This window comes from Streptomyces sp. JLYT201 (genome assembly GCF_059448825.1).
On sequence record NZ_CM182551.1, the window covers coordinates 8234479 to 8349821 of the forward strand.

The following is a 115343-nucleotide window of genomic DNA, read 5'->3' on the forward strand; positions in this document are numbered from 1 at the left end:
CGACGCGGGCTGCGTGGCCGCGCAGGCCGCCCGCCGCCTCAGCCTGAGCGTGCGCGCCCTCACCTACCGCCTGGAGCGCATCCACCGCCTCACCGGCACCAACCCCGCCGACCCGATGCACCGCTACACCCTCCAGACAGCGGTGATCGGAGCACGCCTCCTCGGCTGGCCCGCGCGGGAGTTCTGACCCGGGGGGCTCAGCGCGGCGCGGGGCCGAGCCGCGGGATCTCGATCGCGGGGCACCGGTCCATCACGATGTCGACGCCGGCCGCGCGCGTCCGCTCGTACGCCGCCTCGTCGACGACGCCGAGCTGGAACCAGACCGCATCGGCGCCGATGCCCACCGCCTCGTCGGCGACGGCCCCGGCGAGCTCGCTGTTCACGAAGACGTCCACGACGTCCACTTCGAAGGGGATCGCGTCCAGGGACGGGTACCCCTTCTCCCCGTGCACCGTCTCCGCCTTCGGATGCACCGGCACGATCCGCTTGCCGAACCGCTGCAGCACCTCCGCGACGCCGTACGCCGCCCGCTCCTGGTTGGACGAGAGCCCCACGACCGCCCAGGTGTCCCCGAGCTGGGTGAGGATCTTGCGGACGGTGGCGGGGTCGCCGTACATGGGGGCCTCCTGGGCGATGGTCGGTCTGACTGCCGCAACCACGTCGGGGGCGCGGTGATTCCTGAACGCCGTCTGCCCGAAGGACGCGGATGCGTCCTTCGGGCAGACGGCGTCGGTGCCGGGCGGCGGCGCTCTCAGACGTTGACGCCGAAGTCCGAGGCGATGCCGCGCAGGCCGGAGGCGTAGCCCTGGCCGACGGCGCGGAACTTCCATTCGGTGCCGTGGCGGTAGAGCTCGCCGAAGACCATGGCGGTCTCGGTGGAGGCGTCCTCGGAGAGGTCGTAGCGGGCGATCTCCTGGTTGTCGGCCTGGTTGACGACGCGGATGAAGGCGTTGCGGACCTGGCCGAAGCTCTGGCCGCGGTTCTCGGCGTCGTGGATGGAGACCGGGAAGACGATCTTGGTGATGTCGGCCGGGACGGTGGCCAGGTTGACCTTGACGGCCTCGTCGTCGCCCTCGCCCTCGCCGGTGAGGTTGTCACCGGTGTGCTCGACGGAGCCGTCGGGGCTCGTGAGGTTGTTGTAGAAGACGAAGTGCTGGTCGGAGACGACCTTGCCCGAGGCGTCGCAGAGCAGCGCGCTGGCGTCGAGGTCGTAGTCCGTGCCGGTCGTGGTCCGCACGTCCCAGCCGAGGCCGACCAGTACGGCGGTGAGGCCGGGCGCCTCCTTGCTCAGCGAGACGTTGCCGCCCTTGGCGAGGGAAACTCCCACGGTGTCCTCCTGTGGTCCTCTGCGGAGATGGTCCTTGTTGGAAAACCGGCCCCGTCCGTGACCGGACCGGGAATTAGAATCTACATGACTGTAGAAGTTGCTGCGGCGGCCGTACCGGCGCCCAGGAGGCCTCCTGCCCACTGCGGCCGTTACGATGTGGCGCTCCCCCGGTGACGTGCCCGACAGGGCGTGCCGCGTGCGGAGCGCCGACGGCGGGCCGAGCGCGCGCCGTCGTCACGACGGCAGGCGAGGACACGGCATGGAGCGGCAGGACGGCGACGGGCGGGAGCACCGCCCGCGCAGGCGGGGCCAGGGCGAGCTGGAGGCCCAGGTGCTCGCGGCGCTGCACGAGGCGCCGGGCCCGGTCGGCGCGGTCTGGGTGCAGGAACGTGTCGGCGGCGACCTCGCGTACACCACGGTGATGACGATTCTCACCCGGCTCCTCGCCAAGGGCGTCGTGAGCAGGGAGCGCGCGGGCCGCTCCTTCCGCTGGCGGTCCACCGCCGACGAGGCGGGCCTCGCCGCGCTGCGCATGCGCAAGGTGCTCGACAGCGAGCGCGACCGCGGGGCCGTGCTCGCCAGCTTCGTGACCACCCTGTCCGCCGCCGACGAACGCCTGCTGCGCGAACTGCTCGGCGACACCGGCGACATCTCTGATACCGGCGACATCTCTGATACCGGCGACACCGCTGATACCGGCGGCATCGGCGACATCGGCGGCGCGGCGGCGGAGGGCTGACCGTACGCATGGGGCTCTTCGTCTATCTGCCGCTGGTCCTGCCGCTCACCGCCTGGCCGGTCGCCCGGCTCGCCGCGCAGCACCTGCACCCGCGCACCGCGACCCGGCTGCTCGCGCCCCTCGCCGCCGTGATGGCCCTGTGCAGCACCCTGTGCCTGGCCCTGCTCATGGTCGTCGGCACCGCCCAGCTGCCCGGCAATCCGCTGCCCGACGCCTGGTCCGACCCCGAGGTCCGTGCCGCCCTGCCGTACGACGAGGTCGCGGGCGCGGCCGCGATCCCGGCGCTGCTCGCCGTGTGCGCGACGGTGGGCCGCACGGTGTGGCGGCACCTCGCGGTGCGCCGCCGGGCCGCGCGGGCCGTCGCGGGCCTCAAGGGCACTTCGGTGGCGGTCCTCGGTGACGCCGCCGACGGCGCGGCCTACGCGTACGCACTGCCCGGACCGCCCGGCCGTTCCGGATCCGGCCGCGTCGTCGTCACGCGCGCCCTCCTCGACCGGCTCGGTCCCGCCGAGCGGCGGGCCCTGTTCGCGCACGAGCGGGCCCATCTCGCCGCGCGCCACCACCGGTTCCTGCTGGTGACGCAGCTGGCCGCGCGGGCCAACCCGTTCCTGGTGCCGCTGCGCACGGCCACCGCCTACACGGTCGAGCGGTGGGCCGACGAGGAGGCGGCCCGGGTGGTGCGGGACCGGCGCGCGGTCGCGCGGGCCATCGGCAAGGCCGCCCTGCTGGCGGGCCGCGCCCCCGCGCCGGGCCTCGCGGGTCTCGCCGCGGCGGGTCCGGTGCCGCGCCGGGTGGCCGCGCTGCTCGCGCCCGCCCCGGCCGCGCGCACCCGCCCCTCGCTGTTCACGGGGGTGGGGCTCGCCCTGTGGTGCGCGGCGGGCGGCACCGCCGTCTCCGCGATGTCGTCGGCGAACGCGGCGGTCACGATGGTGCTCGTGCTGCGGGCGGCGACGCCCCTGTGAGGTGCGCCGCCGCCCGCGGTGCCATCGGCGCCCCGTGGGGCGTCCGTCAGAGGTCGAACTCGTGCGGCGGCAGGTCGAGGGCGTAGCACGCCTCGCGCACGACGGCCTGCTCGTCCTTGTCGAAGTCGCCGTCGGCGCCGCCGATGACGATGCCGATCTGCACCACGGCACGCGCCTCGGCGGGCTTCTTCTTGGCCTTGGCGACCTCCTGCAACACGCTGACCTTGCCGAAGTCGAAGTCGGTCGTGAGCTTGTTCACGTACTCGTCGAAGCGGCGGCGCAGGTCGTCCGCCGGGAAGTTCTGGAGCACGTCGTTCGACGCGATGAGCTGGGCCACGCGCTGGCGTTCGGCCTGGTCGACGGTGCCGTCGGCGGCCGCGACCAGGGCGCACATCGCCATGCTCGCGTCGCGGAAGGAGCCGCTCTTGAGGTCGTTCTTCTTCGCGAGCAGCTGGGCCTGCATCGTCGAGGCGGATTCCTTGAAGCGGTCCCACAGGGCCATGGAAAGTCTCCATCGGGTTGGTGCTCGTGAGCGGGCGTCAGCCGGTGCCGACGCGGCCCGCTCGTTTCTACAACGATGTAGAAACTAACACCAGGGCGGGAAAGTTCCGCAAGGACGGGGGAGGACGTACACGAGAGATGTGCATGAGGGACGTACGCGAGGAACGTCCGCCGACCTGGTCGGCGGACGCGCCCACGCGTACGCAGTGGCCGTACCACCACGGAAGGGGAACCCCCGATGACGTCGACGACCCCGGGGCCGCGTGAGCAGCCCGGCGGGCGGCCGCAGTTCACGGCGCGGGACCTGCTGGCCCGCGCGGCGGCGGAACTCCTGCCCGCGCCGGACGCCAACCCGTTCGTGCCGCTCGTCGCCGACGGCACGGCGGAGCGGGGCGCCGTGGCCGCGCTCGCCCTGGAACAGCGCCAGGTCATTCCGGCCGACCGCCGTTCCTTCCTGCACCTGGCGGACCGCTCGGCGCGGGCGGGGCTGCCCGCGGGCGCCGCGTTCTTCGCCTCCCTCGCCGAGGGCGAACGCCTCGCGGCCGACCGGCTCGGCCCGCTGCTCGCCGCCTGCCGGGTGAGCGCGGAGGAGGAGTGCGCGTACGCACCGAGGGCGGGCTGCCAGGCCTACCCCGCGTACGTGGCCTGGCTGGCCCTCAACGGCGAACCGGCCGACGTGGTGCTCGCCCTGACCGCCAACTTCGCCGCGTGGGGCGGCTACTGCGCGACGCTCGCGGCCGCGCTGCGCACGCGCTACGGCTTCTCCGACGAGGCCTGCGCGTTCTTCGACTTCTTCGCCGCGCCGGCCCCCGACCTCGACCGCGAGGCCCTGGCCGCGCTGGAGGAAGGCGTGGCCGGGGGCGGCGTCACCCCCGGGACGGCACTGCGGCAGGGGCGGCTGCTCCAGGAGTACGAGGGGATGTTCTGGGCGAGCCTCGCCGGGCGGGCGGGGGACGAACGGCCGTGACCCGGCCGCCCGGCGCGCGGCTCACTCCGGGCGCAGCACGATGGCCGTCGCGATGATCCCGTCCCGCATGGTCCACAGGCCGTCGAGCCCGGTCAGCTCGGAGCCCGCGACCAGCGGGCCCTCGATCAGGATCTTGGCGGAGAAGGTGCCGTCGGCACGGATGGTCAGGTGCGCGTCCTCGAAGCCGAGCCAGCGCCGGGCCAGCGGGAACCACGTCTTGTAGACGGACTCCTTGGCGCTGAACAGGAGCCGGTCCCAGGGCACGGACGGCTGCTCGGCGGCGAGCGCGGCCAGCGCGGCGCGCTCCGCCTCGTCGCTGACCAGGTCGAGCACGCCCGGGTCCGAGAGCCGCTCGGCGGGCTCCGCGTCGATGCCGAGCGAGGTCACCGCGGCGGCTTCGGCGACGACCGCCGCGCGGTAGCCCGCGCAGTGCGTCATGGTGCCGACCACGCCGTCCGGCCACACCGGCTCGCCCTTCTCGCCGCGCGGAATGGGCCCGGGCGGCACGCCGATGCGGGCGAGCGCGGTGCGGGCGCAGTGCCGCGCGGTGGTGAACTCCCGCCGCCGCTTGTCCACGGCCTTCGCCACGTGCACGGCCTCTTCGGGGTACAGGACCGCCTCGGCCGGGTCCTCGCGCGTCTCGCAGACGGCGACGGGCAGTCCGGCCAGGAGCGCGCCCAGTATGCGGGTTCCGCCGGGGGCCTCGGCCGCCGCGTTCGAAGGTGAGTTCACGGCGGATCACTCTACCGGGGGGCCCGCGTCCCCGACAGGGCCGCGCGGCCCGTCCGCGCCGGGCTGGTCACCGTATAGGTCACATATAGCGACCGAACCGACGCTCGACTCATTCGAACGAATGAGGGGGGCTTCACGTGGAGTCGGACCAGGGGGCCGGGCGTCAGGCCGGGCAGCAGGGCAAGGGCCAAGAAGCACGCGTCGCGCTGGTGACCGGGGGCTCCCGGGGCATCGGGCGCGCGGTGGCGACCCGGCTCGCGCGGGACGGCTTCGACGTTGCGCTGTGCTACCGCTCGGACCGGGCGGCGGCCGACGTCGTGGCCAAGGAGGTCGAGGCCGCGGGCCGCCGCGCCCTGACCCGGCAGGTCGACGTCGCCGACGGGGCCGCGGTGCGCGAGCTCGTCGCCGAGACCGAGGGGGAACTGGGGCCGCTGCACGCCGTGGTGGCCTCCGCGGGCATCACCCGGGACCGGCCGCTCGGCCTCATGACCGACGACGAGTGGGACGGGGTCGTCCGCACCAACCTCGACGGCACCTACCACCTGCTGCGGTCCGTGGTGCGGCCCCTGATGGGACGGCGCGGCGGCTCCATCGTCACGCTGTCGTCGGTGTCGGGCGTCGCGGGCAACTCGGGACAGGCCAACTACGCCGCCTCCAAGGCCGGGATCATCGGCCTGACCCTGTCGCTCGCCAAGGAGGCGGGCCGCTACGGAGTGCGCGCCAACGTGGTGGCGCCCGGCTTCATCGACACCGACATGGTCGCGGGCCTCCCCGACAAGGCGGTGCAGGGCGCCCTCACCGCCATCCCGCTGCGCCGCTTCGGCCGCGCCGAGGAAGTCGCCTCGCTCGTCTCGTACTTGGTGTCCGACGAGGCGTCGTACGTCACCGGGCAGGTGCTGCGCATCGACGGAGGCATGGCCCTGTGACCGCGTCCGACGATCCGGGCCTGTGGTTCCACCGCGCACCCGGGCCGCCGCGGACGCCGCGCCTGCGCCTGGTCTGCTTCCCGCACGCGGGCGGCACCGCACGGCTCTTCGACGGCTGGCGGCACCGCCTGCCCACCGCCGTCGAGGTCGTCGCCGTGCGCTACCCGGGACGGCAGGAGCGGCTCGACGAGCCGTGCGTGGAGTCCATGCCCGAACTCGCCGACCGGATCACCGGCGCCCTCGCCGGGTACGACGACGTGCCGCTCGCCCTGTTCGGGCACAGCATGGGCGCGAGCGTCGCCTACGAGGTCGCGCGGCGCCTCGAAGCGGGCGCGGGCCCCGCCCCCGTCCACCTCATGGTGTCCGCGCGGGCCGCCCCAGGGCACGGCGGGCGCACCACGCTGCACCGCGCGGCCGACGAGGTCCTGCTCGCCGCCGTGCGCCGCCTCGGCACCCTCGGCGGCGTCGACCCGTTCGCCGAGCCCGAGCTGCGCGAGCTGCTGCTGCCCGTGCTGCGCAGCGACTACCGGCTCGTCGAGACGTACGCGCCCGCCGCCGGGGCCGCCCCGCTGCACGCGCCCATCACCGCCTACCTGGGCGACCGCGACCCGGGGTGCTCGGGCGACCGGGTGCGCGCCTGGGAGGGGTTCACCACCGGTGACTTCGCGCTCCGGGCGTTCTCAGGAGACCACTTCTACCTCGCCCCCAGGGAGGCGGAGCTGACCTCGGACATCGCCGAGCGGCTCGCGCCCGCCCCGGTGGCAACCGCGAGAGGAACGACAGCGACATGACGCGATCCCAGACCTGGGCCCCGCACGAGGTGCGGGCCGCCGCCGGCGGCGGCGCCGACGAGCTGCTCACCCGCATCGACGAGCTCGACGGCGGCCTGGACGCCGCCCTCGTGCGCGAACGCGCCCTGGTGTTCCGGGGGTTCGAGGTCGGCACCGACGAACTCGACCGGGTCCTCGACCGGCTGCTGCCGCACCGCCTCGCCTACGTGCACGGCAACTCGCCGCGCACCAAGGTCGGCGGCAACGTCTACACGTCCACCGAGTACCCGCCCGAGTTCACCATCTCCATGCACAACGAGATGAGCTACGCGCACGTGTGGCCCGCCCGGCTCGCCTTCTACTGCGCGATCCAGCCCGGCGGGGGCGGCGCCACCCCCGTCCTGGACGCCGCCCGGTGGCTGGCGGCCCTCGATCCGGAGGTGCGCGAGGCCTTCGCGGGCGGCGTGCGCTACATCCAGAACCTGCACGACGGCTACGGCCTCGGCAAGAGCTGGCAGGACACCTTCGAGACCGCCGAGCGCGGCGTCGTGGAGGAGTTCCTGAAGGGCTCGGGCGCCGAGTGGGACTGGCAGCGCGACGGCTCCCTGCGCGTGGAGTCCGTGCGGCCCGCCACCACCCGGCACCCGGTCACCGGCGCCGAGGTGTGGTTCAACCAGGCCGACCAGTGGCACCCGGCGGGGCTCGGCGACGAGACGGCCGCCGAGCTCGCCGCGATCCTGCCCGAGGACCAGCTGCCCCAGATGGTCACCTTCGCCGACGGCGGCCGCATCCCGGGCGAGTACGTCACCCAGATCCGCGACCGCGGCCTGGCGGCCGCCGTCGACGTCGACTGGTACCAGGGCGACCTGCTGCTCATCGACAACGTCCTGCTGGCGCACGGCCGCCGCCCGTTCACCGGCGACCGGCGCGTCCTCGTCGCCATGTCGGACTGACGGCGCCGGGCCGCGGAGAGCGAGAGAGCGAGACAGCCATGAGCCACCAGGTCGAAGAGGTGCCCGCGGGCTGGGCCGGCGCCGGCACCCTGCCCGGGCTGCACCGGCCCGAGGTCCCCGGGACCCGGGTACAGGACTACATCCACGCCCGTCGGACGGCGCTGCGCGCCCAGCTCACCGAGCGCGGCGCCCTGCTCCTGCGCGGCTTCGACGTCGGGGGCGTCGACGGGTTCGACGGGACGGTGCGCGCCTTCTCCGGCACGCCGCCGCTGGCCTACGCCGAGCGGTCGTCACCCCGCAGCACCATCAAGGGCCAGGTGTACACCTCGACCGACTACCCGCCGGACGAGGAGATCTTCCTGCACAACGAGAACTCCTACCAGGCGGTGTGGCCGCGCACCCTGTACTTCTACTGCGTCGAGCCGCCCACCACGCAGGGCGCGACCCCGCTGGCCGACACCCGGCAGGTGCTGCGCTCCCTCGACCCGGAGGTCCGCGAGGAGTTCCAGCGGCGCGGCTGGCAGGTCGTGCGCAACTTCCACCCGGGCTTCGGCGTGCCCTGGCAGGAGGCCTTCAACACCACCGACAGGGCGGCCGTCACGGCGTACTGCGCCGAGCGCGACATCACCGCCGAGTGGCGTCCCGGGGGCGGCCTGCGCACCACCGCGGTGCGGCACGCCGTGCACCGCCACCCCGTGACCGGGGAGCAGGTGTGGTTCAACCACGCCACGTTCTTCAACCTCACCACCCTCGCCAAGGACGTGAGCGCGGGGCTGCGGGCCATCTTCGACGACCCGGACCTGCCGACCCACACCTACTACGGCGACGGCGGCGCGATCCCCGACGCCGTCACCGACCAGCTGCGCGCCGCCTACCGGGCCGCGACGGTCCGCTTCGACTGGCAGCGCGACGACGTGCTGATCGTCGACAACATGCTCACCGCGCACGCGCGTGAGCCCTTCACCGGCCCCCGGCGCATCGCCGTCGCCATGGCCGAGCCTTCGGACACCTGAGCGCCCCGAGCGCCGAGGACACTTCAGAGAAGTCGAGGAAGACATGCCCCTGGCAGACCTGTTGCAAGACGAGCGCACCTACGGCTCGCGCATCACGGGCATCGCCGCCTACCGGCCCGCCCGGCAGCTCACCAACGAGGACCTGGCGCCGCTCACGACGGTGTCCCCCGAGTGGATCGAGCAGCGCACGGGCATCAAGACCCGCCACCACGCGGGAGAGGGCGAGGGCCTGGTCGCCATGTCCGTGGCGGCCGGGGAGAAGGCGCTCGTGCACGCCGACGTCGACCCCGCCGAGGTGGACCTCACCATCGTCGCGACCGCCACCCGCAAGCGCCGCATGCCCGGCATCGCCCCGGAGGTGGCCAGCCGCATCGGCCTGCCCAACTCCGGCGCGTACGACCTGAACGCGGTCTGCGCGGGCTTCACCTACTCCCTCGCGATGGCGTCCAACGCGGTCCGGCTCGGTGAGGCCCGGACCGTCCTGGTCGTCGGCGCCGAACGCACCAGCGACTGGATCGACCCCCAGGACCCGGACACCTTCGTCATCTTCGGCGACGGTGCCGGTGCCGCCGTCGTCTCCCGCTCCACCGAGGTGGGCGTCGGACCCGCCGTGTGGGGCAGCGACGGCGCCCGGCACAAGGTGCTCGGCATCACGGAGAAGGCCGACGGCCGCGAGTACGTCCAGATGAACGGGCCGCTGGTCTACAAGTGGTCGACCGCCACCATGCCGGACGTCGCCCACCGCGCCTGCGCGGCCGCGGGCATCACCATCGACGACGTCGACTGGTTCGTGCCCCACCAGGCCAACAACCGCATCATCAGGACCCTCACCCACGAACTGGGGCTGCCGCCGGAGCGCGTCGTCAACGACGTCGTCGTCACCGGCAACACCTCGGCCGCGTCCGTACCGCTGGCCCTCAGCAGCCTCTACGACAGCGGCCGCAGCACCCCCGGCGACATCGTGCTGCTGCTCGGCTTCGGCGCCGGGCTCACCTACGCGGGCCAGATCGTGCGCATGCCGTAACGCTTCGCTGGGTTTGCCGCGCTGTGGTGCCGTCGATCGGCTGCGGGCCTCGTCGTGGCTGGTCGCGCCGTTCCCCGCGCCCCTTCGGGGCACTCCCGTGCCGCAGCGCACTTCATCCGTCACCTTCCATCCACGTCCCCAACCGCACACAGAAAGAGGTCACACCATGGCCAGAGACGCACTCACCGCCGACGTCGTCCGCCTCGTTCAGGACACCGCCTTCGACCTGGACGGCGAGGTCACCGCCGAATCCAGCTTCGAGGAGCTCGGCATGGACTCGCTCACCCGCGTCGACCTGCTCGCCGCCGTAGAGAAGACCTACCAGCTCTCGGTGCCCGACGACACCGTGGCGACGCTGCTGCGCGTGCGCGACGTCGTCGACTTCCTCGTCGAGGCCAAGGCAGGGGTCTGACGCATGGACCGCACCGACCCCTTGGCCGGGACGCTGCCCCTGTCGGTGGGGCAGGAGGGGCTGTGGCTGCTGCACACGCTGCACCCCGAGTCCACCACCTACAACCTCGCGGGCGGCGGGCGGATCACGCCCGCCCCCGACCTGGCGGCCCTGGACCGGGCCTGGCGGGCCCTGCTCACCCGGCACCCGATGCTGCGCTCGCGCTACACCGAGGTCGCGGGCCGGCCCCGGCGCGTCGTCGACGCCCCGGAGGAGGCCGCGCAGATCGCGGTCGTCGAGGTGCCGGACGCCGACGAGGAGGAGCTGCGCCGCCGCGTCAACGCCGAGGTGCGCGCGCCCTTCAGGCTCCAGGACGAGGGGGCGGTGCGGGCCACGCTGCTGCTGCGCCGCACGGACGCGCTGCTGGTCGTCGTCACGCACCACATCGCGACCGACGCCATCTCGCAGTGGCTGCTGTGGCGCGACCTGTTCGCCGCCTACGAGGCGGAGATCGCCGGGCGTGCCCCCGACTGGCAGCCCATCACCCACGACTACGACGAGTTCGTGGGCCGGGAGCGCACCCTCCTCGACTCGCCGCGCGGCACCGGGCAGGGAGAGTTCTGGCGCGCCGAGTGCGAGGGCTCCACCCCCGCCGAGCTGCCCACCGACCGGCCGCGCCCCGCGGTGTCCTCGCACACCGGGGCCAGCCTGGTGCGCCGGCTGCCCGACGCGCTCGCTCAGGCGGTGTCCGAGGCCGCCGCCGAGCGCCACGTGTCGCCGTTCGCCCTGATGGTGGGCGCCTTCCAGGCCATGCTGCACCGCTGCACGGGCCAGAGCGACTTCCTCATCGCCTGCCCGGCCTCCACCCGGCGCGCGGCGGCCGCCGACATCATCGGCTACTTCGTCAACCCGGTCCTGATCCGCGCCCGGTTCGACCGCGAGACCACCTTGCGCGAAGCCGTGGACGCGGCGGCGGACCGCGTCCGGCAGGCCACCGCGCGCGTCTCCTACCCGTTCCCGCTGGTCGCACAGGGCGCCTCCGGGCCGCTGTTCCGCATCTCCGTCACCATGGTCGCCACCGACCGGTTCGGACACGGCATGGACGGCCTGGTCGCGGGCGAGAAGGTGGCCCTCGCCGGACACGAGCTCGCCTACGTCGAGATCCCGCACCTGGAGGGCCAGTGCGACCTGGCCCTGGAGATCACCCGCGACGCGCACGGCCTCACCGTGGCCCTGCGCTACGACACCGACCTGTTCGAAGAGGCCACCGCCCAGCGGCTGTTCGACCAGTTCCAGCGGTGCGTCACGGCCACCGTCGAGGCGCCCGACACCCGGGTCGCCCGGGTGCCGCTCACCGACGACACCGAGCGGGACCTGCTGCTCGCGCTGAGCGGCGGGCAGGCGTGAGCGCCCGCACCGCGGTCCACGACAGCATCCTCGACGCCGTCGGCGGCACCCCGCTGGTGGAACTCGGCGGGCTCCTGCCGAGCTTCGGCTCCCGCGTCTTCGCCAAGCTGGAGTCGGCCAACCCCGGCGGCAGCGTCAAGGACCGCTCGGCGCTCTCCATGCTCCTGGGCAAGATCCGGGCCGGGGAGCTGCTGCCCGGCCGGTCCACCGTGGTGGAGTCGAGCTCCGGCAACCTCGCGATCGGCATCGCGCAGATCTGCCGCTACTACGGCATCGACTTCACGTGCGTCGTCGACCCGCGCACCACCCGGCAGAACCTGGCGATCCTGCGCGCCTACGAGGTCACCGTCGACATGGTCACCGAGCCCGACCCGGAGACCGGCGCCTATCTGCCGAGCCGGCTCGCGCGGGTGCGCGAGCTGGTGGCGACGACACCCGGCGCGTACTGGCCCAACCAGTACCGCAACCCGCTCAACCCGCGCGCCCACGTGCGCACCATGCGGGAGATCGACGAGGCGCTCGACGGCAGGGTCGACTACCTCTTCTGCTCCACCGGCACCGGCGGCACCCTGCGCGGCTGCGCCCAGTACATCCGCGACCGCGGCCTGAACACGACGGTCGTGGGCGTCGACGCGCTCGGCAGCGTGCTGTTCGGCGGGCCGCCCGGGCCGCGCCTGCTGCCCGGCCACGGCGCCGCCGTGCGCCCCGAACTCTTCGACCCGAGCGCCGCCGACGAGGTGGTCCTCGTCTCCGACCTGGAGTGCGTCGTGGGCTGCCGGACCCTGACGCTGCGCGAGGCCATCCTCGCGGGCGGCTCGTCGGGCGCCGTCACCGCGGCGCTCGGCAAGCTCGCGGACCGCATCCCCCCGGGCAGCACCTGCGTGCTGGTCTTCCCGGACCGCGGCGACCGCTACCTCGACACGATCTACGACGACGACTGGGTGCGACGCCACTTCGGCGACATCGAGCACCTGTGGAAGGAACAGGGACACACCATGGCGGTCGCAGCATGCTGATCCTCGGACACGGCGCGGTGGAGGGGCTGCTCGCCGGGCGCGAGCGGGAGCTCATCGACCTGGTCGCCGCCGCGTACACCGCGCACGACGAAGGCCGCACCAGCCTTCCGCACTCGGTGTTCCTGCGCTTCCCCGACCGGCCGAAGGACCGCATCATCGGGCTGCCCGGCTACCTCGGCGCGAGCGCGCCGACGGACGGCGACGAGGGCCAGGAAGCCGTCGCGGGCATGAAGTGGATCGCTTCCTTCCCCGACAACGTCGCCTCGGGCCTCCAGCGCGCCAGCGCCGCGATCCTGCTCAACTCCCTGAAGAACGGCCACCCCGAGGCCCTGATCGAGGCCTCGGTGATCTCCGCCCGGCGCACCGCGGCCTCCGCGGCGCTCGGCGCCCGGCTGCTCCTGGGCGAGCGCAGGCCCACCGGCGTCACCCTCATCGGCTGCGGCGTCATCAACCGCGAGGTCCTGCGCTTCCTCGCCGCCGACCGGCCCGAACTGACGGACCTCACCCTGTACGACAGCGACCCCGAGCGGGCCCGCTGCTTCGCCCGGGACAACGCGCGGCTGCTGCCCGACGTCAAGGTCCGCCGGCGCGACCGGCTCGACGACGCCCTCGCCGACCACGACCTGGTGTCCTTCGCCACGACCGCGGCGACCCCGCACACCGGCCTCGCCGCCTGCCCGCCGTCGGCCGCCGTGCTGCACGTGTCGCTGCGGGACCTGACCGTGCCCGCGATCCTCGGCGCGCACAACGTCGTCGACGACGTCGACCACGTCTGCCGCGAGCGCACCTCCATCCACCTGGCCGAACAGGAAACCGGCGGACGGGACTTCATCGAGGCCGGCGTCGGCGAGCTGCTGCGCGGACGGGCCACCCTGAGCCCCGCCCCGGGCAGGCCCCTGGTGTTCTCGCCGTTCGGCCTCGGCGTCCTGGACCTGGCCCTGGCCCGCTTCGTCCACGACAAGGCGCGCCGCTGCGGCATCGGCACCGTCGTCAGCGACTTCCTGCCGACGCCGGCCCTCTGACACCGCGGCTCGACACTCTTACGGAGAAACAGACATGACCGTCCCGCTCCATCAGCTCATCGCCGCCCAGGCCGCGTCGACGCCGCGGGCCGTCGCGGTCGAGGACGACCTCGGCTCCCTCACCTACGAACAGCTCGACCGGCGGGCGGGCGACGTCGCGCGGCTGCTCGTGGCGCGCGGCGTCGCACCCGAGGCGCGCGTCGCCGTGTGTCTGCCCCGCGGGCGCGACCTGCTCGCGGCGCTGCTCGGCGTGTGGCGGGCCGGCGCGGCGTACGTGCCCCTCGACGCGGGGCACCCGGCGGAGCGGAACACCTGGGTGACCCGGGACAGTGGGGCGGCCCTCGCCCTGACCACGCGGGCCTCGGCCGGGCTCTTCGAAGCCGCCCTGGCCGGGCGCGTCGCCGCCCTGGACGAGGAGGGCGCCTTCGACGGGCTCCCCCAGGAGGACGTGGCGGTCGAGGTCTCCGCCGAGCACGCCGCGTACCTCACCTACACCTCGGGGTCCACCGGCCGCCCCAAGGGCGTCGTCATCCAGCACGGCGGCATCGCCAACCGCGTGGCCTGGTCGCTCTCCCACCAGGGTCTCTCCGCGGGGGACCGGGTGCTCCAGAAGACCGTGATCACCTTCGACGCGGCGGCCTGGGAGCTGTTCGCGCCGCTCGCCGCGGGCGGCACCGTCGTGATGGCTCCCGCGGGCGCCGAGTCCGACCCGGCGCTGCTCGCCCGCACCGTCGCCGAGCGGCGCGTCACCGTCCTGCAGGGCGTGCCGTCGGTCCTGCGGATGGCCGTCCAGGAGCCCGCCTGGGCCGACTGCGGTGCGCTGCGCCTGGTCGCCTCCGCGGGCGAGCCGCTGGACGCCGCGCTGTGCCGCCGCCTCGCCGAGCCCTCCGGCGCCCAGGTGTGGAACACGTACGGGCCCACCGAGTGCTCCATCGACGTCAGCGGCCAGCTCTTCGACCCGGAGCGGCACACCGACGCCGTGCCGATCGGCCGCCCCCTCGACGGGATGCGGGCCTACGTCCTCGACGAGGAGTTCGCGCCGGTGCCGATCGGCGTCGTCGGCGAGCTGTACGCGGCGGGCGTGGGCGTCGCCCGCGGCTACGCGGGCAACCCCGCGGGGACCGCCGAACGGTTCGTGCCCGACCCGCACGGCCCGGCCGGCAGCCGCATGTACCGCACGGGCGACCTCGCCCGCTGGCGCTCCGACGGCGCCCTCGACTTCCTCGGCCGCGCCGACCACCAGGTGAAGGTCAACGGCGTACGCATCGAGCCCGCCGAGGTCGAGGCCGCGCTGACCGCCCACCAGGACGTGCGCGGCGCCGTCGTCGCGGCCCGCGAGACCCCCGGCGGGAAGCGGCTCGTCGCCTACCTCACCACCGGCCGCCGCGTGCCGCGCGACGAGCTGCGCCGCTCCCTGCGGGGCCGGCTGCCCGAGGCGATGATCCCCTCGCTGTTCGTCACCCTCGACGCCTTCCCGCTCACCACGAGCGGCAAGGTCGACCGCGCGGCCCTGCCGGACCCGGTCGACGACCAGGGCGCCCGGGGCACGTACACCGCGCCGCGCACGCCCGCCGAGAGGCTCGTCGCCCAGGTCTGGGAGGAGCTGCTCCAGATCGAACGGGTCGGCGCCCACGACGACTTCTTCGCCCTCGGCGGCTCCTCGCTCGTCCTGACCCGCCTCGCCGACGCGCTGCGCACCGCCTCGGGCGGCGACGTACAGCTGCGCGGCCTGTTCGGCGCCTCCACCGTCGAGGCGCAGGCGCGCCTCCTCGAAGAGGCGCGGCCCGCCGTGCCGCCGGTGACGCCCGTCCCGCGCACGGAGCCGCTGCCCCTGTCCTTCGGCCAGCACCGGCTGTGGTTCCTCGACCGCATGCACCCGGGCAGCCCCGAGTGGGTGGCGCCCATGTTCCTGCGGCTGCCCACGGGCACGACCACGGCCGCCGTGCAGGGGGCCCTGGACGCGCTGGAGGCCCGGCACGAGTCGCTGCGCACCCGCTACGTGCTGCGCGGCGAGGAGCCCCGGCAGGCCGTCGTGCCCGCCGCCCCCGTGGAACTGCGGGTCGAGCACGCCGGTGAGGACGAGCTGGAGAGGCTCTTCGGAGAGCAGTTCGGCCGCGGCTTCGACCTGGGCGAAGGGCCCCTGTGGCGGGCGCTGCTCGTCCACGTGCCGAAGGGTGGCCCCGTGCTGCTCGTCACCACCCACCACATCGCCACCGACGGCTGGTCGACGGTCCTCCTGGAGCGCGAGCTGCGGGAGCTGTGCGCCGCCCGCTCCGAGGGCCGCGCCCCGGACCTCGCCGAGCCGTCCGTCCAGTACGCCGACTACGCCGCCTGGCAGTCCGAGCGCGCCGACGACCCGGCCCTCGACCGCGAACTGGAGTACTGGAAGGAGCAGTTGGCGGACCTCACGGAACTCCAGCTGCCCACGGACCGGCCCCGGCCCGCCCGGCGCGACGCCCACGGCGCGGGGGTCCGCTTCACCATCCCCGCCGGGCTCGCCGACACCCTCACCGGCGTCGGCCGCCGCCACGGCGCCACCCCGTACGTCACCTTCCTCGCGGCCTTCGCCGGGCTCCTCGCCCGCTACTCCGGGCAGGACGACATCGGCGTCGGCAGCCCGGTCACGGGCCGCACCCGCCCCGAGACGCAGGACACGGTCGGCTTCTTCCTCAACTCCCTGGTCCTGCGCTGCGACACGAGCGGCGACCCCGCGTTCACCGAGCTGCTCGACCGCGTGCGCACCACGACGCTCGCCGGGTTCGCCCACCAGGAGCTGCCGTTCGAGCGCCTCGTGGACGAGCTCCAGCCGGTGCGCGACCTCTCCCGCACCCCGCTGTACCAGGTGGCCTTCGACCTCCAGGACGAGGGCGCCACCGCCGTCGCCACCGACGACGTCCTGATGGACGCCTTCCAGGGCGCCTGGCGCGTCGCCAAGACGGACCTGACGCTGTTCATGTGGTGCCAGGCGGACGGCTCCCTCGTCGGCGCCTTCGAGTACGCGACGGCCCTCTTCGACCAGCCGACCGCGGCCCGCATGGCCGAGCACTACGTCCGCCTCCTGGAAGGCGTGGCCTCCCACCCCGAGCTGCCCCTGTCGGCCCTCGACATCTCCTCCGTCCAGGAACGCCGCCTGCTGCGCGCGTGGGGCGGCTCGGAGTCGGCGGCGTTGGTGTCGGGTGTGTCGGTGCCGGAGTTGGTGGCGCGGCAGGTGGTCCGGGCCCCGGATTCTGTGGCCGTCGAGTGTGGTGAACAGCGGCTCTCGTATGCGGAGTTGGATGTGGCGGCGAATCGTCTGGCTCATCGTCTGCGTGCTGATGGTGTGGGTGTGGGTTCGTCGGTGGCGGTGCTGCTGGATCGTTCGGTTGAGCTGATGGTGGCGTTGTTGGGTGTGTGGCGTGCGGGTGCGGGTTACGTACCGATGGATCCGGTGCTTCCTTCGGAGCGGATTGCGGCGATGGTGGTGGATGGCAAGGTGTCGGCCGCTGTGACGTCGGTCGAGTACGCGGACCGTTTCGTCGATGTGCCGGTGGTGCTGACGGCTGAGGATCTGTCGGCGTATCCGGTGCGGGCACCCGAAGTTGCGGTTGATCTGGATGCTGTGGCGTACACGGTGTTCACGTCGGGTTCGACGGGTCGGCCCAAGGGTGTGGAGGTCACGCACCGGGGCTTGGCGAATCATGTGGAGTGGGCGGAGCGGGAGCTGGCGGCTGCTGGTTCGGGTGGTGCGCCGGTGTTCTCGTCGGTGGCCTTCGATTTGGTGGTGCCGAATGTGTGGGCGCCGTTGGTGGCCGGTCAGCGGGTGTGGCTGTATGGCGGTGAGCTGACGGAGCTGGGTGATGCGCTGGTGGCGGCGGGTCCGTTCGCGTTCATCAAGCTGACGCCTGGTCATCTGGAAGTGCTGGATGGTCAGTTGGGTGATGCTGAGATCCAGTCGCTCGTTTCCCGTGTGGTGGTGGCCGGTGAGGCGCTTCCGGGGCAGTTGGTGGAGCGCTGGCGGCAGTTGCTCGGTGACGGGCAGGTCATCAATGAGTACGGGCCGACCGAGGCGACGGTGGGGACGTGTGTGTTCCCGCTGGAGGAGGAGTTCACGGGAGTCGTGCCCATCGGACGGCCCCTTCCCAACATGGTGATGCGGGTGCTTGATGGGGGGATGCGTCCGGTTCCGGTCGGGGTCGTGGGGGAGCTGTTCGTCGGCGGGACGGGTGTCGCGCGCGGTTACGCGGGACGCCCCGGGCTGACCGCCGAGCGGTTCCTGCCCGACCCGTACGGGGGCTCGGGCGAGCGCCTGTACCGGACCGGCGACCTGGTCCGGTGGCGGGCCGACGGGGCGGTCGAGTTCGTCGGCCGCATCGACGACCAGGTCAAGGTGCGGGGCTACCGCATCGAGCTGGGCGAGATCCGTGCCGCGCTGGTCGCGCAGGCGTCGGTGTCCGACGCCGCCGTCGTCGTCTCCGACGAGCAGCAGCTGATCGCGTACGTCGTCGGCGACAGCGACGGGCTCGCCGAGTCCCTCGCCGAGGCACTGCCGCCGTACATGGTGCCGTCGGTGTTCGTGGAGCTGGACGCGATCCCGCTCACGGCCAACGGCAAGGCCGACCGCAGGGCCCTGCCCGACCCCGGCGCGACGGTCACCGACACCTATGTCGCCCCGCGCTCCGAGGTCGAGGCGCGCATCGCCGAGGTGTGGAGCCAGATCCTCCTCGTGGACAAGATCGGCGCCGACGACAACTTCTTCGAGCGCGGCGGCCACTCGATCCTCGCGGTCCGGCTGATCTCGCGGCTTCAGGACGAGTTCGACCTCGACCTGCCCGTCCGGGTCGCCTTCGAGCGGCCCACCGTCGCCGGGCTCGCCCAGGAGATCGAGGACCGCGTACGCGCCGAGATCGAGGCGATCCTCGCGCCCACCGCCGACGACGACGGCGAAACCCGCACCGGCACGCCCACCGACCAGGCCTGAGACAGGGGGAGAACCACCATGCAGCAGCACGCTCGACAACGCCTCAACGGGGCCCGGGCGGAGGCCACGGGAACACCGGACGGCGCCACCCGCCATCTGATCTCCGTGTGCGACCTCAGTGACGACGACCTGCGCGCCCTGGTCGCCCGCGGCGCCGAGTTCGCGGCGGGCGTCCGCGAGGAGACCCTCGCCGGGGCGATCGTCGGGATCTACTTCCGGCGCACCTCCACGCGCACCCGCACCGCCTTCACCACCGGCGCCCTGCGTCTCGGCGCCAGGACGGTGACCTTCGGGCCGGGCGACCTCCAGCTCAACACGGGGGAGACCAGCGAGGACACCGGGCGCGTCCTCGCGGGCATGCTCGACCTGCTCGTGGCCCGCACGTCGGACGCCACCGAGGAGCTGCGGACCTGGGCCGCGGCCGGGCCGATGTCCGTCGTGAACGCGATGAGCGCCGAGGAGCACCCCACGCAGGCGCTGACCGACCTGACCACGCTGCACCGCCACTTCGGCCACGTCGACGGCCTGCGCGTGCTGTACGTCGGCGAGGGCAACAACAGCGCGGCCGCCCTCGCGCTCGCCCTGAGCCGGTTCCCCGACACCACCCTCGACCTGCGCACGCCGCCCGGCTACGGCCTGCCCGCGGACGTCATCGCCACCGCGGTCGCGCAGGCCGACATGCACGGCGCGACCGTGCGGGAGCGGCACGACATGGCGGACCTGCCCGAGGGCGTGGACGCGATCTACACCACGCGCTGGCAGACCACGGGGACGACGAAGCCGACCGCCGACTGGCGCGAGGTCTTCGCCCCCTTCCAGGTCACCCGCGAGCTGTGGCGGACGAGCCCCGGCGCGGTCTTCCTGCACGACCTGCCCGCGCACCGTGGTGAGGAGGTCACGGCCGACGTCCTGGACGGGCCCGCCAGCATCGCCTTCACCCAGGCGACCCACAAGCTGCACAGCGCGATGGCCGTCCTGGAGTGGTGCCGGGCCGGGGCGCGATGAGGAAGGCAGCCGACGGCGGCACGAAACCGCGTCGCCGGCACGCCCTCCCGGGCCTGAACTCCTACCGCGACTTCCGGCTCCTGTGGACCGGCTCGGCCCTGTCGGTGATGGCGGAGCGCTGCTCCGGCATGGCCTTCACGCTGCTGATCCTGTGGCACACCGGGTCCAAGAGCGCGGCGGGCCTCGTCGGCTTCGCCGCGCTCCTGCCCGCGCTGCTCGTCCAGCTGCCCGCCGGGGTCCTCGTGGACCGCTGGAACCGGCGCGGCGTGATGCTCGTGTGCGTGGTGGGACGGATGGTGGCGGTCGCGACCGTCGCCGTCGCCCTGGCGGGCGACCGCCTCTACGTGTGGCACATCGCCGCCGTCGCCTTCGTGCAGGGCGCGCTGACCGTCTTCTACCAGCTGGCCGAGCGGGCCACCGTGCGCGGCGTGGTGCCCGCCCGGCAGCTGTCGGCGGCCATGGCCACGAACGAGGCGCGCTCCCGCGCGGTCAACTTCGTCGGACACCCGGCGAGCGGCATGCTGTTCGGCATCTCCGCGTGGATGCCGTTCATGTCCAGCGTCGGGATGTACCTGCTGTCCCTGATCACCCTGGTGCGGCTGCGGGCCAAGGACGACACGAAGGCCAAGGGGGGCAAGGGGAAGGGGGGCAAGGGCGGGAAGAAACGGCCCATGACCGCGGAGATCCGCGCCGGGCTCGACTGGGTGTGGAAACGCGCCTATTTCCGCACCGCGCTGCTCATCATGGCGGGCAGCAACCTGATCTTCCAGGCCCTGATCCTCAGCGTGGCGGTGGTGGTGCGGGACTCCGGCCGACCCGCGGGCACCGTCGGCCTGATCATGGCCGCGGGCAGCGTCGGAGGCCTCCTCGGCGCCATCACCGGCGGCGCGCTCAGCAAGCGCCTGCCGATGCGGCACACCATGATCGTGTCCCATGTGGCCTGGGCACTCGTCCTGCCCGGAACGGTGGTTTTCCACCATCCGGCGGCACTTGGGTCTCTCTTTTTCATAACATCGCATATAGGAGCCGCTGTTACCGTCGCAGGCATGTCCCACCAGGTGCGCATCACCCCGAACAACATGCAGGGGCGGGTCGGCAGCGTCGTCATGCTGCTCGTGTCCGGCGCGAGTTCACTGGGCGCGCTCGGCACCGGCTTCCTCCTGGACGCGTACGGCACCCGTCAGGTCCTGATCGGCGCATCCGTGGTGATGGCGGTCCTCGCCGCCGTCGCGACCCTCGTGTTCACGCGCCGAGGTGCGGCACTGGAGGACGAGAACAACATGGCGCCGCCCCCCGAGAGGGAGAGCGAGCCAGTGGTCGTCTCCCCACGTACGACCCTGACCTTACGGAGAATCGATGGATGAGGCAGTGCGGCTGGAGTCGCTGACCAAGACATACAGCTCGGGAGCCAACCCCGTGACCGCGCTGCGCGAGGTCACGATGGCCTTTCCCCGGGGCAGCTTCACGGCGATCATGGGCCCCTCCGGCTCCGGCAAGTCCACACTGCTGCAGTGCGCCGCGGGCCTCGACCGGCCCACCTCGGGCCGGGTGAGCGTCGACGGCACCGATCTGAGCACCCTGAACGAGACCCAGCTGACCGAGCTGCGCCGGGAGCGGACGGGCTTCATCTTCCAGTCCTTCAACCTGCTGCCCTCGCTCACGGCCGCACAGAACGTGTCCCTTCCACTGCGCCTCGCCGGGCGCAAGCCCAAGCGCGAGGCGATAGCCCGCTCGCTCGCCCTCGTGGGCCTCGGCGACAAGGCGGGCAGCCGCCCCAGCCAGCTCTCCGGCGGCCAGCAGCAGCGCGTCGCCATCGCCCGCGCCCTGGTCAGCCGCCCCGCCGTGCTGTTCGCCGACGAGCCCACGGGCGCCCTCGACCTGCACACGGGACGGGAGCTCCTCGACACCCTGCGCAAGCTCGCGGGCCCGCCCACCGGCGACGGCTACGCGGCCACCGAGCTCGCCGACCGGCCCACCACGATCGTGATGGTCACGCACGACCCGAACGTCGCCGCGTACGCCGACCGCGTCGTCTTCCTCGCCGACGGCAACCTCGCCGGCGGCCTGGAGCGGCCCACGGCGGAGGCGGTCGCGGCCCGGATGACCAGCCTGGCGGTGTCGTAAGTGCTCTTCATCGCCTACCAGACCCTGCGGTCGCGCTGGGTGTCGTTCCTCGGCACCCTCGTGGCGCTCGTCCTCGGCGTCGCCCAAGTGGCCGCCATGGGCGCCCTGTTGATGACCGTGCTCGACCTGCCCGACCGCCCCGTCGAACGGTTCGCCAAGGCCACGGCCGTCGTCAAGCCCGACGACGGGGACTGGAACGCCGCCCAGCACGACCTCGGCGTCCGCTCCCTGCCCGAGTCCGAGGGCATCAAGCCCGCGCTGCGGCAGAAGGTCGCCGGCACCGGCGGGGTCGTCGTCGACCGCGCCTTCTACGCCCAGCTCGACGGCGGCCCCAAGGACCAGGTGGGCCACCCCTGGCCGGTCGCGCGCTTCGGCGGCTACCGCCTCACCGACGGGCGCCCGCCCACCGGCAAGGACCAGGTCGTCGTCCCCTCCGACCAGGCCCGCACCGGCGAACAGGTCACCGTGATGACCGCCGCGGGCGTCTCCCGCTACACGGTCTCCGGCACCGTCTCGCCCGTCGACTGGGAGGACGCCGTCTTCTTCAGCGACGCCGAGGCGGCCCGGATCTCCCCGCGGATCGAGGCCCTCGTCCCGCTCGGCCCGCTCGCCGCGGTCCGCGCGGCCGTCGGCGACGACGCCGAGGTGCTCACCGGGCAGGACCGGCACAAGGCCGACGCCAGTGAGGACCGCGACCGCGAGACGCTCGACAACACCGTCACCCTGGTGCCGGTCATGGCCAGCGTCGCGGGCACCACCGCGGTGTTCGTCGTCGCCTCCACGTTCGCCTTCGCCGTCGTCCAGCGCCGCCGCGAAGTCGCCCTGCTGCGGGCCGTCGGCGCCACCCCCAAGCAGGTGCGGCGCATGGTGCGCGGCGAGGCCCTGCTCGTCGGCACGCTGGCGTCCGCGGCGGGCGTGGCGCTCGGCCTGTACGGCGCGCAGCTCCTCGCCGACGTGCTGATCGCCATGGACATCGCCCCGGACTGGTTCGAGGTGAAGCCGTCCCTGCACTGGACGATCGTCACCCCGCTCGCCGGAGCGTTCCTCGTAGGTGTCACGGTCGCCTGGTGCGGAGCCGTCGCCGCCGCCCGCAGGGCGGGCACGGTCCGCCCCGTCGAGGCGCTGCGCGAAGCCGCCGTGGACGACACCGGCATGACGCCCGCGCGCCGGCTGCTCGGCGCGGCCGGCGTCGCCGCGGGAGTGGGCCTCGCCGGGTGGATCGCCTTCGGCAAGCCGCAGAGCGTCCTGTCGCCCAACACCTACGTCACCGAGCTGCTCGTGCCCGTCCTGGCGGCGGCCGTCCTCGCCCCGCTCGCGGTCGGACCGCTCACCCGGTTCTTCATGTGGCCCTTCCGCAACTCCGCCGGGCCCACGGCCATGCTCGTGCGCGAGAGCGCGCTCACCGCCCGCCGCCGCACGGCCGCCACCGCCGCCCCGATCCTGCTCACCGTCGGCCTCGCCCTGTCGCTGCTCGCGGCCACCGACTCGCTCGGCGCCGCCCGCGACCACGGCCTGCGCAACTCGGTCACCTCCGAGTACGCGCTCGCGCCCGACGACACGCCGGGCATCAGCCCCGAGGTCATCGACAAGGTCAAGCGGATCGACGGCGTACAGATCACCGCGCCGCTCCTGACGACCGTGTACACCCGCGACGAGGACCGCTTCGACGTGAACGACGGCCTGGTCGTCGACACGGCCGCGCTGAAGCACACCATGGACCTCGACGTCACCGAAGGGTCCCTGGACAGGCTGGACGACACCAGCATGGCCGTCGCCGACCTGTGGGGCTGGGACGTGGGCACCCGCGTGAAGATCTTCCTGGGCGACGGCGAACAGGCCACGCTGAAGGTCGCCGCCGTCTACAAGGCGCTGCGCGGCTCGGACGTCGCCTATCTGCCCGAGCGGTTCGCCGCGTCCGCCGCGTACTCGCGCGACGGTCTGGCGCGGCGCGCCTACATCTCCCTGAAGCCGGGCACCGACCGGGCCGCCGCCACCGCGGCCATCGAGAAGGCCGTGCGGGGCAGCGGCGCGAAGTTCATGACGCGCGACGAACTCGTCGCCACCGAGAGCGCGTACGCCCGCCACCTCATCGAGGTGCGGCAGCGCTCCACCGCGCTGATCGTCGTCCTGTTCTGCTTCATCGCCATCCTCAACACCCTGCTCATGGCCACCGCCGACCGGCGCCGCGACCTCGCCGTGCTCCGCCTCGCCGGGGCCACGCCGAAACAGGTCGTGCGGTTCTTCGTCGCCGAGTCGCTGCTCGTCACCGCGATCGGCGTGGCCCTCGCGGTCATCGCCTCCGCGGTCAACCTCATCGGCCTGTGGGGCGCGCTCCACGAGCTGTTCGGCGCGGCGCCGATCGTGGTGCCGTGGGCCGTCGTCGGCACGGTCACCGCCGTCTCGGCGGTCCTCGCCGTCGTCGGCACCGTGCTGCCCGTCGGTGCCGCCCTGCGCTCGCGCATCGTCCAGCTGGTGGGCGCCCGCGAATAGGCGGCTCGCGCCCGCCCCGAAGATCACGCGGCCCGGTCCCCATCGCCCCGGCGGGACCGGGCCGCGTGCTGTCCGCGCGCGCCCGAGCGGGCGCGCCTGCGGTGTTGCCTGCGTAGAGGCCGCATATAGGTGCCCGCCGGAAGCTGAGGACGTAACGATCCCCGGGGCTTGCCCCGGCTTTCCCCCGGGCACGCCCCGGCTTTCGAAGGGACGCCGACATGGCCGACGACCTCAACGACGACCGCCTCTACCGCGTCGTCCGCAACGACGAGGAGCAGTACTCGATCTGGGCCGCCGACCGCGAGCCGCCCGCCGGCTGGCACGCCGAGGGCACCGAGGGCACCCGCCAGGAGTGCCTGGACCGGATCGACACCGTCTGGACCGACATGCGCCCGGCGAGCCTGCGCCGCCGCATGGAGCAGGCGGGCACCTGACATCCGCGCCCCGGCCGGGGCGCCACACCCAGCAGGTTCGCGGCAACGCACGGACGCATCACGTGAAAGGTCGGGAGGAGCGCTCAGCATGAGCACTGGCGGAAATCGGACGGGCCAAGGGGCCGGTGCGGCCCAGGACAAGCGCGAGGAGCTGGTGCGCGCCAGGCTCGCCGGAGCCCGCGGCGGACGGCGCACCGCGGTGGCCCGTGCCGACCGCGAGGGCCCCCTCGCCCTCTCCCACGGTCAGCAGCAGATGTGGTTCCTCAGCCGCCTCGACCCGGACAGCTGGGAGTACAGCGTCCCGGTGGCGCTGCGCCTGGGCGGGCCGCTGGACCCGGACGTGCTGTGCCGCGGCCTGACGGCGGTCGTGGCCCGGCACGAGATCCTGCGCACCCGCTACCGCCTGGACGGCACCGAGCCCGTCCAGGTCATCGACGAGCCGGGCCTGTTCGACCTGCCCACCGACGACGTCAGCGCGTTCGGCGACCCCGCCGAGCGCGAGCGGCGCGCCCTCGCGCTCGCCGAGGCCGAGCCCGGCAGGCCCTTCGACCTGGAGCGCGGCGGCCCGGTGCGGGCCCGCCTCATCCGCGTCGCCGCCGAGGACCACATCCTCGTGGTCGTCTTCCACCACGTGGCGTGCGACGAGTGGTCCGTCGGCCAGTTCCTCGGCGAACTCTCCGCCCTGTACGAGGCGTTCGCCGCCGGGCAGCCGTCGCCGCTCGCACCGCTGCCGGTGCAGTACGCCGACTACGCCGCCTGGCAGCGCGCCCGGCTCGCCGACGGCGCGCTCGACCGGCACCTCGCGTACTGGCGCACCCAGCTGGAGGGCCTCACGGCCCTGGAGGTGCCCACCGACCGGCCGCGCCCCGCGACCCGCTCCTGGGACGGCGACGCGGTGCCCGTCGAGCTCTCGCCGGAGCTGACCGCCCGCCTGCGCGACCTCGGCACCGGCCGCGGCGCCACGCTCTTCCACACCCTGCTCGCGGGCTACCAGGCGCTGCTGTCCCGCTACACCGGCCGCACCGACGTCCCCGTCGGCACCGTCGTGTCCGGGCGCGGCAGACCCGAGCTGGAGCAGCTCATCGGCTACGGCATCAACACCCTGGTGCTGCGCGGCCGGTGGAGCGGCGACCCGGCCTTCACCGACCTCGTCGAGCAGGCCCGCGCCACCACCCTGGACGCCTTCGACCACCAGGACGTGCCCTTCGCGCGGCTCGTCGACGACCTCCAGCCGGAGCGCGACCTGTCCCGCACCCCGCTGTGCCAGGTCGCCTTCACCCTGCACCAGGAGCGCACCAGCTCCTTCCGGCTGCCCGGCGTCACGGCCGAGCCGCTGCGCGCCACCAGCCGCGTCTCCCGCTTCGACCTGACCCTCCAGCTCGGCGAGCGCCCCGACGGCGGCGTGCGCGGCACCCTGGAGTTCAGCACCGCCCTGTACGACAGGGCCACCGCCGAACGCCTCGCCCGCCACTACGTGCGCCTCCTCGAAGCCGCCGCCGAAGCCCCCGGCCTGCGGCTGTCCCGCCTGGAGCTGCTCGACGCCGCCGACCTGGCCGTGCTCGTGCCGCCCGCCGAGACGCTCCCGGCGCCCGCCGCCTGCGCCCACGAGGTCTTCGAGGAGCGGGCCGCGGCGGCCCCGGACGCCGTCGCCGTGGTGTGCGGCGCGCAGCACCTGACGTACGGGCAGCTCAACGCCCGCGCCAACCGCATCGCCCACCACCTGCGCCGCCTGGGCGCCGGAGTGGACGGCCTGGTGGGCATCAGCCTCGACCGCGGCATCGACCTGCTGCCCGCCCTCCTCGGCGTGCTCAAGTCGGGCGCCGGCTATCTGCCGCTCGACCCGGAGCACCCCGCCGACCGCATCGCGTACACCCTCAAGGACGCGGGCGCCGAGATCGTCCTGACCTCGCAGGCGCGCGCCGAGCATCTGCGCGGCGCGCACACGGGGCGGCTCGTCGTCCTCGACGGCGACGAGAACGACGAGGACACCGCCGCCCTCGCGGCCGCGCCCGACACGAACCCGGACTCCGGCGTCACCCCCGACGACCTGATCTACACCATCTACACCTCCGGCTCCACCGGCCGCCCCAAGGGCGTGGGCCTGACGCACGCCAACGTCCTGCGCCTGTTCACGAGCACCGAGCGGTACTACGGCTTCGACGACCGCGACACGTGGACGCTCTTCCACTCGTACGCCTTCGACATGTCGGTGTGGGAGATGTGGGGCGCCCTGCTGTACGGCGGGCGGCTCGTCGTCGTGGACGCGGAGACCGCGCGCTCCCCGGAGGACTTCCTCGCCCTGCTCGCCGAGCAGCGCGTCACCGTCCTGAACCAGACGCCGTCCGCGTTCCGCAGTCTGGTCTCCCTGGCCGGTGACGGGCATCCGCTGATCGACGAACTCGCCCTGCGCGTCGTCACGTTCGGCGGCGAGCGCCTCGACGTGCCCGGCCTCGCCCCCTGGACGGCCCGGCGCGACCTGGACCGCACCCAGCTCATCAACATGTACGGCATCACCGAGACCACCGTGCACACCACCTACCACCGCGTCACCGAGGCCGACATCGCCTCCGACGCGGGCAACCCCGTGGGCGTGCCGCTGCCCGACCTCAGGGTGCAGCTCCGCGACGCGCACGGCGAGCTGGTGCCCGTCGGCGTGCCCGGCGAGATCCATGTCGGTGGCCCCGGCGTCGCCCGCATGTACCTCGGCCGCCCGCGCCTGACCGCCGAGCGCTTCGTGCCCGACCCGTACGGGCCGCCCGGCTCCCGCCTCTACCGCAGCGGCGACCTGGCCCGCTACCGCCCCGACGGCACCCTCGACTACCTCGGCCGCATCGACCACCAGGTCAAGATCCGCGGCCACCGCATCGAACTCGGCGAGATCAAGGCCCTCCTCGCCGGGCATCCGCGGGTGCGGGACGCCGTCGTCGTGGTCCGCGAGGACACGCCGGGCGACCGGCGCCTGGTCGCCTACACCGTGCCCACCAGCGACGCCGTCGCCGCGCCCAGCGAGCTGCGCGCCCTCCTGGCCCGGGCGCTGCCCGCGTACATGGTGCCCAGCGCGTTCCTCGTCATCGCGAAGATCCCGCTGACCGTCAACGGCAAGCTCGACCAGGCGGCACTGCCCGCGCCCGACCGCGGGGCCCTCGCCGTCGAGCGCGCGCACGTCGCACCCCGCACCGCGGCCGAGGAGGAGATGACGGGCGTCTGGCGCGACGTGCTCGGCGTCGACCAGGTCGGCGTGGAGGACAACTTCTTCGACCTCGGCGGCGACTCCCTGCGCGCCGTGGCCCTCGTCGGGGCCCTGCGCGAGGCCGCGTACGACGTGACGGTCCGCGACGTCTTCGCGCACCGCACCCCCGCCGAACTCGTCGAGTTCCTCACCGGCCGCCCCGCGCCCGCCGCGCCCGAGCCCGGCGTCGAGCCCTTCGCGCTCCTGTCCGCCGAGGACCGGGCGAAGCTGCCGTCCGGCGTCGTGGACGCCTACCCGCTGGCGCAGGTCCAGCTCGGCATGGTCGTCGAGATGCTCGCCGACGACGGCCGCAACCACTACCACAACTCGACCTGCTTCCGGATCCTCGACGACCGGCCCCTCGACCCGGGCGCCCTCGACCGGGCCGTGCGGACCGTCCTCGGCCGCCACGAGATCCTGCGCACCTCCTTCGCCCTGGAGGGCTACTCCGTCCCCCTCCAGCTCGTCCACGCCCCCGGCGAGGTCCACTCCCCGGTCGCCGTCCGCGACGTACGGGCGCTCGACACCGAGGAACTCGACCGCGACTTGCGGCAGTTCATGGCCGCCGAGCGGTCCGAGCTCTTCGACCTCACCGCGGCGCCGCTGGTCCGCTTCACCGGCCACACCCGCGACGACGGCAGCTGGTGGCTCACCCTCACCGAGTGCCACGCGGTCCTGGAGGGCTGGAGCCACCACTCGCTCCTGATGGAGCTCGTCGCCACCTACCGCGCGCTGCGCGACGGCGTCCCGCCCGCCGAGCCGGAACCGGCCGCCGTGCGCTACGCCGACTTCGTCGCGGCCGAGCTGACGGCCCTCGCCAGTGACGAGGACCGCGCCTACTGGCGGCGGATCATCGACGGCCACGCCAAGTTCGACCCGCCCGCGGGCTGGGGCGACGACCCCGCCACCACCCCGCGCGGACTGCACCGGGCCTGGGTGCCCTACCACGACGTGGAGCAGGGCCTGCGCGCCCTGGCCGCCACGGCGAAGGTGCCGATCAAGAGCGTCCTGCACGCGGCACACCTGAAGGTGATGAGCCAGCTCACGCCCGAAGTGACCCTGCGCACGGGCCTGGTGACCAACGCCCGCCCCGAGGCCGTCGGCGCCGACCGCGTCCACGGCGTCTACCTCAACCCCCTCCCGTTCCCCTTCCGGCGCGGCGCCCGCACCTGGCGCGACCTCGTTCAGCAGGTCTTCGACCAGGAGATCGAGCTGTGGCCGCACCGCCGCTACCCGCTCGGCGCCATGCAGCGCGACAGCGGGGCCACCGGGCGCCTGGTCGACGTGCGCTTCAGCTACCAGAACTTCCGCCAGGTCGACCAGGACGTCATCGACTACCCGGCCACCATCGACGACAGCCCCACCGAGTTCCCGCTCGGCGTGTCCACCCGCGCCGGATTCATGGTCATCACCGCCCAGAACCACGTGATGTCCCGCGCCGGCGTCGACCGCCTCGCGGCCATGTACCGCGCGGTCCTGGAAGCGATGGCCGCCGACGCGGACGGCGACGCCCTCCACGACTACCTGCCCGGCGGCGAGCGCGAGCGCGTGCTGCGCGCGTGGGGTGGTGCGGAGTCGGTGGTGGCGGTGTCCGGGGTGTCGGTTCCGGAGTTGGTGGCCCGGCAGGTGGTCCGGGCCCCGGATGCTGTCGCCGTCGAGTGTGGTGAACAGCGGCTCTCGTATGTGGAGTTGGATGTGGCGGCGAATCGTCTGGCTCATCGTCTGCGTGCTGATGGTGTGGGTGTGGGCTCCTCGGTGGCGGTGCTGCTGGATCGATCCGTCGAGCTGATGGTGGCGTTGTTGGGTGTGTGGCGTGCGGGTGCGGGTTACGTACCGATGGATCCGGTGCTTCCTTCGGAGCGGATCGCGGCGATGGTGGCGGACGGCAAGGTGTCGGCCGCCGTGACGTCGGTCGAGTACGCGGACCGTTTCGTCGATGTGCCGGTGGTGCTGACGGCTGAGGATCTGTCGGCGTATCCGGTGCGGGCGCCTGAGGTGGTGGTCGATTTGGATGCTGTGGCGTACACGGTGTTCACGTCGGGTTCGACGGGTCGGCCCAAGGGTGTGGAGGTCACGCACCGAGGTCTGGCGAATCATGTGGAGTGGGCGGAGCGGGAGCTGGCGGCTGCTGGTTCGGGTGGTGCGCCGGTGTTCTCGTCGGTGGCCTTCGATTTGGTGGTGCCGAATGTGTGGGCGCCGTTGGTGGCCGGTCAGCGGGTGTGGCTGTATGGCGGTGAGCTGACGGAGCTGGGTGATGCGCTGGTGGCGGCGGGTCCGTTCGCGTTCATCAAGCTGACGCCTGGTCATCTGGAAGTGCTGGATGGTCAGTTGGGTGATGCTGAGATCCAGTCGCTCGTTTCCCGTGTGGTGGTGGCCGGTGAGGCGCTTCCGGGGCAGTTGGTGGAGCGCTGGCGGCAGTTGCTCGGTGACGGGCAGGTCATCAACGAGTACGGGCCGACCGAGGCGACGGTGGGGACATGTGTGTTCCCGCTGGAGGAGGAGTTCACCGGGGTCGTGCCCATCGGACGGCCGCTCCCCAACATGATCATGAGGGTGCTCGACGGCGGGATGCGACCGGTCCCCGTCGGTGTGACCGGAGAGCTGTTCGTCGGTGGTATGGGTGTCGCGCGCGGTTACGCCGGGCGGCCTGGGTTGACCGCTGAGCGGTTCGTGCCGGATCCGTACGGGGGGCCGGGTGAGCGTCTGTACCGGACCGGCGACCTGGTTCGCTGGCGGGCTGATGGAGCCGTGGACTTCCTGGGGCGTATCGATGACCAGGTGAAGATCCGGGGCTACCGCATCGAGCTGGGTGAGATCCGTGCCGCGCTGGTGGCGCAGGCGTCGGTGTCAGACGCCGCCGTCGTCGTCTCCGACGACCAGCGGCTCATCGGCTATGTGGTCGGGGACAGCGAGGGCCTGGCCGAGTCCCTCGCCGAGGTCCTGCCGGAGTACATGGTGCCGTCGGGGTTCGTGGAGCTGGACGCGATCCCGCTCACGGCCAACGGCAAGGCCGACCGCAGGGCCCTGCCCGACCCCGGCGCGACCGACACGGACGCCCATGTCGCCCCGCGCACGGAGGCCGAGGCGCGGATCGCCGAGGTGTGGGGGCAGGTCCTGGGCCTGGAGGAGGTCGGTGTGGAGGAGAGCTTCTTCGACCTCGGTGGGCACTCGATCAAGGCGATCGCCCTGGTGGGTGCGTTGCGGGCGCAGGGCTTCGAGGCGGGCGTGGGCGACGTGTTCCGGCACCGGACGGTGGCGGGTCTCGCCGCCGCGCTCGGCACCGGCGGCGGCGCCCCCGAACCGGAAGGCACCGCGCCGTTCGCGCTGCTCGACCCGAGCGATCGGGAACGGCTGCCCGACGGACTCGTCGACGCGTTCCCGCTGGCCCAGGTCCAGCTCGGCATGCTGGTGGAGATGCTCGCCGACGACGGCCGCAACAGGTACCACAACACCACCACCTTCCGGATCAAGGACGGCCGGCCCTTCGACCGCGCCGCGCTCGTCTCGGCGGGCCGCGCCGTCGTCGAACGCCACGAGATGCTGCGCGCCTCCTTCGACCTGGAGGGCTACTCGGCACCGCTGCAACTGATCCACGCGGACGCCGCTCTGCCGGTCACCGTCCACGATCTGCGCGACCGCAGCGCGGGCGAGCAGGAGACCTTCCGCCGCGAGCACATCGTCAGCGAGCGCGCCCTGCCGTTCGCCCTCGACCACGCGCCGCTCCTGCGGATCTCCGCGCTCGTCGAGTCCGACGAGGCCTGGTGGCTGTCGGTCAGCGTGTGCCACCCGATCACCGAGGGCTGGAGCCACCGCTCCCTGCTCAGCGAGATCGTCGAGGGCTATCTGACGCTGCGCGCCGACGGGGAACTGCCCCCGCGGGAGACCCCCGACGTGCGGTACGCCGACTTCGTGGCCGCCGAGATCGCCTCCCTCGCCTCCGAGGACGACCGCGCCTACTGGCGTGACGTCATCGACGGCCACGGCACGTTCGAGCTGCCGTCCGCCCTGGGCGACCCGGAGGCCGCCGGACGCGACGCGCACACGCTGCGCGTCCCGCTCGACGACCTCGCGCCGACGCTGCGCGCCCGCGCCAGCGAGACCGGCACCTCGCTCAAGGCCGTGCTGCACGCCGCGCACCTGAAGGTGATGAGCCAGCTCACGCCGGAGGACGCCTTCAGCACCGGCCTGGTGTGCAGCGGCCGCCCCGAAGCGGTGGGCGCCGAACGGGTCTACGGCATGTACCTCAACACCGTGCCGTTCGCCCACCGCCGCGGCGCCCGCACCTGGCGCGAGCTCATCGGCCAGGTCTTCGAGCAGGAGGGTGCCCTCTGGCCGCACCGGCGCTTCCCGATGCCGGTGATGCAGCGCGAACTGGGCGACGGCTCCCGCCTGCTGCACGTCCGCTTCAGCTACCTCGACCTGAGCGACGCCCAGACGGACAGCGACATCGTCGACGCCGACTCCGGCATGGGCGAGGGAGCCACCGAGTTCGGCCTCGCCGTGGCGGCCCGCGCCGGCGGCCTGCTCCTCACGGTCGACCCGAGCGCCGTCACCCGGGCGAACCTCACGCGCCTCGCCGCGATGTACCGCGCGGCCCTCGAAGCGATCGCTGCGGACGCCGACGGCGACGCCGAGACGACCCTCCTCCCGCACGGCGAGCGCGAGCGCGTGCTGCGCGTGTGGGGTGGTGCGGAGTCGGTGGTGGCGGTGTCGGGTGTGTCGGTGCCGGAGTTGGTGGCGCGGCAGGTGGTCCGGGCCCCGGATTCTGTGGCCGTCGAGTGTGGTGAACAGCGGCTCTCGTATGCGGAGTTGGATGTGGCGGCGAATCGTCTGGCTCATCGTCTGCGTGCTGACGGGATCGGTGTGGGCTCCTCGGTGGCGGTGCTGCTGGATCGTTCGGTTGAGCTGATGGTGGCGTTGTTGGGTGTGTGGCGTGCGGGTGCGGGTTATGTGCCGATGGATCCGGTGCTTCCTTCGGAGCGGATCGCGGCGATGGTGGTGGATGGCAAGGTGTCGGCCGCTGTCACCTCGGCCGAGTACGCCGACAGGTTCACCACGGGCATACCGACGGTGCTGACGGCTGAGGATCTGTCGGCGTATCCGGTGCGGGCACCCGAAGTTGTGGTTGATCTGGATGCTGTGGCGTACACGGTGTTCACGTCGGGTTCGACGGGTCGGCCCAAGGGTGTGGAGGTCACGCACCGGGGCTTGGCGAATCATGTGGAGTGGGCGGAGCGGGAGCTGGCGGCTGCTGGTTCGGGTGGTGCGCCGGTGTTCTCGTCGGTGGCCTTCGACTTGGTGGTGCCGAATGTGTGGGCGCCGTTGGTGGCCGGTCAGCGGGTGTGGCTGTATGGCGGTGAGCTGACGGAGCTGGGTGATGCGCTGGTGGCGGCGGGTCCGTTCGCGTTCATCAAGCTGACGCCTGGTCATCTGGAAGTGCTGGATGGTCAGTTGGGTGATGCTGAGATCCAGTCGCTCGTTTCCCGTGTGGTGGTGGCCGGTGAGGCGCTTCCGGGGCAGTTGGTGGAGCGGTGGCGGCAGTTGCTCGGTGACGGGCAGGTCATCAATGAGTACGGGCCGACCGAGGCGACGGTGGGGACGTGTGTGTTCCCGCTGGAGGAGGAGTTCACGGGAGTCGTGCCCATCGGACGGCCGCTCCCCAACATGGTCATGAGGGTGCTGGACGCACAGCAGCAGCCCGTACCCATCGGAGTCGTGGGGGAGTTGTTCGTCGGTGGCATGGGTGTCGCGCGTGGTTACGCCGGGCGGCCTGGGTTGACCGCTGAGCGGTTCGTGCCGGATCCGTACGGGGGGCCGGGTGAGCGTTTGTACCGGACCGGCGATCTGGTTCGCTGGCGGGCTGATGGAGCCGTGGACTTCCTGGGGCGTATCGACGACCAGGTGAAGATCCGGGGCTACCGCATCGAGCTGGGCGAGATCCGCGCCGCGCTGGTGGCGCAGGCGTCGGTGTCCGACGCCGCCGCCGTCGTCTCCGACGAGCAGCAGCTGATCGCGTACGTCGTCGGGGACAGCGACGGGCTCGCCGAGTCCCTTGCCGAGGTCCTGCCGGAGTACATGGTGCCGTCGGTGTTCGTGGAGCTGGACGCGATCCCGCTCACGGCCAACGGGAAGGTCGACCGGCGGGCCCTGCCCGAGGCGACAGCGGCGGTGGCCGACACCTATGTCGCCCCGCGCTCCGACGCCGAGGCGCGGATCGCCGAGGTGTGGGGGCAGGTCCTGGGCCTGGAGAAGGTCGGCGTGGAGGAGAGCTTCTTCGACCTCGGTGGGCACTCGATCAAGGCGATCGCCCTGGTGGGTGCGTTGCGGGCACAGGGCTTCGAGGCGGGCGTGGGCGACGTGTTCCGGCACCGGACGGTGGCGGGTCTCGCCGCCGCGCTCGGCACCGGCGGCGGCGCCCCCGAACCGGAAGGCATCAAGCCGTTCGCGCTCGTACCGCAGAGCGTGCGCGAGGCCCTGCCCGCAGGCGTCGCCGACGCCTACCCGCTCTCCCAGGTCCAGCTCGGCATGCTCCTGGAGATGCTCTCCGACGACGGCCTGAACAAGTACCACAACACGTCCACGTTCCGGATCAAGGACGGCAGGCCGTTCGACGCCGACGCCCTCACCCAGGCCGCACGGACGGTCCTTGCCCGGCACGAGATGCTGCGGACCTCCTTCGCGCTGGAAACGTACGAGATGCCCCTGCAACTCGTGCACCAGGAGGCCGACACCATCGTCGCCGTGCACGACCTGCGGGGGACGACGCCCGAGGAGTTCGAAGAAGGGAGGCGCGCGCACATCGCGCGGGAACGCGCCGAGCTGTTCGACGTCTCGAGCCCGCCGCTCCTGCGGATCTCCGCGCTCGTCGAGTCCGACGAGGCGTGGCACCTCGGCTTCACGCACTGCCACGCCATCACGGAGGGCTGGAGCCAGCAGTCGCTCCTGATGGAGGTGCTGAACGCCTACCGCGCGTACGCCGAGGGCACGGAACCGGAGCCGGAGGAGCCGATGCCCGTGCGGTACGCGGACTTCGTCGCCGCCGAACTCGCGGCGCTCGACTCCACGCAGGACCGGGACTACTGGCGGCTCGTCGTCGACGGCCACGCGCCGTGCGCGCTGCCGCCCGAGTGGGGCGACGGCGTGACCGCCGAGCGGGAGGACTTCAAACTGTCCGTGGAGTTCCGTGACATCGAGCCCGCGCTGCGCGCGCTCGCCACGGAGACCGGCACGTCCTTCAAGGCCGTCCTGCTGGCCGCGCACCTGAAGGTGCTCGGCTCGGTCACGAACGAAGACGCCTTCCACACCGGCGTCCTGTACAGCGCGCGCCCCGAAGTCCCGGGCGCCGAGCGGGTGTACGGCATGTTCCTCAACACGCTGCCGTTCGCCCACGACCGCACCGCCGACACCTGGCGCGACCTCGTGCGGCAGGTGTTCGACCGCGAGGCCGAGGTGTACCGCCACCGGCGGTACCCCCTGCCGGCCGTGCAGCGCCTCGCGGGCGGCGGGCGGCTGTTCGACATCATGTTCCGCTACCAGGACTTCCACCAGGTCGACACCGGCTCCGTGGACGTCCGGGCGGGCGCGGGCGACAGCTCCAACGAGTTCACGATGTCGATCGCCAACGTCCCCGGCAGGCTCGTGCTGCGCGCCGTGAGCACCGGCCTCAACCGCGCCAACGCGGAACGCCTCGCCGGGATGTACCGGACCGTCCTCGAGGCCATGGCGGCCGACGCGGACGGCGACGCCCGCGCGGCGGTCCTCACGGACACCGAACGCGCGCGGCTTCTCCAGGACTGGAACGACACCGACATGGAGTGGGAATGAGCAGGCGCGTGCACGACGTGTTCGAGGCGACGGCCGCGGCCTCCCCGGACGCGGTCGCCGTACGGGCGGGAACGACCGTCCTGACCTACCGTGAACTGGACACCCGCGCCAACCGCGTCGCGCACGAGCTGCGCGCCGCGGGCGTCGGCCCGGAGTCCGTGGTGGGCGTGCTCCTGGAGCGCGGCCCCTGGCTGCTCCCGGTGCTGCTCGGCATCTGGAAGGCGGGCGGCTCCCAGCTGGCCCTCGACGCCGCCCTGCCCACCGAGCGCCTGGCCTACATGCTGGACACGGCGGGCGCCCGGCTCGTCGTCACCCAGCGCACCCTGGCCGGGCTGCTCGGCGACGCGTACGACGGCGAACTCCTCGACCTGGACCGCGACCAGCGGCGGATCAGCGAGCGGCCCGGCACCGCGCCCGGCCCCGCCCCCACCGCCCCCGCGGGTCCCCCGCCGCCCGACGGCCTCGCCTACACGCTGTTCACCTCCGGCTCGACCGGGCGGCCCAAGGGCGTGCAGATCGCCCACGGCTCGCTGCTCAACCTGCTCTTCTCGATGCGGGCGCGGTTCGACGCGGCACCGGACCACGTGTGGCTCGCGGCGACGTCGGTGTCCTTCGACATCTCCTACGCCGAGCTGTACCTGCCGCTGATCACCGGCGGCTCCGTGGTGCTGGTGGACGACAGCGGCCTGGGCGACGCGCTCGCCCAGCTCGACCTGATCGACACCCACGGCGTCACCCACGTCCAAGCCACCCCCGCGGGCTGGAAACTGCTGCTCGCGGCCGGATTCGCGGACCGCCCCCTCACCGCGGTGACCACCGGCGAGGCGTGCCCGCCGTCCCTGGGCCGCGAACTGCGCGGCCACGTCGACCGCCTGGTCAACCTGTACGGGCCGACCGAGACGACCGTCTGGTCCACCGGCTGGGAAGTGCCCGCGGGCCCGCCGGACATGCCCGTCGGACGGCCGATCCACAACACCCGCGCGTACGTGCTCGACGCCGCGCTCCAGCCCGTCCCGGTCGGTGTCATCGGCGAGCTGTACCTGGCGGGCGCGGGCGTGGCCCGCGGCTACGTGGGCCGCCCCGGTCTGACCGCGGGACGCTTCCTGCCGGAGGAGCTCGGCGGGCCGCCGGGGTCGCGGATGTACCGCACCGGCGACTGGGTCCGCTTCCGCCCCGACGGCGAACTGGAGTACCTGGGCCGCGCCGACCACCAGGTGAAGATCCGCGGCTACCGCGTCGAACTCGGCGAGATCGAGGAACAGCTGGTCACCCACCCCGGCGTCGGCTCGACCGTCGTCGTCGCCCGCGAGGACGGCCAGGGCGAACCCTGGCTGGTCGCGTACGTCGTGCCGTCCGGCGGCCGCGCCGGGACCACCGGGCCCGGCGGCCCCGAAGCCGCCGAGGCCGGGCAGGACGAACTGCGTCGCCACCTCGCCGCGCGGCTTCCCGGGTACATGGTGCCCACGGGCTTCGTGCTGCTCGACCGGCTGCCCCTGAACGCCGCGGGCAAGGTCGACCGCGCCGCCCTGCCCGCGCCCCAGCGCACGGCGCTCGTCGCCGACCGCGCCTACCAGGCGCCCCGGACCCCGACCGAGCGGCTGCTCGCCGACGTGTGCGCCGAGGTGCTCGGCGTCCCCGGCGTCGGCGCGCACGACCGGCTCGCCGACCTCGGGGTCGACTCCATGCGCATCGTGCACGTCCTCGCCGCCGGGCGGCGCGCGGGCCTCACCGTGACCCTGCGGATGCTCCTGGACAGCGTGACCATCGCCGACCTCGGGGCGGCGATCGACGGAACCCCCGCTACCTACGGAGCAGAAGACGATGACGGCCACCCCCAGGAAGCCCACGACGCCCGCGCGGCGGCAGACGGCACAGGCAGCGCGGCGGACGACGGCCCCGGCGGCCGGTCCCGGGCCGGTGCGCCGGTGACCGGCGGCACGCCCGCGCCCGACGTGGAAGCCGTGATGGCGGCGCACGGCATCCCCGGCGCGGCCGTCGCCGTCCTGCGGGACGGGGAGGTCGCTGCCCTGCACGTGCACGGCGTACGGTCCATGGACACCGGCGCGCCCGTCACGCTGCGCACCCGCTTCCAGGCCGGGTCGATCAGCAAGCACGTCATCGCGTTCGCCGCGCTGCGCCTCGTCGCCGACGGGCCGCTCGGCCTGGACGAACCGCTGGACGCGTACCTGACCGGGCGGACCGTGCCGCGGCTGCCCGGCGGCGGCCGGGTCACCCTGCGGCACTGCCTGTCGAACACCGCGGGCCTCTCCTCGGCCTCGGCAACGTGGTGGCACCCCGACGAGACCATGCCCACGCTGTCCGACGTCCTCGACGACGTCGAGGCCGAGGCCGAACCGGGATCGGTGTTCCGCAAGGCGGGCAGCCAATGGGCTTTTGTTGAACAGGTGTTGACCGACGTGACGGGCCAGGAGCTCGGCAAGCTCGTCGACGAGCTGGTGTTCCAGGAGCTCGGCATGCGGGACAGCGCCTTCACCGCGGGCGCTTCCGCCGACCTCGCCGCGGGACACGACCGGCACGGAGAGGCGCTGCACGGCGGCCACCGCTGCCGCCCCGCGCGGGCCGGCAGCGGGCTGTGGAGCACGCCCGCCGACCTCGCCCAGTTCGCCGGCGCGCTGCGCAGGACCCGCAACGGCCTCGGCGACCTGCTGCCGGGACCGCTCGCCGCCGCGATGCTCACGGAAGCCTTCCCGGGGAGCTTCTACGGCCTCGGTACGGTCATCGACGGCTCCCTGGGAGACGTGGAGTTCGGCCACGGCGGACAGACGCCCGGCTACCGGGCGCTGACCTCCCTGCGGCTGCGGTCCGGCACCGGATGCGTCGTGATGACAAACTCCGACCTGGGCAAAGAGGTGCACAAAGCCGTCGCGGCCGGCCTCGGCCGGGACATCACCGCGCGGCTCGCGGGCGACTGAACACCTCCCCGAGGCACGGGAACAGCAGGATCCGGCAACAGCGCCCATACGGCTGAAGGTATGTATTCAGCCGTATGCGGTGCGTGAGGTTTAAAGGTTGTTGTCCGCCGAATAAGCCGTGGATAACGGCACTTCGTAGCGTCAGACCCAGCAAGTGTTCGCCTGACGACGGGGGGTGCCGAGATGGACTTTCGAGTCCTCGGCCCGGTGGAAGCAGTAAGGGGCGCCGAGAGAATCGCCCTGACCGGATCCAAAGTACCTACGGTGCTCGCGGCGCTGTTGCTCGCGCGGGGGCGCGTGGTGTCCGACGCGCGCATGAGCACCCTGCTGTGGGGGTGGGAGCCGCCGGCCACGTCCGGCGCGCAGATCTACACGTACATGTCGCGGCTGCGGAAGCTGCTCGGTGACGAAGTCGCCATCGAGCGGCGCCCGCCGGGGTACGCGCTGCGCGCGCCCCGCAGCACCGTCGACCTCATCGAGTTCGAGCGGCTCGCCGAGCGGGGCCGCGCCGAACTGGCCGCGGGCCGCAACCGCGAGGCGTCCGCCCTGCTCGGCCAGGCCCTCGGCCTCTGGCGCGGCACCGGCATCTCCGGCGTGACCGACCATCTCGCCGAAGCCGAGCTGCCGCGCCTGGAGGAAGCCAGGATGCACGTCCTGGAGCGCCGCATCGAGGCCGACCTCGCACTCGGCAGGCACGAGCGGCTGACCGCCGAACTCACCGGCCTGGTCGCGGAGTACCCGCTGCGCGAGAAGCTGCGCGCCCAGCTGATGACCGCCCTGTACCGGTGCGGACGGCAGGCCGAGGCGCTGCGCAGCTACCACGAGGGCCGCGACGTCCTCGCGGACCAGCTGGGCATCGACCCGGGGGAGACGCTCGGCTCGACCTACCACGCGGTCCTCGTGGGCAAGCTCGGCCCCGGCGCCGGCAGCGGCGGATCGGGCTCGGACGCCTACGACGACGCGCCCCGGCCCTCCATGCTCCCCGCGGACGTCGAGGAACTCATCGGCCGGGAGGGCGAACTGGCCGCCATGCAGAAGCAGCTGACGCCCGACCCGGACGGCGGGGGGCCGCGCGGCCTGCTCGTCACCGGCATGGCGGGCGTCGGCAAGACGGCGCTCGCGGTCCGGGCCGCGCACGCCGCCGCCCGGCACTACCCCGACGGCCAGCTCTTCGCCGAGCTCACCACGGCCGACGGCACGCCCCGCAGCGTGCGCGACGTCCTCACGATGCTGCTCCGGGCGCTCGGCGCGGTGCCGGAGCTCGCGGACACCACCGGCGGCGTGCGCGGCACGGACGGCTACGACGACCGCACCTGCCTCGACGAGCTGATCCGCCTCTACCGCATCCGCACCGCGGGCAAGCGGCTGCTCGTCGTCCTCGACGGCGCGGTCGACAGCGGCCAGCTGGAGCCCCTGGTGCCGGGCTCGCCCGAGGCGACGGTCCTCATCACCAGCCGGGCCCGGCTGCCGCGCGTCACCCAGGCCCGCACCACGGTGCTCACCCCCCTGGAGGACGACGCCGCGCTCGACCTGCTCGTCAGCGTGGCGGGCCGCGCCCAGCTCCTCGCCGACCCGGCGGCCACCCAGGCGCTGCTCGCCCGCTGCGGCGGCCTGCCGCTGGCGCTGCGCGTCGTCGGCAGCCGCCTCGCCGCCCGGCCCCGCTGGCCCGCCGCGTGGCTCGCGAACCGCCTCGCGGAGCCGTCGACGCGGCTGCGCGAACTGTCGTACGGCGGACTGGACGTGCGCGGAGCGCTGCTCACCTCGCTGCGGCAGCTGCCCCGGCACACCGGCCGTACGCTGATGTGCCTGGCGAGCCTCGGGACGGAGCCGTTCCGGGCCGAGACCGCCGCGCGCTGCCTCGCCGAGCCGGAGTCGACGGCCGAGCGGCGCCTGGAGCGCCTGGTGGACGCCGCCCTCCTGGACATCTGCGGCGTGGACCGCCTGGGGCGGCCCCTGTACCGCTTCCACGAACTGGTGCTGCTGTTCAGCCAGTCACTGGGGAGCGCGAGAGCCGAGCCCGCGCGGACCTGACCGGTGCGGGACCGCGTGCCAGTCCTCGTCGTCGCCGGGCTCCAGGGGCCCGGCGACGACCCGGCCCTTGAGGGGGGCGGCATCGCCGCCCGGTGTGGTCCGCCTGCTGTGCATCGCATTCCTTCCACGAACGACGAGAGCTGAAGAGAACGACTAGAACTGACGAGAACCAGAACTGACGAGAACGATGCTTGTCGTGGCGCCTCGCGGGACACCGCGGGGCGCCACGGCGGGGTACGGGACGCCGTGGAGGCCCACGGCGGTGCGGGGCCGCGTCGGTGAGGCGACCGGCCCCGCGCGGCCGACAGTAGGAGGCGGCGGCTTCGGTCCCCTATCGATCCGCCTTCCGCCGTGCCCGCGCCGCGATATCGCCCCAGCTCAGCCATCGCGGTGCTCGCGCGGCCCCTCGTGCGGGGGCCCGCCGCCAGGACCGCCGGGCGCCAGGCCGAGGGCGGTGGCCTTGCCGAGTTCGCGGTCCGCGCCCTGCTGGTCGGGGTGGATGCGGCGTGGACCGCCGCGTTCGGGCCCGGGTTCGGCGCCGTCCTCCTCGTGGTCGCCGTGCTCCGTGGGCGCGTGCCCGGCCCGGGCCCGCGCCGCCGCGGGGTTCCAGACGGCGCGCTCGGCGGCCGCGCGGTCCCAGGGCGCGCGTGCCCGGGGCACCGTCAGACGCCGGGCGGCCTCGCCCTGGTGCGCCTGGCCCTCGGCGCGCCGCTGCGCCCCCGCCGTGCGCAGCGCGGCCAGTGCCTCGTCGGCGCGCTTGACCCAGTCGTCCACGCCCACACGCAGGAAGCAGTCGCGGGCCGCCCGCAGGTACTCCCGGGCGCGGTCGTCCTGGCCGCCCATGCCGCAGGCCGCCCCGAGGGCCAGCTTGATCTTCCCCAGGACGAGCGGGCTGTGCACCGTGGCCACGATGTCGAGGGCGTGCAGGAGCGTGGCGCGGGCCTGCTCCCAGTCGCCGCGGCCGAGCCGGGCCTCGCCGAGGCCGAGGAGCCCATGGGCGAGACCGAGCAGGTCGGAGCTTGCCCGGGTGATGCGGATCATGCGCAGGAGAGCGCTCTCGGCCAGGTCGTAGCGGCCTTCCGCCAGATAGACGCGGGCCAGCCGGTGCGTGCCCTGCGCCGTGCTGCGGGCGCCTCCCGGGCTGATGCCCGACGAGATCCGCACCGACCGGAGGCTGAGCTTGCGCGCCTGCGCCAGATGGCCGCGGTCGAGCTCGATCTGCGCCATGTTGTTGAGCACATGGGCCTGTGACGACAGGTCGCCCACCGCGCGGAACACCTCGAGGGCGGCCACGCTGCGGTCCATCGCGGAGTCCGTCGCGCCCCGCATCTGGTCGATCATCGCCATGCTGCGCAGGACCAGGGCGCGTCCGTGCTCCTCGCCCGCGAGCTCGTGCAGCGCCAGCGCCGCCGCGAAGCCCGCGTCGGCGCCCGCGAACCGGCGCAGGCGCATCTCCAGGGCGCCCAGGGCGTAGAGCATGGCGCCCTGGCCGCGGACGTTGCCCGCGGCGCGGGTGGCGGTCAGGGCCTGCTGGGCGCACTGGCGCCAGTCGTCGACGTAGTTGCGGGTCTCGAAGAGGACCACCGAGCACAGCGTGAGGTCCCAGGCCAGCTCGTCGAGGCCGGCCCCCGCGGCCTGCCCGACGAGCCGTACCAGGGACAGCCGCTCCGCCTCCAGCCACTCCAGCGGCCTCGCGAGCAGCTCGGCGGCCAGTGCGTCGGGCGGTGCGCAGCGCGGCGCGGCACTGTGGATGATGCTGAAGTCGCCGCCGTAGAGCCGCCGGTGGGCCTGCTCGGCCAGGCCGAGCGCCGCCTGGAGGACCCGGACGACGGCGGCGCGCCCCTGTTCCTCGGCGTCCTCCCCGTGGGCCCGCTCGCGCGCGAAGATGCGCAGCAGGCTGGGGGAGTGGTACCGGGGCTGCCCGGCCGCGTCCGGCCCCAGAGCGGTGAGGAACTGGGCGTCGACGAGCTGCTCGATGAGCCGCTCCGCGGTGAACTGGTCCGTGTCGAGCAGCGCCGCCGCCACCCAGGGCGCGAAGTCGTGGACGTCGAGGAGACCGAGGCCGCGGTAGAGCCGGGCGGCGTCGGCGGACAGGCAGCGGTAGCTGATCCCGAAGCTCGCCCGGATGCGCGAGGTGCCCTGGCTCAGCTCGTCCAGGCGCCGCTCCTCGTCGCTGAGCCGGGACACCAGGTGGGTCACGGTCCAGTGCGGCTTGGCGGCGAGCCGCGCGGCGGCGATCCGCAGCGCGAGGGGCAGCAGGTCGCACAGCTCCACGAGCCGGGCCACGGCGGCGGGCTCGGCGGCGACGCGCTGGGAGCCGACGACGCGGTCGACCAGCTCCACCGCCTCGGCCGGGGCCAGCCGGTTGAGGTGCACGCGCGCCCGCGGCGGCCAGGCCACGAACTCGGCGAGCTGGTCGCGGCTGGTGACGAGGGCGCTGCAGCCTTCGCTGCTCGGCAGCAGCGGCTGGATCTGCGCGTACGTACGGGCGTTGTCGAGGACCACGAGGACGCGCCGGTCGGCGAGCGCGCTGCGGTACATCGCCTCCCGCTCCTCGGGGGCCTGCGGGATCTGCACGCCCGCGAAGCCGAGGGAGCGCAGGAAGCCGCCGAGGACCCCGGCGGCGGCCGTCGGCTCGTGGCGCTCGTCGTAGCCGTGCAGATCGGCGAAGAGCACGCCGTCGGGGAAGCGGTCGGCGACCCCGCGCGCCCACCGCACCGCGAGACAGGTCTTGCCCACGCCCGCGAGCCCGCTGATCAGCCCGACCGTCGGCCCGCGCACGTCGGCGCCGCGGTCGAGGAGCACGCCGAGCTGCTCCAGCTCGCGGGCGCGGCCGGTGAACCCGGGGGCGTCCGTGGGCAGTTCGAAGGGCGGATCGTGCGGGAGCGGCGCGGTGGCGGGCGGGTCGGCGCCCGCGCCGTCCTGGGTGCCGGGCCCGCGCTCGCGGTCGTCCTGGAGGATGAAGCGGTGCAGCTCCTTGAGGGCGGGCCCCGGTTCGAGACCGAGCTCGTCGATGAAGCGCTTGCGTCCCTGCCGGTAGCTCTCCATGGCCTCCGCGCGGTGGCCCGAGCGGTACTGGGCGGTGATCAGCAGGTGCAGGGCGCGCTCGCGCAGCGGGTGGGCGCGGACCGTGGCGGCCAGCTCCGCGATGACCCGGTGGTGCTGGCCCAGGCGCAGCCGTACGTCGGCGGCGTCCTCGAACACGCTGAGCTTCAGCTCGTCCAGACGCCGGGCCTCGTCCTCGACGGCGCGGCCCGTCACGCCCGTCAATGCCGGGCCTTCCCAAAGGCCGAGCGCCCGGGTGTACGCATGGGCGGCGTCCGTTAATCGGTCAGTCCTGACGGCTTCCTCGGCCGTGGTCACGAGCTGCTGGAACTCGATGGCGTCCACCTCGTGCTCGCCGATGCGCAACAGATATCCCGGGTGCGCCGTCACGATGACCTGGTCCGTGAATCCAGCAGCCTTGAATGCTTTGCGCAGCGCCGCGATGCAGATGGACACCTGAGTGCGTGCGGTGGCCGGTGGGCGGCCGTCCCACACCGTGTCGACGAGCGTGTCGACGGACACGATCCGGTCCGCGTTGAGCAGCAAGGACGCGAGGATGGTGCGGTGTCGGGGACCTCCCACGTGCACCTGGCCGGAGCCGGACATGACAGAGAGCGGGCCGAGAATCTTGAATCTGAATCGGTGCCCCATATCTCCTCCGGAGCCCTGGTGTCTCTGACCAGAGCACTTGAGTGTTACACCCTACGCATCGGTGCGGAGGAATCATGCACCGGAACCATAAATGGAAGCCGCAATTCCGTACCGCTCATCGATTTTTCACCGTGGTGTGATCCCCGCTGTGAATGCCCCTCAATAGACGCACCGGTAACTGTCATGGTTCCTACGGGCAGGGTTCCGGATTCTCGCTGCCTGAATCCTATAAATACTGCGCGGTAATGTCGTTGTGGTACTTGTGAGTAAGAACTGCGGCAACACCGACTACGGACGTCGACTCATCACGACGGCCCTGTGAACCGCCGCGAAAGTACCCAGGGCCCTCCGAGGGCGGCAAGCAGGCGCACCGGTCCGCCGCGCTGCGGCGGGCACCCGTCCGGGCCGTCCGACAGGGGGCATACGCTGGGCGGATGCTGGACGAGTACCGCACCGTGGCCCGTGAGGGCGTGCACGAGACCGAGATCAACCGCTCGCGCTTCCTGTGCGCGCTCGCACCCGCCGCCACCGAGCGGGAGGCCCAGGACTTCATCGCCCGCGTCCGCAAGGAACACCCCACCGCCACGCACAACTGCTTCGCGTACGTCATCGGAGCGGACGCCTCCGTGCAGAAGGCGAGCGACGACGGCGAGCCGGGCGGCACGGCGGGCGTGCCCATGCTCCAGATGCTGCTGCGCCGCGACATGCGGTACGTGGTGGCCGTCGTCACCCGCTACTACGGCGGGGTCAAGCTCGGCGCGGGCGGGCTCATCAGGGCCTACGGCGGCGCCGTCGGCGAGGCCCTGGACGCGCTCGGCACCCGCACCCGGCGCCGCTTCCGCCTGGCCACCGTCACCGTCGACCACCAGCGCGCGGGCAAGCTGCAGAACGACCTGCGCGCGGCGGGCCGCGAGGTGCGCGACGTCGGCTACGGCGAGGCGGTGACCATCGAGATCGGCCTCCCGGAGGCCGACGTCGAGCAGTTCCGCGCCTGGCTCGCCGACGCGACGGCGGGCAGCGCCGGGTTCGAACTGGGGGGAGAGGCCTACGGGGACGCCTGACCGGCTGGGCTCCGCGGGCTCGGGCCGTCGCCGTCTGCCGCCACGTCGTGGCTGGGCGCGCAGTTCCCCGCGCCCCTTCGGGGCACTGCCGTAACGGGGCACCTGTCCCGTTCGCGGCCCGAAAGGGCGGGACACCATGCCCTGGAGGGTCGTGTTGTGTGCCCCGGGGAACTGTGGGGGCGCCCGTGATGTCAGACCCGGCCGTTAGTCTCGGGGGCCATGAGGCTGCTGCACACTTCCGACTGGCATCTCGGCCGGGCCCTGCACCGGGTGAGCATGCTCGACGCGCAGGCCGCGTTCGTCGGCCATCTCGTCGCCACCGTCCGCGAGCGCGCGGTGGACGCCGTCGTCGTGTCGGGAGACGTGTACGACCGGGCGGTGCCCCCGCTCGCCGCCGTCGAGCTGTTCGACGACGCCCTGCACCGCCTCGCCGACCTCGGCGTGCCCACAATCATGATCTCCGGGAACCACGACTCGGCGCGGCGCCTCGGCGTCGGCGCCGGACTCATCGACCGCGCGGGCATCCATCTGCGCACCGACCCGGCCGGCGTCGGCGAGCCCGTGGTGCTCGCCGACGCCCACGGGGACGTGGCCTTCTACGGCCTGCCGTATCTGGAGCCCGCTTTGGTGAAGGACGAGTTCGGCGTCGAGCGCGCCGGACACGAGGCGGTGCTCGGCGCCGCCATGGACCGGGTGCGGGCCGACCTGGCCGCCCGGCCCGCCGGCACCCGCTCCGTCGTCCTCGCCCACGCCTTCGTGACCGGCGGCGAGATCAGCGACAGCGAGCGGGACATCACCGTCGGCGGCGTCGCCTCCGTGCCCTCCGCCGTCTTCGCGGGCGTCGACTACGTGGCCCTCGGCCATCTGCACGGCAGCCAGATCATCGACGAGCGCGTGCGCTACAGCGGCTCCCCGCTGGCGTACTCCTTCTCCGAGGCCGACCACCGCAAGAGCATGTGGCTCGTCGAGCTCGACGCGGCGGGCGGGCTGACCGCCGCCGAGCGCGTCGACTGCCCGGTGCCCCGGCCCCTCGCCCGCGTCAGGGGCGACCTCCAGGACCTCCTCGCCGACCCGGACCTCGCCCGGCACGAGGACGCCTGGATCGAGGCGACCCTCACCGACCCCGTGCGCCCGGACGAGCCGATGGCCCGGCTCTGCGAGCGCTTCCCGCACACCCTCAGCCTCGTCTTCGACCCGGCCCGCGCCCCCGAGGAGCCCGGTGTGTCGTACGCGCGGCGCCTCAAGGACCGCACCGACCAGCAGATCGCGGAGGACTTCGTGACCCATGTGCGCGGCGCGGGCCCCGACGACCGGGAGCGGACGGTGCTGCGGGACGCGTTCGACGCCGTCCGCGCCGACGACATGCTGCGCGAGGTGGCCGGATGAGGCTGCACCGGCTGCGGATCACCGCCTTCGGCCCCTTCGGCACCACCCAGGACATCGACTTCGACGAGCTGTCCGCCGCCGGGCTCTTCCTGCTGCACGGCCCGACGGGCGCCGGAAAGACCTCCGTCCTGGACGCCGTGTGCTACGCGCTGTACGGCTCGGTGCCCGGACCCCGCCAGGGCAGCGGCCAGGGCGTCACCCTGCGCAGCGACCACGCGCGCCCGGACGTCCGCACGGAGGTGCGCCTCGAACTGACCGTGGCGGGACGCCGCCTGGAGATCACCCGGCAGCCCCCCTGGGAGCGCCCGAAGAAGCGGGGCACGGGCACCACGACGGACAAGGCGCAGAGCTGGCTGCGGGAGCACGTCCCCGGCCAGGACGGCCCGGCCGCGGGCACCGGGACCTGGAAGGACCTCAGCCGATCCCACCAGGAGATCGGCGAGGAGATCACCCAGCTGCTCGGCATGAGCAAGGAGCAGTTCTGCCAGGTCGTGCTGTTGCCGCAGGGCGACTTCGCGCGCTTCCTGCGGGCGGATGCGGAGGCCCGCGGCAAGCTCCTCGGAAAGCTCTTCGACACCCGCAGGTTCGCCGCCGTCGAGCAGCGGCTCGCCGAGCGGCGCCGCGCCGCCGAGGCCCAGGTCCGCGAGGCCGACGCGGACCTCCTCGCGGACGCCCACCGCATGCAGCAGGCGGCGGGCGCCGCGCCCGGCGACGCCGGGGCCGAGCTGCCGCTGCCGGACGTCGAGCCCGGCGACCCCGGGCTCGCCGGCGCCGTCCTCGCCTGGGCCGCCGTGGCCCGCTCCGGCGCCCGCGAGCGGCACGCCGTCGCGCGCAGCGCCCTCGCCCACGCCGAGTCCGCCCGCGCCGCCGCGGCCGCCGAGCTCGACGACGTACGCGAACGGGCCCGGCTGCAAAGGAGGTTCGCCGACGCCGAGGAGCGGGCGGCCCGCCTGGAGGAGCGCGCGGAGGACCACCGGCGCGTGCTCGCCCGCATGGAGCAGGGCCGCAGGGCGGAAGCCGTGGCCCCCGCCCTCGCGCTGCGCGCGGACATCGACACCGACCACCGGCGCGCCACCGCCGCCGAGGCCCGCGCGCGCGGACTCCTCCCCGCGCGGTACGCCGACGAGAGCGCGGCAGGCCTCGCGAGCGCCGCCCGCAAGGCCAGCGAGGAGCTCGGCGGACTCGCGTCGGCCCGCCGCGCCGAGCACCGCCTGGGCGAACTGTCCGCGCAGCGCGCCGACCTCGACCGCCAGGAGCGGGCCGACGACGACCTCCTCCAGGAGGCCGAGGGCTGGCTCGCCGACTGGGACGGCACCCGCACCCGCCTCCAGCAGGACATCGAAGCCGCCCAGGAGGCGGCCACCCGCACCGAGCACCTCGCCGGTCAGCTCAAGGCCGACCAGGAGCGGCTGGACGCCGCCCGGCGCCGCGACGGGCTCACCGAGGCGGCCGCCACGGCCAGGGAGCGCGCCGTCACCGCCCGCGAGGACGCCGCCCGGGCCCACGCGCACTGGCTCACCCTCAAGGAGCGGCGCCTCGCGGGCATCGCCGCCGAGCTCGCCACGCACCTCACCGACGGCGCCCCGTGCGCCGTGTGCGGCGCCACGGAGCACCCCGCGCCCGCCCGCAGGGCCGAGGGACACGTCGACCGCGCCACGGAGGAGGCCGCGCTCGCCGCCCACCAGCGCGCCGAGGAGGCCGCTCAGTGCGCCGAGCGCGAGCACGCCGACGTCCGCGCCGAACTCGCCGCGGCCACCGCCGCGGCCTCGGAGACACCCGTGGCCGAACTGGCCGCGTCCGTGGCGCGGTTGCGCCAGGAGCACGGGAGCGCCCGCGACCGCGCGTCCGGCCTGCACGCCGCGCGCGAGGCCCTCGCCCGGGCCGAGCGCGAGCACGACCGCAGGGTCGCGGCCCAGCAGGAGGCCGCGCGCCGCGTCGACTCCCGCGCCGCGCTGCGCGACGCCCTGGAGCGGGAGCGGACCGGCCTGGCGGACGAGCTGGCCCACGCCCGCGGAGGCTGCGCCAGCGTCGCCGAGCGCGCCGCCCAACTGGAGCGCGGGACCGCCCTCCTCACCGAGGCGGCCGACGCCGCGCGCACCGCCGACGACACCGCCCAGCGCCTGAAGGACGCCGACGCCCGCCTCGCCGACGCCGCCTTCCGCGCCGGGTTCGACACCCCGGCCGCCGCTGCCGCCGCGCTCCTCGACGACGCCCGGCACCGGGAGCTCCAGCAACGCGTCGACGCCTGGCAGCGGGAAGAGGCAGCGGTCCGCGCGCTGCTCGCCGAGCCGGACGCGGCCGCCGCGGCCCGGCTCCCGGCCGCGCCCCTCGCCGCCGCCGAAGCCGCCGTCGAGGCCGCGGACCTGCGGGCGCGCGCCGCCGCGTCCGCCTGCGACGCCGCCGCCCGGCGCGGCGCCGACCTCGACCGGCTCTCCGCCCGCTCGACCGCGGCGGCCCGCAGGATCGCGCCGCTGCGCGAGGAGTACGACCGCGTGACCCGCCTCGCCACGCTCGCCGCGGGCACCTCGGCGGACAACGAACGCAAGATGCGCCTGGAGTCGTACGTCCTCGCCGCCCGGCTCGAACAGGTCGCCGCGGCGGCCACCGCCCGGCTGCTCCGCATGTCCTCGGGGCGCTACACCCTGGTCCACTCCGCCGACCGCACCGGCCGCGGCCGCTCCGGCCTCGGCCTGCACGTCGTCGACGCCTGGACGGGCCGCGAGCGGGACACCTCGACGCTCTCCGGCGGCGAGACGTTCTTCGCGTCCCTCGCCCTCGCCCTCGGCCTCGCGGACGTCGTCACGGACGAGGCGGGCGGCGTCCGCCTGGACACCCTCTTCATCGACGAGGGCTTCGGCACCCTGGACGACCAGACCCTCGACGAGGTCCTCGACGTCCTGGACTCCCTGCGCGAGCGGGACCGCAGCGTCGGCATCGTCAGCCACGTCGCGGACCTGCGCCGCCGGGTGCACGCGCAGCTGGAGGTCGTCAAGGGGCGCGAGGGGTCGGTGGTGCGCCAGCGCGGCGCCGGATGAGGCCCGCGGGCGGGCGGGGTCAGCGCCCCAGCGGACGCCTCGGCAGGGGAGAGGAGTAGACGATGCTCGTCGTCACGGCGCCGAGCGCGCCTATCTTTCCGGAGACCTCCTCCAGGTGCCGCATCGAGCGCGCGGCGACCTTGATGACGAAGCAGTCGTCCCCGGTGACGTGGTGCGCCTCCAGGATCTCGGGCGTCGCGTCGACCAGGTCGTGGAACGGCTTGTAGTTGCCGTTCGGATAGCGGAGCCGCACGAACGCGAGGATCGGCAGGCCGAGCCGCTCCGGGTCGACCACGGCCGCGTACCCCTGGATCACGCCCGCCTCCTCCAGGCGCCGCACCCGCTCGGTGACGGCGCTCGGGGACATCGAGACGGCCCGTGCGAGCTCCGCGTAACTCGCGCGTCCTTCCCGCTGGAGGACGTCGAGGATGCGCCAGTCGGTGGCGTCCGTGGAATAACCGGTCATGCCCGAGAGGAAACAGGGAAATCCCCGGTCGATCAAGAGGTACGCCGGGAATCACGGGTTCAGCGCCGACCGCGCGGCCCGTAGATTTCCGGCCATGAACACGATCACCGCCGTGAGCGCCACCGTCCCGAACCCCGTCCTCCGCGTGCCCCCGGCCGCTCCCGCCGCGGCCGCCGCCTACTTCGGCGCCAGCCTCGCCTTCCACGCCGACGTCTCGGACGTCGCCGCCGCGCTCGCTGCCGACGGCGACCCCGGCTTCGTCGTCCTCGACTCCCGCTCCACCGAGTCCTGGGACCAGGGCCACGTCCCGGGCGCCGTCCATCTGCCGACCGCCCTCATCCCCGAGCAGGCGGAGGCCCTCCTCGACAAGTCGGTGCCCGTCGTCACCTACTGCTGGGGCCCCGGCTGCAACGGCGCGACCCGCGCCGCCCTCGCCCTCGCCGAACTCGGCTTCCAGGTCAAGGAGATGCTCGGCGGCTTCGAGTACTGGGCCCGCGAGGGCTTCGCGTACGAGACGTGGGAGGGCCAGGACCGGCGCGAGCCGGACCCCCTGACGGCCCCCCTCGACGGCGACTGCGGCTGCTGAAGCCGCCGTCGAGGGGAGGGCCTTCGGCGCGCCGGGCGCCCGTGAGCCGCCGGTCAGAGCGCCGACAGCTCGGCCACCAGGTCGTCGAGCCCCAGCGAGCCCTGGGAGAGCGCCGCCATGTGCCAGGCCTTCGCGTCGAAGGCGTCCCCGTGGCGGCGGCGCGCGTTCTCACGGCCGAGCAGCCAGGCGCGCTCGCCGAGCTTGTAGCCGATGGCCTGGCCCGGGATCGTCAGATAGCGCGTCATCTCGCTCTCCACGTAGTCCGAGGGACGGCTGGAGCGCGCGTCGTAGAACTCCTGCGCCAGGTCGGGGGTCCACCGCTCGCCCGGGTGGAAGTCGGAGTCCGCAGGGATCTCCAGCTCCAGGTGCATGCCGATGTCGACGATCACGCGCAGGGCGCGCATCATCTGCGCGTCCAGATAGCCGAGCCGCCGCTCCGGGTCGGTGAGGAAGCCCAGTTCGTCCATGAGCCGCTCCGCGTACAGCGCCCAGCCCTCGGCATTGGCGCTGACGATGCCGACGGTCGCCTGGTAGCGGGACAGGTCGTCGGCGACGTGCACCCACTGCGCGAGCTGCAGATGGTGCCCCGGCACGCCCTCGTGGTACCAGGTCGACACCAGGTCGTACACGGGGAAGCGGGACAGGCCCATCGTCGGCAGCCAGGTCCGGCCGGGCCGGGAGAAGTCCTCCGACGGAGGGGTGTAGTACGGGGCCGCGGCGCCGCCGGGCGGGGCGATGCGGGACTCCACCTTCCGCACCCGCTCGGCCAGGTCGAAGTGGGTGCCGTCCAGCGCCTCGATGGCCTCGTCCATCAGGCCCTGAAGCCACTGCTTGACCTCGTCCACGCCCTCGATGTGCGTGCCGTGCTCGTCCAGGTGCGCGAGCACCGCCCACGGCGTGGCCGCGCCGGGCAGGATCTTCTCGGCCTCGGCCCGCATCTCGCCGAGCAGCCGGTGGTACTCCGCCCAGCCGTAGGCGTACGCCTCGTCCAGGTCCAGGTCCGTACCGTTGTAGAAGCGGGACAGGAGCGCGTACCGCTCGCGGCCCACCGTGTCGGGGGCATCGGCGACCGCGGGCGCGTACACGTCCCGCATCCAGTCCCGCAGGGCCACGACCGCGCCGGTCGCCGCCTTCGCCGCCGCGTCGAGCTCGCCGCGCAGGGCCGCGGGCCCGGCCGCCGCGAAGTCCTCGAACCAGCCGCGCCCGTCCTGGGGACCCGCCCACTCCGTGAGCTGCTCGACGAACGTCGCCGTCGGCCGCGGCGCGCCCGGCAGACCCCGTTCGAGGCCGAGCGCGAGCGAGGCGCGGTAGCCCTCGTACGCGGCGGGCACGGCCCGCAGCCGCTCGGCGATCGCCGCCCAGTCCTCCTCGGTCTCGGCCGGTGTCACCGTGAAGATCTCCCGCACCTCGTGCGGTGGGGTGCCCAGGTTGCCGACGGTCCGCAGGGGTTCGTCCGCCTCCAGCACGGCGAGCTCCGCCGTCAGGCGCTCCCGCAGCAGCCGCCCGCAGCGCCGCTCGATCGCGGTGTCGGCCCCGGGGCGCGCCTCGGCCTCGTCGAGCCGCGCGAGGGTGGTGCGCAGGAGTTCGGCCCGGGCCGCGTGGCCCGCGGGGGAGAGGTCGGGCAGCTTGCTGTGGCTCTCCTTGACGCCGAGGTAGGTGCCGGTGACGGGGTCGAGGGCGACGAGGGCGTCGACGTAGGCGTCGGCGACCTGGCGGGGCAGCGGGCCCTGGCCCGTCGTGCTGCTTGCGATCTTCGTGTCTGACATGCGGACATCCTGATACGGGACCGGGGTGCGCGTCACGGGCGGGGGTACGGACGGGGCGCGGAAAGAGGGTACGGGCGGGGCGTCGGCAGGGGGCACCGAAGGGGCGCGGGCGAGGCGCGGTCGGGGCGCGGGCCCGTCCGGTGGGCGTCGCGCCTCGCACATGTTTGACTGACCGTTCCAGTTGCGGCTAGCTTCTGCGCCATGGCCAGAACCAAGGAATTCGACCCCGACGTGGCGCTCCGGTCGGCGCTCGACCTGTTCTGGAGCCGGGGGTACGAGGCGACGTCCATGGCGGACCTCGTCGCGCACCTCGGCATCGGCCGCGCCAGCATCTACGCGACCTTCGGCAACAAGCACGAGCTGTATCTGAAGGCCCTGGACCGGTACGCGGAGACGCGGGAGCCCGAGCTGCTCGACGAGCTGTCGCGCCCCGGGCCCGCGCTGCCCGGCGTGCGGAACCTGGTGCGCCGCTTCGCCGCCGAGGCCGCGGCCGCCGACCGCCGCCGCACCGGCTGTTTCATCACCAACACGGCCGCGGAGCTGGCCCCGCACGACGAGGCGGCGGACCGCAGGGTCGAGCGGAACTGGGAGGGCCTGGAGACGCTGCTGCGCTCCGCACTCACCCGCGCTCAGGCCCAGGGCGAACTCCCGGACGACCGCGACCCGCGCGCCCTCGCCCGCATGCTGCTCGTGCTGCTCCAGGGCATCCGCGTGGTCGGGAAGGTCTCCGGCGGGCAGGAGCGGGTGCGCGACGCGGCGGAGCAGGCGCTGGCGCTCCTGGACTGACGGGGCGGCCGGCCGGGGCCCGCGGGAGGGAACGGGCCCGGCCGTCGCCGCCGCTTCGCTCCCATCCCGCTCGCGCCCTTTCGCATGCCCAAATAATGGAACGTTCGGTCAATAAAAATCGCTCGGAAGGAACCCCATGACACAGCAGAAGGTCGCCGTGCTCGGCACCGGCACGATCGGCGCCCCCGTGGCGCGCAACCTGCGCGGCGCGTTCGCGGTGAGCGTGTGGAACCGCACGCCCGCCAAGGCCGCCGAACTCGCCGCGCTCGACGGGGTGGAGGCGCACGCCGACCCGGCCGCGGCCGTGGCGGGCGCCGACGTCGTGGTGACCGTGCTCAAGGACGGGCCCGCGGTGTACGAGGTCATGGAGGCCGCGGCGCCGGGCCTCGCGCCGGGCACGGTCTGGATACAGCTCAGCACCGTGGGCGTGGCCGCGGCCGAGGACCTGGCGGGCTTCGCCGAACGCCACGGCCTCGTCCTGTACGACGCCCCGGTGCAGGGCACGAAGCAGCCCGCGGAGCAGGGGCAGCTCGTCGTCCTGGCCTCCGGCCCGCAGGCCGGGCGGGACCGGGCGGAGCCGGTCTTCGACGCCATCGGCAGCCGCACGGTGTGGGTCTCCGAGGAGCACGGCGCCGCGAGCCGCCTCAAACTGGCCCTGAACGGCTTCGTGTTCGCGCTCACCCACGGCGCGGCGGAGAGCCTGGCCCTGGCCGAGGGCCTCGGCGTCGATCCCGCCCTCGTCGTGGACGTGATCGCGGGCGGGCCCCTGGACAGCCCGTTCTTCCGGGCCAAGGCGGCCGCCATGCTCGCGGCCGATCACGCGCCCAGCTTCTCCGTGGCCAACGCGGCCAAGGACGCGCGCCTGGTGGTCGAGGCCGCGCGGTCCGCGGGCGTACCGGTGGACGTCACGGCGGCCGGCCTGCGGCGGTTCGAGCGGGCGGCCGGGGCCGGGCACGGCGACAAGGACATGGCCGCCTCCCACCTCGCCCCGGACGCCGCGGCCTAGCCCCGCGCGGTACCCCCGCCGGGGCCCGGGCATCCCGGGTCCCGGCAGGGCCGCCGGTGTCGCGTGGGACTACTGGTGGCTGTCGTACGGAAGGTGCGAGCGCACCGGTGTCGCGTCCAGGCGGGCGGTGATGACCAGCGTGCCCTCCTCGATCTGGAAGTCGAGGGGCAGGTCGAGGCCGCGCATCGCCGCGACCATGCCTGTGTTGGACGACTGCGTCACCGCGTACACGTTGTCGCAGCCCGCCTCCACGGCCATCGAGACGAGGCGGGCGAGCAGTTCACGGCCGATGCCGCGGCGCTGCCACTCGTCCTCGACGAGCAGGGCGATCTCCGTCTCGTCGCCGTCCCACAGCAGGTGGCCGAGGCCGACGACGCGGCCGGAGGCCGTGCGCGCGGCCAGGGTGCGGCCGAAGCGCGGGCTCAACAGGTGGTTGAGATAGCGGTCGGCGTCCCCCACCGGGCCGTGGTACCGCATGCCCAGGGTGCGCGGGGAGCAGCGCTCGTGCATGGCCCTCGCGGCGTCCAGGTCGGCGGTGTCGGCGCGGCTGACCGTGATGTCGTTGCCCTCGGCGAGGGTGAGGACGTCCTCGCCCCGCGGCACCCGGGGGCCGAGCCTGGCGTCCAGCTCCACCAGGGCCCGCGCGCGGGCGAACTCCGTGGGTGTGAACGGCAGATGCGGACGCTCGACCGTGATCACTCCGCCTTCGGGGGCCCGCAGGCGCAGGAGCGTGCCGTCCCAGGCGCCCTCCACCGGCACCTCCCCGCCGTCCCGCCCGCGCTGGGCGGGCAGCAGGCGGATCGTGCAGCGGCCCAGCAACTGGCGCAGTGCCAGCGGCAGTTCGGCGGCGTCCAGGGCGGTGCGCGTGGCGAGGCTGAGGATGCGCGTGGGCGCGTCCACCAGGTCGTGCGCGTCCGCCCGCTCGATCCAGGTGCTCGATCCGCCCGCCGCGGCGATCGCCCGAGTGAGGTCCGCCGCGGGGAGCGCCGCGGGCGCGCGCAGCAGGAACTCGTCGACCGTGCCGTCGGCCAGCGGATGCGTTTGCAGGCTGAGGATGTCCACGCGCGCGTGCGCGAGCGCCGTGCACAGCGCGGCGAGCGAACCCGGCTCGTCGCGCACGGTCGTCCGCATGCGCCACAGCGTCGACCCGTCCGGGGACGACGCCGGGCCGCTGGTGGCCCGGTCCTCCACGGCGGAGGGCCGGGCGCCGGTATCGGGATCGCCCGTGCCGGGCGGTGCGTGGGTGTGGCGCCGCGCCCACCAGGTGTGGAACCCGGCCGTGGCGACCAGGAGGACGGCCGAGACGAGCAGCAGCTCGGGCCCGTCCGGGCCGTGCCCCACGAGATTCGCCACGGCGTCCGCGGCGGCCACGGCCGTGAACAGCGCGGCCAGTTCGACGACGTCCCGGCGCCAGTGGTGCACCGGCCGTCCGTCCTTGCTCCGTGTCACCTCAGGCATGTCAGCAGTCATACGGCCACTGTGGCCCAAGGGTGTTGCGTGATCACGAACGTCTTGTGTCTGATGGGTTAAGTGCGGTTCTGTCGCTTTCATTCCTTTTGGTTCACCGTGATGGTCCATCGATCTCCCCCGTCGGCCGTCACCGGCCCATTGATCGTCACTGACCTCTCGGTCCGTCCGACCCGTGCGACCGCCGCGGGCCCCGGGCCCGCGACGGTTCCGCGGCCGCCGTCGGACCGCGCGTCGTCACCGAGCGCGGGCCGTCAGCGGCACCGCGTCCACCGTGGCGCACCGGTGGACGTGCCGTCCAGCACTTCACCGGCGGAAGCCCCCATCGGTACGCGCCAACGGAAGCACCCGCGAGCGCTCGCCGGCGGACGCGCCCGCCGGAGGCTCACTGGCCCACGCGCCCCGGCTGCAGCACCTTGGTGAAGAGCACGCCTCCGCCCTGCTGCCGCAGCCGTACCGTCAACTCGCCGCTGCCGCCGTCGATGTCCACCTCTCCGTAGTACGGCGGTGTCTCCGCCGGCGAGGTGTTGGGCCGGTCCGGTGCCTTGACGAACGTCTGGTCCGGACCGAAGGTTCCGTCGAGCTTCACCGCCGGGAAGCCGCCCGCGGCCAGCGGGCCCGACACGAACTCCCAGAACGGCGCGAAGTCCTTGAACGCCGCGCGCGACGGGTCGTAGTGCTGCGCCGAGGTGTAGTGCACGTCGGCCGTCAGCCACACCGTGCCGGTGATCCTGCGGTGCTTGATGTGGCGCAGCAGTTCGGCGATCTGGAGCTCACGGCCGAGCGGTGCGCCCGGGTCGCCCTGCGCGACGGCCTCGAAGTTCGTCGCGCCGTCCGCGACGACCAGGCCGAGCGGCATGTCGGAGGCGATCACCTTCCACACCGCGCGCGAGCGCGACAGCTCCCGCTTGAGCCAGGCGAGCTGCTCGGCGCCGAGGATGCCGGTGGCGTCCTCGGGCTGCCGGTTCGGCGAGTTCGCGTTGCGGTACGTGCGCATGTCCAGCACGAACACGTCCAGGAGCGGGCCGTGCCGCAGCACCCGGTAGACCCGCCCGTCCTTGTCGCCGGGGCGCTGGGTCGAGATCGGGTAGTACTCGCTGAAGGCCCGCAGCGAACGCCCCGCGAGGACGTCGACGTTCTTCTCCGTGTAGCGCGGGTCCTCCAGGATCTGCCCCGGGTACCAGTTGTTGCGCACCTCGTGGTCGTCCCACTGCACGATGGAGGGCACCTGGGCGTTGAAGCGGCGCACGTGCTCGTCGAGCAGGTTGTAGCGGAAGTTGCCGCGGAACTCCGCGAGGGTCTCGGCGACCTTCGACTTCTCCTCCGTGGTGACGTTGCGCCACACCCGCCCGTCGGGCAGCTTGACGCTCGCCTGGATGGGGCCGTCGGCGTAGATGTTGTCGCCGCTGCACAGGAAGAAGTCCGGGTTGCGCCGGCGCATCTCCTCGTACACGCGCCAGCCGCCGAGGTCGGGGTTGATGCCCCAGCCCTGGCCCGCGATGTCGCCCGACCACAGGAAGCGCACGTCGTCCTTGCGCGAGCGGGAGACCGTGCGGAACGTGCCCGTGACCGGCTTGCTCGTGCGCCTGGGGTCGTCCGGGTCGGCCAGGAGCACGCGGTAGTGGATCTGTTCGCCGGCGGGCAGCTCGCGCAGCCGCGTCGTTCCCGTGAAGTCGGTGCGGGGGCCGAGCAGCGGGCCGTACCAGCGCTGGGGTCTGCGGAACGACTCGGTGGCGGAGGTCTCCACGATCATGCGGGCCGGGCGGTCGGAGCGGACCCACACCAGACCCGAGTGCGCGCCCACGTCACCGGCCTGCACGCCCCACCGGGCGCTGGGACGCCCGGAGAGGGCGAAGGCCGGGGCGGCGCCGCCGAGCGCGGGCACGGCGGGCACGGCCAGCGCCGCGGGCACGGCGAGCGAGCCGCGCAGCACGCTGCGGCGGCGCGGGGACGGGCTCGACGGACGGTGTGACATGAGGGCGCCTCCAAGGACGGCGGTCGTTCGGTGTGCGAAGTCACGTTTACTTTCGTGTCACGGCTCGCACGCGAACCCCAAGTGAACAACTGGCCATGGCTCCAGGGGAACCGCCGCGCGGACACCCGCGCACCCGCCGCCCGTCCGACGGGAAGGGCCTAGTCCCGAAGGTGTACGCCACGCGCCCCGGGGACCGGGACCGAGGCCCGATGGTGACAAGATCCACTGCTTCCTACAGTGGTCCGGACGGCGCGCGGCAGGGCGAGCCGCACCTCAGCAGGACGCAAGGAGTACCCCGTGCCCGTCAACGGTTCGAGCCACATCCGCATCGCCCGCCCCTCCCGTGACCTCGCCGCGGCGGAGCGGTTCTGGGTCGAGGGGCTCGGCCTGAGCGTCGTCTACCGCAAGGACGCGGGCGGCCCCGGCGAGCACGCGCTGCTCATGGTCGGCTGGCCGGACGGCGCCTGGCACTTGGAGCTCGTCCACGGTGCGCCCGTGGACGCCCGGCCCACCGAGGAGGACCTCCTCGTCGTCTACGTGGACGGCGAGGTGCCGGACGACCTCGTCGCGCGCCTCGAAGCCCACGGCGGCAAGCGCATCCTGTCGCCCAACCCGTACTGGAACGAGTGGGGCGTCACCGTCGAGGACCCGGACGGCTACCGCCTGGTGCTCTGCACGCGCGCGTGGTCCAACTCCTGACGCCTGCCCGCGCGTCAGCGGCTCGTGTCGAGGATGACGCGCGCCACGCGCGCGGGGTCGTCGTTCATCGGCACGTGCCCGCAGCCGGGCAGCCGGACGAGCCGTGCCCCGGGAATGGCCCGCTTGGCGCGCACGCCCTGGCGGCGCAGGAGCAGGCGGTCACGGGTGCCCCAGGCGATCGTCACCGGCAGGCCCGGCACGTCGTCCCGGAACACCACGTCGCGCCCCGCGGCCAGGGTCTGCTCGAACCCGGTCGCGTACCGCAGCGCCAGCGTCTCGGCGACGGCGGCCTCCGGCGCCCGGCGCGCGGGGCGGGCGTAGATGGTGCTCGTCAGAGCCGTGCGGCCCGCGGCGCTGCGGGAGAGGCGTTCGATCGCGGGCACCGGCAGGGCGGACGCGGCGCGCCGCATCGCGAGCAGGGTCGCGAACGCGTACCGCCGCTCGGCCCGGGTCCAGAATCCGGCGGGCGACAGGGCTGTAACGGACCGTACGAGCTTCTCGCGGCCGAGCTCCAGGGCGAGCAGGCCGCCGAGCGAGTTGCCCGCCACGTGCGGCCGCTCGACGTCCAGGGCCCCGCACAGCGCCGCGAGCGCGGGCACCACCGACGACAGGTCGTACGCGAGGCCGTCCGGCAGCGGCGGGGACACGCCGAAGCCCGGCAGGTCCACGGCGATCACGTCGCGCTCGGCCGCCAGGATGTCCACGACCGGGTCCCAGGCCTGGCGGTGGTGCCCGATGCCGTGCAGGAGCAGCAGGGGCGCGCCGGCACCCGTGCGCCGGTAGGAGACGGTCACTGGGCGCGGCCCGCGGGGCGACTCGACGGCGAACGTGACATCTGCCACCTCTGCGGCCATGACCACTCCTGACTTAGACAGCTTGTCAGCAACAATTACCCTTCAGTAGCCCCGAGTTCAAGGGGCCGTCCGGCGCCGACTGGGAACATCCCGCCGCCCCCGGCTGTGATCCTCGTCCGCCGGGCCTGTCGCGGGTGGACAGCCCATCGCCGGTGAGCTGGGATGGGATCGTGGCTACCGACACCGCGACCGACGTCTTCGAAGAGCACCGGCCCGTCCTCCTGGGCGTCGCCTACCGCATGCTCGGCCGCGTGGCCGACGCGGAGGACGTCGTCCAGGACGCCTGGCTGCGCTGGTCCCACGCCGACCGGGAGCAAGTGCGCGAACCGCGCGCCTACTTGGTGCGCGTCACCACGCGCCTGGCCATCGACCGGCTCCGCCACGCGCAGTCGCGCCGCGAGTCCTACGTGGGCCCCTGGCTCCCCGAGCCCTTCGTCACCGACTTCGGGCCGACCGTCCCCGACACCGCCGAGCGGGCCGTGCTCGCCGACTCCGTGTCGCTCGCCGTCCTCGTCGTCCTGGAGTCCCTCTCCCCCCTGGAGCGCGCCGTGTTCGTGCTCCGTGAGGCCTTCGGGTTCCCGTACGCCGAGATCGCCGTGACCCTCGACCGCACCGAGGCCGCCGTGCGCCAGCTCGCCGGGCGCGCCCGCAAGCACGTCGACGAGGGCAGGCCGCGCTACGAGGTCGACCCCGCCGAGCGGCGCGACCTGACCGAGCGGTTCCTCGCCGCGGCCCTGGAGGGCGACCTGGACGGGCTGATGTCGCTGCTCGCCCCGGACGTGCGCCTGGTCGGCGACAGCGGCGGCAAGGTCAAGGCGCCGCTGCGGACCCTGGAGACCTCCGACAAGGTCGGCCGCTTCGTCCTGGGCGTGACGAAGAAGAGCGTCCCGGGCGCCGAGCGGGTCGAGTTCCGCTACCTGGAGCTCAACGGCGCCGTCTCCGTCGCCTTCTTGGTGGACGGCAAGGTGGACAGCGTCTTCCAGCTGGATGTCGCCGACGGGCGCGTGCAGCGCGTCTACATCGTGCGGAATCCGGACAAGCTCGGGAGTCTCTCGCTCTAGGTTCCCGGCCTTCCGGGCCAAGCCCCCGCCCGTGCCACCGGCGGGGGCTTGCTGTCACGCGCGCGCATGGGCGACGTATCGGTTTTCGTCACCCCAGGGGGTGAGGTGTCGACCCTGCGCGAACACCGCGTGAATGCTCTGTGGCACCACTTCTGTGCGGGCAGTAACGGAAGCAGGATTGGTCTTGACCAAGGATGAGCGCGGCTCTATCGTCGCTGAGATAGTGCAGGAACCTTTAATAAACAAGGCGCTGAAAAGCCGCCTGCGCACGGCGATTGCGGAGGACAGGGTGGGGACCACGCAGCTGGAAACGGTGCCGGAGCCGAAGTACTGGCACCTCAAGACCGTGCTCAGCGAAGCACTCGACTCCGAGTTCGCCGTGGGCGAGATCCTTCCGAACGAGCGGGACCTCGCCGCCCGGTTCGGCGTCGCCCGCGCGACACTGCGCCAGGCCCTGGAGCAGCTGGAGCTGGAAGGCAGGCTCCAGCGTCGCCGCGGCGTCGGCACGACCGTCGCGCCGCCGCGCATGGGCGTGGCCGTCGGCACCGACCGGGGCAGCTGGCCCGGCGCGCCCGGCGACGACTGGCAGCCCGCCGACAGCGAGGCCGCCGTCCCGCCCGCCGACGTCGCCCGCGCCCTGGAGACCGGCCCGGACGAGCCCGTCCACGTGGTCCGCCGCACCCGCGTCTCGCACGGCCACCCCGTCGCCGCCGAGCTGCTGTACGTGCCCTCGGCATCGGTGCCCGACCTCACCGCCATCGACGCCCCGGCCGGACCCGCACGCGCGCGTGCCGTGCTGCGGGAGCTCGCCCGGCTCGACATCGAGGGCCAGGACCGCGCCGTCGAGCTCGGCTCGGCCCGCGCGGACGACGCCCGGGCCCTGGACCGGCTGCCCGGCGCCCCGGTCCTGGTCGTCACCACCCGCTTCCTGGCGGGCGGCCGCACGGTGGCGCTCTCCGTGGCCACGTACCGGGCGGACACCTGCCGCCTCACGTTCGGCGACGAGGGCGCGCTGGAGATCCACCACGGCCCGGAGCGCCAGGCCTCCTGAGGCCTGCTGGACGCACGAGTGCGCCGGACGGGCAGCGAGCCCGTCCGGCGTTCGAGGACAACCGCGGGGCTCCCGCACCTCACCGCGAAGCGGACACCGTGCCCTCCACGGCGAACAGCTCGTCCTCCACGTGGTCGAGCGCAAGGCGCAGCGCGCCCGTCGCGACGGCCGCCTCGCCCAGCATCGACAGCGCCACCCGGGGCGGCCTGAGGCAGTAGCGGGCCAGCTCGCGGCGGAGCGGGTCGAGGACACCGTCCAGGCCCGCCGCCCAGCCGCCCACCACGACCAGCTCCGGGTCGAGCGCCAGGACCAGCGCCGCCACGTCGTGCACCAGCCGCCGTATGAAGCGGTCCACCGCCGCCAGGGCCCGCTCGTCGCCCTCCCGGGCGTGCGCGAACACCTCCGCCACGGCCTGCTCGTCCAGGGGGTGCAAGGGCTCGTCCGTCGTCGAGAGCAGCGTCTCCGGCTTCACCTCACGGCCCAGCAGGTGCAGCGCGCCGATCTCGCCCGCCGCGCCGCCGTAGCCGCGGTGCAGCCGCCCGCCGATCAGCGAACCCGCCCCCGGGCTCAGCCCGGCGAGGACGAACACCACGTCGTCCGACTTCGTCGCCGCGCCCTTCCAGTGCTCGGCCACCGCCGCCGCGTTCGCGTCGTTCTCGACCAGGACCGGGCACTTGAAGGAGCGGCGCAGCCGCTCGCCGAGCGGCAGCCCCGTCCAGCCGGGCAGCGCCGTGCTCAGGCGCACCGAGCCGTCCGCCTCCACGATGCCGGGGCTGCCCACGCCGACGGCGCGCAGCGAGCCGCGGGCCACCCCGGCGCGGCGCAGCAGATCGGCGACCGCCCCGCGCAGCCGCTCCAGGCGCTCGTCCGCCGACGCCGTCTCGGAGACGTCCTTGGCCGCCGTGCCGAGGATCTTGCCGTGCAGGTCCGACAGGACGGCCGCCACCCGGTGCGGGCCGATCTCCAGGCCGAGCAGATGCCCCGCCTCCGCACGGAAGCGGAACTTGCGTGCCGGTCGTCCCTGGCGCCGCGTGGCACCGTCGTCCACGTCCGTCTCCACCACGAGACCGGCCTCGATCAGCCCTTCGACCACGCCTTCGACGGTGGGCCGTGACAGGCCCGTCGCCCGGGTGATCTCCGTGAGTGTCGCGAAATCCGCGGCGCGCAGCGCGTGCAGCACCACCGAGGAGTTGATCCGCCGTAGCAGAGATGGATCTCCGCCGGTCAGCCGCCCCAACGTCCTACCTTCCATCCCATGCGCATGATGGGCGGATGGTACTCGGAAGCCGTCCACCAGTGCGAGTGCTGATCGTGCCGACCCCCGGGGAACCACCCCTTCCCGGAGCCGCGCGTCACCCCGGAGCCACGAAACCGGACTCGTAGGCCACGATCACCGCCTGCGTCCGGTCCCGTGCGCCGAGCTTCGCGAGCACCGCGCTCACATGCGACTTCACCGTCTCGGTGCCGACCACGAGCCGCCCCGCGATCTCCGCGTTCGACAGGCCGCGCGCCATCAGGCGCAGCACCTCCTCCTCACGCCCGGTGAGCCCCGCCCGCGCGAACGCGGCCCGGGCGCCCTCCTCGCCCCGCTCCTCGCCGTGGCTGGCGGCCAGGCGGCGCACGGCGGCCGGGAACAGCAGCGACTCGCCCTCGGCCACCAGCCGCACCGCGTGCACGATCTCCGCGGGCCGCGCCCGCTTGAGCAGGAAGCCGTCGGCACCCGCGCGCAGCGCCTCGTACACGTACTCGTCGTTCTCGAAGGTCGTGATGACGACGATCTTGGGCGGGTTCTGCACCGTGCGCAGCACCGCGCGCGTGGCCTCGATGCCGTCCAGGAGGGGCATGCGCACGTCCATCGCGACGACGTCCGGGCGCAGCTGCCGCACCAGGGGGATCACGGCGGCGCCGTCGGCCGCCTCCCCGACGACTTCGATGTCGGGCTGCGCCTCCAGGACGGCGCGCAGACCCGCGCGGACGAGGGGCTCGTCGTCGACGAGGAGCACGGTCACGGGCATCCGGCCAGCCTAGATCACCGGCCCGGCGGGGGCTCAGGGGCCCTCAGCGCAGCGGCAGTTCGGCGTGCACCCGCCACTCGCCGTCCTCGGGCCCCGTGCTCGCCCGGCCGCCGAGCAGGACGGCCCGCTCGCGGATGCCGCGCAGCCCGCTGCCGCCCCGGCCGGTCGGGGCCGCCTGCCGCGGCAGGGCGTTGCGCACGTCGAGGGTCAGCGCGCTGCCGGACACCGCCACGCGCACCCGGACCGGAACCGGGCCCGCGTGCCGCAGGACGTTCGTCAGCGCTTCCTGGAGCATGCGGTAGCCCTCCCGCGACACCGGTCCCGGCAGCTCGTCCACCGGGCCCGACACGACGGCGTCGACCTCGGCGCCCACCGTGCGCGCGGACTCCAGGAGCCGGTCCGCGGCGGCCAGGGTCGGACGCCGGCGGGCGGGCCCGGCGTCCTCCCGCAGCACGCGCAGGACCCGCTCCAGGTCCTCCAGGGCGTCGCGGCCCGTCTCCTCGATGGCCTCCAGGGCGCGGTCGGTGAAGTCCGCGTCGGCGGCGGCCCGCGCGGCCCCCGCCTGCACCACGGCGACGGTCAGGGCGTGCCCGATGGAGTCGTGCAGCTCACGGGCGATGCGGTTGCGCTCCAGAAGCTGTTCGGTGCGCTCCTCCAGGGCCGCGAGACGCTCGGTCGGCGACGGGCCGAGGAGGCTCCGCGCGGCGGCCGCGGCGAGGCCGCCCGCCGCGACCACCAGAACGCTCAGGACGATCAGGGGCAGCGGCAGGAACAGCGCGTTCCAGGCGCCCTGCCCCGGCCGGGGCAGGAAGAGCCCGTCGTGGTCGGGGGCCTCGGACGTGGTGCCGAGCAGCGTCAGCGCGTACCCGATGAGCTGCACCGAGGCGACGCCGAGCCCCCACCCCAACTCCAGGCGCACCACGAGCCACAGGGCGGTCCGGCCGCGGTCGCGCCACGACGCCGAGGGAGCCACGGAGATGCCGGGACCCTCCCCGTCGGCCCCGTCGGCCCCCTCGTCCCCGGACCGCGCCTCCCGCGCGTGCGCCCCCGGGAACAGCATCAGGCGTGCCTGGAGCCCCTCTGCCCGGCGCATCGCGGGCACCAGCGCGACCGCCGCCATCAAGGGCACGGGCAGCAGCGTGATGACCACCCAGTCCCGGGCCGTGGCGTCCTCGATCCCGTGGACCGTGGCCACGGCGAGCACCACGAGGCCGCCGACGAGCAGATGCAGCCAGCGGGTGTACGTGACCGCGCGGGTCAGCGGTCGCAGCAGGCGGATCATGCAGGTCATCGTGCCAGGACGCGCGCGGGGCCCGGCTCCCCCGCACGGGGGAGACGATCTCCTCGGCCGGGGGAGGCCCCGCCCCGCCGCGCGCCGCGAGGGTGGGCCCCATGACCAGCATCGACGTCCACCAGCTGACCAAGGAGTACGGCACCAGGCGCGCGGTCGACGACCTGACCTTCAGTGTCCGGCCCGGCCGCGTCACCGGCTTCCTCGGCCCCAACGGCGCGGGCAAGTCCACCACGATGCGCCTCGTGCTCGGACTCGACCGGCCCACGTCGGGCACCGCCACCGTCGGCGGCCGTCCGTTCGCGGCGTACGACGAGCCGCTGCGCCAGGTCGGCGCCCTGCTCGACGCGCAGGCCGCCCACGGGGCGCGCACCGCCCGCGACCACCTGCGCGCGCTCGCCGTCAGCAACCGCGTCGCCGCCCCGCGCGTGGGCGAGGTCCTCGAAGAGACCGGCCTCGCGGCCGTCGCGCACCGGCGGATCAAGACGTTCTCGCTGGGCATGCGGCAGCGCCTCGGCATCGCGGCGGCCCTGCTCGGCGACCCCGCGGTGGTCCTCCTGGACGAGCCGTCCAACGGCCTGGACCCCGAGGGGATCATCTGGGTCCGCGAGCTCGTGCGCCGCCTCGCCCGGGAGGGCCGCACCGTGCTCGTGTCGAGCCACCTGATGAACGAGACCGCCACCTTCGCCGACCACCTCGTCGTCCTCGGCAAGGGCCGGCTCCTGACGGACACGCCCATGCGGGAGTTCATCACCGCGCACAGCAGCCCCCGCGTACGCGCCCGCACCAGCGACCCGGCACGGCTGCGGGCCGCCCTCGCCCGCGCGGGACACGAGCTGACCGAGGCCGAGGACGGCGCCTGGACGGTGGACGGCGCCCGCGCCGCCGAGGTCGGCGCCCTCGCCGCCCGCGCGGGCGTCCCGATCCTCGGACTCGCCGACGAGGAGGCGTCCTTGGAGCAGGCCTATCTGGCCCTCACCGCCGAGGAGACCGAATTCTCCGCGGGCCCCACCGGCTCCGCGACCACCACGAACCGCCAGGAGGCCTGACCATGTCGACCGCCGCCGTGCTCCACTCCGAGTGGATCAAGATCAAGTCGCTGCGGGCGACGCTCGTCTCGCTCCTCGCGGTGTTCGCGGCGACCCTCGCGATCACCGTCCTCGCGTTCGCCACCGTCGGCAAGGCGGAGGCCGACAACCTCGACGCCGAACCCGTCTTCGACGCCTTCTACGCCCTCAACTTCGGCCAGATCGCGGCCATCAGCTTCGGCACGGCCGCCGTCGGCTCCGAGTACGTGACGGGGGCGCTGCGCGTCTCGCTCGCGGCCGTCCCGCGCCGCGGCCTGTTCTACGCCGCGAAGACCGCCGTCATCGGCACGGCCGCCCTGCTCGTGGGCCTCGCCACCTGCTTCGGCGCGTTCCTCGCGGGCCAGGCCTTCCTGGGGGAGTACGCCATCGGGCTCGGCCACCCCGGAGCGCTGCGCGCCTGCCTGGGCGGCGGGGTCTACCTGGCCCTGATGGCGCTGTTCGCGGCGGGCCTCACCACGGTGCTGCGCAGCGGAACCGCCGTGCTCAGCCTGCTGATCCCGTTCCTCCTCATCGTGTCCTTCGTGGTCGGCGACGTCGCGGGCGGCGCCGCCCAGTTCCTGCCCGACAAGGCCGGACAGCAGGTCCTGCACACGCACCCCACGGGCACCCTCGGCGCGTGGACGGGGCTCGCCGTGACGGCGGCCTGGGCGGGCGCCGCGCTGCTCGCGGGCTGGTGGGCGGTGCGCCGCAGGGACGCCTGAGCGGCGCCCGCCCGGCCTGTTCCCCAACAATGTGGCCTTCATGGAAGTTGGGCTCGCGTGAGCTTGGCTTCTCTCCTCGCGGGTCGAATTGTTCCTCAAGCTTGATCACTCGTGGTGGTAACCGCTGTTCAGCGGGGTGGCTTCCGAGGAACGGGGCATCGAGGCGACGCGCGATCTCGTGGAGGGCCGCGACCGGGCCTGATGCCATGTCCTGTTCGGTGAGGCCATCGCCCACACCGACGTACCCGGCGTCCGCGTGCCCCTTGCGGCCGAAAAGGCCCCTCGCTGCCCCGCTGACCTGCGGCAGGCGAAGCGTCCGGGCGAGGGCGCCTAGACGAGAGCGTCGGCCGCCAGTACCGCGGCGATACCTCGGGCGGCGCCGGCGCCCGTCTCCAAGGCGCCGTCGATCCCTCCGACGCCCACCGTCGCGATATCGCCTCCGGCGAAGTGGATGCGCCCGTGGGGCTCGCGCAGCAACGGGGCGGCCTGGGTCAGGTTCCCGGGCCGGTGGTGGACCCAGGCTCCCTGGGAGTACGGGTCACCGGCCCAGTCGTGGCCGGCCGTCTCCAGCACGTCGATGCCGGGGACGAAGGTGCGCAGCGCCGCCTCGACTCCCGCGCGGTCCCCGGCGCCGACGGCCGAGGGGCCGGAGGCGAAGCACACGACGAGGGTGTCGCCGTCGTGCCGGTACTCCACCTTCGCGGTGTTGACGGGGTTCTTGCCGACGGGCGCGAAGGCGCAGAAGGGCTCGACCTCGCCCCTGACCCTCGCCCAGATCTTGGCGGTGCGCACCGGATGCTTCTGGTCGATCATCGTGCGCGCCGGCCGGGCGATCTCGGGGGAGACGGTGAGATCGCCCAGGGTGTTGAGCGGCAGCGCGATGACGGCCGAGCGGGCCCGGATCCGCTCGCCGGCGCGCGTGGTGACGACGACTGCGGATCCCTCGTCCTCGACGGCGCTCACGGGTGTCGACAACCGCAGATCGGCCCTCGATTCGCTCTGGATGGCCTCGATGAGCCGCTTGGTCCCGCCCTCGATCGGCCAGAAGCCGGCGGTCTCCAGGAAGGCGCCCCAGTCTCCGAAGGTCGTGGCCGCCCAGTGCAGGGCCTGTGCGAGGCCCTGTTCGCTGTAGGAGTGGACGAGCGTGGCCAGCGTCCCTTCCAGGACGTCCCTGTCGTATCCGGACAGGTCCAGGGAGTCGAGGCGGCTTTCCAGGGTCTCCTTCTCGACCGCGCGGTTGTCGACCGCGGTGGCGTCGAAGGGCATCGGAAACTGTGTCCGGGCGTCGGCGAAGAACCGGGCCGCGAGAGGGGCGACGATGTCCGTGTAGGCGGCCGGGCTGCCGGAGTGCACCGCGCCGTCGGCCAGCCAGTACATCGTCTCGATGGCGAGCGGGGGCGCCAACGGGATGCCGTGGCGCTGGAGTTCGTGCCACACATGCGGCTGGGTCCAGTGGACGTAGCTACCGCCGAACTCGACCTGGCGGCCGAAGGCTTCGCCCGTGCAGGTCCGTCCGCCGACCCTGTCGCGGGCTTCGAGCAGGACCACCGAGTGGCCCTCGGAGCTGAGGTCCCGTGCCGCGGTCACTCCGGCTAATCCGGCACCGATCACCGCGACGTCGTACGAGCAGTCGGCCATGAGTCTTCTCCCGTTCCCTTGAGTCGGTTCACTCGTGCCCGCACACCATACTCGAACTCGATTCGAGTTTGAGTATGGTGTGCGGGCAGTGGCCATAACTGATCGTCAGCAAGGGGGCAGGAACGCGATTGATACGCTCTGGCCTCGTGTCCGAGGGAAAACCGACCAGCCAGGCACCGTCTCGCCCGGCGGTGCAGCGCCGCGGGATGGCGCGCAGGCGCGCCATTCTCGACGCCGCCGAGGCGCTGCTCGGCGAGCAGGGCTACGAGGCCACGACGCTCAAGGCGATCAGTGAGCGGGCAGGCATCCCGGTGGCCTCGATCTACCACTACTTCCCCGACCGGTACGGGGTCGAGGCCGAACTGCTGGAGCGCCATGTGCGCGAGCTCGACGCGCGCATCGGCGCCACGCTGGAGGCCCCCGGACCGCGCACGCTGCCCGATACCGTCGACGCCGTCCTCGATGCCGTACGGGACTACTTCCGCGCGCATCCGAGCTGCACCGAGCTGTGGTTCGCACGGCGGGGCACGACCGCCGGCGACCCGGTCCCGGCCTTCGACGGGGCACAGGCCGAGCGGCTCCACCACTTCCTCGTCGAGCGTGGCCTGATGGGCGTCGACACCCCCCGCCACGTCCTGCGACTGGCCTTCGAGGTGGGCAACCGGCTCCTCGACATCGCGTTCCGCAGCACCCCGGCCGGGGACGAGACCACGATCGGCGAAGCGCGACGCGTCATCACCGCCTACCTCGCGACATACGCTCCCTCGGACGCCTGAGCAACAGCACCTGAGTGCTGGTCGAAGGCGGCGGACTGTTCGTCAAGGCGGCCTCCCTGAGCGGGCTTCAGGCGGTTGCCGCCGCCCCTCCAGGAAGTGCGGACTCCAACCGGACCCGAGCGCCGCCTCCAGCGCGGACCTTCTCCGCCAGCCACCCAGTGAGAATCCGTTGGCTTCATTGCGGCAGGACACACGGCTCAGCTCGGAGCCGTAGCCGGGCGGGTCGCAGTGACAGTGCGCGCGCCCAGGTGACAGCTGTCTCACCCAGCCCCGGCAGCCCGCGGTCGCCCCGGTGGTGATGACTGATTGTCAGTGGCGGCCGCTTTACTGGACCGCATGAGCAGCGCAGAGCACCTCGCGACGATCGACCTGCTGCGCGCCCGGGACTTTCCCGAGGCGCCCGGCAGGTCCGCGGCCGTCCGCGCCGGACCCGGCTTCCACATCGCGGAGTTACGCACGTACGAGACGGCGGAGGACGACGACGGCACGGCCCGCGACGCCATGGAGGAGCAGTACGAGGCGGAGCGCGAGGCCCTCGCCGTGCTCCTCACCGCGCGCTGGGGCGAGCCCCACATCATCAGCCTCGCCAGTGCCTTCGCCCGCGTCGTGGCCGGTTCGGGGGACGTGCCGGAGCCCTGGGCGTCCCTCAGCGAGACCGTGCCCGACGTGCACCTGTGGCAGGCCGAAGGCCACTGGCTGGCCCTGGGAGTGGCCCGCTGGGGCGGCCGGGACGCGCTGCAACTCCTCGCGGTGGTCACGAAGGTCGACCCGCCGTGACGGCGCCGCCGCCTCCGCCCGGGGGAGCCCGTGCGTCAGCCCCGGCCGCCCCGAAGGCCGGGCCCGTCAGCCACCGGCGCGAACTTCAACTCCCCGTACGGGGAGGGCAGGAAGAAGCGGGCCACTTCCGCGTCCCGCACCTCCGCGAGGTCCGCGGGCGACCAGCGGGGCCTGCGGTCCTTGTCCACGACCTGGGCACGCACGCCCTCCGGGAAGTCCGCGGAGGTCAGGCATGCGCACGACGTGCGGTACTCCTGACGCAGCACGTCCTCCAGGGACCCGAGCGCGCGGGCCCGGCGCACGGCGGTGAGCGTGACCTTCAGGGACGTGGGCGAGCGCGAGAGGAGCGTCTGCGCGGCCTCCTTCGCCGCGGGATCGCCCCAGCTCAGCAGCCGGTCGACGATCTCCTCCACGGACCCGGCGGCGTAGCAGGAGTCGATCCACTCCCGGTGCCCGGCCAGTTCGCCCTCGGGCGCGGCCTCGGCGAAGGCGGCCACCACGTCCGCCGCCTCGCCGTCCGCGAGCGCCGCGGTGAGCTCCGCGAGCCGCCCGGAGGGCACGTAGTGGTCGGCGAGCCCGCACAGCACGGCGTCCGCGGCGCCCACCGCCGAGCCGGTCAGGGCCAGATGCGTGCCCAGCTCGCCCGGCGCCCGCGACAGGAGGTACGTCCCGCCGACGTCCGGCACGAAACCGATGATCGTCTCGGGCATGGCGACCCGCGAGCGCTCCGTGACGACCCGCACGCCGCCATGGGCCGAGACCCCGACGCCACCGCCCATCACATAGCCGTCCATGAGGGCGACATAGGGCTTCGGATAGTGCGCGATGCGGGAGTTGAGCACGTACTCGTCGTGCCAGAAGGCCGCCGACGCGGCGCCGCCGCCCGCCAGGACGTCCGCGCGCACGGCCCGGACGTCACCGCCCGCGCACAGGCCCCGCTCCCCGGCGCCGGACACCACGACGGTGGCCACCGCCTCGTCCCGCTCCCAGGCGGCGAGCGCCTCGTCGATCAGGCGGACCATGGTGTGGTCCAGGGCGTTCAGCGCGCGGGGCCGGTTCAGGACGATGTGGGCCGCGCGGCCCTCGGTGTGCAGCAGGACCGGTGGTGCGTCATGGCTCACGGGGTGGTTCCGTCCTTCGGTGGTACGTCGTGAGGGCGCGCGTCCCCGCAGGCCCGGGGCGGTCCTGCGCCCTCCGGCGCGGCGCCGCCCGCCCCGGTGTCCTGGAACGCCGCCAGGATCCGCTCCGCGGCTGTCGTCGCGGTCACCGTCCCCTCGCGCACGCCCCGCTCCAGCTCCGGCGCGAGGCGCCGCACGTCCGGGTGGGCGTACAGCCGGCCCAGGAGCTCCTCGCGCACCATCGTCCACGTCCAGTCGACCTGCTGGTCGCGGCGCTTGGCGGCGAGACGGCCCGTGGAGTCCAGGAGCGCGCGGTGCTGCTCCAGGCGCTCCCACAGGGTGTCGAGCCCGCTGCCCTCGCGGGCGCTGCAGCTGAGCACCGGCGGCGTCCACACCGCGTCCCTGCCGTGCATCAGGCGCAGCGCGCCCGCCAGTTCACGGGCCGCCGAGCGCGCGTCCCGCTCGTGCGGGCCGTCGGCCTTGTTGACGGCGATGACGTCCGCGAGCTCCAGGACGCCCTTCTTGATGCCCTGGAGCTGGTCGCCGGTCCGGGCGAGCGTGAGCAGCAGGAACGAGTCGACCATGTTGGCGACGGCCGTCTCCGACTGGCCCACGCCGACGGTCTCCACGAGCACCACGTCGTACCCCGCGGCCTCCATCACCACGATGGACTCACGGGTCGCCTTCGCCACGCCGCCGAGCGTCCCCGCCGTGGGCGAGGGGCGCACGAACGCCATCGGGTCCACCGACAGGCGCTCCATGCGCGTCTTGTCACCCAGGATGGAGCCGCCCGTGCGCGTCGACGACGGGTCCACGGCGAGCACCGCCACCCGGTGGCCGAGCGAGGTGAGCATCGTGCCGAGCGCGTCGATGAACGTCGACTTGCCCACCCCCGGCACTCCGCTGATGCCCACGCGCCGCGCCCGCCCCGCGTGCGGAAGCAGCTGCGTCAGCAACCGCTGGGCGAGGACGCGGTGTTCGGGCTTGGTGGACTCCACGAGCGTGATGGCGCGCGCGATGTGCGCGCGCTTGCCGTCGAGGACGCCCTTCACATACGTGTCGAGATCGATCGTCGGTGCCATGGGGTCAGCGGCTCACAGCCCGTTCCCGGGACCGTCGGCGGTCTGTTCGCCCTCGGCGCCCTCGGCCGTCAGCTCGTGGCCGAGGCTCCCGGCGAGCCGCCGCACCAGGTCGTACGCCGCGTCCGGGATCACCGTGCCCGGCGGGAACACGGCCGCCGCCCCCATCTCCAGGAGCGTCGGCACGTCCTGCGGAGGAATCACACCACCCACGACGATCATGATGTCCTCGCGGCCCTCGGCGGCGAGCTCCTCGCGCAGCGCGGGCACCAGCGTCAGATGCCCGGCCGCCAGCGAGGACACGCCCACGATGTGCACGTCCGCCTCGACGGCCTGCCGCGCCACCTCCCCGGGCGTCTGGAACAGCGGGCCGACGTCGACGTCGAAGCCCAGGTCGGCGAAGGCCGTCGCGATGACTTTCTGGCCGCGGTCATGGCCGTCCTGGCCCATCTTGGCGACCAGGATGCGCGGACGGCGCCCCTCGGCCTCCTCGAAGGACTTCACCAGCGCGCGGGTGCGCGCCACGGACGGCGACGGGCCTGCTTCGGTGCGGTACACACCGGAGATCGTACGGATCTGGCCCGCGTGCCGCCCGTACGCCTTCTCCAGGGCGTCCGAGATCTCGCCGACCGTGGCCTTCGCGCGGGCCGCGTCCACGGCGAGCGCCAGGAGGTTCCCCTCCAAGCCGGTGCCGGAGCCGCGCTCGGCCGCCGCCGTCAGCTTGGCCAGCGCGTCCTGGCAGACCGCGTCGTCACGCTCGGCACGCAGCCGCCGCAGCTTCTCGATCTGCTGCGTGCGCACCGAGGAGTTGTCGACCTTCAGGACCTCGATCTGCTCGTCGCTGTCCACGCGGTACTTGTTCACGCCGATCACCGGCTGGCGGCCCGAGTCGATCCGCGCCTGCGTCCGCGCCGCGGCCTCCTCGACGCGCAGCTTCGGAATGCCCGCGTCGATGGCCTGCGCCATGCCGCCCGCGGCCTCCACCTCCTGGATGTGCTGCCAGGCGCGGCGGGCCAGGTCGTAGGTCAGCCGCTCCACGTAGGCGCTGCCGCCCCACGGGTCGATGACGCGACAGGTACCGGACTCCTGCTGGATGAGCAGCTGCGTGTTGCGCGCGATGCGGGCCGAGAAGTCCGTGGGCAGCGCCAGCGCCTCGTCCAGGGCGTTGGTGTGCAGCGACTGGGTGTGGCCCTGCGTGGCGGCCATGGCCTCCACACACGTACGCGTCACGTTGTTGAACACGTCCTGCGCGGTCAGCGACCAGCCCGAGGTCTGCGAATGCGTGCGCAGCGACAGCGATTTGGGGTTCTGCGGATCGAACTGCTTGACCAGCTTGGCCCACAGCAGGCGCGCCGCCCGCAATTTGGCGACCTCCATGAAGAAGTTCATGCCGATCGCCCAGAAGAACGAGAGCCGCGGGGCGAACGCGTCCACGTCCAGGCCCGCCTCCCGCCCCGCCCGCAGATACTCCACCCCGTCCGCGAGCGTGTACGCCAGCTCCAGGTCGGCCGTCGCCCCGGCCTCCTGGATGTGATACCCGGAGATCGAGATGGAGTTGTAGCGCGGCATCTTCTGCGAGGTGTACGCGAAGATGTCGGAGATGATCCGCATGGAGGGCTTGGGTGGATAGATGTAGGTGTTGCGGACCATGAACTCCTTGAGGATGTCGTTCTGAATGGTCCCCGCCAGCTTCTCCGGCGGCACGCCCTGCTCCTCGGCGGCGACGATGTACAGCGCGAGCACCGGGAGCACCGCGCCGTTCATCGTCATCGACACCGTCATCCGGTCCAGCGGAATGCCGTCGAACAGCTGACGCATGTCGTAGATCGAGTCGATGGCCACGCCCGCCATGCCGACGTCACCGGTCACCCGCGGGTGATCGCTGTCGTAGCCGCGGTGCGTGGGCAGGTCGAAGGCCACCGAGAGGCCCTTCTGCCCGGCGGCCAGATTGCGGCGGTAGAAGGCGTTGGACTCCTCGGCGGTGGAGAAGCCCGCGTACTGGCGGATCGTCCACGGCTGGTTCACGTACATCGTCGGATACGGCCCGCGCAGATACGGCGCCACCCCCGGATACGTGTCCAGGAAGTCCAGGCCCTCCACGTCCGCGCCGGTGTACAGCGGCTTGACCGCGATGCCCTCCGGCGTCTCCCAGAGCAGGTCGTCCGCGTCCTTGCCGGTGACCGCCTCGACGGCGGCGCGCCACTGCCCGGCGGAGCCCTGCGGCGGCGCGTCCGCCCCCAGGCCGATGCCGGAGAAGTCGGGGATCGTCATGGCGCCACTCCCATGAGGTCGAGGGTGGAGGACAGCACGGCCACGGCGTCACAGCCGGCGAAGACGTACGCGTCGACGTCCTCGCCGTACTCGCCGGGCCGCCCCGCGAGGAACACGTGCCGGGCGCCCGCCGCCTTCAGCGCGGCCGCGACGGCCGCGGCCTCCTCGGCGTACAGCGCGTCGCTCGAACACAGGCAGGCGACCGTCGCCCCGCTGGCCCGGAACGCGTCGGCGGCGGAGCCGGCCGTCACCGACACCGGGTCGTGGACCGGCTCGACACCGCCCGCCTGGAAGAGGTTCGCGGCGAACGAGGCGCGCGCCGTGTGCGCGGCCGCCGGGCCGAGCGCGGCCAGGAACACCTTCGGCCGGGCACCGGTCGCCGCCAGATGGGCGTCCGAGCGGGACCGCAGCGCCTCGTACGCCTCGTCGCGGCGCACCCGCGGCAGACCGCCCGTCGGCCCCGCGGGCGCGGGCTCGCGCTCGACCGGCTTCTCGCCGAGGTGCGGGAACTCGCTGACGCCGGTGATCGGCTCGCGCCGCTTGGCGAGCTTGCGGCTGCGCTCGGCCCAGGTCGCCGCGAGGCGCTCGCCGAGCAGACCCGAGCGCAGGGCCGCCGCCTGACCGCCCGCCCGCTCGATCTCCTGGAAGAACGCCCAGGCCGCTGCGGCCAGTTCGACGGTCAGCCGCTCCACGTACCAGGAGCCGCCCGCCGGGTCGATGACCCGGGACAGATGCGACTCCTCGAGGAGGATCGTCGAGGTGTTGCGGGCGATCCGGCGCGCGAACGCGTCCGGCCGGCCCAGGGCGTGGTCGAAGGGCAGGACCGTGACCGCGTCGGCGCCGCCCACTCCGGCGGCCAGGCCGGCCACCGTCGTCCGCAGCATGTTCACCCACGGGTCGCGGCGGGCCATCATCACCGGGGACGTGACCGCGTGCTGCCGCTGGGCGCCCGCGGCCGCGTCGCCGCACGCCTCGGTCACCCGGGACCACAGCTGCCGCGCCGCCCGCAGCTTGGCGATGGTCAGGAACTGGTCGGCGGTGGCCGCGTAGCGGAACTCCAGCTGTGCGCACGCCTCTTGGAGCGACAGGCCCGCGTCCGTCAGGAGCCGCAGATACGCGACACCCGTCGCGAGCGAGGCGCCGAGCTCCTGCGCGGCCGAGCCGCCCGCCTCGTGGTACGGCAGCGCGTCCACGACCAGGGCCCGCAGACCGCCGTACTCACGGCCGAGGAGCCGCGCGAGCTCCACGGCGGCGTCCGCGCCCAACTCCTCGCCCGTACGCGCCTCGTGCCCCAGCGGGTCGGCGCCCAGCGTGCCGCGCGCCGCGCTCTTGGCGACGCCCGCCGCGTCCACGAGCCCGAGGAAGGCCCGCGCCGCCGACTCGTACGCCGCACCGGCGTCCAGGGCGACCGGGGCCAGGTCCAGATACACGCCGTCGAGCGCCCGCTCAAGGCCGGACACGGGCAGCGCGTCCGGGCCGAGGCTCAGCCACAGCGAGGTGACGCCGTTCTCCAGGTCGGTGAGGACCGCTTCGTTCGTGCTCCCGGGGTCGCTCGTCGCGTGCCGCTGGCGTACGTCCCAGCCGGTGGCGGCGGCGCCCGCGGCGCCGCCGCCCCGCACGAAGGGGGCGAAGCCCGGATGGCCCACGTCGGCCACGGCGTCACGGGCGGTGTACAGCGGGCGGGTGCTGAGCCCGTCCTCTAGTGCGGTGGACAGGGCATCCTCAGCCGCCGCCCCCGATACGTCCTTGCCCGACTTGCGCAGTACGCCTTCCACCAGGCGCTGCCACTGCTCATGGGTCGCATCAGGGAAATCGGCGGCCAGCGAAAGCCCGTCGTCAGGCAGGACCGTCATGCGTCGATGCTAGGGCGGAAACGGCACCTGATGCCGAGGCTCGGCTGTGACCTTGGACTCTTTGGATGCTCTTGAACTCGGGCGGCGTGAACGCTATTGCTGCACGTCACAGAAGGGGCATCAGGGGTGATGTGGGGTTCGGGAGGGGTTTGCCCAATGCCGCCGATTGAGGTAGAGGGGCACCGGTGGCGAACCGCGTGTACTCGCGCTCCAGCCGGAAGCCCGTCGTCCAGGCGAGGAGGCGGCTCGGGCGGTTGTCGCGTGCGCAGGACCAGCTCGCGGTGCGGCCGCGCGCCGCGACGTCCGCCGTGAGCGCGGTCACGCAGGCGTGGGCGAGCCCCTTGCGGCGGTGCTCGGGGGCGGTGGCGACGGCCACGTCCTCGTACGCAGCGCCCGCGAAGTAGGAGCAGGCCACGGAGAGGACCCGGCCGTCGCGGTCGAAGGCGGCGACCGCGCGCCCGGAGGCGGCGAGCCCCTCGGCGCCGCCCCAACTGTCGTGCAGCCAGTCGGATCCGGGCCACCGCGCGGCCAGCGCGGCCGCGTCGTCCGCCGTCACCGTACGGATCCGCACCCCGCGCGGCGGGCGCTGGACGGCGACGGGCTCCCGGTGGACGTAGACCATGCGCTCGACGGGCACCAGACGGTCGAAGGCGGCGCCGAGCCGGGGCAGGAAGCGCAGGGGAGCCTCGACGTGGCCGGCCGCGAACGGCGCGAGCTCCGCCGGGGTCACCGCGCGCGGGTCGCCGCGCAGCAGGACGTGCCCGGCGCAGGCCACGGCGAGCACGCGCGGTGCCTCGGCGCGGTCCGCCCACCACTGGCCGACGCCGTGCGCCAGGGCGTGCTCGGGCAGGGCGGCGGTACCGGGCGCTCCGACGGCGAACCAGTCCGAGAGAGCGGGAAGTTGACGCGGCGCGAGCGGGATCACGGAAGCCGTCCTCCAGGGGTGTCAACAAGCGATCGAGAGAATAGAGGGCGCACGCGACGGGACGCGCCCGGCCCGCCCGCACGCGGGGGCGGGCGGGCCGGGCGCGGAATCCGGCGGTTCCTTCAAGAGGCGTGGCCGACCAGCACGTCGGCCAGCTTGGTGAGGCGCTTGACCGTGCGGTCCTCCCGGGCGGCCGCGGCCGGTTCCACCCGCTCGGCACGGTCGTAGTACGCACCGTTGACGATTTCGACGGCGGGGTCGCACAGGCGTACCACGTGGGCGGCGCCCTCGGCGGCGGTCGCGCCCTCGTGCGCGTACAGCGCCAGCAGCGCCGTGTCGCACGCGCCCGGGTGCACGGACACTGCGGTCACGCGCGGATCGGCGGCGAAGACGGTGAGCGCGAGCTGCGACTGGGCGTAGGCGGCCAGGCGCGAGTAGCGGCGGACGCGGTTGGGGTCGCTCCACTGGATCGACGCCGTGCGGTGCAGCGACGAGGACACGTTGACGACGCGGCCGCCGGGATCGCTGGTCAGCGCGGGTTCCAGGAGGCTGGTGAGGAGGTAGTGCGCGAGGAAGTTCACCTGGAAGGCGATCTCGTTGCCGTCGGCGGTGACCGTGTGCCGCTCGGGGGCCGCGATGCCCGCGTTGTTCACCAGGACGTCCAGGTGCGGGTGCTCGGCGACGACGTGCCGTGCGAGCTCCTCGACCTCCTCCAGGCGCGTGAAGTCGGCGGCGACGGCGTACGGGCGCGGCGCGTCGGCGCCGGTCGAGGCGACGAGCGCGTCGACGGCGGCCCGCGCCTCGTCGAGGGTGCGGCCGTGCACCAGTACGGTGACGCCGCGTTCGGCCAGCAGGCGGGCGGTCTCGAAGCCGATGCCGGAGGTGGCTCCGGTCACGAGTGCGGTACGGCCGGACAGTGAGGCAGAAGACATGAGGTGTTCCTGTGTCGGGGCATGCCGGGGCGGCCCCCGGCGGGGGCGGGCATGCGCGTGGAGGGCCGTGACCCGTGAAGGAGGCCTGTGCATCCGTGAAGGGGCCGTGCGCGCTCGTCCGGAGCGCCGGGTCACGGCGGGAAGGGCGCCAACAGGTGCCAACAGGCGCCAACGGGTGTCGGCTCTGGTGGTGAGTGCGGCAGGTGTGGCGGGTGCGGTGCGGGTTGAGCGCCGCGTCAGGAGAACGGGCGCGCGACCGGCACCGCCGTATGAGGCGGCCGGTCGTCATGGCGCGCGAAGCTGTTCACGATCCTCATCCAACTGGCCCCTGAGCTGGCCTTCAAGCCGTCCGTACGGTCCTTGACGGGCCCCTGATGCGCGCCGCGCCTCGCCCGGGCGCGGCCCGGCCCGCAGGCGTCAAGACCACGTCAAGAGGCCCTGATGGCACATCAGGAGGGCGTCAACAAGAACAGGAACCTCCGGAACCGGCCCAAGACTGATCACTGCGGGGGGACGGACGAACGGACCCCGGTGCGGGCTCGGAGGCCGTGTGACGACGACCACCGCCGACAGCGCACCCCTCCTGACACGGGGGTAACGGGGGGAGGGGCGGTTGCGCCCCGCACCGGGCATCCCTCGTCCGTCCAAGCGGACGTCCCGGGTCGCGGCCACGAGGGGGGCCGGGACCCGGGACGTTTTCGTGTGCCCCTCCTCATCCCTGGTTCCTGGGCTCCTCGCTGTCGCCGCACACGAGGGCTCCTCGTTGCGGCTGCTCGTTGTGCTCCTGGAAACGGATGGGGCGCATCGGTTTGACGCGGCGCCACGCGGATACGCGACCCGCCAGACCGGCCACCGACCCGATGCGACGCATGACGAGCGAGCCGACCGTCGACAGGGGAGCGAGGATGAGCGACCGAGGTCAGAACAAGACGGGCCCCTTGCGGGACGACGAGCTGAAGAAGGAGCTGCGCGGGCAGCTCCTGAGCGGCCACGAGACCCGTGCGCGCGAGGAGCGGGCCCTGGAGCCCTCCGGCGAGGACCAGCCCGCCGTCGACCCGATGCCCGTACCGCCGCGGCCGGGCTCGACACCGCCCGGAGTGACCCCGCGGGAAGTGGAACTGCGCGGCGAACTGGCCCGCCACCTCAGCCGCCGCGCCTACCCCCTCCACCGCGACGAGCTGGTGCGGACCCTGCGCGATCACCACGCGCCGGACCGCCTCGTCGACCTCGCGGCGCGCCTCCCCGACGACCGGCCCTACGCCAGCGCCCAGGACGTCGCCCGAGGCCTCGCCGACGGCTGAGGACATGTAAGAGACGCGTCAACGCCGTTGGGCCCGCCGTATGAGAGACATCAAGAGCGACGGCGAACGCGCTGGTGGGCGCTTTGCTGAACGGGACCGCACTAATTTCTGTGGGCCCGTTCCGCTGCGGCCGCGTACGGTCGCGGGCAGGGTCCGCCCGCACTGTCAGGAGGCGGCACACGATGACCCGGGTGCTGGTGGTCGAGGACGACCCACAGCTCGTACGGGCTCTGGAGATCAACCTCAAGGCGCGTATGTACGAGGTGGACGCGGCGGTCGACGGGGGCATGGCCCAGCGTCTGGCGTCGGCGCGGCCGCCGGACGTGGTCCTCCTTGATCTCGGACTGCCCGACATGGACGGCATCGATCTGATCGGCTGGCTGCGCGGATTCAGCCGCGCCCCGATCCTGGTCGTATCCGCCCGCCAGGCCTCCGACGAGAAGGTCGCGGCGCTCGACGCGGGCGCCGACGACTACATACCCAAACCCTTCAGCATGGACGAACTCCTCGCCCGGCTGCGGGCCGCGGCCCGCAGGACGCGGCCCGCCGACCACGAACAGACCCCGGCCCTCGTCGAGACGCCGGGCTTCACCCTCGACCTCCTGGCCAAGAAGGCCTTACGCGACGGCCACGTCGTGCGCCTCACCCCGACCGAGTGGCACTTCCTCGAAGTCCTGATCCGCCACCGCGGCCGCCTCGTCAGCCAACAGCAACTGCTCGGCGAGGTATGGGGGCCCTCGCACAGCACGCGCACCAACTACCTGCGCGTGTACATGGCCCAACTGCGCCGCAAGCTGGAGCCGGACCCGGCCCATCCACGGCACCTGATCACCGCGCCGGGCATGGGCTACCGGTTCGAGGAGTGACGGCTTCGAGGAACGGCAGCTTCGAGCCGAAGCAGCGGGACGGGCCCGTGGCAGGGCCGGGCGCCGCACGCGCCCGTGGCGGGGCCGGGCAGCACACCCGCCCGTGGCGGGTGCGGGCGTCACACCCGCCCGCACCCGTTCACCCGTTCCGGGTCGGCCGGCCGGGGCGCGCGTCAGCAGAGTGTCAGCGTGCGCCCCTTTACCGTCAACGGCACGTCATGGACGCTCGGTTGACACCCCGTGCCGGGCATAACGTCACCATGTGCCCGCTGCCCGGCACCGGGCCCCAGCGCCCGCACCGACCAAGGCCGCGGCGCCCGACCGACCCACGAGAGCCTCACCCGAGGCTGCTCAAGGAGGAACCATGACCCAGCCCCTGGTGTGCGGCGAAGACCCCGAGCCTGCCGAACGGGGCCCGGCCGGACCCCTTTTCGTACCCGTCCGGCCGGGACCCGCGGGCTGTGTCGCCCGCCTGTTCCGCACACCCGTCGGCGGCCGGACCGCCGTCGCCTTCACCTCCGAGCAGCGGCTTGCCGCCACCCTCGGCGCCCGCCAGCCCTGGATCCGCCTCTCCGAACCCGCGCTGCGCGCCCTCACCGAACCGTTGGGCGTCACCGGCGTCACCGTCGACCCCGGGCTCACCTCCGACACGCCCGTCACCCCCGTGCCGCCGGTCACCGTGCCGTCCGTCGCCGCCGCTGCGGCCCACCGCCCCCCACGCCGACGGGAGTGGGACCCGCAGGCCGCGGGCGCGCCGCGCGTCAGCGGGGCCGCCGCCCTGGTCGGCGCGCTGACCGCCTGGATCGGCTGACCCGGCCCGGTGACGATGTGAAGACGAGGCGAAACGAGGACCCCGCCATGACCCTTGCCGACCTGCCCGCGGCCCGCGACCACGCCGCGCTCCCCACCCCCGCCGCGCCCCCCGCCCCCCTGGACGCCCACGACGACCTCACGGTCTGGCCGCACTCCACCACCCGGCTCCCGCACGGCGACCTGTCCGTCGGCGGCGTGGCACTCACCGACATAGCCGAGCGCTTCGGCACCCCCGCCTACCTCCTGGACGAAGCCGACGTACGCGACCGCTGCCGCACCTATCTGCACGCCTTCCCGCACGCCGACGTCCTGTACGCGGCCAAGGCCTTCCTGTGCCGCGCCATGGCGCACTGGGTGGCGGAGGAGGGGCTCGGCCTCGACGTGTGCTCCGCCGGCGAGCTCGAACTCGCCGTCACCACCGGCTTCCCCGCCCACCGCATCGTCCTGCACGGCAACGCCAAGAGCCCGCAGGACCTGCACGCCGCCCTGCGGCTCGGCGTCGGACGCATCGTCATCGACAGCGCCTCGGAGATCGCCCGGCTCGCCTCGGCCGTGCCCCACGGCAGCCGCCAGAAGGTCCTCGTCCGCGTCGTACCGGGCATCGCCGCGGGCGGCCACAGCAAGATCCGCACCGGCACCGAGGACCAGAAGTTCGGCCTGTCCATCACCGACGGCTCCGCCCAGCACGCCATCGCCCGCATCCTCGACCAGCCGGGACTCGAACTGGTCGGCCTCCACTGCCACTTGGGCTCCCAGATCACCACGGACAAGCCCTATCTGTGCGCCGTGCGCCGCCTCGTCGGCCTGATGGCCCGCATCAAGGACCACCACGGCATCACCCTGCCCGAGCTGGACCTCGGCGGCGGCCACGGCATCGCCTACCGCCCCGGCGAGGACGCACTCGACATCACCACCCTGGCCCGCAAGGTGCGCGCCGAACTCGCCGAGAGCTGCGCGGCGGCCGGCCTCCCCGTGCCCCGCCTGATCGTCGAACCCGGCCGCGCCATCGCAGGACCCGCGGGCGTCGCCCTCTACCGCGTCCTGTCGGTGAAGCGCACCAGCGAACGGACCTTCGTCGCCGTCGACGGCGGCATGAGCGACAACCCGCGCCCCGCCCTGTACGGAGTGCGCTACCTGCCCCGCCTCATCGGACGCCGCTCCACCGCCGAACCCACCACCGTGACCGTCGTCGGCCGGCACTGCGAAGCCGGGGACGTCCTCGCCACCGACGTCCAACTGCCCGGCGACACCCACCCCGGCGACCTGCTCGCCGTACCCGTCGCAGGCGCCTACCACCTGTCGATGGCCTCCGGCTACAACCTCGTCGGCCGCCCACCGGTCGTCGCCGTCGCGGGCGGCCACGCCCGCCTCCTCGTACGCCGCGAGTCCCTGGAGGACATCCGCAGCCGAGACGTCGGCCTCTAGCCGCACCGAAGGCGGGCCGCCCCCCTCATGCCCCCTCAGGGGCGGCCCGCCAGCGGGCCCGCACCCCCGGCCCCCGGACAGCTCCCGCACCCACCACACCGGCCTTCGCGGCGGCCCGCAGACGCGAAGCGGGCCGCGGCGCGCACCGGGCACGGAGCTGACCGTGCCGGGCACGCGGACCACGGCCCGCCCGACGTGTGAGGCCTCCCGGTACGCGGGAGACCGCGTCTCAGAGAATCGCGCCCGGCGCGTACGCCGCGGCCGCGGGGTGCGCCTTGAGCACCGCCTCGATCTGCGCGACGACCGCGGCGACCTGCGCCCCGGCGGCGCCGGTGAACGACAGCTTGTCGGCCATCAGCTCGTCCAGCTGCGCGCGGTCCAGCGGAATGCGGGAGTCGGCGGCCAGCTTGTCGAGGAGCTCGTTGCGCTCGACGCCCTGCTCGCGCATGGCGAGCGCGGAAGCCACCGCGTTCTCCTTGATCGCCTCGTGGGCCTCCTCACGGCCCACACCCGCCCGCACCGACGCCATGAGGACCTTGGTGGTGGCGAGGAACGGCAGATAGCGGTCCAGCTCCCGGGCGACGACAGCGGGGAACGCGCCGAACTCGTCGAGCACCGTCAGGAACGTCTCCAGGAGCCCGTCCAGCGCGAAGAACGCGTCGGGCAGGGCCACGCGGCGGACCACGGAGCACGACACGTCGCCCTCGTTCCACTGGTCGCCGGCCAGCTCGGCGGTCATGGAGGCGTAGCCGCGCAGGATGACCGTCAGACCGTTGACGCGCTCGCAGGAGCGGGTGTTCATCTTGTGCGGCATGGCGGACGAGCCGACCTGGCCCGGCTTGAAGCCCTCGGTGACCAGCTCGTGCCCGGCCATCAGTCGGACCGTCTTCGCCAGGGACGACGGCGCGGCGGCCAGCTGCACGAGCGCCGTGACGACCTCGTAGTCGAGGGAGCGCGGGTAGACCTGACCGACGGAGGTGAAGGCGCTGTCGAAGCCCAGGTGCGTCGCGATGCGGCGCTCCAGGTCGGCGAGCTTGTCCGCGTCGCCACCGAGCAGGTCCAGCATGTCCTGGGCGGTGCCGACCGGGCCCTTGATGCCACGCAGCGGGTAGCGGCCGAGGAGGTCCTCAAGGCGGCGGTAGGCGACGAGCAGCTCGTCGGCGGCGGTCGCGAAGCGCTTGCCGAGGGTCGTCGCCTGCGCGGCCACGTTGTGCGAGCGGCCCGCCATGACCAGCTCCGCGTACTCGCCGGAGAGCCGGCCGAGCCGTGCGAGCACCGCCACCGTGCGGTCGCGCACCAGCTCCAGGGAGAGCCGGATCTGCAGCTGCTCCACGTTCTCCGTCAGATCGCGGGAGGTCATGCCCTTGTGGACGTGCTCGTGTCCGGCGAGGGCGTTGAACTCCTCGATGCGGGCCTTCACGTCGTGGCGCGTGACCTTCTCGCGCTCGGCGATGGAGGCCAGGTCGACCTGGTCGAGGACCCGCTCGTAGTCGGCGAGCGCCGCGTCCGGCACCTCGATGCCGAGGTCCTTCTGCGCGCGCAGCACGGCGAGCCAGAGCTGACGCTCGAGCTTGACCTTCTGCTCGGGCGACCAGAGCGTGGCGAGCTCGGCGGAGGCGTAACGCCCGGCGAGGACGTTCGGGATACGGGGCTTAGCAGGCGCAGCAGTCACAGTAGGCCATTCTACTGGCGGTTTCTGCAGGCCAGCGCCATGGCTGGGTTCGTCTGAACCTACGAGGGGCAGGGGCGGGGTGGGGTGACGGGAAGGGCCCCGCCGCCCCGCCCCCCGTATGCCGGTCACCTCAGCGTGTAGCCCCCGTCCGGATACAACGTGGACCCCGTCGTATAGCCGTTCCCGAACAGATAGAGCACCGCGTGGGCGATCTCGTCCTCGCTGCCGAGGCGGTGCAGGAGGGTGTCCCTGCGGTACTGGGCGAAGGCCTGCTCGCGGGCCTCGGCGGGGCGGCCCTGCCACAGGTTGCCGTCGATGGTGCCGGGGGAGACGACGTTGACGCGGACGGGGGCGAGCTCGACGGCGAGGCCGCGGGCGAGGCCTTCGAGGGCGGCGTTGCAGGCGGCATAGGCGGGCGCGGGGCCCGGTGGGCGGGCGCCCGCGGCACCGGACATCAGGACCACGGACCCGTCGGCCGTGAGCTTGGGCGCGGCGAGCCGCACCGCGTGGTACTGGCCCCAGAACTTGGCGACGAAGGGGCTCTCGGCGTCCTCGTCGCTCAGTTCCAGCATGGGGCCGACCCGGTAGGTGCCCGCGGTGGTGAGGAGGTGGTCGACGCGTTCCACGGGGGCGAAGAACGCGGCGAGGGAGGCGCGGTCGGTGACGTCCACGGTGTGCCAGGTCGCCGCGTCCCCCAGGTCCCGGGCCGCGGCGGCGAGCCGGTCCGCGGACCGCCCGCCGAGCACCACCCGGGCACCGGCGGCCACCGCCTGGTGGGCGACGCGCAGCCCGATGCCGGAGCCGCCGCCGATGAGGACGACGGTACGGCCGTGCAGGGTCCCCGGTCCGGGCACGGCGGCGGGGGCCGTGGGGCGGGGGACGGGAGGCGGGGTGGTCATGGCGCGATCCTCTTGTCGGGGTGGGGAGCAGGAGTGAACTGCTTCTGCTCCGGCCAACTCCCAAGATCGCGGCGGCATTCCGTGCCCGGGCGTACGGCGTGTACCCGGCCACACCCGGCTGGGCCGGGCCGCGGGCTCAGGAGGGGTCCGGCTCCACGCGGTGCCAGCCCTGGACCGGGCCGGGCGTCGCGGTGTCGGCCGGGGTGACCCAGAAGGCGCGGCCCGTCGTGGGGTCCACGTGGGCGCCCGTCCGGCCGTCGCCGGAGGAGCGGCCCGTCAGCCGGCGGCCGATCCACGGGGCCAGATGCTGCCGGGCGAAGCGGGCGTCGGCGACGCGCCGCGCGGACCAGGACGGGGGCACGGCGACGGGCAGCGGTGCCTGCCAGTCCTCCTGCGGCGGGTACCCGAGCGTCTGCCAGACGGCCTCGGCGACCCTGCGGTGCCCCTCCGCCGTCAGATGCAGCCGGTCCACGTCCCACATGCGCTGGTCGCCGAGCGCCGTCGACCCGTACAGATCGACGACGACGGCGCCGTGGCGGGCCGCGAGGTCGTCGACGTGGGAGAAGAGCTCCTCCATGCGGGGCCGGAACCGTTCGAGGACCGGGCCGTGGCGGCCCGGGCTGCGCATCAGGACGAGCTGCTTGCAGGACGGGGCGAGGGTCTCCACGGCCTCTTCGAGCAGACCGCGTACGCGCCCCATGTCGCACTTGGGGCGCAGGGTGTCGTTGAGGCCGCCCACGAGCGTGATCACATCGGCGCCGAGCTCGGCGGCGACGCCGACCTGCTCGTCGACGATCTGCCCGATGAGCTTGCCCCGCACGGCGAGGTTGGCGTACCGGAATCCGGGGGTGCGGGCGGCGACGCGCTCGGCCAGCACGTCCGCCCAGCCGCGGTAGCCGCCGTCGGGCAGCAGGTCGGACATGCCCTCGGTGAAGGAGTCGCCGACCGCGACGAGGCTGGAGTAGGTGGCGTTGATCTGCATGGCGGGGTCGATGGTATCCCGCGGACGCGGGCCGGGCCCGAGCCGCTCACGGCACCCGGCCCGAGCCGCCGACGGCACCCGGGCCGGGTGCGGCCCGCGCGTCGACCGTCCGCTCGGGCTGTCGGGCGGCCCCGGCCCTGCCCGAGGGCGGCCCCCGCTCAGGCCGCCGTGAAGCGCCCGCTCGGCTCCCCGTGCAGCCGCCCCCGCGGCACCGCGCGGCCGAACGCGGCGAGCAGCAGGTCCTGGCCCGCTCCCCGCAGCGGCGCCCCGGAGCCGTACGTCCGGTCGAGGTCGTCGGCGCAGAGCTGGACCCCGGCGAGGTCGGCGCCGAAGAACTTGGCACCCTTGACGGTGACGTGGTCCAGGAGGATCCGCACCCGGTCCTCCGGCACGCGCCGGTCCAGGCCGAGGGCCACCGTGATGTCCATGCCGTGCACGACGTCGTGGCCGAGCGCGCCGGCGAAGCCGCCCACCGGCGGGGTCCACGGGTGGTGCGCGTGCTCGCGCAGGAAACCGGCGAGCTCGTCCGTCCCGTACGCCGCCGCGTCCGCGCGGGCGCACCGGTCCGTCATGCGGTGCAGGCTGCCGCCCGCCCTGGCGAGCTTCCCCATGGTTCCAAGATCTGAGGGACGGTGCGACAAGTCCAAGAGCAAGTACGTCTGGTGACTAGCATTCCCGGTTATGGAACTTCGCCAGCTGCGGTACTTCCTGACCGTCGTGGAAGAGGCCAACTTCACCCGCGCCGCGGCCCGGTTGCACGTGGCGCAGCCCGGGGTGAGCGCCCAGGTCCGCCAGCTGGAGAGGGAGTTGGGGCAGCGCCTCCTCGACCGTTCGGGCCGTACGGTCACCGTGACGGAGGCGGGCGCGGCGGTACTGCCGTACGCCCGTGCCGCGCTCGCCGCGGTGGAAGGGATGCGGCAGACGGCCGACGAGTTCACCGGGCTGCTGCGCGGCCGCGTCACGCTCGGGGTGGTCTCGGGCTCCGCGACCGGCGTGTTCGGCGTGGCGGAGCTGCTCGCCGACTTCCACGACGACCATCCGCACGTGGAGATAGCCCTGACCGAGGACACGTCCGAGCGCATGCTGGCCGCGCTCCGGGCGGGCGAACTCGACGTCGCCCTGGTCGGCCCGACGACCGACACCCCGCCGCAGGGCGTCCTCTGGGACATCGTGGTGGACGAGCCGCTGGCGGCCGTCGTGGCCGAGGGCGACCCGCTGATCGCGTACGCGCAGGAACACGCGGGCCCCGCGGAGACCGCCACCGCCCTCGGCCTTCCCCTGGCCGCGCTCGCCGAGCGCCCCCTCATCAGCCTGCCGCGCGGCACCGGGCTGCGGGCGGTCCTGGAACGGGCCTGTGCGCGGGCTGGGTTCGCGCCCCGGGTGGCCTTCGAGGCGGCCGCGCCCGACCTGGTCGCCCAGCTGGCGGCGCGGGGCCTCGGCGTGGCGGTCTTCCCCGCGTCGGAGGCGGAGGTCGCGGAGCTCGGTCTGCGGGCGCTGCCGTTCGCCGAGCCGGTGCCGCGCGGCCGGATCGCGCTCGCCCGCCGTGCGGACGGCCCGCAGGGACCCGCCGCCCACGCCTTCCTCACCCGGCTCCAGGAGGCCCTCATGCCCGGGGCGGCCGACGCGTCGACAAGCGGTGCCGAGGGGCGCGACCATAAGGGCAGTTGAGGGCTCAACCGTGAGGCCTCGCTCCTGGAGAGGGGGCCGCCATGTGGAGCGCTGCCTTCTGGAAAGCCACCGCGGAGCGTGCCGTCCGCACCTTCGCGCAGGCACTCGCCGCGATCCTCGTCGCCGGGGCGACGAACCTCCTGGACGTGGCCTGGGCGGCGGCCCTCGGCACCGCGGGCATGGCGGCGCTGCTCGCCGTCCTCACCGCGCTCGGCTCGGCGAAGGTCGGCCCGCCCGGACCCGGCTTCACGGAGACCCCGGACGGCGGAGGGCGCGCCCCCGTCAGCTGACGGAAGCGCGCCCTCCGGTGAGCTCGCGCAGACGGATCGGCGGAGCTAGACGGGCTGCCCGAACAGCTCCCGCAGCACGTCCTCCATCGTGACCATGCCCGCAAGGCGGCCGTCCGCGCCGAGCACGGCGGCCACGTGCGTACGGCTGCCCCGCATGGCCGAGAGCACGCCGTCCAGCGGCGTGGTCTCGCGGACGCGCGCGATCGGCCGCATGTCCGCCACCCGGAAGGGCAGGTCGCGCGGGGTGACCTCCAGCGCGTCCTTGACGTGCAGATAGCCGACGATCCGGCGCCCCTCGTCGACGACGGGGAAGCGCGAGAAGCCGCTGTCCGCCGACAGGCGCTCCAGCTTCTCCGGGGTGACGCCCACGCGCGCGTAGACCACGCGTTCCAGGGGGAGCACCACGTCGCGGACCGGGCGGCGGCCGAGTTCGAGCGCGTCGTGCAGCCGTTCCTGGGCGCGGTCGTCGATCAGCCCCGCGTCGCTGGAGTCCTGCACCATGCGGGCCAGTTCGGCGTCCGAGAAGGTCGCCGCGACCTCGTCCTTGGCCTCGACCCGCAGCAGCTTCAGGATCCCGTTGGCGAACGCGTTGACCGTGAAGACCACCGGGCGCAGCGCGCGGGCCAGCGCCACCAGGGGCGGGCCGAGCAGCAGCGCGCTGCGCACCGGCTCGGCCAGCGCGACGTTCTTGGGGATCATCTCGCCGAGCAGCATGTGCAGATACGTCGCCACGGCGAGCGCGATGACGAACGAGATGGGGTGGACCAGGCCGTGCGGCACGCCCACCGCGTCGAACAGCGGCTCCAGCAGGTGCGCGATCGCGGGTTCGGCGACCACGCCGAGCACCAGGGTGCACAGCGTGATGCCGAGCTGCGCCGCGGCCATCAGCACGGACACGTGCTGGAGCCCCCACAGCACGCTCTTGGCGCGCCGGTCGCCGTCCTCGGCGTGCGGTTCGATCTGGCTGCGGCGCACCGAGATCAGAGCGAACTCGGCACCCACGAAGAAGGCGTTGACGACGAGCGTCGCCAGGCCGATCAGCAACTGGATGACGGTCATCGCTCGCCCTTCCCCTTCTTGCCCCGCCCACGGGAGTCCGCGCGCCTGTCGGACGGGTCTCCGCGCCGCCCGCCGCCCCCGTGGCGGCCGGAGCGTCCGTTTCCGCGCCGGTCCTCGCCGTCGGCGCGTCCGTCGTCACGGCCCTCGCGGCCGTGTCCGTCGTCCTCGCCGTCCGCGTCGTCGCTCGGCGCCGGGGCGTGCAGCAGCACGCGCGCGGCGCGCCGGCCGCCCGCGTCCACGACCTCCAGGTGCCAGCCGCCGACGTCGACGCGGTCGCCGACGGCGGGGATGCGGCCGAGCTCGGTCGCGACGACCCCGGCGAGCGTCTCGTACGGGCCGTCCGGTACGCGCAGGCCCACGCGGGCCAGCTCGTCGGTGCGGGCCGCGCCGTCCGCCGAGTACAGCTCGCGGCCGTCCTCGTCGGTGCCGACGGCGGCCAGGTCGGGCGTCTCGTGCGGGTCGTGCTCGTCGTGCACCTCGCCGACGACTTCCTCGACGATGTCCTCGAGCGTGGCGACGCCCGCGGTGCCGCCGTACTCGTCGATGACGACGGCCATGGTGCGCTTGCCCGAGAGCCGGTCGAGCAGCCGGTCGACGGTCAGGGACTCCGGGACGAGCAGCGGCTCGCGCATGAGCTCGCGGACGGGCAGCCGCGGCCTGCGCTCGGCGGGCAGCGCGATGACGTCCTTGATGTGGACGACGCCGACCACCGTGTCGAGGGAGCCCTGGTAGACGGGGAAGCGCGACAGACCGGTCCCGCGGGTCGCGTTGGCGACGTCCTGGCAGGTGGCCTGGGCTTCCAGGGCCACGACCTGGACGCGCGGAGTCATCACGTTCTCCGCGGTCAGGTCGGCGAGGTTCAGCGTGCGCATGAACCGCTCGGCTGCCTCCGCCTCAAGAGCGCCCTCCTTGGCGGAGTGCCGGGCGAGGGCCGCGAGCTCCTTGGGGCCGCGCGCGGAGGCGAGCTCCTCGGCGGGCTCCATGCCCATGCGGCGCACGGCGCGGTTCGCGGTGTTGTTCAGATGCGTGATGAAGGGCCGGAAGGCCGCGCTGAAGATCCGCTGCGGGGTCGCGACGCGCTTGGCGATGGGCAGCGGCGAGGAGATCGCCCAGTTCTTGGGCACCAGCTCGCCGACGACCATCAGGAAGACCGTGGACAGCGCCGTGCCGAGCAGCAGGGCGACGGTCGACGCGGCTCCCTCGGGCACGCCGACGGAGCCGAGCGGGCCCTCGATCAGATCGCCGATCGCGGGCTTGGCGAGCATGCCGACGACCAGGCCGGTCACGGTGATGCCGAGCTGCGCGCCGGAGAGCTGGAACGTGAGGTTCTTGACCGCCTTGAGGGCGCTCTCGGCGCCGCGTTCGCCGCGCTCCGCCGCGCTCTCCAGTTCGCTGCGCTCGACGGTCGTGAGCGAGAACTCCGCCGCGACGAAGACGCCGCACGCGAGCGACAGCAGCACCGCCACGAGGAGCAGGAGCACTTCGGTCATCGGGTCACCTCCGTCCCATGATCGGCCAGGGGCGTGGTGAATGCGCGATGTCGGGTACTAGGAGGCTCGCCCATGGGCGGACGCTCACACCTTTCGTCGGGGTTACAGGGGCCCATCCATGTTAAAGGACCAGCAAAGCACTACCAGGGGCATTACGTTCCGTAGTGAATGGCCACGAAAAGTGATGGATGCGTGGCTATGGGGGCTCACTCGTCGAGGTGCTTCACCCAGCGGCTCCACTGCGGCTCCGGCGCGTACCCGGCCGCGTGCCAGGCGTGGTGGGCCCGCTCGTTGCGGTTGAGCACCATGGCGTCCGCGCGGCGCCCGCCGAGCGCCGCGAACCGCTGCTCCGCCGCCGTGAGCAGCGCCGAGCCGATCCCGCGCCTCCGCTGGTCGGGGTGCACGGCGAGCCGGTACAGATGGCACCGCCAGCCGTCGAAGCCCGCGATCGCCGTGCCCACCAGCTCGCCGCCGCGCTCGGCCAGGAGCAGCGCGTCGGGGTCGCGGGCCACGAGGCGCTCCACGCCCGCGCGGTCGTCGCTGATGCTCGTGCCCTCCGCGGCCACCTTCCAGAAGGCGAGGACCGCGTCCAGGTCGCCGGGCAGTGCGGGCCGAATCCGTAGATCATCCATGGCCGCATCCCATCACCGACCGCGCCCCCGCCGCCCGGAATTTCAGAATCCGGACAGCGGCCCGGCGCACCGCCCGCGCGGCTGCGTCCTGTCACCCGCGCGGCTGCGTCACGTCGCCCGCGCGCCACGTCATGCCGGATGCGCGGTACGTCACTCGCCGCGCAGCTCCTCGATCACAGGGCCGAACGCCTCGTAGTACGACTCCAGGACCGAGATGTAGGAGAAGCCGTAGCGCTCGCGCTGGGCGCGCAGCTGGTCGGCGATCTGCCGGACGGTGCCGATGAGCATGACCGGCAGGTCGAGGGCGTCGTCGGTCGTCAGGTGCGGGACGCGGTCGACGATCTCCTGTACGGCCGCGCGCCGGTCGTCGGTGATCCGGATCGTCTGGACGATCAGGTTCAGCTCGGCGGGCTCGGCCCGCCCGGCCGCGAACCGCCGGTAGGCGGCGACCCGTTCGTCCAGTTCCTCGGGTGGAAGCGGGACCAGCTTGCCGCTCGGGTCGCCCGGCACCGCGCGGGCGCCCGTGAACGCGGCGATGTCGGCGTGCTCGGCGGTGAGCCGCATCATGCGGTCGCCGCTGCCGCCGATGAGCAGCGGCGGGCGCGGCCGCTGGCGGGGCCGCGGCCGGAACTCCTCGTCGGCGAAAGCCCGTTCCAGCTCCTCCACGGTGCGCCGCAGATGCGTCACGCGCTCGCCCGGCGAGCCGAACGGCAGGCCCGCGGCGTCGTGCTCGGCCCGCACGTACCCGGTGCCGAGGCCGAGTTCGAGCCTGCCGTCGGTGAGCAGGTCGGTGGTGGCCACGTCGCGTGCGAGCAGCCTCGGGTTGAAGAAGCCCGCGTTCACGACGAACGTGCCGACGCGGGCCCGCTCGGTGGCCTCCGCCGCGGCCACGACCGCGGGGAAGGGCGAGGCCATGCCCAGGTGGTCCGCGACCAGGACGACGTCGTAGCCGAGGCGCTCCGCCGTGCGGCACTTCTCGCGCCACTCGGCGCGCGGGGCGGGCGTGAGCATGGTGACGCCGAAACGGAAGGGGCGTACGGGCATGAACTCTCCAGCGGTACGCGGGACCGGCACAGGTGCGTCCGAGTCCATCATCAGGTGCCCGGTCACCGCCAGACCGCTTCGCGTCGACGGCCGGGCGCCGGGCGGGCGGCGGTCGGGCCCCGGGCCTGCGGCGGCCGGGCCCGGACACGCGACGGCCGGGCGTCAGAAGCCCCCGGCCCCCGGCACCCGGCCTCCGGCACCCGAGGCAACGCCCGAGGCGGCACCCCGGGTATCCTGTCGCCCCGGCACCCCACCCCCCTCACTCGTGCGCGATCGCCTCCAGCACGTTCATGCGCGAGGCCCGCAGCGCCGGGAGCAGGGCCGCCACGATCCCCACGACCACCGAACCGACCACCACGGCGACGATCGTCGACCACGGCACCGCGAACGCCTTGAGGCCCTGCAACGCCAGGACCTGCTGCATCGACACGCCCCACACCAGGCCGAGCGCGAGCCCGAGCACCGCGCCGAACACCGCGATCACCACCGATTCCAGGCGGATCATGCGCCGCAGCTGCCGCCGTGCGAGACCGATCGCGCGCAGCAGTCCGATTTCCCGGGTGCGCTCCACGACCGACAGGGCCAGGGTGTTGACCACGCCGAGCACGGCGATGACGATCGCGAGGCCGAGCAGCGCGTACACCAGGTAGAGCAGCACGGCGATCTGTTCGCGGATCAGCTTCTTGTAGTCGGCCTGGTCGAGCACCTTCAGCTGCGGGTACGGGTCGAGCACGGTCTCGAGCCGGTCCCGCAGCGTGCCCGCGTCCGTGCCCTCGGCGGCGTTGACGTAGAGCGTGGCGTCCTGTCCGTCGGGGACGTACTTCTCCAGCGTGCCGATCCCCATGAAGATCCCGCCCTCCAGGCCGGGCCCTTCCGCGAGGTCCATGTCGGTGAGCGCGCCGACCGTGAGGTCGGCCGCGCGCCGGTCCGCGATCTCCACGGGCAGCACCGAACCGACGCGCACGCCGTGGTCCTTGGCGAAGTCCTTGTCCATCGCGACGTGTCCGGGCGCCAGCGCGCGGGCCGTACTGCCGCGCGCGTACGAGAGGTTGAGGACCTCGTCGACCCGGTCGCCGTAGCCCGCGACGGTCGACTTCACGGTCCTGCCGTCGGGCGTGCGCAGCTTCAGGTTCGCGAAGCGGTTGCGGACGGTGAGGCCCGCGCCCCGTGTCGCCCGCACCTTCTCGGTGACCTCGGCAGGGAACGGGGTGAAGGGGTTGGCGGCGCCGTTGACGACGAAGTCCGCGCCCAGCGTCTTGTCGATCTGCTCGTCGAACGACTTCGTCATCGACGCGCTCGCCACGGACAGGCCGCCCACCAGCGCGAGGCCCACCATCAGGGCGGCGGCCGTCGCGCCCGTGCGGCGCGGGTTGCGCAGCGCGTTGCGCTGGCTCATGCGGCCCACGGACCCGAAGACCGCGGGGAAGGCGCCGCCGAGCACCCGGATCACCGGGCGGACGAGCAGCGGCCCCGCCACGACCATGGCAACGAGGGTGAGGGCGACGCCGAGCCCGAGCAGCGAGGCCGACGTCGAGGTGTCGCCCGCGGCCGCGCACCCCACGAGCGCCGCCGCCCCCGCCACCCCGATCACGGCCCCGACGAGCGCCCGCAGCCGCAGCGGCCGCCCCACTCCGGCGATCTCGGCGTCCGCGAGCGCGGCCATCGGCGAGACCCCCGCGGCCCGGCGCGCGGGCAGATACGCGGCGACGAACGTGACCCCGACGCCCACGACGTACGCGGCGACGGGCGTCGGCCAGCCGATCACCATCTCCGTCGACTTCAGGTTCATGCCGAGCAGACCCATCAGCTCGATGAGTCCGGCCGCGAGCCCGATCCCGGCGCCGAGCCCCAGGGTGGAGCCCGCCAGACCGAGCAGCACGGCCTCGATGAGCACCGAGCGGCGCACCTGTCTGCGGTCGGCGCCGAGGGCGCGCAGCAGCCCCAGCTCACGGGTGCGCTGCGCGATCAGCATGGAGAAGGTGTTGACGATCAGGAACACGCCGACGAGGACGGCGACCCCGGCGAAGCCGAGCATCACGTACTTGACGACGTCCAGGAAGCCGCCGAGCTCGGCCGCGGCGGACTCGGCCTGCTCGGCCGCGGTCTTCAGCTCGTACGTCGATCCGAGCCGGGCGGCGACGCGCCGCTTCAGCTCGGCGTCGCTCACTCCGGGCGCCGCGTCCACGGCGACGCTCGTCGCCGCGTCCCCGTCGCCGAGCAGCTTGGTCTGCGCGGTCGGGGTGTCCAGGAACACCAGGGCGGTACCGGGGTTGGTGGTGCGGAACGTGACGATGCCGACGACCTCGACCCGGAAGGAGCCGGGCGCGGCGATCACCGTCAGCGTGTCGCCGATCTCCACGTCCTTCTTGTCGGCCGTGTCCGCGTCGAGCAGGGCCTGCCCGGGGCCGCGCGGAACGTGGCCCGAGGTGAGCCGCACGGGGCTGCGCTCGGTCTCGTACCAGTTGACGGCGACGGTCGGGGCGCCGGTCGTCGGGCCCACCGCGTCGTTGTCGCGGTCGACGACGGTGACGTTGTCCACGGACGCGTCGACGTGCGTGGCCGCGACGCCGTCGACCCGCGCGACCTCCTTCGCCACGGCGGCGGGCAGCGTCGGGGTGTGTCCCGTCGACACGCGCCCGTCGTCGTCCTTCGGGGAGACCGCGAGGTCGGCCGAGGTGGACGCGAAGAGCCGGTCGAAGGTGCGGTTGACGGTGTCCGAGAAGATCAGGCTGCCCGCGACGAACGCCACCGAGAGGACCACGGCGAGCGCGGAGAGGAACAGTCTGCCCTTGTGGGCGAGGAAGCTGCGGAGCGTGGACTTCAGCACGGCGGTCCGCCTCAGCCTTCGTCGGGGGTGCTCTGCGCCGGGTCTTCGGTGTCGCGCGGCACCGCGTGCAGCACGTCGAACCGCTTCAGGCGCTCCAGGACGGCCTCCGCCGTCGGCCGGTCCATCTCGTCCACGATCCGGCCGTCGGCGAGGAAGAGCACCAGGTCGGAGTGGGCGGCCGCGCCCGGGTCGTGCGTGACCATCACCACCGTCTGGCCCAGCGCGTCCACGGCGTCGCGCAGGAAGCCGAGGACTTCGAGCCCGGCCCGTGAGTCGAGGTTGCCGGTCGGCTCGTCGGCGAAGATCAGCTCGGGCCGGGAGGCGAGGGCCCGCGCGCAGGCGACGCGCTGCTGCTGCCCGCCGGACAGCTGCGCGGGCCGGTGCCGGAGCCGGTCGCGCAGGCCGAGTGTGTCGATGACGTGTTCCAGCCACTCGGCGTCGGGGCGCTTGCCCGCGATGTCCATGGGCAGCGTGATGTTCTCGCGGGCGTTGAGCGTCGGGATCAGGTTGAACGACTGGAACATGAAGCCCACCCGGTCGCGCCGCAGCCGCGTCAGCTCGCGCTCCTTGAGCCCGGTGATCTCGGTCCCGCCCAGCCACACCCGGCCCGCCGAGACCGAGTCGAGCCCGGCGAGGGTGTGCATCAGCGTGGACTTGCCGGAGCCGGAGGGACCCATCACGGCCGTGAACCGGCCTCGCGCGATGTCGACGTCCACCGCGTCCAGGGCGAGCACCGCGGTCTCGCCCGAGCCGTAGGCCTTGGTCAGGCCGCGGGCGCGGGCGGCGGTGCCCGGGGGCTCGGCGCGTTCCGCGTGCGGCGTCGTAGCGGGTGTGGACAAGGCCGCCTCCCTGGTTGAGGCCGTCGGCCGGGCCGGGCGGGCGCGGCGCAGGAGTGGAGAGGGTTCAGAGGGTAGGCGCGCGGTCACGTGGCCGGTATCCCTCGCAGGTCGGGCACCCGGACGTATGTAAGGGGCACCGTCCTGGCGCCCTTGTCGGTGCTAGCGCGGCGGCGCTAGCTTGAGGGCATGGCGAAGACGCAGCTGAACGTGCGGGTGGACGAGCACACCGCCCGGGCCGCGCGCGAGCGCGCCCTGGCCCGCGGCATGAGCGTGAACCGGTACATCGAGGAGCTGGTCAAACAGGACGTCGGCGAGCTCGGCCATACGTTCGTGGAGGCCGCCGCCGACTTCATGAAGCAGTACGAAGGCGTGTTCGCCGAGGAGTTCGGCGCGGACCGCGAAGGTCGTCGCTGACTCTTGAACCTCCGCATCGACCTCGCCTGGCTCCTGATGATCGCCGAACAGAAGACCCCCGGAGACCCCCAAGTCGCCGACTGGGGCGCCTTGGTGGCCGCGGTGGCCCGGCACCGGGCCGAGATCTTCGACGTCCCCGTCTACGAGGGACCGCACGACCGCGCCGCCGCCCTCCTCCAGGTGCTGCTCCACGTCCCCGCCCTGGAGCGTTCGAACGCGCTCTTCGCGGTGTCCGTCGCGTACGCCTATCTCGTCGCGAGCGGGGTCAAGGTCGTGACCTCGCCCGAGCAGGTGCGCGACCTCGCCCGCCTGGTGAAGGAGGACGCGGCGGGCGTCGGGGAGATAGCGCGGGAACTGCGCCAGTGGAGCCGGTGACGGGCGCGGCCGCCGGGGTCTCAGCGACCGCGCGCCCCCGAGTCGCCCCGCGCACCCGGCACCGCCGGGGTCCTGAGGCGGACCGGTGACCTGCGCCTCTGGCCGGGCGGTCTGACGTGGGCCGGGTGACCCGCGCCCCTGGTCGGGTGGCCTGAGGCGGGCCGGTGACCCGCGGCCTCCGGCCAGGGTGGCCTGAGGCGGGCCGGTGACCTGCGCCTCTGGCCGGGCGGCCTGAGGCGGGCCGGTGACCCGCACGTCTGGCCGGGCGGTCCGACGTGGGCCGGGTGACCGCACCCCTGATCGGGCGGCCTGAGGCGGGCCGGTGACCCGCGGCCTCCGGCCAGGGTGGCCTGAGGCGGGCCGGTGACCCGCGGCCCTGGCCGAGCGGCCTTGCAGTGGGCCGATGACCCCGGCCCCCGGGCCAGGGTGGCCTGACGCGAGCCGGTGACCCGCACCCCCGGCCGAGCGCCCCGGAGCAGGCCCGTCCCCGCGCCCCTGCCGGACGCGGCGAGCGGCGGCGGCGCGGGCGTGTGCCCCGCCGGGCACCGATGAGTTTCACGCGCCGCTGCGGTCACCCCCACAGGCCCGATTCCGCACCCGCGCCCGCTCGTTCACGACTCCCAGGAGGCCAGGCATGCCTGCCACCATCCAGCCGATGCTCATCACCCCGGACGTGATCCGGCTCCAGTCCTTCTACGCCCAGCTCCTGGGCGCCGAACAGACCACCCGCGTCCCCGAGGAAGGCCCGGTGTTCTTCGTGGGCCTGCGCGTACGGGAGTCCGAACTCGGCATCGTCGCCGACGAGAAGGCCCCGCTGGACGCGCCCCAGCGCTCGCTGCTCAGCGTCACCGTCGACGACGTGGACGCGCTCCTCGGCCCCGTGGAGGACCTCGGCGGCCAGGTCCTCGGGCCGCCGAACGACATGCCGTGGGGCCAGCGGGTCGCCCACATCAAGGACCCGGACGGCAACGCGGTGAACCTCGTCCAGCCCCTCTGAGACCGCTCAGACCCCGTCCTCCGACGGCCGCCAGGCGGTGCCGAGGACACACGGCGACGTGGGCAGGCGCGGGCGCTTCGCGGGCACCAGGATCCGGCGGTAGGGGCCGAGTTCGAACCCGGCAGCGCGCAGCGCGCCCACCGGGTCCCGCGCGGTGTGGCAACCGCCGAACAGCAGCGGCCACACCGTGCGGTCCAGGGCGCGCTGGGCCGTGGCGAAGGCCGCGCCCCGCGCCCGCCCGTGCTCGAAGAACCGCAGCTCGCCGCCCGGCCGGAGGACCCGCCGCAGCTCCGCCAGCGCGCGCGGCACGTCCCGCACGCTGCACAGCACCAACGAGGCGACGGCCACGTCGAAGGCCTCGCTCTTGACCGGCAGGGCCTCCGCCGCGCCCGGCACCACGTCGACCGGCACGTCCGCGCGCAGCGCCGCCGAGACGGCCAACTGGCGCAGCAGGCGCTCCGGTTCGATCGCCACGACCTCGGAGACGGCGGCGGGATAGTGCGGGAAGTTCAGCCCGTTGCCCGCGCCCACTTCGATGACGCGGCCACCGACCCCGGTGAGCAGCTCCGCACGGTACGGGGCGATCGCCGGTTCGGCCGCGACGCTGAAGCGGGCGTAGCAACGGGCGAAGAGCGGATGGTGGACGGGGGCACGGCGGGAGGGCTTGGCGGTCGGCACGGTGGCCTCCTCACGGAGGGGAGATGGCTGGTTCTTCCCCCCTCAGGACCCGCCGCAACCGGGCCGAGGCCCCGGCCGCGGGCGCCGGACGAGCCCTGCCCGCCCCGCGCCCGCGCCCGAGCGAAGCGGCGGGCTAGGGAAGGGAAACCCCGTCCCAAACACCCCCCAGCTCGGGCCCCAGCCACCTCGGGGCCGCGGCCTGGAACTCCGGCCCGCTCAGCCTCCCGGCCCCCTCGGGCACCGCCCCCAGCAGCGGCGCACCCGCCACCTGGGCCAGCTCCTCGACGTTGCAGCGCGCCGCGAGGCCGGGCGCGGCGGGCCAGCTGCCGATGACCAGGCCGAGGCTCTCGATGCCCCGCGCCCGCAGGGCCTCGCCCGTCAGCTGGGTCACGTTGAGGGTGCCGAGCCCCGGCGCCGTGACGACGAGCACCGGCGCCGCGAGCTCGCGCGCCGCGTCCGCGATGCAGGCGCCGCTCCCGTCGAGGTGCACGAGCAGGCCCCCGGCGCCCTCGACGAGGACGAGGTCGTGCGAGGCCGCCAGCTTGCGCGCGGCCTCGACGACGTCGCCGGGCGTGACGGGCGCGAGCCCCGCGCGCCGCGCGGCCGTCGCCGGAGCCAGCGGCTCGGGGAAGCGGGCCAGTTCGGCGCCCGTCACCCGGGCGCCCGCGAGCCGCTGCACCTCGGCGACGTCACCGGGCTCCCCGGGACCGACGCCGGTCTGCGCGGGCTTGAGGACGGCCACGCTGCGCCCGGCGGCGAGCGCGAGCGCGGCCACGGCCGCCGTCGTCACCGTCTTGCCGATCTCCGTGCCCGTGCCGGACACCACGATCACGCTCACGCCTGCGCCTCCCCGCTCGCGCGCGCCGCCGCGCACACGGCGCGCCCGATGCGCGCCACGTCGTCGTCCCCGGTGATGAAGGGCGGCATCGTGTAGATGAGGTCGCGGAACGGCCGCAGCCACACCCCCGCCGCCACCGCGGCCCGCGTCGCCGCCTCCATGTCGACCTGGTGGTCGAGCTGCACGACGCCGAGCGCGCCGAGGACCCGTACGTCACGGACGTGACCCAGCTCCGCGGCCGGGGCGAGCGCGGCCCGCAGGCCCGTCTCGATCCGCTTGACCTCGGTCTGCCAGTCCTGGCCGAGCAGCAGGTCGATGGAGGCGCTCGCCACCGCGGCGGCCAGGGGGTTGCCCATGAAGGTCGGGCCGTGCGCGAGCACGGGGACCTCGCCGCGGGCGATGCCGTCGGCGACGCGCGGCGTGCACAGCGTCGCCGCCATCGTCAGATAGCCGCCGGTCAGCGACTTGCCCAGGCACATCACGTCCGGGGTGACGGCCGCGTGGTCGGCGGCGAAGAGGGCACCTGTGCGGCCGAAGCCCGTCGCGATCTCGTCGAACACGAGCAGCACGTCGTGCGCGTCGCAGGCCTCGCGCAGCGCCCGCAGATAGCGCGGGGAGTGGAAGCGCATGCCGCCCGCGCCCTGGACGACCGGCTCGACGATCACGCCGGCCAGTTCGTGGGCGTGCCGCCCGACGATGTCGTGGAGGTGGGCCGCGTACGCGTCGTCGTACGCGTCGAAGCCCGCGGGCGGCATGTCGGCGAAGACCTGCTGGGGCAGGACTCCCTGCCACAGGGAGTGCATGCCGCCCTGCGGGTCGCACACGGCCATCGGCTGCCAGGTGTCGCCGTGGTAGCCGCCGCGCCAGGTGAGCATCCGCTGCTTCTCGGGCCTGCCGACGGAGCGCCAGTACTGGAGGCACATCTTCACGGCGACCTCGACCGACACCGAGCCGGAGTCGGAGAGGAAGACGTGTTCGAGGCCGTCGGGCGTGAGGTCGACGAGCCGCTTGGCCAGGCGCACGGCGGGCTCGTGGGTGAGGCCGCCGAACATGACGTGGCTCATGCGGCCGAGCTGGTCGCGCGCCGCCTCGTTGAGGACCGGGTGGTTGTAGCCGTGGATCGCCGACCACCACGACGACATCCCGTCGACCACGTCGCCGACGCCCGCGATCCGCAGCCGGACCCCGCTGGCCGCCTCGACGACCAGCGGCTCCTGCCGGCCGGGCATCGGCCCGTAGGGGTGCCAGACGTGGGCGCGGTCGAGGTCCAGGATCTCGCGCAGGTCAGGCATTGGGCGCCACGTCCGTCCCCGCGCCCCGGCGGCGCACCGCCACCAGGTCGGTCCGCGCGCCGCCCGGCTCGGCCTGCGCGGCGGCCTCAGGGGCCTCGGCGGGGGCACAGACGGAGCCGCATCCCGCGCCCTCCCCGGCCCCGGACGCAGAACCGGAACCACAACCTCCGCCCCGGCGGTGCTCCGGCAGCGTCACCTGGTCCGCGGTCTCCACCTCGAACCCGGCGTCCGCGATCATCTCCAGGTCGGCCTTGCCCGCCTGGCCCTCGCTGGTCAGGTAGTCGCCGAGGAAGATGGAGTTGGCTAGGTGCAGGGCCAGCGGCTGGAGCGTGCGCAGATGCAGCTCGCGGCCGCCCGCGATGCGGACCTCGATGTCCGGGCAGACGAACCGCACCATCGCGAGGATGCGCAGGCAGCGCTGCGGCGTGAGGTTCCACTCCTTGGCGAGCGGGGTGCCCTCGAAGGGGATGAGGAAGTTCACCGGCACGGAGTCCGCGTCGAGCTCGCGCAGCGCGAAGACGACGTCGACCAGGTCCTGGTCCGTCTCGCCCATGCCCGAGATCAGCCCCGAGCAGGCCGAAAGGCCGGCCGCGTGGGCCTTCTGCACGGTGTCGACGCGGTCGGCGTAGGTGTGCGTCTTGGTGATGTCGCCGTACGTCGACTCCGACGTGTTCAGGTTGTGGTTGTACGCGTCGGCGCCCGCGCCGCGCAGCCGCTCGGCCTGGCCGTCGGAGAGCAGGCCGAGGCAGGCGCACACCTCGACGCCCTCGTGTCGCTCCTTGATGGCCTTGATGGTGTCCGAGACCCGGTCGACGTCCCGGTCCGTCGGCCCCCGGCCGCTCGCCACCAGGCAGACCCGCTTGGCGCCGCCCGCGAGCCCGGCCGCCGCGGCCTGCGACGCCTCGTCCGGCTTCAGCCAGGTGTACTTCAGGATGCCGGTGTCCGCGCCGAGCCGCTGCGAGCAGTACGAGCAGTCCTCGGGGCACAGGCCCGACTTCAGATTGACCAGATAGTTCAGTTTCACCCGCCGACCGAACCAGTGGCGCCGCACCTTTCCGGCCGCCGCCACCACGTCGAGCAGTTCGTCGTCGGAGGTCGCGAGCACGGCAAGCGCCTCGTCGCGGGTCGGCAGCTCGCGCCGAAGCCCCTTGTCCACCAGCGTGTTGAGCAGATCCATGGCGCCGATCCTGGCGTACCCGGGTCCGTCTGACCATGGAGAAACCACACAACAGAACCTCTGACAGGTGTGGGTATTGCCACACCATGGCCCGGTGGCGCGCCCGCTAGGGTCTGTGCACTGTCTACAAACGCATCCCCTCGCACCGCTCAGGCGGACGACGACCTGGAGGCCTCATGACGAGCGCGCCGTTCGACTGGATCGACGAGCAGGCGCGGGCGCGCGAACGCGCCGGGCTCGTCCGCCGCCTGCGCCCGCGCCCGGCCGAAACCACCCTGCTCGACCTCGCGGGCAACGACTACCTCGGCCTCACCCGCCACCCGGAGGTCACCGCGGCCGCGGCCGCCGCCGCCCACCGCTGGGGCGGCGGCGCGACCGGCTCGCGCCTGGTCACGGGCTCCACCGCACTGCACGCGGACCTGGAGCGGGAGCTGGCCGCGTTCTGCGGCTTCGAGGCCGCCCTCGTGCTGTCCTCCGGCTACGCGGCGAACCTCGCGGCCGTCACCGCCCTGGCCCCGTACGGCTCGCTGATCGTCTCGGACGCGGGCAACCACGCCTCCCTGATCGACGGCTGCCGCCTCGCCCGCGGCACCACCCAGGTCGTGCCGCACGCGGACCCCGAGGCGGCGCGCAAGGCGCTCGGCACCCACGAGGGCCCCGCCATCGCCGTGACGGACTCGGTGTTCTCGGTGGACGGCGACGCCGCGCCCCTAGCCGAACTGGCCGCCGCCTGCCGCGCGTTCGGCGCGGGCCTCGTCGTCGACGACGCCCACGGGCTCGGCGTCCTCGGCGACGGCGGCCGGGGCGCCCCGCACGCCGTCGGGCTCGCGGGCGCGCCCGACACGGTGGTCACCGTCACGCTCTCGAAGTCCCTGGGCAGCCAGGGCGGCGCCGTGCTCGGCCCGGCACGGGTCATCGACCACCTGGTCAACACCGCCCGTACGTTCATCTTCGACACGGGCCTCGCGCCCGCCGCCGCCGGGGCGGCGCTCGCCGCGCTGCGGCTGCTGCGCCGCGAGCCCGAGCGTGCCGCACGCGCGCGTGCGGTGGCGGGCCGGCTGCACGAACTGCTTGTGGGGGAGGGGTTCTCGGCGGTCCGTCCGGACGCCGCCGTCGTCTCCGTGCGCGCCCCGTCACCCGGGGCGGCGGTCCGCTGGGCGGCCGACTGCCGTGCCGCCGGGCTCGCCGTGGGATGCTTCCGTCCGCCGTCGGTCCCCGACGGCGTCTCGCGGTTGCGGCTGACCGCCCGTGCGGACCTGAGCGACGCACAGGTCGCCGAGGTCGTCGGGGTGATCAGCCGCACCGCACCCTGACACCTGAGATCTGGCACCTACGACCTGGGTCCAGGGTCCGGCGCACTCACTCGGGCCTCACCTAAGGGCCGTGAGCCTTCATCGAAGGGCGTCGACGAAGACCTCCCAGGCCGCGGGGGAGAAGAGCACGGCCGGGCCAGCCGCGTTCTTCGAGTCGCGCACGGCGAGCAGGCCCGTCAGGGGGCCTGTGCCGAGCGGGGCCGTCTCCACACAGTTGTTCATTCCGTTGCTGCGGCTGCTGCGCCGCCACCGCGCGCCCCTGAGAGACGTGCTGGAGGGAACGTACCGAGGCAGTGCAGTCATGGTGCCTCCTTACGCGCCGTCACCTAACTCGGCGATGAAATCCATTGAATCCTGAACGGAAAGCGCCTGTCCGCGAAGCGAGTTGAAGGCGTCGGTGTACGCCTGAAGGTCTTCTTTCCGTTCGAGGTAGAGGCTACTCGTCAAGTGGTCGAGAACAACCACATCCAGATCAGAAATGTTCGGAAAGGAGAGAATAACGAAAGGGCCGATCAGTCCGATGTGCTCGCCGGAGGCGAACGGGAGCACTTGGAGCCGCACTTGAGGCAGCCGAGCCGCGTCCAGTAACCGACGCAATTGTCCGGAAAGCACCTCGGGGCCGCCCACCTGCCGCCGCAGCACCGCCTCGTCCAGGACCACGCTCAGCCTGAGCGGCGGCTCGCTGCGCAGCACGTCCTGGCGGGCGAGGCGCACCTGCACGAGGGCCTCGACCTCTTCCTCGGGCCGCCCGCCGAGCGCGGCACGTGTCACCGCGCGGGCGTACTCGGGCGTCTGGAGCAGGCCGGGAACCACCGTCGTCTCCAGCGTGCGCACCCGGCAGGCCTGCGACTCCAGGCTGATGAAGTCCCGGTACGCGGGCGGCAGGAGCCCTCGGTAGGCGTGCCACCAGTGGTGGCGCCCGTGCTCGTCGCCGCCGCCCGCGAGGGCGACGAGCAGCTCCCGCAGATGCGGGTCCTGAACCCCGTACGCTTCCAGGAGGAGTCGTACGTCGGTGGCCTTCACGCCGCTGCGGCCCGTCTCGATCCGGCTCACCTTCGACTGGTGCCAGCCGACGAGGGCGGCGGCCTCGCCGCTGGTGAGCCCGGCCTCGGCGCGCAACGCCCGCAATTCCGCACCGAGCTTGCGACGGCGCACCGCGGGACCGTACTGCATGGCTGTCTCCTTCTGGGTCCTTCCGGAGGACCGCGCCAACGGTAGGGGACAGTAGGGGAACTGCCAGTGTTGCGCCCAAATACGGTCTGCCGTCGCAGAGTTCACCGCTTCGAGCGACAGATATATGCACATCTCGGTGGATCGGCGGGCGCGGCCCGCGAGAGAGTGGCAATCTGGCGCGAAGCACCAGCTCCGGGACGATCCTCGAGTACTTCCGCCACGCGTCGGAAGTGCGGTCCCGGTGGGAAAGGGACGGCGCCGTCATGGCAGACCACCAGGAAGCATCAGTCACCCTGCCGAGCGACCCCGTCTCGGTCTCCACCGCCCGCACGTACGTCGCGGACGTCCTCACCGAGTGGGGCCTCCCGGCGGACGCCGACGTGGCCGACACGGTGCGGCTCATCGTCTCGGAGCTCGCCACGAACGCGGTGCAGCACACCCTCGGCCTCTCGCCCACCTTCACCGTGGACGTCCGGCTCGACCGCGACGAGCGGCTGCGCATCGGCGTCACGGACAGTCATCCCCGCTTCCCCAAGCGGCTGCCCGCCGCCGTCCAGCAGGACAACGGCAGGGGCATGGTCATCGTCCGTTGGCTCACCGCCGAGTGCGGCGGCAGACTCACGGTCCGCCCCACGGCGGAGGGCGGCAAGACGGTGTGGATCACCCTGCCGTGGTCGGTGCCGGTGCAGAACTGACCCGGGCGCGGGGTCAGGGCCTCCCGTTCGCGCGGCCGACCAGGCGGGGCAGCACGCCCCACAGTCCGCCGCACACCAGGAACGTGCCCGCGGCCGCGAGCACCCCGTCCGCGCGGCCCACGGCCACGTCGACGACGAGCAGGACGGATCCGGTCAGGGCGAGCACGAGCACCGCGAGGCCGGCGGCCGCGAGCCGTGAGGACACCCGCACGATCAGCGGCTTGGCGCCCCGCGCGAACAGGGTGCGGTGCAGCGCGGCGGGCGCCGTGAACAGCGCGGCGGCGAGCACGGCCAGGAGCAGCGTGACGACGTACGTGGCGCGCTGCACGGAGTCGAGTGAGGGGAAGCGCGGGGTGAAGGCGAGGGTGAGCAGGAACGCGAAGAGGATCTGCACACCGGTCTGGGTGACCCGCAGCTCCTGGAGGAGCTCGGAGAAGTTGCGGTCGGCCCGCTCCAGCGGCGTCTCGTTGCGCGTGTGCCGGGCGGCGTCCGGTCTGGAGACGCCCGCGGCACGGGGGTGATGGTCGGCCATGGTCCACGAGTATCCGCGCGGAGCCGCTCCACTCCCGCCCCGACGACGGGGCCGGGCGGGTGACGTCTGCGCGAGCGGTGGTCCGGCGCGTCCTCGGGATGGTGCCGCCGTCCGGGACCTGACCGGACGGCGGCGAAAGGCGCTGGTGGCGCCCGGAGCGGGCGGCGGCGCGGGCCCTGGGTGGGCCGCCGCCCGCCGGCGGGTCAGCGGACCCGGCCGTACCAGACCTGGTTGGTCCAGATCTTCTCGAGCCGCACCACGGTGCCCCGCTTCGGGGCGTGCCAGATCTTGCCCTTACCGGCGTATATGCCGACGTGGTAGACGCTCCGGCCGGAGTGGAAGAAGACCAGGTCCCCCCGGGTGCGGTTGGCGGAGGACACCTTGCGGGTCTTGTTGTACTGCTGCTGTGCGGTGCGCGGCAGCTTCTTGCCGACGCGCTTGTACGAGTAGAGCGTCAGGCCCGAGCAGTCGAAACGGTTCGGCCCGATCGCGCCGTAGCTGTACGGGGAGCCCTTCTTGGACGCCGCGACCTTGAGCGCCTTCGTCCCGTGCGAGGTGGCCGCTTGTGCGTCTCCGGTGAGCCCGGGGGCCACGATGGTGCCGCCCACGGCGGCGAGTGTGAGAGCCGAAGCCGTACTGGCCCTCGTCAGCAGCGACGGAACACGATGCAGCGCAGTCATGCGCAACCCTTCGTCAGCCGCCTGTGAAGGATGACCTGTCGGGTTCGGGCAGGCGAAGATGCCCGGCCGCGCGATGCGACTTCACCCCAAGGACCTTCCGGACTAGCCGGACGGCCCGCCTTGCTGGGTCCTCCACTCCTGCCGGTGCACAGATGTCGACCGGGCATCCGGGCGGCGGCAGGACTCGGCGTCCGCCCGGATCGCCCCGCCGCCTGTGGCGGGGGCTTGTCGTCGGAAGGGATCTTCACCCGAGAGGGGCGAAAAAACCGAGCCGGATCGGTGGTATGTGAGGCTCCTCACGCCTGACCCGTTCCGGTGGACAGCGCCCGAATGGGGTCTAGGTCACACTCGGAGATGATTGCCCCATCAGCGCCGGAACGCCCGAATCCGGGTGCGGCGTAAGGGAGTTGCGCATCTTCGGGGGGCCGCCGGGACGAGCGCCGATTACGCAGAAGGGGCGATCATCTCTGGTCATCTCCGGGGCAACCCCGGACTCGGCCCGACATCGGCGCACACCGGCAACGGGCGGATGGCGCAGGCGCGCTGGGTCCGGGGCGCGTTCCACGGTGTCAGATGTCACCGGCGCACGGGGCGGCCAGGCCGAAAACGGAATGGGGGCTGGCTGGAAGTGTGGCACGAGACGGCCGGTCGTGGGGGGTGAATCGGACTGAATCATGACGGACCCTCGTGCCGTCGGCGTCCCCTTGACCTCCGTCACGGCTCCGTGGGTGGCGGCACCGCCACGCGCGCGGCGCGCCGCTCGCCGTCCAGGACGCGCAGCGCCCGCGCGAGCGTCGGCGCGTGCACCTCGCTCTCCCCGCGCTGATGCATGAGCGCCAGCGCGTCCCGCAGGTCGGTCGCCCGGGCGACCAGCGCCTGCGCGGCCCGCAGCCCGCCGTACGTGTGTTCGGCGCGGGCCGGGTTGATCCGGCCGAGGAGGTCGAGGACCGCCAGATAGGCGTCGACCACCTCGCCCTCCGCGCGGGTCAGCGCGGGCAGCGGCGGCAGTTCCGGAAGCACCTGCGCCTCACTCCGCGTCCGGGCCCACGGCCTTGCGGCTCGCGACGACCCGGTCCACCAGACCGTAGGCGACGGCGGCTTCGGCGTCGAGCACCGTGTCCCGCTCGATGTCCGCCGAGATCTGCTCGGGCGTGCGCCCGGTGTGACGGGCGAGCATCTCCTCCAGGAGCGCGCGGGTGCGCCGCAGCTCCTCCGCGCGGATCCGCAGGTCGGTCGGCTGGCCGCGCACCGGCTCGGGGAGGGCGGGCTGCTGGAGCAGCACCCGGGCCCCGGGCAGGATTGCCCGCTTGCCGGGCGTGCCCGCGGCGAGCAGCACCGCGGCGGCGGACGCGACCTGTCCGAGGCAGACCGTCTCCACCTCGCAGGAGGCGTACCGCAGCGTGTCGTAGATCGCGGTCGTCGCGCTGAAGTCGCCGCCGGGGGAGTTGATGTACAGCGAGATGTCCCGGTCCGGCGCCGCGTGCTCCAGATAGAGGACCTGGGCCATCACGTCGTTCGCCGAGACGTCGTCGACCGGTGTGCCGAGGAAGACGATCCGCTCGTCCAGGAGCTTGGAGTACGGATCCCAGGTGCGCAGGCCCGAACTGGTGCGCTCGGTGAACTCCGGCAGGACGGAACGGGCGGACGGTCCGCGCATGGCACGCCTCCTGGCAGCACGGGGCCGCCGCCCGGTGCGGCGGCCTTCTGTAAAAAATGTACAGGACGTACGTGACGTTATGATGGGGGCATGGCCTACGAGATTCCGGTGACGCAAGCCCGGGCGGAGCTCGCCGACCTGATCAACCGCGTCGTGTACGGCGGTGAGCGCGTCGTCGTTACGCGGCACGGCAAGCCCCTCGTGGCCCTCGTGTCCGCGGACGACCTGCGACGCCTCGAAGAGGCGGAGGAGCCCGCGCAGGAGCAGGTGATCACCTCGGTGTCGTCGATCGGCGGCACGGCGTCCGCCCCCGGGGAGCGGCAGCGCTTCGGCATCGCCGCCGAGCACCACGGGCCCCGGATGACCTAGCGGCCCGCCCGGCCGACCGGTGCGGCCGCCGCGCGCCAGGCCCTGCCCGCCCTCGCAACACGCCCTGCGTGGCCTGATGTGTATGGCGGAGCCCCGCTGATGGTCATGGCTCAGTCAAAGGCTGGTTAACCTCGCTGAAACTCCGCCCAACTAGCCTGCCCTGCCACGCCACCTGGGGATTCCGTAAGCGAAAGTGGACACCGGCACGCGAGTCGCTGCGTGTTACATCTATGCCCGTCGCGGTGGCCGCGGCAGCCGGACCCCGCACGGTCCGGGGCGAGGACTGTGAGGTGGGACGTGCAACTGACCCCGCACGAGCAGGAGAGACTGCTCATCCATGTGGCCGCCGACGTGGCCGAGAAGCGCAGGGCGCGCGGCCTCAGGCTCAACCACCCCGAGGCGATCGCCCTCATCACGTCACACGTCCTGGAGGGCGCGAGGGACGGCCGCAGCGTCGCTGATCTGATGGCGTCGGGGCGCAGGGTGCTCACGCGGGACGACGTCATGGAGGGCATCCCCGAGATGATCCACGACGTCCAGGTCGAGGCGACCTTCCCGGACGGCACCAAGCTCGTCACCGTCCATGACCCGATCGTGTGACGGGAGTGCGCACCGCATGAACGCCGTGACCGGATCGGGCCGTGGGCCGATGCCCGGGGAGATCCTCTTCGCCGAGGAGCCCGTCCCCTTCAACGAGGGCCGCGAGACGACCCGGATGACCGTCCTGAACGCCGCCGACCGGCCCGTCCAGGTCGGCTCCCACTACCACTTCGCCGAGGCCAACCCCGGTCTGGACTTCGACCGCGCCGCCGCGCGCGGCAAGCGGCTCAACATCGCCGCGGGCACCGCCGTGCGCTTCGAGCCCGGCATCCCGGTGGACGTGGAGCTCGTCCCCCTGGCCGGCGCCCGCGTCGTCCCCGGACTGCGCGGGGAGACCCGGGGCGCCCTCGACGTGCCCGACGCCCCCGGCCCGGGCGGCGAAGCGAACGGAGCGACCCGTGCCTGAGCTGTCCCGAGCCGCTTACGCGGACCTGTTCGGCCCCACCACCGGCGACCGCGTCCGGCTCGCCGACACCGACCTGCTCGTGGAGATCGAGGAGGACCGCTCGGGCGGCCCCGGACGCTCCGGCGACGAGGCCGTGTTCGGCGGCGGCAAGGTCATCCGCGAGTCGATGGGCCAGGCCCGCACGACCCGGGCCGAGGGCGCGCCCGACACCGTCATCACCGGCGCGCTCATCATCGACCACTGGGGCGTCGTCAAGGCCGACGTCGGCATCCGCGACGGCCGCATCACGGGCATCGGCAAGGCGGGCAACCCGGACACCATGGACGGGGTGCACCCCGAGCTCGTCATCGGCCCCGAGACCGAGATCCTCGCGGGCAACGGCAAGATCCTCACCGCGGGCGGCATCGACACGCACATCCACTTCATCTCGCCGACCATCGTCGACGAGGCCCTGGCCTCCGGCGTCACCACGCTCATCGGCGGCGGCACGGGCCCCGCCGAGGGCAGCAAGGCCACGACGATCACGCCCGGCGCCTGGCATCTGGCGCGGATGTTCGCCGCGATGGAGAACAGCCCCGTCAACATCGGCTTCCTGGGCAAGGGCAACACGACCAACGCCGCCTCGATGCACGCGCAGCTGCGCGCGGGCGCCGTCAGCTTCAAGATCCACGAGGACTGGGGCGCCACCCCCGCCGTCATCGACGCCTGCCTGAACGTCTGCGAGGACACGGGCGCCCAGCTCGCCGTCCACACCGACACCCTGAACGAGGCGGGCTTCGTCGACGCCACCTTCGCCGCGGTCGGCGGCCGCACGATGCACGCCTTCCACGTCGAGGGCGCGGGCGGCGGCCACGCCCCCGACATGATCACGGCGGTCTCGCTGCCGAACATGCTGCCCAGCTCGACCAATCCGACCCGCCCGCACACCGTCAACACCGTCGAGGAGCACCTCGACATGCTGATGGTCTGTCACCACCTCAACCCGGCGGTCCCGGAGGACCTGGCCTTCGCCGAGTCCCGCATCCGCCCCACCACCATCGCCGCCGAGGACGTCCTCCACGACCTGGGCGCGATCTCGATCATGTCCTCGGACTCCCAGGCGATGGGCCGGATCGGCGAGGTCGTCCTGCGCACCTGGCAGACGGCGCACGTGATGAAGCGCCGCCGGGGCGCCCTGCCCGGCGACACCCGCGCCGACAACCACCGGGCCCGCCGCTACGTCGCCAAGTACACGATCAACGCGGCCATCGCCCAGGGCATCGAGCACGAGGTCGGCTCGGTGGAGAGCGGCAAGCTGGCCGACCTGGTCCTGTGGGAACCCGCGTTCTTCGGCGTCAAGCCGCAGGTGGTCCTCAAGGGCGGGCAGATCGCATACGCGCAGATGGGCGACGCCAACGCCTCGATCCCCACGCCGCAGCCGGTCCTTCCGCGCCCGATGTTCGGCGCCCGCGGCCGGGCGCCCGCGCTCAACTCCTTCAACTTCGTGACCCAGTCGGCCCTCGACGACGACCTGCCCGAGCGCCTCGGCCTCGACCGGCGCTTCGTGGCCATCCGCTCGACCCGGGGGCGCACGAAGGCGGACATGCGGGAGAACGACGCCCTGCCCCGGGTGGAGGTGGCGCCCGACAGCTTCGCGGTCACGATCGACGGCGAACTGGTGGAGCCCGCACCGGCGGCCGAACTCCCCATGGCCCAGCGCTACTTCCTCTTCTGACCGCGCCCCCCTCCGCCCCTCCGACCCTCAGATCCTGGTTGTCGTCAACATGTCACGAGCAGCACTCCTGATCCTGGCCGACGGCCGCTTCCCCGCCGGGGGCCACGCGCACTCCGGCGGCGCCGAGGCGGCCGTCAAGGCCGGACGGATCACCGGGGCGCCGAGCCTGGAGGCCTTCTGCCGGGGGCGGCTGCACACCACCGGCCTGGTGTCCGCCGCCCTGGCGGCGGCCGCCGCGCTCGGCGTCGCGGAGCTCACCGCCCTCGACGCGGCCGCCGACGCGCGCACCCCGTCCCTGGCCCTGCGGACCGCCGCGCGCAAGCTGGGCCGCCAGCTGCTGCGCGCGGCCCGTGCCACCTGGCCCGCGCCCGAGCTCGACGCGCTGGCCCGGGCCTTCCCCAAGGGCGCCCACCAGCCGGTCGTCCTCGGTGCCGCGGCACGGGCGGCCGGGCTCGGGGCCGCCGACGCGGCGTACTGCTCCGCCTACGAGTCCATCAGCGGGCCCGCCACGGCGGTCGTACGCCTGCTGAGCCTCGATCCCTTCGACGCCACGGCCGCACTGGCGCGGCTCGGGGACGACGTGGACCAGGTGGTGGAGGAGGCGGTGGCGGCGGCCGGGCACGTACGCGACGAGGGCCTCGACGCGCTCCCGGCGGCGTCGGCGCCGCTCCTTGAGATCGGGGGCGAGGCGCATGCGGCGTGGCCGGTACGGCTGTTCGCGTCGTAGGGCCCGGGGGCGCGGGCGGCCGCTCCGAGCGCGCAAGCCCGTCCCGCCGCGGAGCCCTCGGTAGGGGCAGGCCCCCTGCCCGGCGCGCGTCCCCTGAAAACCCGTAACCCCACCGAACGCTCCCGAGGAGAACCATGCACTTGGACCACAGCCACGACGAAGCCTCGGCCGTGAGCGCGGACGCGCACCGTCCCGACGGCCGCCGCCGGGCCCTGCGCATAGGCCTGGGCGGCCCGGTCGGCTCGGGCAAGACGGCCACGGTGGCGGCCCTGTGCCGCACGCTGCGCGAGGAGCTGTCCCTCGCCGTCCTCACCAACGACATCTACACCCGCGAGGACGCCGAGTTCCTGCTCAAGGAAGCGGTGCTGCCGCCGGAGCGGATCGCCGCCGTGGAGACGGGCGCCTGCCCGCACACCGCGATCAGGGACGACATCTCCGCGAACCTGGAGGCCGTGGAGGACCTGGAGGACGAGGTGGGCCCGCTGGACCTGATCCTCGTGGAGTCCGGCGGCGACAATCTGACGGCGACCTTCTCGCGCGGCCTCGTGGACGCCCAGATCTTCGTGATCGACGTGGCCGGAGGGGACGACATCCCGCGCAAGGGCGGCCCCGGCGTGACGACGGCCGACCTGCTCGTGGTGAACAAGACGGACCTCGCCCCGTACGTCGGCTCGGACCTGGCCCGCATGGCCGCGGACGCCAAGGCGCAGCGCGCCGAACTGCCGGTGGTCTTCCAGTCGCTGCGCTCGGCCGAGGGCGTGACGGCGGTGTCCGACTGGGTGCGCGCGCAGTACGCGGCCTGGGTCGCGGCCGACGCGTGACGAGCACACCGGTGGCGCGGGCCCTCGGCTCCGCGGGAGTCAGGGCCACCGCCCGCGTGACCGCCCGGCCCGACGGCCGCGGCGGCACCGCCCTGCCCGTCCTGGAGGGCGAGGGCCCGCTGGCGCTGCGCCGCGTCCGCGCCGCGGGCCCGGCGGGCGCTGCCGCCCGGGTCCTGCTGGTCGGCGCGATGAGCGGTCCGCTGGGCGGCGACCACCTCACCGTCGAGGCGACGGCCGAGCGGGGCGCGCGCCTGCACATCGGCTCCGCTGCGGCCACGATGGCCCTGCCGGGCCAGGACCAGCGCGAGGCGCACTACGACGTGCGCCTCTGTGTCGCCGAGGACGCGGAGCTGCGCTGGCTCCCCGAGCAGCTGATCTCCGTACGGGACAGTGACCTGCGGGTCACCACCCGCGTGGACGTCGCCGAGGGCGGCCGCCTGGTACTCCGCGAGGAACAGGCCCTGGGCCGCACCGCGGAACCCCCCGGCCTCCTCCGCACCCGCCTCACCGTCCGCCACGCGGGCCGCCCCCTCCTCGACCAGCAACTGACCTGCGGCCCCACCGCCCCGCCCGGCTGGAACGGCCCGGCGGTCCTGGACGGCCACCGGGCGGTCGGCCAACTCCTCCTGGTGCGCCCCGAGTTCCAGGCCTCTCCGCCCCCCGCCACCGTCCTGGACGACCACGCGGCCCTCACCCCCCTCCCGGGCCCCGCGGCCCTCGTCACGGCCGTCGCCCCGGACGCGCTGCGCTTGCGCCGGATCCTGGACGGGGCGCTGGAACGGTGGGGCTAAGGCCCTGGGCCGGGGCCCCTCGGAACAGCACCTTCACCACAGTCGCACCCCCTTCCGCTGTTTCCGGCAGACCGCCGCGGACCACGCCCGCCGAGTACTAGAGTCCTGCCGTGCGGCAAATGTGTCGCACATCACATCGGGTCGTCCGTCGGGCGATGGGGGCGGGCGACGCGCGTTCGGCGTGCGCAAGAGGGGGCGGGGGCATGTACGAGTTGACCAAGGGTGCCAACGTGGGGTTGGCGGCCCTGAGCGAGAACGTCGGCTCCGTGATGGTGAGTCTGGAATGGACCAGCTCGACGGGTGAGGGCGACGCCGACGTCTCCGTGCTGCTCCTCGACGCCAACGGCAAGGTGCGCAGCGACGCGGACTTCTACTTCTACAACAACCCGGTGGCCGCCGACGGAAGCGTCCAGCTCCTGGGCAAGTCCCCCAGCGGGAGCGGCAACAAGGACCGGATCGGCTTCGACCTGACCGCGGTGCCCGACGAGATCGACCGCATCGTGGTGGCGGCGAGCCGGTACGACGGGGCCCACTTCGGGGAACTGGGCGATCTCCGGCTGACGCTGTCCGACGCCTCCGGCGAGGACCTGGTCCGCTTCGGGATCGACGAGGCGGGAGCGGTGAGCGCGTTCATCTTCGGCGAGCTCTACCGCCGCGGCGGCGCGTGGAAGCTCCGGGCCGTCGGGGACGGGTACGCGGCCGGACTGGCGGGCCTGGCAACGGACTTCGGCGTCGACATCGATGACGACGCGGCCGACGAGGCCGACGGACAGCCGCAGGACGCGGCGGCGCGTTGCGTGGAGTCGGCCGTCGCCCCCGCGGCCCCGGCGGTCGTCGGCGCACCGCCCCAGGTGCTGGCGGCCGTACCGGCTCCCCGGCGGCCCGAGGGCGAGGGGGAGCCGAGGAAGCCCGCGCCGCGTCCTCGTACCGCCAAGAAGAAGGTCACCCTGCCCAGAGCGGCCAAGAAGTCCCTGGCGGAGAACGAGTCCTGGAGGTCGGCCAGGCTCTTCCCGGTCTCCGTGCTCAAGAGCGACCGGGACCGCGAGGCGCGGGCCACGTCCGTGCTCCTCTCGGTGATGGCGCAGGTTCCGGAGTTCGGCAGGAGGCTCACGGCCGGGTTCGGGGCACCGGCGGGCCGCATGGAGACGTTCGCCGAGGTCTCGCTGCCCCACGGCGACGCTCCGCGGCGCCCCGACGGAGTGATCCGCGTCGAGCGGGCCGGCAAGCTGTGGACCGCGCTGGTGGAGACGAAGACCAACGGGAACGCCCTCAGGGCCGAACAGGTGCAGGCGTACATGGACATCGCCACGCGCCGGGGCTACGAGGCCGTCATCGCCCTGTCGAACGACGTCGCGCTGGAGGGCAGCCCCCTCGTCGACGTCAGGATCGACGGGCGGCGCAAACACAAGGTGGCGCTCTGGCACCTGTCCTGGGCCGAAGTCGTCCACCAGGCACAGCTGTTGATCCGGCACGAGGGCGTGGGCAACGCGGCGCACGCCTGGCTGCTCCAGGAACTGCTGCACTACCTCCAGCACGAGAGCTCGGGCTGCCACGGCTTCCAGAACATGGGCTCCGCCTGGGTTCCCGTACGCAACGGAATCGACGACGAGACCCTGTGCCACGGAGACGCCCGCGCCCTCGAAGTGGTGGAGAGCTGGGAACGGCTCATCCGTCAGGTGTGCCTGAGGCTCGGCGGCGAGCTCGGCCAGAAGGTGCTGCCCGTCCAGCGGTCGAAGCGCGGCATCGACCCCGGAACCCGCCGGGCCCGCCTCGCGGACCAGCTGTGCCTCGAAGGCAGGCTGCACGCGGAGGTCCGCATCGAGGGCACGCCCGGCCTCCTCACGGTCATCGCCGACCTGCGCACCGGCAGGCTGCGCACCTGCGTCGAGATTCCCGCACCGGACCAGGGCTACCCCCTGACCTGGGCGAAACGGCTCGTAAGGCGCCTCGCCGAGGCCCCCGCCGACCTCCACATCGAAACCCTGGTCGAGGAAGAGGCGGGCGGGCCCCGGGGCACCCTGGAGCGCCTGCGCCCCGAACCGGCCGACCTGCTGCCCAAGGACGGCGCACACATCACCGGCTTCCGCCTCTCCCTCTTCAAGGGCATGGGCAGCAGCCGCGGCAACGCCGAGTCCGGCTTCATCCGCAGCG

Annotated in this window: 94 protein-coding genes and 1 riboswitch (2 of these 95 only partly in view); of the genes, 54 read left to right on the top strand and 40 right to left on the bottom strand. The window is 73.6% G+C overall.

What is annotated here, in order from left to right; translation table 11 throughout:
• A protein-coding gene (locus AC5WAM_RS35175; protein WP_495519974.1) for a PucR family transcriptional regulator crosses the window boundary here: on the top strand, nt 1-187 show its 3' portion. Its footprint begins 902 nt before the window's first position; 187 of the gene's 1089 nt are visible here — the last part of the coding sequence; its start codon lies beyond the left edge, outside the window; its stop codon occupies nt 185-187.
• Between the two features lie 10 nt (nt 188-197).
• On the opposite strand, the gene AC5WAM_RS35180 is transcribed toward AC5WAM_RS35175, so the two are convergent.
• Complete coding sequence (locus tag AC5WAM_RS35180) at nt 198-617, bottom strand: CoA-binding protein (protein ID WP_495519975.1); 420 nt, start codon at nt 615-617, stop codon at nt 198-200.
• Nucleotides 618-751: 134 nt separating this feature from the next.
• Complete coding sequence (locus AC5WAM_RS35185) at nt 752-1327, bottom strand: TerD family protein (RefSeq protein ID WP_138958390.1); 576 nt, start codon at nt 1325-1327, stop codon at nt 752-754.
• Nucleotides 1328-1586: 259 nt separating this feature from the next.
• Between AC5WAM_RS35185 and AC5WAM_RS35190 the strand changes: the two genes are divergently transcribed.
• The gene (locus AC5WAM_RS35190; protein WP_495519976.1) at nt 1587-2066 is read left to right on the top strand and encodes a BlaI/MecI/CopY family transcriptional regulator; all 480 of its coding nucleotides are present in this window, start codon (nt 1587-1589) and stop codon (nt 2064-2066) included.
• 8 nt (nt 2067-2074) lie between these two features.
• Complete coding sequence (locus tag AC5WAM_RS35195) at nt 2075-3028, top strand: M48 family metalloprotease (protein WP_495519977.1); 954 nt, start codon at nt 2075-2077, stop codon at nt 3026-3028.
• A gap of 46 nt (nt 3029-3074) precedes the next feature.
• On the opposite strand, the gene AC5WAM_RS35200 is transcribed toward AC5WAM_RS35195, so the two are convergent.
• Complete coding sequence (locus tag AC5WAM_RS35200) at nt 3075-3530, bottom strand: tellurite resistance TerB family protein (protein ID WP_030678563.1); 456 nt, start codon at nt 3528-3530, stop codon at nt 3075-3077.
• A gap of 237 nt (nt 3531-3767) precedes the next feature.
• Here AC5WAM_RS35200 and AC5WAM_RS35205 point away from each other — a divergent pair, with 237 nt between their 5' ends.
• The gene (locus AC5WAM_RS35205) at nt 3768-4496 is read left to right on the top strand and encodes a transcriptional regulator (protein ID WP_495519978.1); all 729 of its coding nucleotides are present in this window, start codon (nt 3768-3770) and stop codon (nt 4494-4496) included.
• 21 nt (nt 4497-4517) lie between these two features.
• On the opposite strand, the gene AC5WAM_RS35210 is transcribed toward AC5WAM_RS35205, so the two are convergent.
• Nucleotides 4518-5177: a 4'-phosphopantetheinyl transferase family protein gene (locus tag AC5WAM_RS35210; protein WP_495523713.1), complete on the bottom strand. Its 660-nt coding sequence runs from the start codon at nt 5175-5177 to the stop codon at nt 4518-4520.
• A gap of 188 nt (nt 5178-5365) precedes the next feature.
• Here AC5WAM_RS35210 and fabG point away from each other — a divergent pair, with 188 nt between their 5' ends.
• From fabG to AC5WAM_RS35300, 18 genes are all read left to right on the top strand, one after another.
• A complete protein-coding gene (fabG, locus tag AC5WAM_RS35215; RefSeq protein WP_366795339.1) occupies nt 5366-6154 on the top strand; it encodes a 3-oxoacyl-ACP reductase FabG in 789 nt (262 codons plus the stop codon).
• Nucleotides 6151-6945: a thioesterase II family protein gene (locus AC5WAM_RS35220; RefSeq protein WP_495519979.1), complete on the top strand. Its 795-nt coding sequence runs from the start codon at nt 6151-6153 to the stop codon at nt 6943-6945. The genes fabG and AC5WAM_RS35220 overlap by 4 nt, the downstream gene beginning before the upstream one ends.
• Nucleotides 6942-7877, top strand: coding sequence for a TauD/TfdA family dioxygenase (locus AC5WAM_RS35225; protein ID WP_366795341.1), 936 nt, complete (start codon nt 6942-6944; stop codon nt 7875-7877). The genes AC5WAM_RS35220 and AC5WAM_RS35225 overlap by 4 nt, the downstream gene beginning before the upstream one ends.
• A gap of 38 nt (nt 7878-7915) precedes the next feature.
• On the top strand, nt 7916-8890 hold the full coding sequence (locus AC5WAM_RS35230) for a TauD/TfdA family dioxygenase (RefSeq protein ID WP_366795342.1): 975 nt from the start codon (nt 7916-7918) through the stop codon (nt 8888-8890).
• A 43-nt stretch (nt 8891-8933) separates the two neighbouring features.
• Nucleotides 8934-9914, top strand: a complete 981-nt coding sequence (locus AC5WAM_RS35235) for a beta-ketoacyl-ACP synthase III (protein ID WP_138958383.1) — start codon at nt 8934-8936, stop codon at nt 9912-9914.
• A gap of 166 nt (nt 9915-10080) precedes the next feature.
• A complete protein-coding gene (locus tag AC5WAM_RS35240) occupies nt 10081-10326 on the top strand; it encodes an acyl carrier protein (protein WP_138958382.1) in 246 nt (81 codons plus the stop codon).
• Nucleotides 10327-10329: 3 nt separating this feature from the next.
• Nucleotides 10330-11712, top strand: a complete 1383-nt coding sequence (locus AC5WAM_RS35245) for a condensation domain-containing protein (RefSeq protein WP_495519980.1) — start codon at nt 10330-10332, stop codon at nt 11710-11712.
• Nucleotides 11709-12728: a 2,3-diaminopropionate biosynthesis protein SbnA gene (gene sbnA, locus AC5WAM_RS35250; RefSeq protein ID WP_172383642.1), complete on the top strand. Its 1020-nt coding sequence runs from the start codon at nt 11709-11711 to the stop codon at nt 12726-12728. Before AC5WAM_RS35245 ends, sbnA begins: the two co-directional genes overlap by 4 nt.
• Nucleotides 12722-13750 (top strand): 2,3-diaminopropionate biosynthesis protein SbnB, encoded by a 1029-nt coding sequence (sbnB, locus tag AC5WAM_RS35255; protein ID WP_495519981.1) that lies wholly within the window; start codon nt 12722-12724, stop codon nt 13748-13750. The genes sbnA and sbnB overlap by 7 nt, the downstream gene beginning before the upstream one ends.
• 34 nt (nt 13751-13784) lie before the next feature.
• Entirely contained in the window at nt 13785-18707 is a 4923-nt protein-coding gene (locus AC5WAM_RS35260; RefSeq protein ID WP_495519982.1) for an amino acid adenylation domain-containing protein, read from the top strand.
• 18 nt (nt 18708-18725) lie between these two features.
• The gene (locus AC5WAM_RS35265; RefSeq protein WP_366796265.1) at nt 18726-19712 is read left to right on the top strand and encodes an ornithine carbamoyltransferase; all 987 of its coding nucleotides are present in this window, start codon (nt 18726-18728) and stop codon (nt 19710-19712) included.
• Complete coding sequence (locus AC5WAM_RS35270; protein ID WP_138958376.1) at nt 19709-21076, top strand: MFS transporter; 1368 nt, start codon at nt 19709-19711, stop codon at nt 21074-21076. Before AC5WAM_RS35265 ends, AC5WAM_RS35270 begins: the two co-directional genes overlap by 4 nt.
• Nucleotides 21069-21836, top strand: coding sequence for an ABC transporter ATP-binding protein (locus AC5WAM_RS35275; RefSeq protein ID WP_138958375.1), 768 nt, complete (start codon nt 21069-21071; stop codon nt 21834-21836). The genes AC5WAM_RS35270 and AC5WAM_RS35275 overlap by 8 nt, the downstream gene beginning before the upstream one ends.
• Nucleotides 21837-24326: an ABC transporter permease gene (locus tag AC5WAM_RS35280; protein WP_495519983.1), complete on the top strand. Its 2490-nt coding sequence runs from the start codon at nt 21837-21839 to the stop codon at nt 24324-24326.
• 218 nt (nt 24327-24544) lie between these two features.
• Nucleotides 24545-24760, top strand: coding sequence for an MbtH family protein (locus AC5WAM_RS35285; protein WP_138958374.1), 216 nt, complete (start codon nt 24545-24547; stop codon nt 24758-24760).
• An 88-nt stretch (nt 24761-24848) separates the two neighbouring features.
• Nucleotides 24849-35813, top strand: coding sequence for an amino acid adenylation domain-containing protein (locus AC5WAM_RS35290; RefSeq protein WP_495519984.1), 10965 nt, complete (start codon nt 24849-24851; stop codon nt 35811-35813).
• Nucleotides 35810-38746, top strand: a complete 2937-nt coding sequence (locus AC5WAM_RS35295) for a non-ribosomal peptide synthetase (protein WP_495519985.1) — start codon at nt 35810-35812, stop codon at nt 38744-38746. Before AC5WAM_RS35290 ends, AC5WAM_RS35295 begins: the two co-directional genes overlap by 4 nt.
• Before the next feature lie 183 nt (nt 38747-38929).
• A complete protein-coding gene (locus tag AC5WAM_RS35300; protein WP_366796292.1) occupies nt 38930-40777 on the top strand; it encodes an AfsR/SARP family transcriptional regulator in 1848 nt (615 codons plus the stop codon).
• 378 nt (nt 40778-41155) lie between these two features.
• Here AC5WAM_RS35300 and AC5WAM_RS35305 read toward each other — a convergent pair whose 3' ends face one another.
• Nucleotides 41156-44404 (bottom strand): AfsR/SARP family transcriptional regulator, encoded by a 3249-nt coding sequence (locus AC5WAM_RS35305; protein WP_495519986.1) that lies wholly within the window; start codon nt 44402-44404, stop codon nt 41156-41158.
• 503 nt (nt 44405-44907) lie between these two features.
• Between AC5WAM_RS35305 and AC5WAM_RS35310 the strand changes: the two genes are divergently transcribed.
• The 3 genes from AC5WAM_RS35310 to AC5WAM_RS35320 all read left to right on the top strand — a co-directional run bounded on the left by AC5WAM_RS35310 (nt 44908) and on the right by AC5WAM_RS35320 (nt 49955).
• On the top strand, nt 44908-45534 hold the full coding sequence (locus AC5WAM_RS35310) for a YigZ family protein (RefSeq protein WP_495519987.1): 627 nt from the start codon (nt 44908-44910) through the stop codon (nt 45532-45534).
• Between the two features lie 219 nt (nt 45535-45753).
• Nucleotides 45754-46920, top strand: a complete 1167-nt coding sequence (locus AC5WAM_RS35315) for an exonuclease SbcCD subunit D (RefSeq protein ID WP_495519988.1) — start codon at nt 45754-45756, stop codon at nt 46918-46920.
• On the top strand, nt 46917-49955 hold the full coding sequence (locus tag AC5WAM_RS35320) for an AAA family ATPase (protein ID WP_495519989.1): 3039 nt from the start codon (nt 46917-46919) through the stop codon (nt 49953-49955). Before AC5WAM_RS35315 ends, AC5WAM_RS35320 begins: the two co-directional genes overlap by 4 nt.
• 19 nt (nt 49956-49974) lie before the next feature.
• Here the strand turns inward: AC5WAM_RS35320 and AC5WAM_RS35325 are convergent, their stop codons facing one another.
• A complete protein-coding gene (locus tag AC5WAM_RS35325) occupies nt 49975-50421 on the bottom strand; it encodes an Lrp/AsnC family transcriptional regulator (RefSeq protein ID WP_366793675.1) in 447 nt (148 codons plus the stop codon).
• Nucleotides 50422-50515: 94 nt separating this feature from the next.
• Between AC5WAM_RS35325 and AC5WAM_RS35330 the strand changes: the two genes are divergently transcribed.
• Nucleotides 50516-51007, top strand: a complete 492-nt coding sequence (locus AC5WAM_RS35330) for a rhodanese-like domain-containing protein (RefSeq protein WP_495519990.1) — start codon at nt 50516-50518, stop codon at nt 51005-51007.
• Nucleotides 51008-51060: 53 nt separating this feature from the next.
• On the opposite strand, the gene AC5WAM_RS35335 is transcribed toward AC5WAM_RS35330, so the two are convergent.
• Nucleotides 51061-52773: a DUF885 domain-containing protein gene (locus tag AC5WAM_RS35335; protein ID WP_495519991.1), complete on the bottom strand. Its 1713-nt coding sequence runs from the start codon at nt 52771-52773 to the stop codon at nt 51061-51063.
• A 201-nt stretch (nt 52774-52974) separates the two neighbouring features.
• Here AC5WAM_RS35335 and AC5WAM_RS35340 point away from each other — a divergent pair, with 201 nt between their 5' ends.
• Together AC5WAM_RS35340 and AC5WAM_RS35345 are read left to right on the top strand one after the other, a co-directional pair.
• Nucleotides 52975-53559, top strand: coding sequence for a TetR/AcrR family transcriptional regulator (locus AC5WAM_RS35340; protein WP_366793672.1), 585 nt, complete (start codon nt 52975-52977; stop codon nt 53557-53559).
• A gap of 136 nt (nt 53560-53695) precedes the next feature.
• The gene (locus tag AC5WAM_RS35345) at nt 53696-54565 is read left to right on the top strand and encodes an NAD(P)-dependent oxidoreductase (protein ID WP_366793671.1); all 870 of its coding nucleotides are present in this window, start codon (nt 53696-53698) and stop codon (nt 54563-54565) included.
• 69 nt (nt 54566-54634) lie between these two features.
• Here the strand turns inward: AC5WAM_RS35345 and AC5WAM_RS35350 are convergent, their stop codons facing one another.
• Both AC5WAM_RS35350 and AC5WAM_RS35355 read right to left on the bottom strand, forming a co-directional pair.
• Entirely contained in the window at nt 54635-56035 is a 1401-nt protein-coding gene (locus tag AC5WAM_RS35350) for a GNAT family N-acetyltransferase (protein ID WP_366793670.1), read from the bottom strand.
• Between the two features lie 382 nt (nt 56036-56417).
• Nucleotides 56418-58007: an alkaline phosphatase D family protein gene (locus AC5WAM_RS35355; protein ID WP_495519992.1), complete on the bottom strand. Its 1590-nt coding sequence runs from the start codon at nt 58005-58007 to the stop codon at nt 56418-56420.
• A gap of 297 nt (nt 58008-58304) precedes the next feature.
• Here AC5WAM_RS35355 and AC5WAM_RS35360 point away from each other — a divergent pair, with 297 nt between their 5' ends.
• On the top strand, nt 58305-58706 hold the full coding sequence (locus AC5WAM_RS35360; protein ID WP_495519993.1) for a VOC family protein: 402 nt from the start codon (nt 58305-58307) through the stop codon (nt 58704-58706).
• A 14-nt stretch (nt 58707-58720) separates the two neighbouring features.
• Here AC5WAM_RS35360 and AC5WAM_RS35365 read toward each other — a convergent pair whose 3' ends face one another.
• A complete protein-coding gene (locus AC5WAM_RS35365) occupies nt 58721-59560 on the bottom strand; it encodes an alpha/beta fold hydrolase (RefSeq protein WP_495519994.1) in 840 nt (279 codons plus the stop codon).
• A 170-nt stretch (nt 59561-59730) separates the two neighbouring features.
• Between AC5WAM_RS35365 and AC5WAM_RS35370 the strand changes: the two genes are divergently transcribed.
• Nucleotides 59731-60621, top strand: a complete 891-nt coding sequence (locus AC5WAM_RS35370; RefSeq protein WP_366793666.1) for an RNA polymerase sigma-70 factor — start codon at nt 59731-59733, stop codon at nt 60619-60621.
• Between the two features lie 289 nt (nt 60622-60910).
• Entirely contained in the window at nt 60911-61672 is a 762-nt protein-coding gene (locus tag AC5WAM_RS35375; RefSeq protein WP_366793684.1) for a GntR family transcriptional regulator, read from the top strand.
• 79 nt (nt 61673-61751) lie between these two features.
• On the opposite strand, the gene AC5WAM_RS35380 is transcribed toward AC5WAM_RS35375, so the two are convergent.
• The 3 genes from AC5WAM_RS35380 to AC5WAM_RS35390 form a co-directional block, all read right to left on the bottom strand.
• Nucleotides 61752-62909 carry an ROK family transcriptional regulator gene (locus tag AC5WAM_RS35380; protein WP_366793683.1) on the bottom strand — a complete coding sequence of 386 codons (1158 nt, stop codon included), beginning with the start codon at nt 62907-62909 and terminating at the stop codon, nt 61752-61754.
• Between the two features lie 115 nt (nt 62910-63024).
• On the bottom strand, nt 63025-63687 hold the full coding sequence (locus tag AC5WAM_RS35385) for a response regulator transcription factor (protein WP_495519995.1): 663 nt from the start codon (nt 63685-63687) through the stop codon (nt 63025-63027).
• Nucleotides 63688-63730: 43 nt separating this feature from the next.
• A complete protein-coding gene (locus tag AC5WAM_RS35390) occupies nt 63731-64969 on the bottom strand; it encodes a sensor histidine kinase (RefSeq protein WP_495519996.1) in 1239 nt (412 codons plus the stop codon).
• Between the two features lie 110 nt (nt 64970-65079).
• Here AC5WAM_RS35390 and AC5WAM_RS35395 point away from each other — a divergent pair, with 110 nt between their 5' ends.
• Together AC5WAM_RS35395 and AC5WAM_RS35400 are read left to right on the top strand one after the other, a co-directional pair.
• On the top strand, nt 65080-66027 hold the full coding sequence (locus AC5WAM_RS35395) for an ATP-binding cassette domain-containing protein (protein ID WP_495519997.1): 948 nt from the start codon (nt 65080-65082) through the stop codon (nt 66025-66027).
• Between the two features lie 2 nt (nt 66028-66029).
• Complete coding sequence (locus AC5WAM_RS35400; RefSeq protein ID WP_495519998.1) at nt 66030-66767, top strand: ABC transporter permease; 738 nt, start codon at nt 66030-66032, stop codon at nt 66765-66767.
• 330 nt (nt 66768-67097) lie between these two features.
• Here AC5WAM_RS35400 and AC5WAM_RS35405 read toward each other — a convergent pair whose 3' ends face one another.
• Nucleotides 67098-68405 (bottom strand): flavin monoamine oxidase family protein, encoded by a 1308-nt coding sequence (locus tag AC5WAM_RS35405; RefSeq protein ID WP_495519999.1) that lies wholly within the window; start codon nt 68403-68405, stop codon nt 67098-67100.
• Between the two features lie 206 nt (nt 68406-68611).
• On the opposite strand from AC5WAM_RS35405, the gene AC5WAM_RS35410 reads away from it, so the two are divergent.
• Together AC5WAM_RS35410 and AC5WAM_RS35415 are read left to right on the top strand one after the other, a co-directional pair.
• Nucleotides 68612-69181 (top strand): TetR/AcrR family transcriptional regulator, encoded by a 570-nt coding sequence (locus AC5WAM_RS35410; RefSeq protein WP_495520000.1) that lies wholly within the window; start codon nt 68612-68614, stop codon nt 69179-69181.
• Between the two features lie 336 nt (nt 69182-69517).
• Complete coding sequence (locus tag AC5WAM_RS35415) at nt 69518-69958, top strand: hypothetical protein (RefSeq protein ID WP_495520001.1); 441 nt, start codon at nt 69518-69520, stop codon at nt 69956-69958.
• A 35-nt stretch (nt 69959-69993) separates the two neighbouring features.
• On the opposite strand, the gene AC5WAM_RS35420 is transcribed toward AC5WAM_RS35415, so the two are convergent.
• The 6 genes from AC5WAM_RS35420 to AC5WAM_RS35445 all read right to left on the bottom strand — a co-directional run bounded on the left by AC5WAM_RS35420 (nt 69994) and on the right by AC5WAM_RS35445 (nt 78136).
• Nucleotides 69994-71079, bottom strand: a complete 1086-nt coding sequence (locus AC5WAM_RS35420) for an enoyl-CoA hydratase/isomerase family protein (protein WP_495520002.1) — start codon at nt 71077-71079, stop codon at nt 69994-69996.
• Nucleotides 71076-72158: a methylmalonyl Co-A mutase-associated GTPase MeaB gene (gene meaB / locus AC5WAM_RS35425; RefSeq protein WP_495520003.1), complete on the bottom strand. Its 1083-nt coding sequence runs from the start codon at nt 72156-72158 to the stop codon at nt 71076-71078. Before meaB ends, AC5WAM_RS35420 begins: the two co-directional genes overlap by 4 nt.
• 12 nt (nt 72159-72170) lie before the next feature.
• Nucleotides 72171-74426, bottom strand: coding sequence for a methylmalonyl-CoA mutase (gene scpA, locus AC5WAM_RS35430; protein ID WP_495520004.1), 2256 nt, complete (start codon nt 74424-74426; stop codon nt 72171-72173).
• On the bottom strand, nt 74423-76279 hold the full coding sequence (locus tag AC5WAM_RS35435; RefSeq protein WP_495520005.1) for a methylmalonyl-CoA mutase family protein: 1857 nt from the start codon (nt 76277-76279) through the stop codon (nt 74423-74425). The genes scpA and AC5WAM_RS35435 overlap by 4 nt, the downstream gene beginning before the upstream one ends.
• Before the next feature lie 106 nt (nt 76280-76385).
• Nucleotides 76386-77204, bottom strand: coding sequence for a GNAT family N-acetyltransferase (locus AC5WAM_RS35440; protein WP_495520006.1), 819 nt, complete (start codon nt 77202-77204; stop codon nt 76386-76388).
• A 122-nt stretch (nt 77205-77326) separates the two neighbouring features.
• Nucleotides 77327-78136: an SDR family NAD(P)-dependent oxidoreductase gene (locus AC5WAM_RS35445; protein ID WP_366793656.1), complete on the bottom strand. Its 810-nt coding sequence runs from the start codon at nt 78134-78136 to the stop codon at nt 77327-77329.
• 905 nt (nt 78137-79041) lie between these two features.
• Here AC5WAM_RS35445 and AC5WAM_RS35450 point away from each other — a divergent pair.
• The 4 genes from AC5WAM_RS35450 to lysA all read left to right on the top strand — a co-directional run bounded on the left by AC5WAM_RS35450 (nt 79042) and on the right by lysA (nt 82541).
• Nucleotides 79042-79437, top strand: coding sequence for a DUF2795 domain-containing protein (locus AC5WAM_RS35450; RefSeq protein ID WP_495520007.1), 396 nt, complete (start codon nt 79042-79044; stop codon nt 79435-79437).
• A 182-nt stretch (nt 79438-79619) separates the two neighbouring features.
• The gene (locus tag AC5WAM_RS35455; protein ID WP_366793654.1) at nt 79620-80303 is read left to right on the top strand and encodes a response regulator; all 684 of its coding nucleotides are present in this window, start codon (nt 79620-79622) and stop codon (nt 80301-80303) included.
• A 364-nt stretch (nt 80304-80667) separates the two neighbouring features.
• Nucleotides 80668-81114 (top strand): SAV_915 family protein, encoded by a 447-nt coding sequence (locus AC5WAM_RS35460; protein ID WP_366793653.1) that lies wholly within the window; start codon nt 80668-80670, stop codon nt 81112-81114.
• Between the two features lie 47 nt (nt 81115-81161).
• Entirely contained in the window at nt 81162-82541 is a 1380-nt protein-coding gene (gene lysA / locus AC5WAM_RS35465) for a diaminopimelate decarboxylase (protein WP_366793652.1), read from the top strand.
• A 229-nt stretch (nt 82542-82770) separates the two neighbouring features.
• On the opposite strand, the gene purB is transcribed toward lysA, so the two are convergent.
• From purB to AC5WAM_RS35485, 4 genes are all read right to left on the bottom strand, one after another.
• On the bottom strand, nt 82771-84213 hold the full coding sequence (purB, locus tag AC5WAM_RS35470) for an adenylosuccinate lyase (RefSeq protein ID WP_366793651.1): 1443 nt from the start codon (nt 84211-84213) through the stop codon (nt 82771-82773).
• Between the two features lie 125 nt (nt 84214-84338).
• On the bottom strand, nt 84339-85112 hold the full coding sequence (locus tag AC5WAM_RS35475) for an SDR family oxidoreductase (RefSeq protein WP_495520008.1): 774 nt from the start codon (nt 85110-85112) through the stop codon (nt 84339-84341).
• A gap of 136 nt (nt 85113-85248) precedes the next feature.
• Nucleotides 85249-86094, bottom strand: coding sequence for an SGNH/GDSL hydrolase family protein (locus tag AC5WAM_RS35480; protein WP_495520009.1), 846 nt, complete (start codon nt 86092-86094; stop codon nt 85249-85251).
• Between the two features lie 158 nt (nt 86095-86252).
• Entirely contained in the window at nt 86253-86705 is a 453-nt protein-coding gene (locus tag AC5WAM_RS35485; RefSeq protein WP_495520010.1) for a maleylpyruvate isomerase mycothiol-dependent enzyme family protein, read from the bottom strand.
• 70 nt (nt 86706-86775) lie between these two features.
• Here AC5WAM_RS35485 and AC5WAM_RS35490 point away from each other — a divergent pair, with 70 nt between their 5' ends.
• Together AC5WAM_RS35490 and AC5WAM_RS35495 are read left to right on the top strand one after the other, a co-directional pair.
• A complete protein-coding gene (locus AC5WAM_RS35490) occupies nt 86776-87762 on the top strand; it encodes a LysR family transcriptional regulator (protein WP_495520011.1) in 987 nt (328 codons plus the stop codon).
• Nucleotides 87763-87803: 41 nt separating this feature from the next.
• Nucleotides 87804-88052: a holin gene (locus AC5WAM_RS35495; RefSeq protein ID WP_366793646.1), complete on the top strand. Its 249-nt coding sequence runs from the start codon at nt 87804-87806 to the stop codon at nt 88050-88052.
• A 45-nt stretch (nt 88053-88097) separates the two neighbouring features.
• On the opposite strand, the gene AC5WAM_RS35500 is transcribed toward AC5WAM_RS35495, so the two are convergent.
• The 6 genes from AC5WAM_RS35500 to AC5WAM_RS35525 all read right to left on the bottom strand — a co-directional run bounded on the left by AC5WAM_RS35500 (nt 88098) and on the right by AC5WAM_RS35525 (nt 95943).
• Nucleotides 88098-89111: a hemolysin family protein gene (locus AC5WAM_RS35500; protein WP_366793645.1), complete on the bottom strand. Its 1014-nt coding sequence runs from the start codon at nt 89109-89111 to the stop codon at nt 88098-88100.
• Nucleotides 89108-90601: a hemolysin family protein gene (locus AC5WAM_RS35505; protein WP_495520012.1), complete on the bottom strand. Its 1494-nt coding sequence runs from the start codon at nt 90599-90601 to the stop codon at nt 89108-89110. Before AC5WAM_RS35505 ends, AC5WAM_RS35500 begins: the two co-directional genes overlap by 4 nt.
• A 206-nt stretch (nt 90602-90807) precedes the next feature.
• Nucleotides 90808-91233, bottom strand: coding sequence for a GNAT family N-acetyltransferase (locus AC5WAM_RS35510; protein ID WP_172383604.1), 426 nt, complete (start codon nt 91231-91233; stop codon nt 90808-90810).
• A gap of 150 nt (nt 91234-91383) precedes the next feature.
• Nucleotides 91384-92277 carry a TIGR03621 family F420-dependent LLM class oxidoreductase gene (locus tag AC5WAM_RS35515; RefSeq protein ID WP_495520013.1) on the bottom strand — a complete coding sequence of 298 codons (894 nt, stop codon included), beginning with the start codon at nt 92275-92277 and terminating at the stop codon, nt 91384-91386.
• Nucleotides 92278-92536: 259 nt separating this feature from the next.
• Nucleotides 92537-95104, bottom strand: a complete 2568-nt coding sequence (locus AC5WAM_RS35520; RefSeq protein ID WP_495520014.1) for an ABC transporter permease — start codon at nt 95102-95104, stop codon at nt 92537-92539.
• A gap of 11 nt (nt 95105-95115) precedes the next feature.
• Entirely contained in the window at nt 95116-95943 is an 828-nt protein-coding gene (locus tag AC5WAM_RS35525; protein WP_495520015.1) for an ABC transporter ATP-binding protein, read from the bottom strand.
• Nucleotides 95944-96129: 186 nt separating this feature from the next.
• On the opposite strand from AC5WAM_RS35525, the gene AC5WAM_RS35530 reads away from it, so the two are divergent.
• From AC5WAM_RS35530 to AC5WAM_RS35540, 3 genes are all read left to right on the top strand, one after another.
• Nucleotides 96130-96357: an antitoxin gene (locus tag AC5WAM_RS35530; RefSeq protein ID WP_150509624.1), complete on the top strand. Its 228-nt coding sequence runs from the start codon at nt 96130-96132 to the stop codon at nt 96355-96357.
• Between the two features lie 36 nt (nt 96358-96393).
• A complete protein-coding gene (locus AC5WAM_RS35535) occupies nt 96394-96732 on the top strand; it encodes a fic family toxin-antitoxin system, toxin component (protein ID WP_495523714.1) in 339 nt (112 codons plus the stop codon).
• Between the two features lie 634 nt (nt 96733-97366).
• A complete protein-coding gene (locus AC5WAM_RS35540) occupies nt 97367-97729 on the top strand; it encodes a VOC family protein (protein ID WP_253916617.1) in 363 nt (120 codons plus the stop codon).
• A gap of 6 nt (nt 97730-97735) precedes the next feature.
• On the opposite strand, the gene AC5WAM_RS35545 is transcribed toward AC5WAM_RS35540, so the two are convergent.
• The 4 genes from AC5WAM_RS35545 to bioB form a co-directional block, all read right to left on the bottom strand.
• Nucleotides 97736-98407, bottom strand: coding sequence for a class I SAM-dependent methyltransferase (locus AC5WAM_RS35545; RefSeq protein WP_366793640.1), 672 nt, complete (start codon nt 98405-98407; stop codon nt 97736-97738).
• A gap of 133 nt (nt 98408-98540) precedes the next feature.
• Nucleotides 98541-99245 carry a dethiobiotin synthase gene (gene bioD, locus AC5WAM_RS35550; protein ID WP_495520016.1) on the bottom strand — a complete coding sequence of 235 codons (705 nt, stop codon included), beginning with the start codon at nt 99243-99245 and terminating at the stop codon, nt 98541-98543.
• Nucleotides 99242-100537 (bottom strand): adenosylmethionine--8-amino-7-oxononanoate transaminase, encoded by a 1296-nt coding sequence (locus AC5WAM_RS35555; RefSeq protein ID WP_495520017.1) that lies wholly within the window; start codon nt 100535-100537, stop codon nt 99242-99244. Before AC5WAM_RS35555 ends, bioD begins: the two co-directional genes overlap by 4 nt.
• Nucleotides 100530-101714 (bottom strand): biotin synthase BioB, encoded by a 1185-nt coding sequence (bioB, locus tag AC5WAM_RS35560; RefSeq protein ID WP_366793637.1) that lies wholly within the window; start codon nt 101712-101714, stop codon nt 100530-100532. Before bioB ends, AC5WAM_RS35555 begins: the two co-directional genes overlap by 8 nt.
• A gap of 176 nt (nt 101715-101890) precedes the next feature.
• Between bioB and AC5WAM_RS35565 the strand changes: the two genes are divergently transcribed.
• Nucleotides 101891-103027 carry an 8-amino-7-oxononanoate synthase gene (locus AC5WAM_RS35565; RefSeq protein ID WP_495520018.1) on the top strand — a complete coding sequence of 379 codons (1137 nt, stop codon included), beginning with the start codon at nt 101891-101893 and terminating at the stop codon, nt 103025-103027.
• A 78-nt stretch (nt 103028-103105) separates the two neighbouring features.
• Here AC5WAM_RS35565 and AC5WAM_RS35570 read toward each other — a convergent pair whose 3' ends face one another.
• On the bottom strand, nt 103106-103330 hold the full coding sequence (locus AC5WAM_RS35570) for a DUF397 domain-containing protein (RefSeq protein ID WP_495520019.1): 225 nt from the start codon (nt 103328-103330) through the stop codon (nt 103106-103108).
• 9 nt (nt 103331-103339) lie between these two features.
• The gene (locus AC5WAM_RS35575; RefSeq protein WP_366793634.1) at nt 103340-104200 is read right to left on the bottom strand and encodes a helix-turn-helix domain-containing protein; all 861 of its coding nucleotides are present in this window, start codon (nt 104198-104200) and stop codon (nt 103340-103342) included.
• Between the two features lie 263 nt (nt 104201-104463).
• Here AC5WAM_RS35575 and AC5WAM_RS35580 point away from each other — a divergent pair, with 263 nt between their 5' ends.
• Nucleotides 104464-104895, top strand: a complete 432-nt coding sequence (locus AC5WAM_RS35580; RefSeq protein WP_495520020.1) for an ATP-binding protein — start codon at nt 104464-104466, stop codon at nt 104893-104895.
• Nucleotides 104896-104908: 13 nt separating this feature from the next.
• Here the strand turns inward: AC5WAM_RS35580 and AC5WAM_RS35585 are convergent, their stop codons facing one another.
• From AC5WAM_RS35585 to AC5WAM_RS35600, 4 genes are all read right to left on the bottom strand, one after another.
• Complete coding sequence (locus AC5WAM_RS35585; RefSeq protein WP_495520021.1) at nt 104909-105427, bottom strand: DUF6328 family protein; 519 nt, start codon at nt 105425-105427, stop codon at nt 104909-104911.
• Nucleotides 105428-105630: 203 nt separating this feature from the next.
• Nucleotides 105631-106107: a C40 family peptidase gene (locus tag AC5WAM_RS35590; protein WP_366793629.1), complete on the bottom strand. Its 477-nt coding sequence runs from the start codon at nt 106105-106107 to the stop codon at nt 105631-105633.
• A 3-nt stretch (nt 106108-106110) separates the two neighbouring features.
• A riboswitch (cyclic di-AMP (ydaO/yuaA leader) is annotated at nt 106111-106264 on the bottom strand.
• A 557-nt stretch (nt 106265-106821) separates the two neighbouring features.
• Nucleotides 106822-107127, bottom strand: a complete 306-nt coding sequence (locus AC5WAM_RS35595) for a hypothetical protein (protein ID WP_495520022.1) — start codon at nt 107125-107127, stop codon at nt 106822-106824.
• A 7-nt stretch (nt 107128-107134) separates the two neighbouring features.
• Nucleotides 107135-107764 carry an ATP-dependent Clp protease proteolytic subunit gene (locus AC5WAM_RS35600; protein WP_495520023.1) on the bottom strand — a complete coding sequence of 210 codons (630 nt, stop codon included), beginning with the start codon at nt 107762-107764 and terminating at the stop codon, nt 107135-107137.
• Between the two features lie 90 nt (nt 107765-107854).
• Here AC5WAM_RS35600 and AC5WAM_RS35605 point away from each other — a divergent pair, with 90 nt between their 5' ends.
• From AC5WAM_RS35605 to AC5WAM_RS35640, 8 genes are all read left to right on the top strand, one after another.
• A complete protein-coding gene (locus tag AC5WAM_RS35605; RefSeq protein ID WP_366793624.1) occupies nt 107855-108133 on the top strand; it encodes a type II toxin-antitoxin system Phd/YefM family antitoxin in 279 nt (92 codons plus the stop codon).
• Nucleotides 108134-108430: 297 nt separating this feature from the next.
• On the top strand, nt 108431-108733 hold the full coding sequence (locus AC5WAM_RS35610) for an urease subunit gamma (RefSeq protein ID WP_138958316.1): 303 nt from the start codon (nt 108431-108433) through the stop codon (nt 108731-108733).
• 49 nt (nt 108734-108782) lie between these two features.
• Complete coding sequence (locus AC5WAM_RS35615; protein ID WP_495523715.1) at nt 108783-109139, top strand: urease subunit beta; 357 nt, start codon at nt 108783-108785, stop codon at nt 109137-109139.
• Nucleotides 109132-110853, top strand: a complete 1722-nt coding sequence (locus tag AC5WAM_RS35620; protein WP_495520024.1) for an urease subunit alpha — start codon at nt 109132-109134, stop codon at nt 110851-110853. The genes AC5WAM_RS35615 and AC5WAM_RS35620 overlap by 8 nt, the downstream gene beginning before the upstream one ends.
• Before the next feature lie 49 nt (nt 110854-110902).
• On the top strand, nt 110903-111580 hold the full coding sequence (locus AC5WAM_RS35625) for an urease accessory protein UreF (RefSeq protein WP_495520025.1): 678 nt from the start codon (nt 110903-110905) through the stop codon (nt 111578-111580).
• A 134-nt stretch (nt 111581-111714) separates the two neighbouring features.
• Nucleotides 111715-112401, top strand: a complete 687-nt coding sequence (gene ureG / locus AC5WAM_RS35630) for an urease accessory protein UreG (protein WP_366793617.1) — start codon at nt 111715-111717, stop codon at nt 112399-112401.
• Complete coding sequence (locus AC5WAM_RS35635; protein ID WP_495520026.1) at nt 112398-113192, top strand: urease accessory protein UreD; 795 nt, start codon at nt 112398-112400, stop codon at nt 113190-113192. The genes ureG and AC5WAM_RS35635 overlap by 4 nt, the downstream gene beginning before the upstream one ends.
• A 203-nt stretch (nt 113193-113395) precedes the next feature.
• Nucleotides 113396-115343, top strand: partial view of a TerD family protein gene (locus tag AC5WAM_RS35640; protein ID WP_495520027.1) — the 5' portion only. Its footprint extends 101 nt past the window's final position; 1948 of the gene's 2049 nt are visible here — the first part of the coding sequence; the start codon lies at nt 113396-113398; the stop codon falls past the right edge of the window.

Coding starts and splice junctions, on each gene's coding strand:
- AC5WAM_RS35180 (WP_495519975.1), bottom strand. CDS start 617: ATGTACGGCGACCCCGCCACCGTCCGCAAGATCCTCACCCAGCTCGGG.
- AC5WAM_RS35190 (WP_495519976.1), top strand. CDS start 1,587: ATGGAGCGGCAGGACGGCGACGGGCGGGAGCACCGCCCGCGCAGGCGG.
- AC5WAM_RS35195 (WP_495519977.1), top strand. CDS start 2,075: ATGGGGCTCTTCGTCTATCTGCCGCTGGTCCTGCCGCTCACCGCCTGG.
- AC5WAM_RS35200 (WP_030678563.1), bottom strand. CDS start 3,530: ATGGCCCTGTGGGACCGCTTCAAGGAATCCGCCTCGACGATGCAGGCC.
- AC5WAM_RS35205 (WP_495519978.1), top strand. CDS start 3,768: ATGACGTCGACGACCCCGGGGCCGCGTGAGCAGCCCGGCGGGCGGCCG.
- AC5WAM_RS35225 (WP_366795341.1), top strand. CDS start 6,942: ATGACGCGATCCCAGACCTGGGCCCCGCACGAGGTGCGGGCCGCCGCC.
- AC5WAM_RS35230 (WP_366795342.1), top strand. CDS start 7,916: ATGAGCCACCAGGTCGAAGAGGTGCCCGCGGGCTGGGCCGGCGCCGGC.
- AC5WAM_RS35235 (WP_138958383.1), top strand. CDS start 8,934: ATGCCCCTGGCAGACCTGTTGCAAGACGAGCGCACCTACGGCTCGCGC.
- AC5WAM_RS35240 (WP_138958382.1), top strand. CDS start 10,081: ATGGCCAGAGACGCACTCACCGCCGACGTCGTCCGCCTCGTTCAGGAC.
- AC5WAM_RS35245 (WP_495519980.1), top strand. CDS start 10,330: ATGGACCGCACCGACCCCTTGGCCGGGACGCTGCCCCTGTCGGTGGGG.
- sbnB (WP_495519981.1), top strand. CDS start 12,722: ATGCTGATCCTCGGACACGGCGCGGTGGAGGGGCTGCTCGCCGGGCGC.
- AC5WAM_RS35260 (WP_495519982.1), top strand. CDS start 13,785: ATGACCGTCCCGCTCCATCAGCTCATCGCCGCCCAGGCCGCGTCGACG.
- AC5WAM_RS35265 (WP_366796265.1), top strand. CDS start 18,726: ATGCAGCAGCACGCTCGACAACGCCTCAACGGGGCCCGGGCGGAGGCC.
- AC5WAM_RS35270 (WP_138958376.1), top strand. CDS start 19,709: ATGAGGAAGGCAGCCGACGGCGGCACGAAACCGCGTCGCCGGCACGCC.
- AC5WAM_RS35275 (WP_138958375.1), top strand. CDS start 21,069: ATGGATGAGGCAGTGCGGCTGGAGTCGCTGACCAAGACATACAGCTCG.
- AC5WAM_RS35285 (WP_138958374.1), top strand. CDS start 24,545: ATGGCCGACGACCTCAACGACGACCGCCTCTACCGCGTCGTCCGCAAC.
- AC5WAM_RS35290 (WP_495519984.1), top strand. CDS start 24,849: ATGAGCACTGGCGGAAATCGGACGGGCCAAGGGGCCGGTGCGGCCCAG.
- AC5WAM_RS35295 (WP_495519985.1), top strand. CDS start 35,810: ATGAGCAGGCGCGTGCACGACGTGTTCGAGGCGACGGCCGCGGCCTCC.
- AC5WAM_RS35300 (WP_366796292.1), top strand. CDS start 38,930: ATGGACTTTCGAGTCCTCGGCCCGGTGGAAGCAGTAAGGGGCGCCGAG.
- AC5WAM_RS35310 (WP_495519987.1), top strand. CDS start 44,908: ATGCTGGACGAGTACCGCACCGTGGCCCGTGAGGGCGTGCACGAGACC.
- AC5WAM_RS35315 (WP_495519988.1), top strand. CDS start 45,754: ATGAGGCTGCTGCACACTTCCGACTGGCATCTCGGCCGGGCCCTGCAC.
- AC5WAM_RS35320 (WP_495519989.1), top strand. CDS start 46,917: ATGAGGCTGCACCGGCTGCGGATCACCGCCTTCGGCCCCTTCGGCACC.
- AC5WAM_RS35325 (WP_366793675.1), bottom strand. CDS start 50,421: ATGACCGGTTATTCCACGGACGCCACCGACTGGCGCATCCTCGACGTC.
- AC5WAM_RS35330 (WP_495519990.1), top strand. CDS start 50,516: ATGAACACGATCACCGCCGTGAGCGCCACCGTCCCGAACCCCGTCCTC.
- AC5WAM_RS35335 (WP_495519991.1), bottom strand. CDS start 52,773: ATGTCAGACACGAAGATCGCAAGCAGCACGACGGGCCAGGGCCCGCTG.
- AC5WAM_RS35340 (WP_366793672.1), top strand. CDS start 52,975: ATGGCCAGAACCAAGGAATTCGACCCCGACGTGGCGCTCCGGTCGGCG.
- AC5WAM_RS35345 (WP_366793671.1), top strand. CDS start 53,696: ATGACACAGCAGAAGGTCGCCGTGCTCGGCACCGGCACGATCGGCGCC.
- AC5WAM_RS35350 (WP_366793670.1), bottom strand. CDS start 56,035: ATGACTGCTGACATGCCTGAGGTGACACGGAGCAAGGACGGACGGCCG.
- AC5WAM_RS35355 (WP_495519992.1), bottom strand. CDS start 58,007: ATGTCACACCGTCCGTCGAGCCCGTCCCCGCGCCGCCGCAGCGTGCTG.
- AC5WAM_RS35365 (WP_495519994.1), bottom strand. CDS start 59,560: ATGGCCGCAGAGGTGGCAGATGTCACGTTCGCCGTCGAGTCGCCCCGC.
- AC5WAM_RS35385 (WP_495519995.1), bottom strand. CDS start 63,687: ATGCCCGTGACCGTGCTCCTCGTCGACGACGAGCCCCTCGTCCGCGCG.
- AC5WAM_RS35390 (WP_495519996.1), bottom strand. CDS start 64,969: ATGATCCGCCTGCTGCGACCGCTGACCCGCGCGGTCACGTACACCCGC.
- AC5WAM_RS35395 (WP_495519997.1), top strand. CDS start 65,080: ATGACCAGCATCGACGTCCACCAGCTGACCAAGGAGTACGGCACCAGG.
- AC5WAM_RS35400 (WP_495519998.1), top strand. CDS start 66,030: ATGTCGACCGCCGCCGTGCTCCACTCCGAGTGGATCAAGATCAAGTCG.
- AC5WAM_RS35405 (WP_495519999.1), bottom strand. CDS start 68,405: ATGGCCGACTGCTCGTACGACGTCGCGGTGATCGGTGCCGGATTAGCC.
- AC5WAM_RS35410 (WP_495520000.1), top strand. CDS start 68,612: ATGGCGCGCAGGCGCGCCATTCTCGACGCCGCCGAGGCGCTGCTCGGC.
- AC5WAM_RS35415 (WP_495520001.1), top strand. CDS start 69,518: ATGAGCAGCGCAGAGCACCTCGCGACGATCGACCTGCTGCGCGCCCGG.
- meaB (WP_495520003.1), bottom strand. CDS start 72,158: ATGGCACCGACGATCGATCTCGACACGTATGTGAAGGGCGTCCTCGAC.
- scpA (WP_495520004.1), bottom strand. CDS start 74,426: ATGACGATCCCCGACTTCTCCGGCATCGGCCTGGGGGCGGACGCGCCG.
- AC5WAM_RS35435 (WP_495520005.1), bottom strand. CDS start 76,279: ATGACGGTCCTGCCTGACGACGGGCTTTCGCTGGCCGCCGATTTCCCT.
- AC5WAM_RS35445 (WP_366793656.1), bottom strand. CDS start 78,136: ATGTCTTCTGCCTCACTGTCCGGCCGTACCGCACTCGTGACCGGAGCC.
- AC5WAM_RS35450 (WP_495520007.1), top strand. CDS start 79,042: ATGAGCGACCGAGGTCAGAACAAGACGGGCCCCTTGCGGGACGACGAG.
- AC5WAM_RS35455 (WP_366793654.1), top strand. CDS start 79,620: ATGACCCGGGTGCTGGTGGTCGAGGACGACCCACAGCTCGTACGGGCT.
- AC5WAM_RS35460 (WP_366793653.1), top strand. CDS start 80,668: ATGACCCAGCCCCTGGTGTGCGGCGAAGACCCCGAGCCTGCCGAACGG.
- lysA (WP_366793652.1), top strand. CDS start 81,162: ATGACCCTTGCCGACCTGCCCGCGGCCCGCGACCACGCCGCGCTCCCC.
- AC5WAM_RS35475 (WP_495520008.1), bottom strand. CDS start 85,112: ATGACCACCCCGCCTCCCGTCCCCCGCCCCACGGCCCCCGCCGCCGTG.
- AC5WAM_RS35480 (WP_495520009.1), bottom strand. CDS start 86,094: ATGCAGATCAACGCCACCTACTCCAGCCTCGTCGCGGTCGGCGACTCC.
- AC5WAM_RS35485 (WP_495520010.1), bottom strand. CDS start 86,705: ATGGGGAAGCTCGCCAGGGCGGGCGGCAGCCTGCACCGCATGACGGAC.
- AC5WAM_RS35490 (WP_495520011.1), top strand. CDS start 86,776: ATGGAACTTCGCCAGCTGCGGTACTTCCTGACCGTCGTGGAAGAGGCC.
- AC5WAM_RS35495 (WP_366793646.1), top strand. CDS start 87,804: ATGTGGAGCGCTGCCTTCTGGAAAGCCACCGCGGAGCGTGCCGTCCGC.
- AC5WAM_RS35500 (WP_366793645.1), bottom strand. CDS start 89,111: ATGACCGTCATCCAGTTGCTGATCGGCCTGGCGACGCTCGTCGTCAAC.
- AC5WAM_RS35505 (WP_495520012.1), bottom strand. CDS start 90,601: ATGACCGAAGTGCTCCTGCTCCTCGTGGCGGTGCTGCTGTCGCTCGCG.
- AC5WAM_RS35510 (WP_172383604.1), bottom strand. CDS start 91,233: ATGGATGATCTACGGATTCGGCCCGCACTGCCCGGCGACCTGGACGCG.
- AC5WAM_RS35515 (WP_495520013.1), bottom strand. CDS start 92,277: ATGCCCGTACGCCCCTTCCGTTTCGGCGTCACCATGCTCACGCCCGCC.
- AC5WAM_RS35530 (WP_150509624.1), top strand. CDS start 96,130: ATGGCGAAGACGCAGCTGAACGTGCGGGTGGACGAGCACACCGCCCGG.
- AC5WAM_RS35535 (WP_495523714.1), top strand. CDS start 96,394: ATGATCGCCGAACAGAAGACCCCCGGAGACCCCCAAGTCGCCGACTGG.
- AC5WAM_RS35540 (WP_253916617.1), top strand. CDS start 97,367: ATGCCTGCCACCATCCAGCCGATGCTCATCACCCCGGACGTGATCCGG.
- AC5WAM_RS35555 (WP_495520017.1), bottom strand. CDS start 100,537: ATGCCTGACCTGCGCGAGATCCTGGACCTCGACCGCGCCCACGTCTGG.
- bioB (WP_366793637.1), bottom strand. CDS start 101,714: ATGGATCTGCTCAACACGCTGGTGGACAAGGGGCTTCGGCGCGAGCTG.
- AC5WAM_RS35565 (WP_495520018.1), top strand. CDS start 101,891: ATGACGAGCGCGCCGTTCGACTGGATCGACGAGCAGGCGCGGGCGCGC.
- AC5WAM_RS35570 (WP_495520019.1), bottom strand. CDS start 103,330: ATGACTGCACTGCCTCGGTACGTTCCCTCCAGCACGTCTCTCAGGGGC.
- AC5WAM_RS35575 (WP_366793634.1), bottom strand. CDS start 104,200: ATGCAGTACGGTCCCGCGGTGCGCCGTCGCAAGCTCGGTGCGGAATTG.
- AC5WAM_RS35580 (WP_495520020.1), top strand. CDS start 104,464: ATGGCAGACCACCAGGAAGCATCAGTCACCCTGCCGAGCGACCCCGTC.
- AC5WAM_RS35585 (WP_495520021.1), bottom strand. CDS start 105,427: ATGGCCGACCATCACCCCCGTGCCGCGGGCGTCTCCAGACCGGACGCC.
- AC5WAM_RS35590 (WP_366793629.1), bottom strand. CDS start 106,107: ATGACTGCGCTGCATCGTGTTCCGTCGCTGCTGACGAGGGCCAGTACG.
- AC5WAM_RS35600 (WP_495520023.1), bottom strand. CDS start 107,764: ATGCGCGGACCGTCCGCCCGTTCCGTCCTGCCGGAGTTCACCGAGCGC.
- AC5WAM_RS35605 (WP_366793624.1), top strand. CDS start 107,855: ATGGCCTACGAGATTCCGGTGACGCAAGCCCGGGCGGAGCTCGCCGAC.
- AC5WAM_RS35615 (WP_495523715.1), top strand. CDS start 108,783: ATGCCCGGGGAGATCCTCTTCGCCGAGGAGCCCGTCCCCTTCAACGAG.
- AC5WAM_RS35625 (WP_495520025.1), top strand. CDS start 110,903: ATGTCACGAGCAGCACTCCTGATCCTGGCCGACGGCCGCTTCCCCGCC.
- ureG (WP_366793617.1), top strand. CDS start 111,715: ATGCACTTGGACCACAGCCACGACGAAGCCTCGGCCGTGAGCGCGGAC.